This window comes from Comamonas kerstersii (assembly GCF_008801935.1).
Lineage (GTDB): Bacteria > Pseudomonadota > Gammaproteobacteria > Burkholderiales > Burkholderiaceae_C > Comamonas > Comamonas kerstersii.
The window spans coordinates 1-111156 of the sequence record NZ_VZOT01000002.1 but is presented as its reverse complement, the minus strand read 5'-3'; the positions used below and the strand labels follow the sequence as shown (position 1 = coordinate 111156).

The 111156-nt window shown below is 59.0% G+C and carries 116 protein-coding genes, 5 tRNA genes and 4 pseudogenes (1 of these 125 only partly in view); 75 read left to right on the top strand and 50 right to left on the bottom strand.

All coding sequences use genetic code 11. From position 1 onward, the window contains the following. A protein-coding gene (locus F7P80_RS03645; RefSeq protein ID WP_170265330.1) for a YtcA family lipoprotein crosses the window boundary here: on the bottom strand, positions 1-274 show its 5' portion. It extends 8 nt beyond the left edge of the window; 274 of the gene's 282 nt are visible here — the first part of the coding sequence; it begins with the start codon at positions 272-274; the stop codon falls past the left edge of the window. A 395-nt stretch (positions 275-669) separates the two neighbouring features. Between F7P80_RS03645 and rlmD the strand changes: the two genes are divergently transcribed. Continuing rightward, the gene (rlmD, locus tag F7P80_RS03640) at positions 670-2127 is read left to right on the top strand and encodes a 23S rRNA (uracil(1939)-C(5))-methyltransferase RlmD (protein ID WP_114070964.1); all 1458 of its coding nucleotides are present in this window, start codon (positions 670-672) and stop codon (positions 2125-2127) included. Positions 2128-2217: 90 nt separating this feature from the next. Here the strand turns inward: rlmD and F7P80_RS03635 are convergent, their stop codons facing one another. Beyond that, entirely contained in the window at positions 2218-2583 is a 366-nt protein-coding gene (locus F7P80_RS03635) for a hypothetical protein (protein WP_054067646.1), read from the bottom strand. Positions 2584-2687: 104 nt separating this feature from the next. Next, positions 2688-3380: a Bax inhibitor-1/YccA family protein gene (locus tag F7P80_RS03630; RefSeq protein ID WP_054067647.1), complete on the bottom strand. Its 693-nt coding sequence runs from the start codon at positions 3378-3380 to the stop codon at positions 2688-2690. Positions 3381-3595: 215 nt separating this feature from the next. On the opposite strand from F7P80_RS03630, the gene F7P80_RS03625 reads away from it, so the two are divergent. Continuing rightward, the gene (locus F7P80_RS03625; RefSeq protein WP_054067648.1) at positions 3596-4003 is read left to right on the top strand and encodes a GlcG/HbpS family heme-binding protein; all 408 of its coding nucleotides are present in this window, start codon (positions 3596-3598) and stop codon (positions 4001-4003) included. Between the two features lie 171 nt (positions 4004-4174). On the opposite strand, the gene hemP is transcribed toward F7P80_RS03625, so the two are convergent. Further along, positions 4175-4378, bottom strand: a complete 204-nt coding sequence (gene hemP, locus F7P80_RS03620; protein WP_054067649.1) for a hemin uptake protein HemP — start codon at positions 4376-4378, stop codon at positions 4175-4177. A 146-nt stretch (positions 4379-4524) separates the two neighbouring features. Here hemP and F7P80_RS03615 point away from each other — a divergent pair. Further along, positions 4525-5562: pseudogene (locus F7P80_RS03615) on the top strand (IS30 family transposase). A gap of 211 nt (positions 5563-5773) precedes the next feature. Here F7P80_RS03615 and F7P80_RS03610 read toward each other — a convergent pair. From F7P80_RS03610 to F7P80_RS03580, 7 genes are all read right to left on the bottom strand, one after another. After that, positions 5774-6184 (bottom strand): ExbD/TolR family protein, encoded by a 411-nt coding sequence (locus F7P80_RS03610; protein ID WP_054067650.1) that lies wholly within the window; start codon positions 6182-6184, stop codon positions 5774-5776. Between the two features lie 3 nt (positions 6185-6187). After that, positions 6188-6919, bottom strand: coding sequence for a MotA/TolQ/ExbB proton channel family protein (locus F7P80_RS03605; RefSeq protein WP_054067651.1), 732 nt, complete (start codon positions 6917-6919; stop codon positions 6188-6190). A 20-nt stretch (positions 6920-6939) separates the two neighbouring features. Then, positions 6940-7677: an energy transducer TonB gene (locus tag F7P80_RS03600; RefSeq protein WP_058879869.1), complete on the bottom strand. Its 738-nt coding sequence runs from the start codon at positions 7675-7677 to the stop codon at positions 6940-6942. Between the two features lie 147 nt (positions 7678-7824). Then, positions 7825-8097 (bottom strand): (2Fe-2S)-binding protein, encoded by a 273-nt coding sequence (locus F7P80_RS03595; RefSeq protein WP_054067653.1) that lies wholly within the window; start codon positions 8095-8097, stop codon positions 7825-7827. 155 nt (positions 8098-8252) lie between these two features. After that, on the bottom strand, positions 8253-9044 hold the full coding sequence (locus F7P80_RS03590; protein ID WP_054067654.1) for a MetQ/NlpA family ABC transporter substrate-binding protein: 792 nt from the start codon (positions 9042-9044) through the stop codon (positions 8253-8255). Positions 9045-9161: 117 nt separating this feature from the next. Continuing rightward, a complete protein-coding gene (locus F7P80_RS03585; RefSeq protein ID WP_054067655.1) occupies positions 9162-9512 on the bottom strand; it encodes a single stranded DNA-binding domain-containing protein in 351 nt (116 codons plus the stop codon). A 95-nt stretch (positions 9513-9607) separates the two neighbouring features. After that, positions 9608-9684: transfer RNA gene (locus F7P80_RS03580), tRNA-Pro, on the bottom strand. Between the two features lie 16 nt (positions 9685-9700). Between F7P80_RS03580 and F7P80_RS16715 the strand changes: the two genes are divergently transcribed. Next, positions 9701-9862: a hypothetical protein gene (locus F7P80_RS16715; RefSeq protein ID WP_170265329.1), complete on the top strand. Its 162-nt coding sequence runs from the start codon at positions 9701-9703 to the stop codon at positions 9860-9862. A gap of 130 nt (positions 9863-9992) precedes the next feature. Beyond that, complete coding sequence (locus F7P80_RS03575) at positions 9993-11087, top strand: NAD(P)-dependent alcohol dehydrogenase (RefSeq protein WP_054067656.1); 1095 nt, start codon at positions 9993-9995, stop codon at positions 11085-11087. A 74-nt stretch (positions 11088-11161) separates the two neighbouring features. Here F7P80_RS03575 and ygfZ read toward each other — a convergent pair whose 3' ends face one another. Further along, entirely contained in the window at positions 11162-12067 is a 906-nt protein-coding gene (ygfZ, locus tag F7P80_RS03570; protein ID WP_151042860.1) for a CAF17-like 4Fe-4S cluster assembly/insertion protein YgfZ, read from the bottom strand. A 73-nt stretch (positions 12068-12140) separates the two neighbouring features. On the opposite strand from ygfZ, the gene mltG reads away from it, so the two are divergent. The 6 genes from mltG (at position 12141) to F7P80_RS03540 (ending at position 16795) form a co-directional block, all read left to right on the top strand. Then, the gene (gene mltG / locus F7P80_RS03565; RefSeq protein WP_249041382.1) at positions 12141-13109 is read left to right on the top strand and encodes an endolytic transglycosylase MltG; all 969 of its coding nucleotides are present in this window, start codon (positions 12141-12143) and stop codon (positions 13107-13109) included. 65 nt (positions 13110-13174) lie between these two features. Continuing rightward, entirely contained in the window at positions 13175-13852 is a 678-nt protein-coding gene (tmk, locus tag F7P80_RS03560) for a dTMP kinase (protein WP_054067659.1), read from the top strand. Further along, positions 13849-14859: a DNA polymerase III subunit delta' gene (locus F7P80_RS03555; RefSeq protein WP_151042854.1), complete on the top strand. Its 1011-nt coding sequence runs from the start codon at positions 13849-13851 to the stop codon at positions 14857-14859. The genes tmk and F7P80_RS03555 overlap by 4 nt, the downstream gene beginning before the upstream one ends. An 18-nt stretch (positions 14860-14877) precedes the next feature. Continuing rightward, positions 14878-15237 carry a PilZ domain-containing protein gene (locus F7P80_RS03550; RefSeq protein ID WP_054067661.1) on the top strand — a complete coding sequence of 120 codons (360 nt, stop codon included), beginning with the start codon at positions 14878-14880 and terminating at the stop codon, positions 15235-15237. Between the two features lie 71 nt (positions 15238-15308). Continuing rightward, positions 15309-16118, top strand: coding sequence for a TatD family hydrolase (locus F7P80_RS03545; protein ID WP_151042851.1), 810 nt, complete (start codon positions 15309-15311; stop codon positions 16116-16118). Next, positions 16115-16795 carry an ankyrin repeat domain-containing protein gene (locus tag F7P80_RS03540; protein ID WP_054067663.1) on the top strand — a complete coding sequence of 227 codons (681 nt, stop codon included), beginning with the start codon at positions 16115-16117 and terminating at the stop codon, positions 16793-16795. Before F7P80_RS03545 ends, F7P80_RS03540 begins: the two co-directional genes overlap by 4 nt. Positions 16796-16940: 145 nt before the next feature. Here the strand turns inward: F7P80_RS03540 and msbA are convergent, their stop codons facing one another. After that, positions 16941-18719, bottom strand: a complete 1779-nt coding sequence (msbA, locus tag F7P80_RS03535) for a lipid A export permease/ATP-binding protein MsbA (RefSeq protein WP_058879892.1) — start codon at positions 18717-18719, stop codon at positions 16941-16943. Between the two features lie 213 nt (positions 18720-18932). Between msbA and tolB the strand changes: the two genes are divergently transcribed. The 6 genes from tolB (at position 18933) to F7P80_RS03505 (ending at position 22661) form a co-directional block, all read left to right on the top strand. Further along, complete coding sequence (gene tolB / locus F7P80_RS03530) at positions 18933-20186, top strand: Tol-Pal system beta propeller repeat protein TolB (protein ID WP_151042848.1); 1254 nt, start codon at positions 18933-18935, stop codon at positions 20184-20186. 73 nt (positions 20187-20259) lie between these two features. Then, complete coding sequence (gene pal / locus F7P80_RS03525; RefSeq protein WP_054067748.1) at positions 20260-20778, top strand: peptidoglycan-associated lipoprotein Pal; 519 nt, start codon at positions 20260-20262, stop codon at positions 20776-20778. A 3-nt stretch (positions 20779-20781) separates the two neighbouring features. Beyond that, positions 20782-21534, top strand: a complete 753-nt coding sequence (gene ybgF, locus F7P80_RS03520; RefSeq protein ID WP_054067666.1) for a tol-pal system protein YbgF — start codon at positions 20782-20784, stop codon at positions 21532-21534. Next, complete coding sequence (locus F7P80_RS03515; protein WP_151042845.1) at positions 21534-22358, top strand: tRNA threonylcarbamoyladenosine dehydratase; 825 nt, start codon at positions 21534-21536, stop codon at positions 22356-22358. Before ybgF ends, F7P80_RS03515 begins: the two co-directional genes overlap by 1 nt. Before the next feature lie 86 nt (positions 22359-22444). Further along, positions 22445-22520, top strand: a tRNA-Lys gene (locus tag F7P80_RS03510). 65 nt (positions 22521-22585) lie between these two features. Beyond that, positions 22586-22661, top strand: a tRNA-Lys gene (locus tag F7P80_RS03505). A 114-nt stretch (positions 22662-22775) separates the two neighbouring features. Here F7P80_RS03505 and ureG read toward each other — a convergent pair. The 4 genes from ureG to ureE are packed head-to-tail and all read right to left on the bottom strand — an operon-like array spanning position 22776 to position 25131. After that, positions 22776-23441: an urease accessory protein UreG gene (ureG, locus tag F7P80_RS03500; RefSeq protein WP_151042842.1), complete on the bottom strand. Its 666-nt coding sequence runs from the start codon at positions 23439-23441 to the stop codon at positions 22776-22778. After that, the gene (locus tag F7P80_RS03495; protein WP_151042839.1) at positions 23438-24145 is read right to left on the bottom strand and encodes an urease accessory protein UreF; all 708 of its coding nucleotides are present in this window, start codon (positions 24143-24145) and stop codon (positions 23438-23440) included. The genes ureG and F7P80_RS03495 overlap by 4 nt, the downstream gene beginning before the upstream one ends. A 3-nt stretch (positions 24146-24148) precedes the next feature. Then, the gene (locus F7P80_RS03490) at positions 24149-24475 is read right to left on the bottom strand and encodes a DMT family transporter (RefSeq protein ID WP_058879894.1); all 327 of its coding nucleotides are present in this window, start codon (positions 24473-24475) and stop codon (positions 24149-24151) included. After that, positions 24472-25131: an urease accessory protein UreE gene (gene ureE, locus F7P80_RS03485; protein WP_151042836.1), complete on the bottom strand. Its 660-nt coding sequence runs from the start codon at positions 25129-25131 to the stop codon at positions 24472-24474. Before ureE ends, F7P80_RS03490 begins: the two co-directional genes overlap by 4 nt. Before the next feature lie 86 nt (positions 25132-25217). Between ureE and F7P80_RS03480 the strand changes: the two genes are divergently transcribed. Then, positions 25218-25727 carry a gamma-glutamylcyclotransferase family protein gene (locus F7P80_RS03480; protein WP_151042833.1) on the top strand — a complete coding sequence of 170 codons (510 nt, stop codon included), beginning with the start codon at positions 25218-25220 and terminating at the stop codon, positions 25725-25727. Here F7P80_RS03480 and ureC read toward each other — a convergent pair. Genes ureC through F7P80_RS03460 form a run of 4 tightly spaced genes read right to left on the bottom strand, consistent with a single transcriptional unit; the run spans position 25712 to position 28719 of the window. After that, a complete protein-coding gene (gene ureC / locus F7P80_RS03475) occupies positions 25712-27430 on the bottom strand; it encodes an urease subunit alpha (RefSeq protein WP_054067672.1) in 1719 nt (572 codons plus the stop codon). The genes F7P80_RS03480 and ureC overlap by 16 nt on opposite strands. After that, positions 27430-27735 carry an urease subunit beta gene (locus F7P80_RS03470; protein WP_054067673.1) on the bottom strand — a complete coding sequence of 102 codons (306 nt, stop codon included), beginning with the start codon at positions 27733-27735 and terminating at the stop codon, positions 27430-27432. The genes ureC and F7P80_RS03470 overlap by 1 nt, the downstream gene beginning before the upstream one ends. A gap of 14 nt (positions 27736-27749) precedes the next feature. Then, entirely contained in the window at positions 27750-28367 is a 618-nt protein-coding gene (locus F7P80_RS03465) for a HupE/UreJ family protein (protein WP_054067674.1), read from the bottom strand. 49 nt (positions 28368-28416) lie between these two features. Then, positions 28417-28719: an urease subunit gamma gene (locus F7P80_RS03460; RefSeq protein ID WP_058879897.1), complete on the bottom strand. Its 303-nt coding sequence runs from the start codon at positions 28717-28719 to the stop codon at positions 28417-28419. 183 nt (positions 28720-28902) lie between these two features. Between F7P80_RS03460 and F7P80_RS03455 the strand changes: the two genes are divergently transcribed. From F7P80_RS03455 to urtE, 6 genes are all read left to right on the top strand, one after another. Next, positions 28903-29106, top strand: a complete 204-nt coding sequence (locus tag F7P80_RS03455; RefSeq protein ID WP_151042830.1) for a hypothetical protein — start codon at positions 28903-28905, stop codon at positions 29104-29106. After that, positions 29103-30374 carry an urea ABC transporter substrate-binding protein gene (gene urtA / locus F7P80_RS03450; protein WP_151042827.1) on the top strand — a complete coding sequence of 424 codons (1272 nt, stop codon included), beginning with the start codon at positions 29103-29105 and terminating at the stop codon, positions 30372-30374. The genes F7P80_RS03455 and urtA overlap by 4 nt, the downstream gene beginning before the upstream one ends. Positions 30375-30547: 173 nt before the next feature. After that, positions 30548-32089, top strand: a complete 1542-nt coding sequence (gene urtB / locus F7P80_RS03445; protein ID WP_249041365.1) for an urea ABC transporter permease subunit UrtB — start codon at positions 30548-30550, stop codon at positions 32087-32089. A gap of 214 nt (positions 32090-32303) precedes the next feature. Next, on the top strand, positions 32304-33494 hold the full coding sequence (gene urtC / locus F7P80_RS03440) for an urea ABC transporter permease subunit UrtC (RefSeq protein WP_054067679.1): 1191 nt from the start codon (positions 32304-32306) through the stop codon (positions 33492-33494). Continuing rightward, positions 33491-34363: an urea ABC transporter ATP-binding protein UrtD gene (urtD, locus tag F7P80_RS03435; protein WP_058879899.1), complete on the top strand. Its 873-nt coding sequence runs from the start codon at positions 33491-33493 to the stop codon at positions 34361-34363. Before urtC ends, urtD begins: the two co-directional genes overlap by 4 nt. A gap of 282 nt (positions 34364-34645) precedes the next feature. Next, entirely contained in the window at positions 34646-35338 is a 693-nt protein-coding gene (gene urtE, locus F7P80_RS03430; RefSeq protein ID WP_054067681.1) for an urea ABC transporter ATP-binding subunit UrtE, read from the top strand. Between the two features lie 78 nt (positions 35339-35416). On the opposite strand, the gene F7P80_RS03425 is transcribed toward urtE, so the two are convergent. From F7P80_RS03425 to lexA, 8 genes are all read right to left on the bottom strand, one after another. Then, the gene (locus F7P80_RS03425) at positions 35417-35728 is read right to left on the bottom strand and encodes a hypothetical protein (RefSeq protein WP_151042820.1); all 312 of its coding nucleotides are present in this window, start codon (positions 35726-35728) and stop codon (positions 35417-35419) included. A gap of 127 nt (positions 35729-35855) precedes the next feature. After that, positions 35856-36692, bottom strand: a complete 837-nt coding sequence (locus F7P80_RS03420; protein WP_151042819.1) for an urease accessory protein UreD — start codon at positions 36690-36692, stop codon at positions 35856-35858. A 147-nt stretch (positions 36693-36839) separates the two neighbouring features. Next, on the bottom strand, positions 36840-37616 hold the full coding sequence (locus tag F7P80_RS03415; RefSeq protein WP_054067683.1) for an ABC transporter permease: 777 nt from the start codon (positions 37614-37616) through the stop codon (positions 36840-36842). An 18-nt stretch (positions 37617-37634) separates the two neighbouring features. Continuing rightward, on the bottom strand, positions 37635-38462 hold the full coding sequence (locus F7P80_RS03410) for an ABC transporter ATP-binding protein (RefSeq protein ID WP_054067684.1): 828 nt from the start codon (positions 38460-38462) through the stop codon (positions 37635-37637). Positions 38463-38522: 60 nt separating this feature from the next. Beyond that, entirely contained in the window at positions 38523-39551 is a 1029-nt protein-coding gene (locus F7P80_RS03405) for an ABC transporter substrate-binding protein (RefSeq protein WP_054067685.1), read from the bottom strand. Positions 39552-40110: 559 nt separating this feature from the next. Then, a complete protein-coding gene (locus tag F7P80_RS16710; protein ID WP_162777467.1) occupies positions 40111-40275 on the bottom strand; it encodes a hypothetical protein in 165 nt (54 codons plus the stop codon). Positions 40276-40314: 39 nt separating this feature from the next. Beyond that, positions 40315-40539, bottom strand: a complete 225-nt coding sequence (locus F7P80_RS03400) for a hypothetical protein (RefSeq protein WP_054067686.1) — start codon at positions 40537-40539, stop codon at positions 40315-40317. A gap of 103 nt (positions 40540-40642) precedes the next feature. Continuing rightward, on the bottom strand, positions 40643-41314 hold the full coding sequence (gene lexA / locus F7P80_RS03395) for a transcriptional repressor LexA (RefSeq protein ID WP_151042816.1): 672 nt from the start codon (positions 41312-41314) through the stop codon (positions 40643-40645). A 68-nt stretch (positions 41315-41382) separates the two neighbouring features. On the opposite strand from lexA, the gene F7P80_RS03390 reads away from it, so the two are divergent. Next, positions 41383-42360 carry an asparaginase gene (locus F7P80_RS03390; protein WP_151042813.1) on the top strand — a complete coding sequence of 326 codons (978 nt, stop codon included), beginning with the start codon at positions 41383-41385 and terminating at the stop codon, positions 42358-42360. A 57-nt stretch (positions 42361-42417) separates the two neighbouring features. On the opposite strand, the gene adk is transcribed toward F7P80_RS03390, so the two are convergent. The 6 genes from adk to F7P80_RS03360 form a co-directional block, all read right to left on the bottom strand. After that, a complete protein-coding gene (gene adk / locus F7P80_RS03385; protein ID WP_054067689.1) occupies positions 42418-43074 on the bottom strand; it encodes an adenylate kinase in 657 nt (218 codons plus the stop codon). 403 nt (positions 43075-43477) lie between these two features. Continuing rightward, on the bottom strand, positions 43478-44239 hold the full coding sequence (gene kdsB / locus F7P80_RS03380; RefSeq protein ID WP_151042810.1) for a 3-deoxy-manno-octulosonate cytidylyltransferase: 762 nt from the start codon (positions 44237-44239) through the stop codon (positions 43478-43480). 5 nt (positions 44240-44244) lie between these two features. After that, on the bottom strand, positions 44245-44427 hold the full coding sequence (locus F7P80_RS03375; RefSeq protein WP_054067691.1) for a Trm112 family protein: 183 nt from the start codon (positions 44425-44427) through the stop codon (positions 44245-44247). 21 nt (positions 44428-44448) lie between these two features. Then, on the bottom strand, positions 44449-45468 hold the full coding sequence (gene lpxK / locus F7P80_RS03370) for a tetraacyldisaccharide 4'-kinase (RefSeq protein ID WP_151042807.1): 1020 nt from the start codon (positions 45466-45468) through the stop codon (positions 44449-44451). Between the two features lie 7 nt (positions 45469-45475). Next, positions 45476-45901 carry an ExbD/TolR family protein gene (locus F7P80_RS03365; RefSeq protein ID WP_054067751.1) on the bottom strand — a complete coding sequence of 142 codons (426 nt, stop codon included), beginning with the start codon at positions 45899-45901 and terminating at the stop codon, positions 45476-45478. A 25-nt stretch (positions 45902-45926) separates the two neighbouring features. Beyond that, positions 45927-46559, bottom strand: coding sequence for a MotA/TolQ/ExbB proton channel family protein (locus F7P80_RS03360; protein WP_054067693.1), 633 nt, complete (start codon positions 46557-46559; stop codon positions 45927-45929). 200 nt (positions 46560-46759) lie between these two features. On the opposite strand from F7P80_RS03360, the gene xseA reads away from it, so the two are divergent. The 4 genes from xseA to F7P80_RS03340 all read left to right on the top strand — a co-directional run bounded on the left by xseA (position 46760) and on the right by F7P80_RS03340 (position 52702). Next, on the top strand, positions 46760-48079 hold the full coding sequence (gene xseA, locus F7P80_RS03355; RefSeq protein WP_054067694.1) for an exodeoxyribonuclease VII large subunit: 1320 nt from the start codon (positions 46760-46762) through the stop codon (positions 48077-48079). A 189-nt stretch (positions 48080-48268) separates the two neighbouring features. Then, positions 48269-48853 (top strand): superoxide dismutase, encoded by a 585-nt coding sequence (locus F7P80_RS03350; protein WP_054067695.1) that lies wholly within the window; start codon positions 48269-48271, stop codon positions 48851-48853. A 360-nt stretch (positions 48854-49213) separates the two neighbouring features. Continuing rightward, on the top strand, positions 49214-51451 hold the full coding sequence (locus F7P80_RS03345; protein WP_151042804.1) for an NADP-dependent isocitrate dehydrogenase: 2238 nt from the start codon (positions 49214-49216) through the stop codon (positions 51449-51451). A 276-nt stretch (positions 51452-51727) separates the two neighbouring features. Beyond that, positions 51728-52702 carry a Bug family tripartite tricarboxylate transporter substrate binding protein gene (locus F7P80_RS03340; RefSeq protein WP_054067752.1) on the top strand — a complete coding sequence of 325 codons (975 nt, stop codon included), beginning with the start codon at positions 51728-51730 and terminating at the stop codon, positions 52700-52702. Between the two features lie 66 nt (positions 52703-52768). Here F7P80_RS03340 and F7P80_RS03335 read toward each other — a convergent pair whose 3' ends face one another. After that, positions 52769-53248, bottom strand: a complete 480-nt coding sequence (locus F7P80_RS03335; protein WP_151042800.1) for a DUF192 domain-containing protein — start codon at positions 53246-53248, stop codon at positions 52769-52771. Between the two features lie 102 nt (positions 53249-53350). Between F7P80_RS03335 and F7P80_RS03330 the strand changes: the two genes are divergently transcribed. The 18 genes from F7P80_RS03330 (at position 53351) to F7P80_RS03245 (ending at position 70079) form a co-directional block, all read left to right on the top strand. Beyond that, the gene (locus F7P80_RS03330; protein WP_151042796.1) at positions 53351-54235 is read left to right on the top strand and encodes a pirin family protein; all 885 of its coding nucleotides are present in this window, start codon (positions 53351-53353) and stop codon (positions 54233-54235) included. A gap of 214 nt (positions 54236-54449) precedes the next feature. Beyond that, complete coding sequence (locus F7P80_RS03325; protein WP_151042792.1) at positions 54450-54866, top strand: hypothetical protein; 417 nt, start codon at positions 54450-54452, stop codon at positions 54864-54866. A gap of 65 nt (positions 54867-54931) precedes the next feature. Then, positions 54932-55567, top strand: coding sequence for a hypothetical protein (locus F7P80_RS03320; protein WP_151042790.1), 636 nt, complete (start codon positions 54932-54934; stop codon positions 55565-55567). Between the two features lie 162 nt (positions 55568-55729). After that, entirely contained in the window at positions 55730-56929 is a 1200-nt protein-coding gene (locus F7P80_RS03315; protein WP_151042787.1) for a zinc ribbon domain-containing protein, read from the top strand. Between the two features lie 337 nt (positions 56930-57266). Beyond that, positions 57267-58268, top strand: a complete 1002-nt coding sequence (locus tag F7P80_RS03310) for a sulfate ABC transporter substrate-binding protein (RefSeq protein WP_151042784.1) — start codon at positions 57267-57269, stop codon at positions 58266-58268. 66 nt (positions 58269-58334) lie between these two features. Beyond that, positions 58335-59222, top strand: a complete 888-nt coding sequence (gene cysT / locus F7P80_RS03305) for a sulfate ABC transporter permease subunit CysT (RefSeq protein WP_054067702.1) — start codon at positions 58335-58337, stop codon at positions 59220-59222. After that, entirely contained in the window at positions 59219-60190 is a 972-nt protein-coding gene (gene cysW, locus F7P80_RS03300) for a sulfate ABC transporter permease subunit CysW (RefSeq protein ID WP_077345588.1), read from the top strand. The genes cysT and cysW overlap by 4 nt, the downstream gene beginning before the upstream one ends. Positions 60191-60232: 42 nt before the next feature. Then, positions 60233-61360 carry a sulfate/molybdate ABC transporter ATP-binding protein gene (locus F7P80_RS03295; protein WP_054067703.1) on the top strand — a complete coding sequence of 376 codons (1128 nt, stop codon included), beginning with the start codon at positions 60233-60235 and terminating at the stop codon, positions 61358-61360. A 74-nt stretch (positions 61361-61434) separates the two neighbouring features. Next, on the top strand, positions 61435-61947 hold the full coding sequence (locus F7P80_RS03290; RefSeq protein ID WP_058879906.1) for a disulfide bond formation protein B: 513 nt from the start codon (positions 61435-61437) through the stop codon (positions 61945-61947). A 273-nt stretch (positions 61948-62220) separates the two neighbouring features. After that, positions 62221-64140 carry a threonine--tRNA ligase gene (gene thrS / locus F7P80_RS03285; protein ID WP_151042779.1) on the top strand — a complete coding sequence of 640 codons (1920 nt, stop codon included), beginning with the start codon at positions 62221-62223 and terminating at the stop codon, positions 64138-64140. 79 nt (positions 64141-64219) lie between these two features. Beyond that, on the top strand, positions 64220-64834 hold the full coding sequence (gene infC / locus F7P80_RS03280) for a translation initiation factor IF-3 (protein ID WP_077345585.1): 615 nt from the start codon (positions 64220-64222) through the stop codon (positions 64832-64834). Positions 64835-65003: 169 nt separating this feature from the next. Continuing rightward, entirely contained in the window at positions 65004-65207 is a 204-nt protein-coding gene (gene rpmI / locus F7P80_RS03275) for a 50S ribosomal protein L35 (protein WP_054067706.1), read from the top strand. Positions 65208-65233: 26 nt separating this feature from the next. Further along, positions 65234-65593 carry a 50S ribosomal protein L20 gene (rplT, locus tag F7P80_RS03270; protein ID WP_054067707.1) on the top strand — a complete coding sequence of 120 codons (360 nt, stop codon included), beginning with the start codon at positions 65234-65236 and terminating at the stop codon, positions 65591-65593. A gap of 115 nt (positions 65594-65708) precedes the next feature. After that, on the top strand, positions 65709-66761 hold the full coding sequence (pheS, locus tag F7P80_RS03265) for a phenylalanine--tRNA ligase subunit alpha (RefSeq protein ID WP_151042775.1): 1053 nt from the start codon (positions 65709-65711) through the stop codon (positions 66759-66761). 162 nt (positions 66762-66923) lie between these two features. Beyond that, complete coding sequence (pheT, locus tag F7P80_RS03260; protein ID WP_151042772.1) at positions 66924-69380, top strand: phenylalanine--tRNA ligase subunit beta; 2457 nt, start codon at positions 66924-66926, stop codon at positions 69378-69380. Positions 69381-69387: 7 nt separating this feature from the next. Next, positions 69388-69711 (top strand): integration host factor subunit alpha, encoded by a 324-nt coding sequence (locus tag F7P80_RS03255; protein ID WP_240183919.1) that lies wholly within the window; start codon positions 69388-69390, stop codon positions 69709-69711. A 112-nt stretch (positions 69712-69823) separates the two neighbouring features. Further along, positions 69824-69900, top strand: a tRNA-Pro gene (locus F7P80_RS03250). Between the two features lie 102 nt (positions 69901-70002). Further along, positions 70003-70079, top strand: a tRNA-Pro gene (locus F7P80_RS03245). Positions 70080-70491: 412 nt separating this feature from the next. Here the strand turns inward: F7P80_RS03245 and F7P80_RS03240 are convergent. Then, the gene (locus tag F7P80_RS03240) at positions 70492-70797 is read right to left on the bottom strand and encodes an H-NS histone family protein (RefSeq protein ID WP_054067709.1); all 306 of its coding nucleotides are present in this window, start codon (positions 70795-70797) and stop codon (positions 70492-70494) included. Between the two features lie 269 nt (positions 70798-71066). Here F7P80_RS03240 and F7P80_RS03235 point away from each other — a divergent pair, with 269 nt between their 5' ends. Next, a complete protein-coding gene (locus F7P80_RS03235; RefSeq protein WP_151042770.1) occupies positions 71067-72989 on the top strand; it encodes a propionate--CoA ligase in 1923 nt (640 codons plus the stop codon). A gap of 99 nt (positions 72990-73088) precedes the next feature. On the opposite strand, the gene F7P80_RS17260 is transcribed toward F7P80_RS03235, so the two are convergent. Further along, entirely contained in the window at positions 73089-73349 is a 261-nt protein-coding gene (locus tag F7P80_RS17260) for an EAL domain-containing protein (RefSeq protein WP_282959018.1), read from the bottom strand. Positions 73350-73375: 26 nt separating this feature from the next. Further along, positions 73376-75721 (bottom strand): sensor domain-containing protein, encoded by a 2346-nt coding sequence (locus F7P80_RS03225; RefSeq protein WP_170265328.1) that lies wholly within the window; start codon positions 75719-75721, stop codon positions 73376-73378. Positions 75722-76103: 382 nt separating this feature from the next. Here F7P80_RS03225 and F7P80_RS03220 point away from each other — a divergent pair, with 382 nt between their 5' ends. From F7P80_RS03220 to F7P80_RS03195, 6 genes are all read left to right on the top strand, one after another. Beyond that, positions 76104-77492: a phosphomannomutase/phosphoglucomutase gene (locus F7P80_RS03220; protein ID WP_151042761.1), complete on the top strand. Its 1389-nt coding sequence runs from the start codon at positions 76104-76106 to the stop codon at positions 77490-77492. A 22-nt stretch (positions 77493-77514) separates the two neighbouring features. Further along, entirely contained in the window at positions 77515-78807 is a 1293-nt protein-coding gene (locus F7P80_RS03215) for a 3-deoxy-D-manno-octulosonic acid transferase (protein WP_054067715.1), read from the top strand. Between the two features lie 88 nt (positions 78808-78895). Continuing rightward, positions 78896-79852 carry a pseudouridine synthase gene (locus F7P80_RS03210; protein WP_151042759.1) on the top strand — a complete coding sequence of 319 codons (957 nt, stop codon included), beginning with the start codon at positions 78896-78898 and terminating at the stop codon, positions 79850-79852. Between the two features lie 87 nt (positions 79853-79939). Further along, positions 79940-82564: an alanine--tRNA ligase gene (gene alaS, locus F7P80_RS03205; protein ID WP_151042756.1), complete on the top strand. Its 2625-nt coding sequence runs from the start codon at positions 79940-79942 to the stop codon at positions 82562-82564. Positions 82565-82769: 205 nt separating this feature from the next. Continuing rightward, entirely contained in the window at positions 82770-83822 is a 1053-nt protein-coding gene (locus tag F7P80_RS03200; RefSeq protein ID WP_151042753.1) for an ABC transporter substrate-binding protein, read from the top strand. A 60-nt stretch (positions 83823-83882) separates the two neighbouring features. Next, positions 83883-85088, top strand: a complete 1206-nt coding sequence (locus F7P80_RS03195; RefSeq protein WP_170265327.1) for a GGDEF domain-containing protein — start codon at positions 83883-83885, stop codon at positions 85086-85088. Between the two features lie 9 nt (positions 85089-85097). Here F7P80_RS03195 and F7P80_RS03190 read toward each other — a convergent pair whose 3' ends face one another. From F7P80_RS03190 to F7P80_RS03175, 4 genes are read right to left on the bottom strand one after another with little or no spacing between them, the layout of a single operon-like run. Continuing rightward, positions 85098-86087, bottom strand: coding sequence for a GGDEF domain-containing protein (locus F7P80_RS03190; RefSeq protein WP_151042747.1), 990 nt, complete (start codon positions 86085-86087; stop codon positions 85098-85100). A gap of 38 nt (positions 86088-86125) precedes the next feature. Then, the gene (gene trmB / locus F7P80_RS03185) at positions 86126-86848 is read right to left on the bottom strand and encodes a tRNA (guanosine(46)-N7)-methyltransferase TrmB (RefSeq protein WP_151042744.1); all 723 of its coding nucleotides are present in this window, start codon (positions 86846-86848) and stop codon (positions 86126-86128) included. 16 nt (positions 86849-86864) lie between these two features. Then, entirely contained in the window at positions 86865-87836 is a 972-nt protein-coding gene (gene gluQRS, locus F7P80_RS03180; protein ID WP_151042741.1) for a tRNA glutamyl-Q(34) synthetase GluQRS, read from the bottom strand. A 47-nt stretch (positions 87837-87883) separates the two neighbouring features. After that, positions 87884-88837 carry a LysR family transcriptional regulator gene (locus F7P80_RS03175; RefSeq protein ID WP_054067721.1) on the bottom strand — a complete coding sequence of 318 codons (954 nt, stop codon included), beginning with the start codon at positions 88835-88837 and terminating at the stop codon, positions 87884-87886. 125 nt (positions 88838-88962) lie between these two features. Between F7P80_RS03175 and F7P80_RS03170 the strand changes: the two genes are divergently transcribed. From F7P80_RS03170 to F7P80_RS03155, 4 genes are all read left to right on the top strand, one after another. Continuing rightward, the gene (locus F7P80_RS03170; protein WP_054067722.1) at positions 88963-89676 is read left to right on the top strand and encodes a pirin family protein; all 714 of its coding nucleotides are present in this window, start codon (positions 88963-88965) and stop codon (positions 89674-89676) included. Positions 89677-89809: 133 nt separating this feature from the next. Beyond that, entirely contained in the window at positions 89810-91069 is a 1260-nt protein-coding gene (locus F7P80_RS03165; protein WP_151042738.1) for a hydantoinase/carbamoylase family amidase, read from the top strand. A 33-nt stretch (positions 91070-91102) separates the two neighbouring features. Further along, positions 91103-91756: an orotate phosphoribosyltransferase gene (locus F7P80_RS03160; protein ID WP_249041364.1), complete on the top strand. Its 654-nt coding sequence runs from the start codon at positions 91103-91105 to the stop codon at positions 91754-91756. Positions 91757-91875: 119 nt separating this feature from the next. Then, complete coding sequence (locus tag F7P80_RS03155; RefSeq protein ID WP_151042735.1) at positions 91876-92640, top strand: YdcF family protein; 765 nt, start codon at positions 91876-91878, stop codon at positions 92638-92640. A gap of 97 nt (positions 92641-92737) precedes the next feature. Here F7P80_RS03155 and F7P80_RS17255 read toward each other — a convergent pair. The 3 genes and pseudogenes from F7P80_RS17255 to F7P80_RS03135 all read right to left on the bottom strand — a co-directional run. Beyond that, positions 92738-92902: pseudogene (locus F7P80_RS17255) on the bottom strand (methyl-accepting chemotaxis protein); the annotation flags it as partial. Positions 92903-93191: 289 nt separating this feature from the next. After that, positions 93192-93503: a cache domain-containing protein gene (locus F7P80_RS03140; protein WP_151042729.1), complete on the bottom strand. Its 312-nt coding sequence runs from the start codon at positions 93501-93503 to the stop codon at positions 93192-93194. Between the two features lie 136 nt (positions 93504-93639). Then, on the bottom strand, positions 93640-94254 hold the full coding sequence (locus F7P80_RS03135) for an FMN-dependent NADH-azoreductase (RefSeq protein WP_054067728.1): 615 nt from the start codon (positions 94252-94254) through the stop codon (positions 93640-93642). Positions 94255-94373: 119 nt separating this feature from the next. Between F7P80_RS03135 and F7P80_RS03130 the strand changes: the two genes are divergently transcribed. The 4 genes from F7P80_RS03130 to F7P80_RS03115 all read left to right on the top strand — a co-directional run bounded on the left by F7P80_RS03130 (position 94374) and on the right by F7P80_RS03115 (position 99196). Continuing rightward, the gene (locus F7P80_RS03130) at positions 94374-95285 is read left to right on the top strand and encodes a LysR substrate-binding domain-containing protein (RefSeq protein ID WP_054067729.1); all 912 of its coding nucleotides are present in this window, start codon (positions 94374-94376) and stop codon (positions 95283-95285) included. A gap of 193 nt (positions 95286-95478) precedes the next feature. Continuing rightward, complete coding sequence (locus tag F7P80_RS03125) at positions 95479-96498, top strand: extracellular solute-binding protein (RefSeq protein ID WP_054067730.1); 1020 nt, start codon at positions 95479-95481, stop codon at positions 96496-96498. Between the two features lie 96 nt (positions 96499-96594). After that, positions 96595-98166, top strand: coding sequence for an ABC transporter permease (locus F7P80_RS03120; RefSeq protein ID WP_249041363.1), 1572 nt, complete (start codon positions 96595-96597; stop codon positions 98164-98166). A 19-nt stretch (positions 98167-98185) separates the two neighbouring features. Beyond that, positions 98186-99196 carry an ABC transporter ATP-binding protein gene (locus tag F7P80_RS03115; protein WP_151042727.1) on the top strand — a complete coding sequence of 337 codons (1011 nt, stop codon included), beginning with the start codon at positions 98186-98188 and terminating at the stop codon, positions 99194-99196. A 76-nt stretch (positions 99197-99272) separates the two neighbouring features. Here F7P80_RS03115 and F7P80_RS03110 read toward each other — a convergent pair whose 3' ends face one another. Next, positions 99273-100883: a methyl-accepting chemotaxis protein gene (locus F7P80_RS03110; RefSeq protein ID WP_151042724.1), complete on the bottom strand. Its 1611-nt coding sequence runs from the start codon at positions 100881-100883 to the stop codon at positions 99273-99275. 228 nt (positions 100884-101111) lie between these two features. Here F7P80_RS03110 and F7P80_RS03105 point away from each other — a divergent pair, with 228 nt between their 5' ends. Continuing rightward, positions 101112-101687, top strand: coding sequence for an RBBP9/YdeN family alpha/beta hydrolase (locus F7P80_RS03105; protein ID WP_151042721.1), 576 nt, complete (start codon positions 101112-101114; stop codon positions 101685-101687). A gap of 207 nt (positions 101688-101894) precedes the next feature. Here the strand turns inward: F7P80_RS03105 and smpB are convergent, their stop codons facing one another. Beyond that, a complete protein-coding gene (gene smpB / locus F7P80_RS03100; protein ID WP_054067734.1) occupies positions 101895-102368 on the bottom strand; it encodes an SsrA-binding protein SmpB in 474 nt (157 codons plus the stop codon). Positions 102369-102522: 154 nt separating this feature from the next. Here smpB and F7P80_RS03095 point away from each other — a divergent pair, with 154 nt between their 5' ends. Both F7P80_RS03095 and F7P80_RS03090 read left to right on the top strand, forming a co-directional pair. Next, entirely contained in the window at positions 102523-102963 is a 441-nt protein-coding gene (locus F7P80_RS03095; protein WP_054067735.1) for a type II toxin-antitoxin system RatA family toxin, read from the top strand. Positions 102964-102975: 12 nt separating this feature from the next. Next, entirely contained in the window at positions 102976-103290 is a 315-nt protein-coding gene (locus F7P80_RS03090; RefSeq protein ID WP_054067736.1) for an RnfH family protein, read from the top strand. A 6-nt stretch (positions 103291-103296) separates the two neighbouring features. Here the strand turns inward: F7P80_RS03090 and F7P80_RS17030 are convergent, their stop codons facing one another. Both F7P80_RS17030 and F7P80_RS17340 read right to left on the bottom strand, forming a co-directional pair. Beyond that, positions 103297-103575, bottom strand: coding sequence for a hypothetical protein (locus tag F7P80_RS17030; protein WP_054067737.1), 279 nt, complete (start codon positions 103573-103575; stop codon positions 103297-103299). A 102-nt stretch (positions 103576-103677) separates the two neighbouring features. Continuing rightward, a pseudogene (locus tag F7P80_RS17340) lies at positions 103678-103845 on the bottom strand (DUF4124 domain-containing protein); the annotation flags it as partial. Between the two features lie 97 nt (positions 103846-103942). On the opposite strand from F7P80_RS17340, the gene guaB reads away from it, so the two are divergent. The 10 genes and pseudogenes from guaB to F7P80_RS03035 all read left to right on the top strand — a co-directional run. Continuing rightward, positions 103943-105412 carry an IMP dehydrogenase gene (guaB, locus tag F7P80_RS03080; protein ID WP_151042715.1) on the top strand — a complete coding sequence of 490 codons (1470 nt, stop codon included), beginning with the start codon at positions 103943-103945 and terminating at the stop codon, positions 105410-105412. Positions 105413-105511: 99 nt separating this feature from the next. Further along, positions 105512-105772 (top strand): type II toxin-antitoxin system Phd/YefM family antitoxin, encoded by a 261-nt coding sequence (locus F7P80_RS03075; protein ID WP_054067739.1) that lies wholly within the window; start codon positions 105512-105514, stop codon positions 105770-105772. Further along, positions 105769-106203, top strand: coding sequence for a type II toxin-antitoxin system VapC family toxin (locus tag F7P80_RS03070; protein WP_151042712.1), 435 nt, complete (start codon positions 105769-105771; stop codon positions 106201-106203). The genes F7P80_RS03075 and F7P80_RS03070 overlap by 4 nt, the downstream gene beginning before the upstream one ends. A gap of 36 nt (positions 106204-106239) precedes the next feature. After that, positions 106240-107856: a glutamine-hydrolyzing GMP synthase gene (gene guaA, locus F7P80_RS03065; RefSeq protein ID WP_054067761.1), complete on the top strand. Its 1617-nt coding sequence runs from the start codon at positions 106240-106242 to the stop codon at positions 107854-107856. A gap of 366 nt (positions 107857-108222) precedes the next feature. After that, positions 108223-108456, top strand: a complete 234-nt coding sequence (locus tag F7P80_RS03060) for a hypothetical protein (protein ID WP_054066560.1) — start codon at positions 108223-108225, stop codon at positions 108454-108456. Between the two features lie 12 nt (positions 108457-108468). Next, on the top strand, positions 108469-109251 hold the full coding sequence (locus F7P80_RS03055) for an MbnB/TglH/ChrH family RiPP precursor modification enzyme (RefSeq protein WP_151042709.1): 783 nt from the start codon (positions 108469-108471) through the stop codon (positions 109249-109251). Beyond that, complete coding sequence (locus F7P80_RS03050; protein WP_151042706.1) at positions 109224-109508, top strand: HvfC/BufC family peptide modification chaperone; 285 nt, start codon at positions 109224-109226, stop codon at positions 109506-109508. The genes F7P80_RS03055 and F7P80_RS03050 overlap by 28 nt, the downstream gene beginning before the upstream one ends. Beyond that, entirely contained in the window at positions 109459-109971 is a 513-nt protein-coding gene (locus F7P80_RS03045) for a DoxX family protein (protein ID WP_077345063.1), read from the top strand. The genes F7P80_RS03050 and F7P80_RS03045 overlap by 50 nt, the downstream gene beginning before the upstream one ends. An 11-nt stretch (positions 109972-109982) precedes the next feature. After that, complete coding sequence (locus F7P80_RS03040; protein ID WP_151042703.1) at positions 109983-110558, top strand: sigma-70 family RNA polymerase sigma factor; 576 nt, start codon at positions 109983-109985, stop codon at positions 110556-110558. Between the two features lie 448 nt (positions 110559-111006). After that, positions 111007-111156, top strand: a pseudogene (locus F7P80_RS03035) (IS256 family transposase); the annotation flags it as partial.

Below are 111156 nucleotides of genomic sequence, written 5' to 3'. Positions count from 1 at the left end.
GCGAATAAATATAGGTAAATACGATGGAAATACTCAGCCAAAGCGCTGTGTAGACAAAAAATCTGAAGGGCAGATAGTCATCCAGATCCAGTTTGATGAGCAGCACGCGAATGCAGACCGTGATCACCATGGCCACAAGGGCTCCGACGAGCCAGCTTGGAAAGTAGGAGTTCAGTACCAGAAAGTCTGGTGCCTGCCCTGTGCCGGTGCATCCAGAAAAAAGTGGCACGAGTGTGGCATATATGGCCGATTTTTTTTTGAATTTCTTATTCAAGACATCCCCCATTCTTGCAATGGCTGACCCATGGAAACAGCATGGACTGTACGCCTCAGGCATTGACTGAAGCGGTAGGACGTTGGCGCAAAGGCGCGCTCAGCAGCGGGGGGATAGGGCGTAATAAAGCAGCAGGCATGCGATGGCAGGGCAGTATGGATACTGCCAAGCTTACTTGATCAGGCACTGTGCACGCCTTCAGCAGGGGCATGTATTTCACACGGATGGCTCGCAGGTGTTGCATGCCACGTTGGTGGGCAGTGCCGGTGCTTGATGTCACGCGGCAGCAGGTTTTCCTGATGGGCAATGTCCACAAGCGCCCTGAGCCTGAGACAATGTTGCCCATCATGAGTGACCAGAACGACAAGCTTTCCCCCGATTCGAATTACGTAGACATGCCTGCTGGTGATCCCAGCCTGCCTGAGGGCTGGCTGGAAGTGATCTCCATGGACATGGAGGCCAAGGGTGTGGCCCGCAAGCCTGATGGCAAGGTGGTGTTCATCGATGGCGCCTTGCCCACAGAGCTGGTCACGGCCAATGTGCACCGCAAGAAAAACAACTGGGAGGCAGCCAGCCTGCTGGAAGTCAAGCGCGAGTCTTCGCAGCGTGTACAGCCAGGCTGCCCCCACTTTGGGCTGCACGAAGGTGCCTGCGGTGGCTGCAAGATGCAGCACATGCATGTCAGCGCTCAGGTGGCGATCAAGCAGCGCGTGCTGGAGGACAACCTGTGGCACCTGGGCAAGGTCAAGCCCGAGACCATGATGCGCCCCATCGAGGGGCCCACCTGGGGCTATCGCTTCCGCGCCCGTCTGGCAGTGCGCTATGTGATCAAGAAGGGCAAGGTGTTGGTGGGCTTCCACGAGCGCAAGAGCCGCTACATCGCCGACATGGAAACCTGCAAGGTGCTGCCCCCCCATGTGGACGCCATGCTGCTGCCCATGCGCGAGTTGATCGCCAGCATGGATGCACGCGAAACCTGCCCCCAGATTGAAGTGGCCTGCGGTGACCATGTCACGGCCCTGGTGCTGCGCCATCTGGAGCCGCTGAGCGATGCAGACAAGCAGCGCCTGCGTGACTTTGGCAAGCAGTACGACGTGCAGTGGTGGCTGCAGCCCAAGGGGCCGGACACCGTGCACCTGATGGATGCGCCCACAGCGCAGCTGTCGTACAGCCTGCCTGACTTTGGCATCACCATGCCCTTCAAGCCCACGGACTTTACGCAGGTCAACCCGCACATCAACCGTGTGCTGGTGAGCAAGGCTCTGCGTCTGCTGGATGCCAGGAAGGACGAGCGCGTGATCGACTGGTTCTGTGGTCTGGGTAACTTCACCCTGCCCATTGCGACCATGGCGCGCGAAGTGCTGGGTATTGAGGGCTCGGATGCGCTGGTGCAGCGTTCGCACGAAAACTATGCTGCCAACAATGCACAGCGTGTTGAAGGTGACAAGCTGGCCCCCACCACCTTTGTGGGCCGCAATCTGTTCAATATGACACCTGAGTTGCTGATGGCAGACGGCAATGCGGACAAGTGGCTGGTAGACCCACCCCGCGAAGGTGCGTTTGCACTGTCCAAAGCGCTGGCAGATATTCACCAGATCCGTATTGGCGCCAAGCAGACCGGCGTGGCTACTGAAGAACAGCCTGACTTGCTGCCGCCATTGCCGGAGGGCCACGAGAACTGGCAGTTCCCCAAGCGCATCGTCTATGTGAGCTGCAATCCTGCCACCCTGGCGCGCGATGCAGGCTTGCTGGTGCACCAGGCGGGCTACCGCTGCGTGGCTGCGGGGGTGGTGAACATGTTCCCGCATACGGCACACGTGGAGTCCATGGCCGTCTTCGAGCGCGCTGAATAAGCAGTTCTGAGATTTGAAACGGCAAAGCCCGGAAGGTGTATGCCTTCCGGGCTTTTCTTTGCTTGTCTGCGCAGCAAAAAGTTCGGCGCTTTAGCTGCGAGACCTTTTGTACTCAGTCTCTATTTCGTCTTCGACGGCAGGCTTAGGGGTCTGGGCTTTGGGTGGCAGCACGGAAGGGATACCTTCTATCTTGTGCTCGCGCATGTATTCATCCATCTCTTTCCAGCCCGTAAAAATCATGGACTTGGGTGCCTGCGGGTTCAGGGCATAGCAGTCCTCAATCCCACGCATGGCATGACGGCAGGCACCACCGATGGCTTTGGCTTCGTTTTCACGCACTACGGTACGCGGGTCCGGGCCCAGGCCTGGGACTTGTTCGATACAGCCTGCCAGCAGCGCTGCAGTCATTGGCAACAGCAAGAAAGCAGGACGAATGGAGTGAATCATCTTTGGCATGTGGCTCAATTATCGGCAGCGGAGAATAAAAACTTAAGCATTTTGTTGTGTGCATGGCATGAAAAAGGCTCCCGAAGGAGCCTTGCAGGTGCATGTGCGCCAGCTTAGTCGCGCTCGCCACCCATGATGCCCAGCAGTGCCAGCAGGCTCTGGAACACGTTGAAGACGTCCAGATACAGTGCCAGTGTGGCGCTGATGTAGTTGGTTTCGCCGCCGTCGATGATCTGCTTGATGTCATACAGCATGTAGGCCGAGAAGATACCGATCGCCAGCATGGAGATGGCCATCATGCCTGCGGAGGAGCCCACAAACACGTTGATGATGGCGCCCACCATCAGCACCATGGCGCCCACAAACAGCCACTTGCCCATGCCGGACAGGTCGCGCTTGATGACGGTGGCCAGCGATGCCATGACAAAGAAGACACCAGCGGTGCCAGCGAAGGCAGTCATGATCAACTGCGAGCCGTTGCTAAAGCCCAGCACCATGGCGATCAGGCGCGAGAGCATCAGGCCCATGAAGAAGGTAAAGGCCAGCAGCACGGGCACGCCTGCGGCGGAGTGCTTGGTCTTTTCAATGGCGAACATGAAGCCAAAGGCACCGACCATAAAGACGATCAGGCCCATGAAGCCTGTCAGACCGGCAGTAATGCCGGTTGCCACGCCAACCCATGCGCCTAACACGGTTGGCAGCAGGCTCAGGGCCAGCAGCCAGTAGGTGTTGCGCAGCACTCTGTGGCGCTGCTGCTGCGAGATGCCGTAGCCTGCAGTGTCCCAAGTGTTGATAGGGTGGTTCATTGTGTGATTTCTCCTGTTTGCAAAAAAGCGATGCGCTTTCGGCACACATCCTAAGAGTGGCGAGCGGCGCAAGAAGTTCCGGCGTCATTGCTGATGCGCGGAATGCAGGTTTTGCCTTGTTTATTTTTGTATGGAATGTTTTGCGCACAAGGATCAGGCGAGCTCACACTTTATCAGTATGCTCAGGCGCTGTAACTTACTACGGACCCTGAGCAATGAAAAACAAGTACGAACTGGAGCTGGCTGACGTCAAGAAAATCGCTGCTGCGGCTGAAGCAGAAGCGCTGAAGAACAACTGGGCGGTGACGATTGCCATCGTGGACGATGGCGGCCATCTGCTGTGGCTGCAGCGTCTGGATGGTGCAGCGCCTATTTCCTCGCACATCGCACCCGCCAAGGCTCGCACTGCTGCTGTGGGCCGCAAGGACACCAAGGCGTTTGAAGACATGATCAACAACGGCCGCAACGCTTTCCTGAGCGTGCCCTATGTAGACGGACTGCTCGAAGGCGGTGTGATGATCGTCAAGGACGGCCAGGTGCTGGGCGCTGTCGGTGTGTCTGGTGTGAAGTCCAGCGAAGATGCACAGGTGGCACAGGCCGGTATTGCGGCACTGGGTCTGTAAGCCTCAGTCTGCAAGCCTGAAAACAAAGAAGCGACCCTGGTGGTCGCTTTTTTTGTTGGCTGTGTGTCGTGGAAAAAAGAGACTGGCTACGCAATGCCCGATGAATGCCTTGTTGGCTGGCCCAATCGAGACGGAAAAACCGCCTCGCCCCACGATGAACAATGAATGTGTTTACTTGGTCAGAATCAGCTTGCCGAGCTTGGTGGCCTGCAGGCGGTAGATGGCGCCATTGTGTGCAATAGAGACGGACTTGTTGCCGCGCAGCAGGGCTTCGCTGTCCAGGCACAGCTCCTTGGATGCAGGCGCACTGTCTGCCACAGCAGGCGGTGCGGAATGGGCGCGGCGTGTGCTTGGGAGGGGAAGTGTGACTTGCATGGTGTGAAACAGTGATGGCGTTGAATGTTGTTAATGATAACGATTCTTATTTGAAGTGCAAGCTTTTTTTAGTCCATAACTCTGACAGTGTTTTATTGCCGGATTCAAATCTGAACTGCAACACCTGCAACTGTTAAGGTCAGCAGATGTCTGCAAGTCGTTCGCCATACAGCCAACTCCAACCCGAAGATCGCCTCACCATCGCCAGCTTGCTACAGCAGCGCTATAGCGTACGTGGCATTGCTCGAGTATTAGGCCGCTGTACCAGCACCATCAGTCGAGAGATTGCTCGTAACAGCGTGTCTGGGCAAGGATATGCAAGCACACCCGCTCAGCAGCGCAGCGAACAAAGAAGGCGCTGCGCAAGACCTTAGCCCAAGCTGCATCCGCAAAGCCTTCTATGACAATTGGTCGTTCATTTCTTGCGCTGTCGCTGGTCACCTGAGCAAATTGCGTTGACACTGTCCCACCTGTATCCCAAAGGCCATGAGCTACGCGTGTCACACGAAACCATCTACAACTGCATCTATGCTCAGCCAGTGGGCGAGTTGCGCAAAGAGTTGATCGCAGCGTTGCGCCAAGCGAAGAACAAACGCTTGCCTCGCAGCAAGGGCAAAGACCGCCGTGGCCAGATCTCGGACATGCTCAGCATCCATATGCGCCCGCCCGAGATTGAAGCCCGCCAGTTCCCAGGGCATTGGGAAGGAGACCTCATCAAGGGCGCTGGCAACGCCAGCGCTGTGGGGACCTTGGTCGAGCGCACGAGCCGCTTGCTCATGCTGGTCAAACTCCCTGAGTTCCAGCCGGCCAGTGCAGTCAACGTCATGCAAGCCTTCACGGACAAGCTGCTCGGCATTGCCCAGCCCATGCGCCAAAGCATGACGTACGACCAAGGCAAAGAAATGGCGCTACACAAACAACTCACCCAGAACACGGGTATGGCGGTGTACTTCTGTGACCCACACAGCCCTTGGCAGCGAGGCTCCAACGAAAACACCAATGGCCTTGTGAGGCAGTACCTGCCCAAAGGCACGGACTTGAGCATCTACAGCCAAGAGCAGTTGGATGCGATTGCCGATGAGATCAACAACCGCCCTCGCAAGGGGCTTGGGGTACGATCGCCGCTGTCCGTGTACCGTGAGTTGTTAATCAACTCACCCCAACACTCCACCCTCGTTCATTAAACCTAGGGGTGTTGCACTTGGGTCTTGAATCCGCCATTAAAAAGTGAGCTGCTTGCGCTTGTTTATCAATGGTTTGAAATACAAAAGTATTTGAAAACAAGAAAATTCAAGCGCAAGCAGCTATTTTTTTAAGAGAAGCTCAGCAATGAAAAAGCCCTGCAGGCGCAAGGCGTGCAGGGCTGGTGGCGGTTCAGGAGTGCGGTAGCCGCGCTTATTTTTCAGGCTCGGTGATGAAGCCGATCTTGCGGATGCCAGAGGTCTGTGCGGCAGCCATGGCCTTGGCTACACGTTCGTAGCGCACTTCCTTGTCGCCGTGGATGTGCAGATCTGGCTGAGGGTCCTTGGCGGCTTCGGCCTGCAGGCGCTCGACCAGCTGCTCATCGCTGATGGCTTCCTTGTTCCAGTGGTACTGGCCCTGGGCATCAATGCTCAGACTGATGTTCTGGGGCTTGACCACTTCTGGCTCGTTCGAAGCGCGCGGCAGGTCCACGTTGACCGCGTGCTTCATCACGGGCACGGTGATGATGAAGACGATGAGCAGCACCAGCATAACGTCCACCAGGGGCGTCATGTTGATTTCGTTCATGACTTCATCGTTGTCGTCTTGGGTGCCGAAAGACATGGCTTAGGCGCCTTTCTTCATGGAGAGTACTTTGCTGTCAGGGTTGGCGCCTGTGGTGTCTACCGTCAGGCGGGCGCCGGTCACAAAGTAGGCGTGCAGGTCGTGGGCAAAGCTGTTGAGGGTGTTCAGCACGCCCTTGTTGCCGCGCACGATGGCGTTGTAGCCCAGCACGGCGGGAATGGCCACGGCCAGACCGAAGGCGGTCATGATCAGCGCTTCGCCAATGGGGCCAGCCACCTTGTCGATGGAGGCCTGGCCGGATGTGCCGATCACGATCAGGGCGTGGTAGATGCCCCAGACCGTGCCAAACAGACCGACGAAGGGTGCGGTGGAGCCGACGGAGGCCAGAATCGCCAGACCTGCCTGCATGCGCGATGTGAACTCGTTGATGCCGTTGCGCAGGCAGCGGGTGACCCAGTCAGACACATCCAGCGTGTCATGCAGGTGTGCGCTGGTCTTGCGGTGGTGGGCAATGGCTTCACGGCCTTCCAGTGCCAGATAGCGGAAAGGGTTGGCGGGATCGCTGCTGAGTTTGGTCAGGCCGCTGCCAAAGTCTTCGCTGTGCCAGAAGTCCTTGGATTCATTGGCGTACTTCTTGTACTTCATCAGACCCAGGGCCTTGACGATGATGACTACCCACGATGCCACGGACATGAGCAGCAACAAGATGGCCACGCCACGGGTGACAAAGTCGCCTTGCGCCCAGACGTGGGCAATGCCGAATTGGGATTCCATGAAAACTCCTGAGTAACTGTTTATTCGAGAACGAAATTAATGGGCACGATGTTCCACATGGCTTCGGGAACACCGTTGCGTTTACCTGGCACGAAACGCCACTTCTTGACGGCAGCGATGGCGGCCTTGTCCAGGCGGTCAAAACCGCTGGACTCTTTCAGTTCGATTTGCTCGGCACGGCCATCGGTGTTGACCAGCACACGCAGCATGACCCTGCCCTGTTCCCCCATGCGACGGCTGATCGAAGGGTAGGACGGCCGTGGGTTGTTAAGATAGGACGCATTGCTTGAAGGCAGTACGACCTCAGGTGCGCCGGACGGCGTTGCAGCCGTGGGTGCGGCCTGTGCTGGAGCGGGTGGCGCAGGTGGTGCGGTATCTGCCACGGGTGCAGATTCACTTTCCAGCGTGCCTGTGGGGGCATCAGGTGCAGGCGTGGGGTCTGCAATCGCCTTGGGCAAAGGAGGGGCCTTCTGCACGGGTTTGGGTGCAGGTTTGGGCGGCTGCGGCTTGGGCTTGGGTTGAGGCTTTGGAGGCGCAGGTGTGGGTGGTGCAGCAGGAGCAGGGGCCGGAGGCTCAGGCGCAGGAGGGGCAATGAACTGCGCAATGACTTCTGCGGGAATGATCTGCGGCTGTGCAGATGGTTTGCTCATCCCATGCTGCAGTGCCCATATGGCTGCCGCGTGCAGAGCCAGGACGGCCCCAATGATGATGGCTCTTTGCTTGAGAGCACCGGGGGCGAAATGTTCGGGAAAAGACATAGAAGATCAGACAACCAGTTTCCGGGCGCTGGGCTGGCCAGTGCAGGTCATCCGGCCTTGGGAATGGGGCAATCGTGAATGTGAATCTGGCAGACGCAAGCGAAGATTATTTGCGAAAGATCCACAGGGAACAACCGAGTACGAGGATCAGGCTGCCTGCAGCAACTGAGAAGAAGGCCATGCTTTGCTCTCCAGAATAGGGGTGGCAAGCTGAACTGGCTGGGCAGCGACTTCGTTGTAGATGGCCGCAGCGCCCCCATGGGCACCGCATCTGGCCACTACGTCGCGTGCGCAAGTCTCGCAGCGACCGCACTGTGTGGCAACACCCAGTTCAAACTGGATTTCGTCGAAACTCATGCCGGCATTGGCGTGGCGAGCAATTTCGCGATCAGAAACTCGGTGGCATACACAAACGATCATGGCTACAGGCAGTTGTGGCTGGCTATTGATGTGATGCGAGAATTATAAATGCGAATTCATCGCATTTGCAAACACTTCCTCCCAGTCAGGTTATGCATATGGCATGAAAAAAGCCTTTGGCTGGGCCAAAGGCTTTGGATCAAGTGTTTCAGCGATTAGAAGCTGGGGAAGACGGAACCCTGGAAGGTCACGTCAATAAATTCCTTGGTGGAGGCATCTTGGTAGGCTTTCACCAGCTTGCTGGCCCATGGGGCATTTTGTTCACCTTCGCGCACCACTAGGATGTTGACGTAGGGGTTGTCTGCGCGCTCCAGTGCAATCGCATCACGCTTGGGGTTCAGGCCAGCGGAGATGGCAAAGTTGGTATTGATAGCCGAGGCATCCAGGTCATCCAGCGAGCGGGGCAGCTGGGCTGCATCGAGCTCTACAAACTTCAGCTTCTTGGGGTTTTCGACCACATCCAGAGGCGTAGCCTTCAGACCCGCGTTGGGCTTGAGCTTGAGCAGACCTTGCTCCTGCAGCAGCAGCAGCACGCGGCCGCCATTGGTGGGGTCGTTGGGGATACCGAACTTGGCGCCCTTGGGCAGGTCGTTCAGGTTTTTGTACTTCTTGGAGTACAGGCCGATGGGGAAGTTGACCGTGTTGGCCAGCTTCACAAACTTGTAGCCACGGTCCTTGATCTGCGCATCCAGATAGGGCTGGTGCTGATAGCTGTTGGCATGCAGATCGCCGGAGGACAGTGCTGCATTGGGCTGCACGTAGTCGCTGAATTCGATGATCTGGATCTTCAGGCCGTCTTTTTCAGCCACTTTTTTCACGTGCTCCATGATTTGCGCGTGAGGGCCCGCTGTGACGCCGACCTTGATCGCGTCTTGTGCATGTGCGGTGTATGCGCCAGCAGCGGCAATGGCCAGAGCGGCTTGGAGGAACAGGCGTTTGTTGAGCATCTTAGTCTACGAAAAATATGCAGATGCGAAGAATGTAATACGGTAAATATATTCTTCGGATGAATATTTTCTTATTTTTATATTCAAAAATGAATATAAGTAGCCATTTGCTTGGGCTTAGATGTCGTATTCGGGTGTGCGTGGTTTGGGAAGGGCCATCACGCGATAGGCGACGACATCGAGCGCGGGGTAGCTGATTTCCTGGCGATCAGTCCAGACTTTGGGGGTAATGGGGCCAACAAGCGACACCACATCGCCTTCCATCAGTTCGCGCAGCTGTGCGCAGGGTACGGGGTCGAATGCCACCACGTTGACAAACAGGCTGCTGGGGCCGTCGCCCGAATTGGCTCGCAATCCACCGTCACCAACTGTGGCGCGCATACGGGCCACCATGAATGTTTTGCCAAAACGGTCTACGCGCTCGCTAGGGTCTGTGGTCAAGCGTCCGGTGATCAAACCTTCAATCATTTTCTATATCACTCTCGCAGCCCAGTGGGGGCTAAAAATAAAAATGAAAAAACAAAAAAGGCTAACAGCACGCTGTTAGCCTTTTTCTATATCAATGGTCGGCGTGGCGGGATTCGAACTCGCGACCCCTTGCACCCCATGCAAGTGCGCTACCAGGCTGCGCTACACGCCGACAAGACCTAGATTATATGCCGAAAAAACGCCTAATAAAAATTCAAGCAGGAAATTTTCGGATTCTGGCCAACATGCCCAGTTGTGGCGTACAAGCCAGTGTGCTGGACAAGCTGTTTATTTTACTGGAGATGGCAGAGCCTGAGCGGATGGTCTGGGGTGAATTGTCTGCTTCTTGATAGGAGTCAAGACAAACTTTGGCATGGTGTGTAGTGGGGTGCAAAGCCCGTAGTATGTAAAGCCAAGACGCAGTGTCTGGCACATGAACTGCACGGCTGGCTGCAGTCGATACCGGTAAGGAGCATAGATATGGCAATGATGAAGGCAGCTGCCTTTTTGGAAAAAGGTCGCATCGAAATCGTCGAGAAACCCATCCCTGACGTTGGGCCCAATGATGCGCTGATCCGCATCACTACCACGACCATCTGCGGCACAGACGTGCACATCCTCAAGGGCGAATACCCTGTGGAAAAAGGTCTGACCGTGGGGCACGAGCCTGTGGGCGTGATTGAAAAGCTGGGCAGCGCAGTGCAGGGTTACCAGGAAGGCCAGCGCGTGATTGCTGGTGCGATTTGCCCCAACTTCAACAGCTACGCTGCGCAAGATGGCTATCCCAGCCAGGATGGCAGCTATCTGGTGCCACGCGGGCTGTGCGGTTGCCATGGCTACAAGGCCACGGCAGGCTGGCGCTTCGGTAACCTGATTGATGGCACCCAGGCGGAATATGTGCTCGTGCCTGATGCGCAGGCCAACCTGGCACCTATCCCTGATGGTTTGACTGACGAGCAGGTGCTGATGTGCCCGGACATCATGTCTACCGGTTTTGTCGGTGCAGAAAACGCCAACATCAAGATTGGCGACACCGTGGTGGTGTTTGCGCAAGGTCCTATTGGTTTGTGTGCAACAGCTGGTGCACGCCTGCTGGGCGCAACCACCATCATTGCTGTGGACGGCAATGACCACCGTCTGGATATTGCGAAAAAAATGGGCGCAGATGTGACGCTGAACTTCCGCAATGTGGATGTGATCAGCGAAGTCATGAAACTGACGGGTGGTAAGGGCGCGGACAGCTCCATTGAAGCGCTGGGCACACAGGCTACGTTTGAGCAGGCCATGAAGGTGATCAAGCCCGGTGGCACGCTGTCCAGCCTGGGGGTGTATTCCGAAGATGTGAAGATTCCGCTGTCTGCCTTTGCAGCGGGGCTGGGCGACCACACCATCCGTACCGCCCTGTGCCCCGGCGGCAAAGAGCGTATGCGCCGCCTGATGAATGTGATTCAGGGCAACCGGCTCGACTTGGGTGTGCTGGTCACGCACCAGCGCAAGCTCGACGACATCGTGGAGGCCTACGATCTGTTTGCCAACCAGCGCGATGGCGTGCTCAAGATCGCCATCAAGCCCTGATGCAGTAACGGCTCCAGCAAGAACGCCACCTTCGGGTGGCGTTCTTGTTATGCGACGCTTTGTGCTCTGTAGATTTAGATATCTTCCAGCAGCGCGTAGGGCAGGGACTGGACCGTCAAAGCAACGCCCTCAGGGCTGCCTGCCGTCAGTGCTTCCTGTGCCGACTGAATCTGCATGCTGACAATGGCATCCCAGCCGCCCTGTGGGGCAGGGGCGGCCTGCACCACGGTGCCTGTGGCCTGTTCGGCGTCGCTGGCCGCAAACACTTCCTGGCCTGCGTTCAATGGTTGGTCTGCATGCACGATGTAGGCGCGGCGCTTGAGCGTGCCACGGAACTGGCTGCGAGCCACCACTTCCTGGCCGGGGTAGCAGCCTTTCTTGAAATTCACGCCACCTACGGATTCGTAGTTCAGCATCTGTGGCACGAACAGCTCAAATACGGGCTCGGACACCATGGCGATGCCGCTGGCTACCTCGGTCCACAGCCACTGCTCGGGTGTCAGCACTGTACCTTGCGGCGCAGGTGTGCCCACGGGAGCTACCAGCAGGGCGCGAGGCTGTCCGGCTGCAGGGTAGAGGTGTACCAGATGGCTGCCATCAGCCTGTGTGTGCAGCGTCCAGGGGGCTTCGGTCGCTGGAACCGCGTTGCCGATCAGGCCGAACAGCTGAAAGTCGGCGCTGGCATCCGTGAGCTTGGCCTTGGCGCGCAGCACAAACATGGAAAGGCGCTTGAGCGTGCGTGCCAGCAGGTCCTGGCTGCAGATCAGCAGAATGTCGTCTGGCGCGCGCTTGAAGCCAATAAAGCTGGCCTGCATACGGCCTTTGGCCGAACAGAAGGCTGCCAGACGGGCGTGCTGCTGGTCCAGCAGCACGAAGTCGTTGGTCAGCTGGCCATGGAGGAAACTGGCAGCATCATCACCTTGCACACGGATGATGCCCAGATGCGAAATAGGAGCAATGCCTTGAAGGGTCTCGGTCATGGGTGAATTATGATGCCCGATCTTTTTCTATGGACGCAAAAAGGTTGTGCGACGTTTACTCGTAGTTTTCTTGATGGTGGTGGCTTTGGTGGCCACGGGGGGCGGCGCAGCTGCATGGTGGCTGGGGCAACCCTTGAAACTGGCTCAGTCCACGGTGGAGCTGGACATTGAAGCAGGCACTTCTCCGCGTGGTGTGGCGCAGGCCGTAGTCGCTGCTGGGGTGGATACCGATGCACGCCTGCTGTACTACTGGTTCCGGGTCTCTGGCCAGGATCGCCAGATTCGCGCTGGTAACTATGAGCTGGAGGCAGGCGTGACGCCACGCTCTTTGCTGCAAAAGCTGGTGCGCGGAGAAGAAAGCCTGCGCGCCATTACTTTTGTGGAAGGCTGGACCTTCCGTCAGATGCGCGCCCAGATCGCCAGAGACGAGTTTCTCAAGCATGACACGCAAGGCATGACGGATGCTGAACTGATGGCGGCTCTGGGCAAGCCCGGCGTGGCGCCAGAGGGCATGTTCTTCCCTGACACCTATACCTATGCCAAAGGCAGCAGTGAGCTGGCAGTACTGCGCCGTGCCATGCATGCCATGGAGCGACGCCTGAACGAAGTCTGGGCACAGCGCAGTGCGGATTCGCCCCTGAAGACGCCGTATGAGGCACTGATTCTTGCCAGCATCGTAGAAAAAGAAACTGGGCGTGAGAGCGACCGCGGTCAGATTGCCGGGGTGTTCAGCAACCGCCTGCGTATTGGCATGCGCCTGCAGACCGACCCCTCTGTGATTTATGGACTGGGCGAAAAGTTTGATGGCAATCTGCGTAAACGTGACCTGCAGACGGACACGCCCTGGAACACGTACACCCGTGCTGGGTTGCCACCCACGCCGATTGCCATGCCCGGTATGGCGTCGCTGATGGCTGCCGTGCAGCCTGAACCGACCAAGGCTTATTATTTTGTGGCGCGCGGTGATGGCACGAGCTACTTCAGCGCGACACTGGACGAGCACAACCGTGCCGTCAACCGCTATCAGCGCGGAGGTAAGTAATTGCACGGGTAGAGGCACTACCGGCTGGCAGCATGTGCCAGCCTTTCTGAATCTGAGACTCTGTTTTGACACATACACAAGCAACCGGCCTGTTTATCAGTTTTGAAGGCATTGATGGCGCCGGCAAGTCTTCGCATATTGCAGCGCTGGCGCAGGCTTTCCGTGACGCGGGGCGCACGGTCACGCTCACGCGTGAACCCGGTGGCACGCCGCTGGCCGAAAAGCTGCGTGCGCTGCTGCTGCACGAGGCCATGGACCCACTGACCGAAGCGCTGGTCGCCTTTGCTGCACGCCGCGACCATCTGGTGCAGGTGATAGAGCCTGCGCTGGCACGCGGGGAGGTGGTGGTCAGCGACCGCTTTACCGATGCCACCTTTGCCTACCAGGGCGCAGGCCGTGGTTTTGACTGGGAAAAGCTTCAAATTCTGGAGCGTATGGCGCAGACGGGATGCGCCCCGCAAGCAGATTTGATGCGTGAGCCTGATCTGACCATCTGGTTCGATCTGCCTGCTGCCGTAGCTGCTGGGCGGCTGGCAGGTGCACGCGTGCCTGATAGGTTTGAGGCGCAGCCTCAGGACTTTTTTGCGGCAGTGGCTGATGGCTATGCCCGCCGCTGTGCGGCTGCTCCCCAGCGCTTTGCGCGCATTGATGCCAATTGCAGCCGTGAAGCGGTCTGGCAGCAGGTGGCCGATGTGCTGGTGGCGCGTGGCTATCTGCCCGGAGAGTCAGGAGCTGCAGCGTGAGCGCAGCCGCCAGCACACTCGCTCCCTGGCTGGCACAGCAGCGCCAGAGTCTGTTGGCGCAGCGCGGTCATGCATGGCTGCTGCAGGGACCATCCGGCATGGGGCAGTTTGAACTGGGCATGGCGCTGGTGCGTGCTTGGCTGTGCGAGCAGCCGGGTGCCGATGGCGCTGCGTGTGGTCATTGCGCAAGCTGTCACAGCATCGATGTGCATGCCCATGCTGACCTCTTTGTGCTGATGCCCGAGGTGGACATGATGGCGCGCGGCTGGCCTTTGAGTGAAAAGGCGCAGTCTGAAATTGACGACAAGAAGCGCAAGCCCAGCAAGGAAATTCGCGTCGATGCCATGCGCGATGCCGTGGAGTTCACGCAGCGCACTTCGGCGCGAGGGTGCGGCAAGGCGGTGCTGGTCTACCCAGCCGAGCAGATGAATGCGGTCACGGCCAATGCCTTGCTCAAGACGCTGGAGGAGCCGCCGGGCGATGTGCGCTTTGTGCTGGCAACGGAAGCGGCGCACCAGTTGCTGCCCACCATCCGCAGCCGCTGTCTGGCCCACACCATGCTCTGGCCACAGCAGGCGCAGATGCTGCAGTGGCTGCAGGAGCAGGGCGTTTCGCAGCAGGATGTCGAGGTCTGCCTGCGTGCGGCAGGTGGTCGGCCTTTTGATGCCTGGCAGATGGTACAGTCCGGCAAAGGCATGGGCGTTTTTGCACGTCTGCCCAAGGCAGTGGCCAGCGGGGATGTGGCCGTGTTTGCGGAGATGTCGCCGCCTGAAGTGGTGCAGTGGCTGCAAAAGCTCTGCCATGACCTGATGTGTGTGGCACAGGGCGCGGCCCCACGTTACTTTGCTGCGCAGGACTTGCCGCGCGCGCCTTCCGTGATGGTGCTGGCGCGCTGGGCCAAGTCGCTGGCGCAGGAAGCGCGCACGGCGGAGCACCCATTTAATGCCAACCTCATGACTGAAGCCCTTGTGGCGCAGGCGTGCACGGTTCTAAACTCCAGGCATTAACCTGTTGTTGCACACTTTATGAATATGCAGTCGTCGCCACCTCGCCCCAGTGTTCTGCAGCTTGCCCTGAAGGAAAAAGGGGCTTTGTATGCAGCGTATATCCCGCTGTTTGCCAATGGCGGTATCTTTGTGGCGACCAACCGCCAGTTCCGTCTGGGCGACGATGTCTATGTGTTGCTGACCCTGCCAGATGACCCTCAGCGCTACCCCATTGCTGGCAAGGTCGGCTGGGTAACGCCTGCAGGTGCTGCAGGCAACCGCGCACAGGGCATTGGCGTGTGCTTTCCCAAGGACGACAAGTCTGTCCAGCTCAAGGCCAAGATTGAGCAGATGCTGGGCACATCCCTGGGCTCTGACCGGGCGACGCAGACGGTGTAAGCCATTTCTCTTTCCGATGCCGGCCAGGGGGACCCTCGGCCGGCATTGTTTTTTTGTGCCTTTGATTTCTCATGTTTACCGATTCTCACTGTCATCTGAATTTCCCAGAACTGTCTGCCAATCTGCCTGCGATTCAAGAAGCCATGGCACAGGCGCAGGTCACGCGTGCGCTGTGCATTTCCTGCACCATGGAAGAGTTCCCGGATGTGCATGCCCTGGCCACCACGCATGACAACCTGTGGTGTACCATCGGCGTGCACCCTGATACCGAACACATGACCGAGCCCAGTGTGGACGATCTGGTCAAGTTGGCAGGGCTGCCTCGTGTGGTGGGCATTGGTGAGACAGGGCTGGACTACTACGGCATGGAAGACCGCAAGGGCGGGCGAACGATTGCGGATATGGAGTGGCAGCGTGAGCGCTTTCGCACCCACATCCGTGCGGCGCAGCAGGCACAGAAACCGTTGGTGATTCACACCCGCGCGGCGCAGGAAGACACCATCCGCATCCTCAAGGAAGAGGGCGAAGACGGCTCTGCAGGCAGCGCAGGTGGCGTGTTCCACTGCTTTACTGAAAGCATGGAAGTGGCTAAGCAGGCGCTGGATCTGGGTTTTTACATTTCGTTTTCTGGGATCGTCACCTTCAAGAGTGCGCAATACCTGCGTGAAGTGGCCGCCTATGTGCCTGCAGACCGTATCCTGATTGAAACCGACAGTCCTTATCTGGCGCCTGTACCTTTCCGCGGCAAGACCAATACCCCTGCTTATGTCCCCTATGTGGCCAAGCAGGTCGCTGAAGTGCGCGGCATGACGGTGGAAGCCGTGGCAGCATTGACCAGTAGGAACTTTGACCAACTCTTTCAAGGTGTGGTGACGGAATGAAACGCAGAACCCTGCTGCAGGCACTGAGTGCCAGTGTGTGGATAGGTGCAATGCCATGGGTGCAGGCGGCCGATCTGGGCTCGCATTTGCACACCTTGGTCATTCGTGATGACTATCTGGGCATGCGCGACTTGCTGCGGCAGGGGTTGGATCCGAACACACGAGACCGCCAGGGCGTGCCCATGCTGGTCAAGGCCATGCAGCAGGAGTCTCTGCGTGTGGCGGATGAATTGCTCAATTCCCCCAAGATCAAGGTCGATCTGGCCAGCCCTTCAGGCGAAACCGCGCTGATGTACGCCAGCATCAAGGGCAATCTGGCGCTGGTGCAGCGGCTGCTGGCCATGGGGGCTTCGGTCAACAAGCCAGGCTGGACGCCGCTGCACTATGCCGCCAGCGCCAACCACGAGCACAGCACGGAAATCGTGCGCCTGCTGCTGGAAAACCATGCCTACATCGATGCGGAGTCCCCCAACAAGAGCACGCCGCTGATGCTGGCTGCGCAGTATGGCTCGGAGGGCATGGTCAAGCTGCTGCTGGATGGGGGCGCTGATGTACAGCTGCGCAACCAGCAGGGGCTGAGCGCCGTGGACTTTGCCCGCCGCTCCGAGCGGGAATTCATGGTCAAGATGCTGGATGAGGCCTACCAGGCCACACGCCGCTCCAAGGCCAGCTGGTAAGCACTGCAGGGCCAGAGCAAAAGCTTAAGCTCAAACTCTATAAAAAAAATAGCGCCTTGCGCTGATCCAGAGGCACTTTCAGATAGTTTTCATATTGAAAGTGGCTTGCAATCAGCGCAAGGCGCTTTGATTTTCAGAGCTGTCTTTAGTTGCCTTGGCTGCCTGTGTGTGCCTGCAGTCGGGCGTACAGACCGCCCATGGCCATCAGTTCGGCGTGGGTGCCTTGCTCGGCAATGTGGCCACGTTCCATGACCACGACACGGTTGGCATGTTCAATGGTGGACAGGCGGTGGGCAATCACCAGGGTGGTGCGGCCCTGCATCAGGGTCTGCAAGGCCTGCTGCACCAGACGCTCGGACTCGGTATCGAGCGCAGAGGTGGCCTCGTCCAGAATCAGAATCGGCGCATTCTTGTACAGCGCGCGTGCAATGGCCAGGCGCTGACGCTGACCGCCTGAGAGCTGCGTGGCGTTGTGGCCCACTTCGGTGTGGATGCCGTTGGGCATCTGGCGCACATGCTCGGCCAGATTGGCGGCCTCCAGGCAGGACCAGACGCGGGTTTCATCCACCTCCAGCCCCAGAGCCACGTTGGCGGCCACAGTGTCATTGAACATCACCACATCCTGGCTGACCATGGCGAACTGCTGGCGCAGATAGTTCAGGTCCCACTGCGGCAGGGCTAGCCCATCCATGCGCACTTCGCCCGCAGTAGGGTTGAGAAAGCGTGGCAGCAGATTGACCAGCGTGGTCTTGCCCGCACCGGACGGACCAACCAGCGCCACGACTTCACCAGGGTGAACGGTCAGGTTTACGCGGCTGAGTGCGGGGGCCTTGTCTTCGCCAAAAGAGACGCTGACATCACACAGCTCAATCTTGCCTTTGACGCTGGCTGGGCGCTGCGAGCCGCCTTGCTCGGCGGTGCTGTCTTCCATCAGCGCCAGGCCGCGCTCCAGGGCAGCCACGCCACGCGTGATGGGGTTGGCCACATCGGCCATACGGCGCAGCGGCGCAATCAGCATCAGCATGGCGCTGATGAAAGCCACAAAGCTGCCGACGGTAACGTCTTCATTGCGCCCCTGCCACAAGGCGATGCAGATCACCGCAGACAGGGCAACGGCCGCCATCAGCTGGGTGGTCGGTGTCATGGCTGCCGAGGCGATGGTGGACTTGATATTGAGCTTGCGCAGCTGGCGGCTGAGTTCCACAAAACGGTTGGTCTGGGACTGCTGTGCACCATGCAGGCGCACCATGCGGTGGGCCAGCACATTTTCTTCCACCACATAGGCCAGCGCATCGGTAGCCTGCTGGCTGCTCTTGGTGATGCGGTACAGGCGGCGCGACAGGGTCTTCATGATCCAGCCCACGGTGGGAACGATGAAGGTTACAGCCAGCGTAAGCTGCCAGTTCAGATACAGCAGATAGCCCAGCAGCGCGATCAGCGTGAAACCATCGCGTGAAATGGCCAGAAATGCCTGCACCAGCTGCGTAGCGCCGGTTTGCACCTCATACACCACGGTATTGGACAGGGCGCTGGCCGACTGCTTGGAGAACAAGTCCATCTGCGCCACCTGCACGCGCTCGAACAAATCCTTGCGCAGGCGCAGCATGCCTTCATTGGCAATGCGCGAGAGTGCATATTGACCTGCAAACTGGGCCAGCCCACGAATGAAAAAAAGCCCGATGATGAATACGGGCACCAGCCACAGGTTGAGCGTGCCCTTGGTAAAGCCGCTGTCCAGCAGTGGTTGCAGCAGGGCGGGAATCAAGGGCTCTGTCGCTGAGCCAACCAGGGTGGCAATGATGGCCAGACTCCACGCCATGCGCTGATTGCCAAAGTAGGGCGCAACGCGAGCCAGGCGCTGGCGCAGGGGCAAATCAGTGGAGGCAGGGGCTGCCATGCGGATATGGGGGGAATTGCTTTGCATGTCGCCGCCGATTCTACGTGCGCTCTCTCGGGCGCTTACGCAGTCATACACATTGACACAGCAATGGTTTGCTCGCGGGCACTGAACTGTGTGTAACATTCCCACATTACACCGGGAGCCTAATCCGGCACATGATGGCTGCGCATGAATACTGAATACCCATTCCAAGCTTTTATCTCCAGTGCAAGCACTGCACTTGCATCGCGTCGATCCATGCTCGGGGCTTTGGCGGCTGTGCCGGCCATGCCAGCGCTGGCGCAATTCCGTGTCGAAGTCAGTGGCGTTGGTCTGACGCAGATTCCGATTGCCTTGCCAGCATTCCGTGGCGAAGAGGGCGTGTCGCAGAAGATCTCTGAGATCGTTCGCGCCGACCTGGAACGCAGTGGCCTGTTTCGCAATATCCCGGCTACGGGACAGGCACTGGATGAAACCTCGCGTCCTGACATGGCAGAGTGGCGCCAGCGTGGCGCTGATGCCCTGGCAACGGGCAGCGTGACACGCCTGACCGATGGCCGCTATGACGTACGCTTCCGCCTGTGGGATGTGGTCAAGGCCCAGGACTTGGGCGGGCAGGGCTTTGTCGTGGTGCAGGGTGATCTGCGTTTGGTGGCGCACCGCATTGCTGACTTCATCTATGAAAAACTGACGGGTGAAAAAGGCATCTTCTCCACCCGCATTGCCTACGTCACCAAGGCGGGCAAGCGCTATGTGCTGTGGGTGGCAGATGCCGATGGCGAGAATGCCCAGTCTGCGTTGTCGAGCACTGAGCCCATTATTTCTCCGGCCTGGTCGCCCAACGGGGCAGAGCTGGCCTATGTGTCCTTTGAGGCACGCAAGCCCGTGATCTATGTGCACGAAGTGGCAACGGGCCGCCGCCGTCTGGTGGCGAACTTCCGTGGCTCCAACAGTGCGCCAGCCTGGTCGCCCGATGGCAAGACACTGGCTGTGACGTTGACGCGCGATGGCCTGTCCCAGCTCTACACCATCAGCTCGCATGGTGGTGAGCCCAAGCGTCTGACCCAGAGCAATGGCATTGATACCGAGCCCGCATTCTCGGCAGATGGCCAGACGATTTTCTTTGTCAGCGACCGCGGCGGCTCTCCCCAGATCTACAAGGTGCCCGTCAGTGGTGGCAGCGCGCAGCGCGTCACATTCAGCGGTAACTACAACATTTCGCCTGCGGTCAGCCCCGATGGCCGCTGGCTGGCGTACATCTCGCGTGTGGGTGGAGCTTTCAAGCTGCACGTCATGGATCTGGAAAACGGTCAGGTGTCTGCGATCACCGATACCTCCGAGGATGAAAGCCCCAGCTTCGCGCCTAACAGCCGCCTGATTGTGTATGCGACCAAGCAAGGCGGTCGTGAAGCATTGATGACGACCACACTGGACGGCAAGATCAAAGCACGTCTGGCAGGCAAAGGCGGCGAAATCCGAGAGCCTGACTGGGGTCCTTATCAAAAATATTGATTGCGACAGGTAAACCTTTGTCATCGCGCCGCGTTACAAGACTTACCTAGCATTCCTAGGAGAGGAAAAAATGATGTTTACTTTTAAACGTGTTTCTATTGCACTGTCTGTTGCGGCTTTGCTGGCCGGTTGCTCGTCCGGCGTGAAGCTGGATGAAAACGCGAACGGTGCCAACGGCAGCGACACCACTTCCGGCGCAGCCAGCGGCGTGACCGGTGTGGATCTGACCGGTATGCAAATCGACGCAGACGGTGGCCCTAAGGGCGTAGGCCGTGTGGTGTACTTCGACTTTGACAGCTTTGTCGTCAAGCCCGAAGACCAGGCACTGGTGGAAGGCAATGCCCGCTTCATCAAGGCTGATCCTGCGCGCAAGGTGACCGTTGAAGGTCACACCGACGAACGCGGTGGTCGTGAATACAACCTGGCGCTGGGCCAAAAGCGTGCCGAAGCTGTGCGTCGTTCGCTGAACCTGCTGGGCGTGAGCGACAGCCAGGTGGAAGCCGTCAGCTATGGTGAAGAAAAGCCTGCTTCCGTGGGCCATGACGAATCTGCTTACTCGCAGAACCGTCGTGCTGAAATCTCCTACCGTTAAAGCATGAACATTCGCAATCTCACTTTGCGAATGGGTGTCCGTGCACTGGCTGCCGCCAGCCTGTGCACGGCATTCATGACGCCTGCACATGCATTTCTGGAAGATGCAGAAGCTCGTCGTGCGATTCTGGAGCTGCGTCAGCGTTTCGATGCCAATGCCGAAGAAACGGCAGCCATGCGCCGAGGCATGCTGGATCTGCAGGCGCAGATCGAGTCCATGCGACGCGATATTGCGCAGCTCACAGGCACCAAGGAACAGCTGGAACGTGAAATCTCCGAGCTGCAGCGCCGTCAGAAAGATCTGGCCACAGGGCTGGATGAGCGTCTGAGCAAGTTTGAGCCTGTACAGGTGCAGATGGACGGCCTGGAATTCTCGGCAGACCCTGCAGAAAAGCGCGATTTTGATGCTGCGCTGGAAAAGTTCCGCGCCGGTGACTTTGCAGACGCGCGCAAGGCTTTTGCGAATTTTGTCAATACCTATCCAGGTAGTGGCTACATGCCTTCGGCGCGCTTCTGGCTGGGCAATACCCAGTATGCAGGACGTGACTATAAGGAAGCCATTGCCAACTTCAGGTCCATGCTCAGAGCTGCCCCTCAGCATGAGCGCGCCGCAGACGCAACGCTGTCGATTGCGAACTGCCAGCTGGAGCTGAAAGACACCAAGGGTGCTATCCAGACGCTAGGGGAAGTGGTCAAGAACTACCCCGGCACCGAGGCCGCAACCGTGGCCAAAGAGCGTCTGCAACGTTTGAAGTAATGAGTTCCACAGAACATTCGAATGCTTCTGTCGCCAGTTCTGCTGGCGACAGTTTTTTAGAGGGTGCAGACTTGCAGCGCCGCTTCGGCGGGCTGGAACGCCTGTACGGCAGAGATGGTGCAGCACGCATCCGTGGTGCGCATGTCGCTGTGATCGGGGTAGGGGGCGTGGGCTCCTGGGCGGCAGAAGCACTGGCACGCAGTGGCGTTGGCAGTCTCACGCTGATTGATCTGGACAATGTGGCCGAGTCCAATGTGAATCGCCAGATCCATGCGCTTACTGACACACTGGGCAAGGCCAAGGTAGAGGCCATGCGTGAGCGCATTGCACAGATCAACCCAGCCTGTGTCGTGCATTGCATTGAAGATTTTGTGGAGCCTGAGAACTGGCCGCAGATCCTGCCCGCGGGTGTAGATGCGGTGATTGATGCCTGTGACCAGGTCAAGGCCAAGCTGGCCATGGCCCAGTGGGCACGCAGAAACAAGCGCATGTTGATGACGGTGGGTGCAGCCGGCGGCAAGCGTCTGGCCCACAAGGTAGAGGTCGATGATCTGTCTCAGGTCACGCATGACCCATTGCTGGCCCAGCTGCGCTATCGCCTGCGCAAGGAATTCAACGCTCCCCGCGATGGCAAGAAGATGGGGGTTGTGACCGTCTTCAGCCGCGAGACCGTGATGCAGCCCGATGCATCGTGCCAGATGTCTGGGGCAGACGGCACACTCAACTGCAGCGGCTATGGCTCGGTGGTGTCTGTGACCGCCACCTTTGGCATGTGCGCCGTGGGCTGGGTGCTGGATGAGATTGCGAAGAACCCGAAAAAGTAGCACGTTTTTTCAAAAACACCAAAAAAGTGCTGCTACAATCCATTTATTCGCTGATCAGCACAGCTTGCTGTTCTGATTAGTAGGTCGGGTCTTTAGCTCAGTCGGTAGAGCAGCGGACTTTTAATCCGTTGGTCGAGGGTTCGAATCCCTCAGGACCCACCAAAAGATTTGTAGCCCTGCTACTGTAAAAATAGCAGGGCTTTGTTATTCAGTTGAAAGTTTCGGGCGGGTCTTTAGCTCAGTCGGTAGAGCAGCGGACTTTTAATCCGTTGGTCGAGGGTTCGAATCCCTCAGGACCCACCACCATCAAGCGCCATAGCTCCAAGAGCTGTGGCGCTTTTTTGTTTTTTCTGTGCTTTGTCACGCTGGACGAGGGTACAGTGGGAGCCGCAGCTCCCCTCCGCAGTCGTGCAGCAATTAGCTGTTGCTCACCAGCAAGCCCTGTTTTTCGATAAACGCAATCACTTCCTCAAGTCCATCCAAAGTCTTCAGATTGGTCATCACAAAGGGCTTGAGACCCTTGGGTGTGGTGCGCTGCTTGATGGTGTCGCTGCGCATGATGTCCAGATTGGCGCCCACGTGCGGCGCCAGATCGATCTTGTTGATGACGAACAGGTCGCTCTTGGTAATGCCGGGGCCACCTTTGCGTGGAATTTTTTCGCCTGCGGCTACGTCGATCACGTAGATGGTCAGATCGGACAGCTCGGGGCTGAAGGTCGCTGCCAGGTTGTCACCGCCCGATTCGATAAAGATGATGTCTGCATTCGGAAAATCCACCAGCATGCGGTTGATGGCTTCCAGATTGATGGAGGCGTCTTCACGGATGGCTGTGTGCGGGCAGCCACCGGTTTCCACACCCATGATGCGCTCGGGCGGAAGGGCACCGCTGATGGTCAGCAGGCGCTGGTCTTCCTTGGTGTAGATGTCATTGGTGATGGCAATCAGGTCCCACTTCTCGCGCATGGCCTTGCACAGCATTTCGAGGATGGTGGTTTTGCCGGAGCCGACAGGGCCGCCAATGCCTACGCGCAGTGGTGGCAGTTTCTTGGTACGGTTGGGAATGTGATGCAGTGCAGTGCTCATGAACGAAAGAGGCGTGAGTATTGGTGTTCATGCCGTGCCGAAAGAATGGCCAGCATGGGCGAAAAAGCTTGTCGTGCTCCGTCGGGCAGGGTGAGGGCATGCTCAACGGCGGCAGGAATTTCGTGGGTCAGCCGTGCCAGGATGCGCTGGCCAGCGCTCTGGCCCAGTGGCACGGCCTTGATGGCCGCCTGCGTCATGTTCTCGGCCCAGCCAAAGGCATAGGCCAGCAGGGCATAGCGTGTCGTGGCACCGGCCAGCATGGCGGCCAGTGAGAAGGCCAGTGGGTAGCTGGCGTCCTGCGCGCCCAGCCATTGCACGCGCTCCAGCGTTTCAGGCGTATCGGCGTAGCGGGTCTTGAGCCATTCGATGAGCGAGCGGCCCATTTGCTCGGTCTGCAGGCGCAGTTCACTGCTCTCGCGTGTGGTACGTACCCAGGTGTTCAGTGCTTGCAGGCGTGTGTGGTCATCCGTGGCCCAGGCAGGCATGGCCTGGGCAATGGCTGCCATATCGCCACGTGACTGGGTGAGGTGCAGTTGATCGACCAGCCAGCGCGCCGCTTCATCTTCTGTAGTGACCAGGGCAGCATTGATCGCTGCTTCCAGGCCTTCTGAATAGGAGAATCCTCCAATGGGCAGCGCCGGAGAGGCCAGCCACATCAGCTGCAGAAAGCTGCCTGAGGTCAGGTGCAAAGGGGTCAGTGGCATGTCTCAGTCTCCGCGCAGGCTGAGGAACTTCAGTCCCACAATGCCCATGATGATCAAACCAAAGCAGGCCATGCGGGCCACGCTGCGGTCTTCGTCCAGAACCAGCATGCCGTAGGCTGCAGTGCCAACGGCACCAATGCCCACCCAGACCGCATAGGCCGTGCCCACCGGAATGCTGCGTGTGGCCAGCGACAGCAAATACATGCTGGCCGCAATAAAGGCAAAGCAGAACAGGCTGGGCCACAGACGCGTGAAACCTTCCGTGCGTGGCATGGCAGCCGCATAGAAGATTTCACACAGACCGGCAGCGATCAGAAAGACCCAGCTCATCCACCACAACCTTTGCCGTGGGAGTGGTCGCAGCAGTGACCGTGTTCATGCTCATGCTCATGCTCATGCGCATGGTGATGGCCATGGCCGCAGCAGCCTTCGTCATGGACGTGTTGGTGTTGTGCATGTCCGTGGTCATGCCCATGGCCGTGATCGTGTGTGTGGCTGTGATGGTGGTGGCTGTGACCATCATTGGTCACATGGCCGCCATAGGCGCCGCCTTCGGGCTCAAACGGCAGATCAGCCTCAACCACCGTCATGTGCATGCTGCGCAGCATGTCGGCCAGCACGTGGTCGGGTTCAATCTTGAGGTGGTCGGGCTGCAGCTCAATGGGTACATGGCGGTTGCCCAGGTGGTAGGCCGCGCGCATCAGGTCAAAGGCTGTGCCGTGTTCGGCGCAGGCCGTGATCTTGAGCACCTTTTGCGGTGCGGCAATCACGCGCACCATGGAGCCATCTTCGGCGACCAGCACATCGCCGCCGCGCACGGCCTGGCCGCGTGGCAGAAAGATGGCCAGTTCACGGCCCTGGCTGTCGGTGGCGGCAAAGCGCGATTTCTGGCGCACATCCCAGTCCAGCTCCACGGTGGCAGCACGCTGGAGCAGCACGCGGGCCAGGCCCTGGCCCTGGGGAAGGAGTTTGTTGATGGTCAACATAGGTTTCTTACTTTCAAAAGGGGAGCTACAAACTGGCGCGAATCGTGCATCTCGCACGGTTTTCATCACTTGATAGCATGACAGACATGTCAACCCCTTTTGCACTTTCTTCGGTGGCTGCAACGGACTGGCAGCCTTGTGGTGTGGGCCATGTGGCGGTGTACGGGACCTTGCGTGCCGGTGGCATCAACGACATTGCACGGTTGCGTCCGGGCATTGCCTGCATAGGGCGCACCACGCTCACAGGCACTTTGCATGATCTGGGCTACTACCCGGGCCTGCAGCTGGTAGGCACGCAGCAGGTGCTGGCAGAGGTGTATCCGCTTGATGCGGCGCTGGAACAGGCCCTCGATGGCATCGAAGGCCTGTGGCCCACCGATGTGGGCGAATACACCAAACGCATTCTGACCATGCCTGTGGCGCTGACCGGTGGCGGCACACAGATGATGGCCGTGCTGGTCTATGAAGCCTTGCCCACCACGGTGCAGCATGCGCCTGTGGTGCCTGCCAGCGACTGGCTGGCCTGGTATGCGGGCAAGGGTGTTCAGCATCCTGGTACGGCCTTTACGCTCAACACACTTCAGAACAGGAAGTAGCGCTGGGCCATGGGCAGGCTCCTTGCTGGTTCACAGGTCAGGAGCTGCCCGTCCGCACGCACGGCATAAGTCTGTGCATCCACTTCCATGCGTGGCGCCAGATCGTTGTGGATCATGTGCTGCTTTTGCACGCCGCGAATGCCTTTGACGGCGGACAGCGTTTTGTGCAGCCCAAAGCGTTCCCTAATGCCTGCGGCCAAACCAGCTTGCGAAACAAACGTCAGCGAGGTCTTGGCAATGGCGCCACCGAACGCACCAAACATGGGACGGTAGTGCACAGGCTGGGGCGTGGGAATGGAGGCATTCGGATCACCCATGGCGGCCATGGCGATGAAGCCACCCTTGAGAATGCAAAAGGGCTTGACGCCAAAAAATGCAGGCTTCCAGATCACGAGATCGGCCCACTTGCCCACTTCAATGCTGCCTACTTCGTGGCTGATGCCGTGGGCGATTGCGGGGTTGATGGTGTACTTGGCGATGTAGCGCTTGACGCGGAAGTTGTCGTGCCGCGCGCTGTCGCCTTGTAGTTGGCCGCGCTGCTGCTTCATCTTGTGGGCGGTTTGCCAGGTGCGCAGAATCACTTCCCCCACACGGCCCATGGCCTGGCTGTCGGAGCTGAACATGCTGATGGCACCAATGTCGTGCAGGATGTCTTCGGCCGCAATCGTTTCCTTGCGGATACGGCTTTCGGCAAAGGCCAGGTCTTCGGCAATGCTGGCGTCCAGGTGGTGGCAGACCATCAGCATGTCCACGTGCTCGTCCAGCGTGTTGATGGTGTAGGGGCGCGTGGGGTTGGTTGAAGACGGTAGCACATTGGCTTCACCCACCACTTTCAGAATGTCCGGTGCATGGCCGCCGCCCGCGCCTTCGGTGTGGAAGGTGTGGATGGTGCGGCCCTTGAACGCTGCCACCGTGTCTTCCACAAAGCCAGACTCATTGAGCGTGTCGGTGTGGATGGCCACCTGGGTGTCGGTTTCCTCAGCCACATCCAGACAGTTGCTGATGGCCGCAGGCGTGCTGCCCCAGTCTTCGTGGAGTTTGAGGCCAATGGCACCGGCGGCAATCTGCTCATGCAGCCCTGCTGGCAGCGCCGCATTGCCCTTGCCCAGAAAACCCAGGTTCATGGGGAAGGCGTCCGCGGCCTGCAGCATGCGCTCCATATTCCAGGGGCCAGGCGTGCAGGTGGTGGCAAAAGTACCTGTGGCCGGGCCCGTGCCGCCGCCGATCATGGTGGTCACACCACTGGTGAGCGCTTCTTCAATCTGCTGGGGTGCGATGAAATGGATGTGGGTGTCTATGCCACCGGCGGTGACGATGTTGCCCTCGCAGGAGATGATTTCCGTGCCCGGGCCAATGATGATGTCCACGCCCGGCTGCGTGTCAGGATTGCCGGCCTTGCCAATGGCTGCAATGCGCCCGTCCTTCAAGCCGATGTCGGCTTTGACAATGCCCCAGTGGTCCACGATCAGCGCATTGGTCAGTACCGTGTCCATGGCGCCTTGTTCCCGTGAGCGCTGGCTTTGTGCCATGCCATCGCGAATGGTCTTGCCGCCGCCAAACTTCACTTCCTCGCCATAGCCGCCCGCGTTCAGGGTGAAGTCTTTCTCCACTTCGATCAGCAAGTCGGTATCTGCCAGCCGCACGCGGTCACCCACGGTGGGGCCAAAGGTTTCGGCGTAGGCGCGTCGGTCCATGCTAGCCATCACAAATCTCCTTGCACCAGGCCGCGAAAGCCATAGGCCTTGCGGTTGCCTGCCAGATCAATCAGTTCCACCGTACGCTGCTGGCCCGGCTCAAAGCGCACGGCCATGCCGCTGGCAATGTTCAGGCGCTTGCCGTGGGCTGCCTGGCGGTCAAATTCCAGGCCTGCATTGGTCTCGGCAAAGTGATAGTGCGAGCCAACCTGAATCGGGCGGTCGCTGGCGTTCTTGACCACCAGCGTCAGAGTTGGGCGACCGGGGTTGAGGACGTGTACGCCCTCATCGACCAAGATTTCTCCGGGAATCATGGCAAGCCCTTTCTTCAAGCCAGACGGGTCAGCATGAAGGCGCCCAGCGCAGCGGTCAGGCCGCCAGCCACTTTGGCCAAAGTCTGAAAGCGCCGCATGACTTGGTGGCCCACTGCCATGCCAGCCAGGTGCAAGATGGCAGAGCCTGCGGCCATGCCCACGATGACGCCCGCTGCAGGGGCCAAGGACTCTTCAAATAGCTCATAGCCGTGGGCTGCGCCGTGGAAGAAGGCAAACACGCCCACCAGGCCAGCTGCCGCACCTGCGGCCATCTTCTGCTGCACCATCACGAGCAGCCCCAGCACCAGCACGGAGGCAGCAATCATGGGCTCGATCGCAGGGATTTGCAGACCAGCAAAACCTGCCAGGCAGCCTGCAACCAAGAGTGCCACAAAGCCTGCAGGCGCGGCCCAGGCCTTGCCGGACTTGCCAAAGGCCAGTGCACTCCAGGCACCGACTGCCAGCATGGCGGCCAGGTGGTCGGCACCGCCAAAGGGGTGGGCAATGGCGTGGGTGAAGCTGTCCAGAAAAGTATGGTGGCCGCCGCCATCACTGCCCACATGGGCGAGGGCGGTCAGAGGCAGGGCTGCAGCTGTGGCAACGGAAGCGGCAATCAGGTGTTTAGTTTTCATAGCTGTTAGCGCAGATGGGATAAGGGCTGGAGGCCAAAAAGGCTTGTAATCAAACAATGGGTTCGTGCACCGTGACCAGCTTGGTGCCGTCTGGGAAGGTGGCTTCGATCTGGATGTCGGGAATCATTTCAGGCACACCGTCCATGACGTCCTCACGCGTCAGCACGGTGCGGCCTTCACTCATGAGTTGGGCTACGGTCTTGCCATCGCGTGCGCCTTCCATCACAAAGGCGCTGATCAGGGCCACGGCTTCGGGGTAGTTCAGCTTCAGGCCTCGGGCCTTGCGGCGTTCGGACAGCAGGGCTGCGGTAAAGATCAGCAGCTTGTCTTTTTCTCTTGGCGTCAATTCCATTACAGCTTCCTTAATGGGTCCGAGCAGTCGGCTGCGCCGACTGACCGCGGGGAGTTAATTCCATCGTTTCGATTCCCTCGTCGGTAGACGTATTGGTGTGGGGCATCTGTGCCCCTTGCTATGCAATCTGCAAGAGGCGTGCCAAGCGCTGTTGTGGTGCGTGGCGTTGTCTTTTTTGGTGCCATGACTGGACGCGCTCTGGATGTGCCCGTGGCGCAGTTGGTGCGTCTGCGTTCTGTTGTGGTGCATCGCTGGATGGGGCGCACCAATAGCGTGAATTGCATGGATTGGTCTGAAAGTGGCACACCGCTTGCTTTGAAGTGCAGCAAGCTGGTCAGGGAGGCCAGCGAATACTTCATACAGCCCATTGAGGAGCACTTTCCATGACCCAGCGTCGTTTCACTTTGAAGTCTTTGGCTGCTGCTGCAGCTGTTGCAGGTTTGGGTTTTACCGGTCTGGCTGCACAGGCGGCAGACACCATCAAGGTGGGTGTGCTGCATGCACTGTCGGGCACCATGGCCATTTCGGAAACTGCGCTCAAGGACATGGCCCTGATGACCATTGAGGAAATCAACGCAAAGGGTGGTGTGCTGGGCAAGAAGCTGGAGCCTGTGGTGATTGACACCGCCTCCAACTGGCCGCTGGCGGCAGAAAAGGCCAAGCAGCTGATCAGCCAGGACAAGGTGGCTGTGACCTTTGGCTGCTGGACTTCGGTGTGCCGCAAGTCCGTGCTGCCCGTCTATGAAGAAAACAACGCCCTGCTGTTCTACCCCGTGCAGTACGAAGGCGAAGAGCTGAGCAAGAACGTGTTCTACACCGGCGCAGCGCCCAACCAGCAGGCCATTCCCGCCGTGGAATACCTGATGAGCGAAGACGGTGGTGCTGCCAAGCGCTGGGTGCTGCTGGGCACAGACTATGTCTACCCCCGCACAGCCAACAAGATCCTGCGTGCCTTCCTGAAGTCCAAGGGTGTGGATGACAAGGACATCATGGAGGCCTACACCCCCTTCGGCCACAGCGACTACCAGACCATCGTGGCGGACATCAAGAAGTTCTCTGCCGGTGGCAAGACAGCGGTGATCTCCACCATCAATGGCGACTCCAACGTGCCTTTCTACAAGGAACTGGGCAATGCGGGCCTGAAGGCCACCGATGTACCCGTGGTGGCTTTCTCCGTGGGTGAGGAAGAGCTGCGCGGTCTGGACCCCAAGCCGCTGGTGGGTCATCTGGCTTCGTGGAACTACTTCATGAGCGTGAAGAACCCCACCAACGAAGCCTGGATCAAGCAGTGGAGCGACTACGCCAAGGCCAAGAACCTGCCTGGCCAGTCCACCAAGCCTCTGACCAATGACCCCATGGAAGCCACCTACGTGGGCATCAACATGTGGAAGCAGGCCGTGGAAAAGGCCAAGAGCACCGATCCGGACAAGGTGATTGCCGCCATGGCGGGCCAGACCTTCCAGGCACCCAGCGGCTATGTGCTGACCATGGACCCCAAGAACCACCACCTGCACAAGCCTGTGCTGATTGGCGAGATCAAGGCCGATGGCCAGTTTGACGTGGTGTGGCAGACCAAAGGCCCCATCAAGGCCCAGCCCTGGAGCCCTTTCATTGAAGGCAACGACAAGAAGAAGGACGAGCCAGAGACAAAGTAAGCGCTGCAAACACCGAATCTGGCACAGCTGTTGCGAGGCAGTGCCAGACCCGGAATCTCTGTTGCAAGGGCCCGTCCGGTGTGACGGGCTTTTTGTTGATTGGACTGCTTATGTTTTTACCTCTCTTGCGCCTTATCAGGCCCTGGCTGGGAGCTGCCATAGCGGCTGCCGCCATGAGCCAGCTGCCGGCCCATGCGCTCACGGCAGAACAAGCCCTGGCCATGGCCGATGGCGACAACAACAGCCGTATTGCGGCCATGCAAGACGCTGTCGCCCATGGTGACGCTGCCCGCGTGGCGCAGTTTCTGAATGCCCTGCGTGATGGCGAAGTGCAGCATGGCGAAGGCCGTGCTTTCATCGTGCGCGGTGGTGCGGCCATCGACCCAGTCAGCGGCACTGCTACCAGTCTGCCTGCGGCGGCAGAAGACGCACGCACCAACAACCGCCTGCGCCGTGAAATTGCCAATGCGCTGGCAGAACTGAATTTGTGGGTGGGCACAGACAGCGAGCGCCTGGAAGCTGCGCGCGCCATGCTCAAGGGCGCCAACCCGGATCGCCTTGCCACGCTGGAAAAGGCGCTGGCACAGGAAAAACATGAAGCGGTGCGTGCAGAGCTGGAACTGGCACGCTCTGCCGCCTTGCTGGGCAGTGCCGACGCAGCGCAGCGCATGGCAGCAGCCGTGCAGCTGGCGCAAAAAGCCTCACCGCAGACACGCCTGCTACTCAACGAACAGTTATCCAGCGAGCAGGATGACAAGGTCAAGGCAGCCCTCAAGCGTGCGCTGGCTGAAGTAGAAGACAAGCTGGCCTGGGGCGAGCGCCTTGGGGTTGCTTTCACCGGCGTGAGTCTGGGCTCCATCTTGCTGCTGGTGGCGCTGGGGTTGGCCATCACCTACGGCCTGATGGGTGTGATCAACATGGCCCACGGCGAGCTGATGATGATTGGCGCCTATGCCACCTTTGTGGTGCAGGGCGTATTCCGCAGCTATCTGCCCGATTTCTTTGACTGGTATTTGCTGGCTGCCGTGCCTGTGGCCTTCATGGCCTCAGCATTGGTGGGTGCCATCATGGAGCGCGGGGTGCTGTGCTTTCTGTACGGCCGTCCGCTGGAGACGCTGCTGGCCACCTGGGGCATTTCGCTGGTGCTGATGCAGCTGGTGCGCAGCGTCTTTGGCGCCCAGAACGTGGCCGTGGAAAACCCCGTGTGGATGAGCGGCGGCTGGCAGGTGCTGCCCAATCTGACACTGCCGTTCAACCGCCTGATCATCATTGCCTTTGCCTTTGCGGTGCTGGCAGGGGTGGCCTACATCATCGCCAGAACCCGCATGGGTCTGTTTGTGCGCGGTGTGACGCAAAACCGCCCGATTGCCTCGTGCATGGGCGTGAACACCGCACGCGTGGACACCATGGCCTTCGCACTGGGCAGCGGCATTGCCGGGCTGGCGGGCTGCGCGCTGAGCCAGGTGGGCAATGTGGGGCCGGACCTGGGGCAGAGCTACATCGTGGACTCGTTCATGGTGGTGGTGCTCGGCGGCGTGGGCCAGCTGGCTGGCACGGTGTATGCCGCGCTGGGGCTAGGCATTCTCAACAAGTTCCTCGAAGGCTGGACCGGTGCGGTGCTGGCCAAGATCGCGGTGCTGGTTTTCATCATTGCTTTCATCCAGAAGCGGCCCCAAGGCATCTTCGCGATGAAGGGACGCAGCGCGGAAACATGAAACACCCCCTGAATCGCTTTGCCCACGTGCAGCCACCAGAGGCGGCTGCTCTTCGTTGCCGTCCAAGCCTGCGCAGGCAGGCTTGGAGCCGCGGCACTCAGCCCCCTTTCTCGCTATGCGAGAAGCGGAACGACAGCCTCGCTGTGGGGCGGCCCTTGCTCGCTGTCTCTGGCGAATGTGGGTGTCGTTATGCGCATGCTGAAGGAACCAAGTTATGAATGCTTCAACAACATTAAAGAGCAGCGTATTTGTGCCGGTGGAATTGCCCGATCGCAAGCCGCTGCTGAGCAAGGCGGGCTGGTCCGCCTTTATGGTGGCGCTGATCGTGGTCTGCGCTGTAGCGCCGGTGCTCAACCTCTGGGTGCCAGAGGGCAGTGCGCTCCACCTGTCTGACTATGCCGTGCGGCTGCTGGGCAAGATCATGTGCTTTGCCATCTGCGCACTGGCCATGGACTTGATCTGGGGCTACACCGGCATTCTGAGTCTGGGCCACGGCCTGTTCTTTGCGCTGGGTGGCTATGTGATGGGCATGTACCTGAGCCGCCAGTCGGCCGGGCCGGATGCGCTGCCTGCCTTCATGACGTTTCTGGCATGGAAGGAGCTGCCCTGGTTCTGGGCGCTGTCCGACAGCTTTATCGCCACCTTCATCCTGATCTTTGCCGTGCCCGGCCTCGTGGCCTTTGTGTTCGGCTGGTTTGCCTTCCGCTCGCGCATCAAGGGGGTGTATTTCTCCATCATCACGCAGGCGCTGACCTATGCGGCCATGCTGCTGTTCTTTCGCAATGAGACCGGCTTTGGCGGCAACAACGGCTTTACCGACTTCAAAAGCATCCTCGGCATGCCGCTGGCTACGCAGGAAATGCGCATGGCGCTGTTCGTCATCACCGGCTGCACGCTGCTGGGCTTTTTCCTGCTGGCGCGCTGGCTGGTGCGCAGCAAGTTTGGCCGCGTGCTGCAGGCCATCCGCGATGCCGAGTCGCGCGTGATGTTCTCGGGCTACTCGCCCCTGCCGTACAAGCTGACCATTTGGGTCATCAGCGCCATGATGTGCGGTGTGGCAGGTGCGCTCTATGTGCCGCAGGTGGGCATCATCAACCCCGTGGAAATGTCACCGGCCAACTCCATCGAGATCGCGGTGTGGACGGCCGTGGGCGGCCGCGCCAGCCTGATTGGCCCCATCGTCGGTGCCTTTGCCGTCAATGGTGCCAAGAGCTGGCTGACGGTGGCAGCGCCTGAGATCTGGCTGTACTTCCTCGGCGCGCTGTTCATTGCCGTGACGCTGTGGATGCCCGATGGCATCGTCGGTCTGGTGCGCAAGCTGCGCCGCAAGAAGACGCCAGCGGCGCCAGTCACCGCGACCGAAGCCAATCAAACCTCTGTGCGCAAGGAAGGAGGTGCGGCATGACCCCGGACCTGATGGAAGCGGGCGCTGCCCGCATGCGTGCGGCCGTGGAAAAAGCGGCCCTCAATACCGAATCCGGCGGCCGCAGCGCCAGCATGAAGCGCATTGCCGTGCCCGGTGAGGTGGATGTGACCCATGGCCGCATCCTGTACCTGGAAGATGTGCATGTGAGCTTTGACGGCTTCAAGGCCATCAACGGCCTGAACCTGGACATCGCGCCCGGCGAGCTGCGCTGCATCATCGGACCCAATGGTGCAGGCAAGACCACGATGATGGACATCATCACCGGCAAGACCCGGCCCGACAAAGGCACGGTGTTCTTTGGCAGCACCATTGACCTGCTGCGCCATAACGAACCCGAAATTGCCCAGCTGGGCATTGGCCGCAAGTTCCAGAAACCCACGGTGTTCGAGCAGCTGACGGTGTTCGAGAACCTGGAGCTGGCGCTCAAGACGCACAAGGGCGTCAAGCACAGCATGTTCTTCAAGCTCGACAGCGCGCAAAAAGACCGGCTGGCCGACATCTTGCACACCATCCACCTGGCGGCAGAAGTGAACCGCGAGGCAGGTGTGCTCAGCCACGGCCAGAAGCAGTGGCTGGAGATTGGCATGCTGCTCATGCAGGAGCCCAAGCTGCTGCTGCTCGATGAACCCGTGGCCGGCATGACAGACGACGAAACCGCCCGCACGGCCGAGCTGTTCCTCACGCTCAAGGGCAAGCACAGCCTGATGGTGGTGGAGCACGACATGTCCTTCATCAACACCATCAGCGAAAAGGTGACGGTGCTGTGTGATGGCAGCGTGCTGGCCGAAGGCACGCTGGCCCAGGTGCAAGCCGATGAGCGCGTGATCGAAGTCTACTTAGGACGGTAGTGATATGCATATCAGCCTTGATACGTCGTTGCAAAGCCTTGCCGTAGCGCTGCTACTGTCTGCGGCTTTGCGCCTCGTCTCAAACGCACCTCTGCGAGGTGCTGGCTGATCTGCATATCTGTGTAGAAGCTATAGCAGTTAGCGCTTGAATATCAATGATTTCAGATAGTTTTCTCTGTGAAATCAAGCATTGACAAGCGCTGGCAGCTATCAAGATAGAAAAGCAGTTCTCTGAAAAATGAGAGCTGCTTGCGCAGACAGGATCTGCGCTGGAGGCGAAAAATGCTCAAAGTTCAAAACCTGCACCAGTACTACGGTGGCTCTCATATCCTGCGCGATGTCAGCCTGCAAGCCGAAGCAGGCAAAGTGACCGTGCTGCTGGGGCGCAATGGCGTGGGCAAGACCACGCTGCTCAAAAGCCTGATGGGGCTGGTGCCCATCAAAAGCGGCAGCATCGAATGGAACGGCAAACCCATCGAAAAGCTCTCGCCCTACGACCGTGCCCGCGCGGGCATCGGCTTTGTGCCCCAGGGGCGCGAGATTTTTGGGCGTCTGACGGTGGAAGAAAACCTGCGCATGGGCCTGGCCTACAAAAGCGGCAGCACGCCCATTCCTGCCGACTTGTACGAGCTGTTCCCCGTGCTCAAGCAGATGCTGCACCGCCGCGGCGGTGACCTGTCTGGTGGTCAGCAACAGCAGCTCGCCATTGCCCGCGCCTTGGCGCCTGCGCCGGGTTTGCTGATTCTGGATGAACCCACTGAAGGTATTCAGCCCAGCATCATCAAGGACATTGGCCGTGTGATCCGCATGCTCGCCAAGGAACGCGGCATGGCCGTGCTGCTGTGCGAGCAGTACTACGACTTTGCCGAAGAGCTGGCCGACGAATACCTGGTCATGGAGCGTGGTGAGGTGATTGCACGTGGGCCGGGCTCGGAGATGCAGGCAAAGCAGATTCAGAAGCTGGTGGCGATTTGAGCACGTCCTTCACTTCAGGATGAACCACAAAAAAACCGCGCTTTCGAGGCGCGGTTTTTTGTTGAGAGGGCAGCGCTTTCAAGCCGCGAGTTTGTTCCGCGCCTCGACCAAGCGCTCCACCACGCCGTGCAGCACTTGTCCTTTCTGGCGGGTTCGCTCATTGGCCATGCCGCTGAAGCCGCGCTTGTTGCCGGTGGCTGAGCGTGTGCGGCCCACCTGGCGGCGGTACATGTCGCGTGCCCGGTCACGCAGATTGCGGGCGCGGGCAATATGGTCGCGCAGCTGGGCATGGCTGTGCTGGGCCAGTCTGGCGCTGTCCTGGCTCAGCGTAAACAGGGCCATTTCATCAGCGGTGAGTAATTCTTTTTCTGCAATACGGGGTGCGGGCATGCGGTCTCCTGGTTGTGGTGAAACACTTGAGCACCCAGTCTAAAAGCAGGGCTGTGCCAGCACTGTCAGCCAATCACCCACAGGTATGCCCATGCCTGCCAGTGCGGGCAGCGGGGATGCGCTGCGGCTACATGTTCCAGATGCGCGGCATGCTGCCTTCCAGCCCCCAGTGCTCCTTGCGCCAGCAAACGCGCACCTGCTGCCACAGCTGCATCAGTGGCTCCACGACAGGCGCCAGGCCGCGCAGTACCAGCATGTGGTCGTTGGGGGCGGTAATTCCGCACCAGCTGCCCTGCGGATGAGCGTCGAGCACTGCTCGCGTGGCGTCCAGCAGGTGTTCACGCTGGGTGCGGGTCAAAGGCGTGCCGCAGGCCAGCACCATGCTGGCCATGCAGCGCTGGCCTGCGAGGCCAAGGGGCCCATCCATCAGGCGTGCATCTTCGGCGCGTAGCGTGCCATGCTCCAGCCAGAGGCCGGGCCACTCCATGTGCTGGGTAAAGCTGCCCTGCACAAAGGGCTCATGGGCGTGGGGCAGGCCAAAGGCGGTGATGTCCCAGGCCATGAGTTCTGCGCCAGGGGCGATGTCCAGATGCAGCAGGTTCTGGGCCTGACACTGGTTATAGGCCAGTGCTTCCAGGGGCAGCCATTCCAGCCGCGCACCGGGCTCCAGCTGCAAGTGGGTGATCTGCTGGGCCACAGCGCCCTGGGCATCGGTTTTGTAAAAGCGAGTGGCCCCCGGCGTAGTGACCAGGGCATGGGCCCCAGTGCCTACGCGGCAGCGAATGTCCAGCGTGTCACCGCTGACCAGCCCTGCGGGCGGGTGGATGAGTACGTTGTGGCAGATGCCATCGCCTTCGGGGTAGAGGCTGCGTAGCACGCGCAATGGGCCGTCATGGCGAAAGTGCAGGCGGGTGCGCGCTGCGGCGAGGGTGTAATCTAGTTCAAGTTGAGCAAGCCATGGCATGGCTGCATACAAGCAAAAACTGCGCCTGATGCACCAATGTTGGGCAATGCTGGACACAAAAAAAGGCCAGCGCATGGCTGGCCCAAGTCGAGGTGCGAGGAGTTTACGCCGCCGAAAACAGGTGTCTGTGCATCGTGGGGCCGTGCATCAGTGATTTTGCGAACCACGGTGGGCCCAGGCTGTGGTGCGTTTTTCCACCCAGCTGAACAGTTCATACATGGCCATGGCCATGGCGCCCACCACCAGCAGCCCCGCAAATGCCAGGCCCATCTGCATGGACGAGCCCGCTGAGATCAGCAGGTAGCCAATGCCTTCATTGGAGGCCGTCATCTCAGACACCGTGGTGCCCACAAAGGCCAGCGTAATCGCCACTTTGAGTGAGGCGTAGAAGTAGGGCATGGAGCGGGGCAGGCCGACTTTGATCAGCACGTCCCAGCGCTTGGCGCCCAGCACGCGCAGCACGTCTTCCAGCTCGGGCTCCAGCGTGGCCAGGCCCGTGGCGATATTGACGGTGATGGGAAAGAAGCTGATCAGAAAGGCCGTCAGAATGGCCGGGCCAATACCAATGCCAAACCACACGACCAGCACCGGCACAAAGGCGGCCTTGGGCAGGGCGTTAAAGGCCGTCATCAGTGGGTAGACGGCGGCATAGGCCAGGCGGGAGCTGCCAATCAGAAATCCCAGCAGCACACCCACCACAATTGCCAGACCAAAGCCAGCCATGGTCACCCAGAAGGTGCGCCAGGCGTGGGTGGCAATGACGCTGTGGTACTCGATGAAGTCTTTGAGAATCAGCGCAGGGCTGGGGAAGATAAAGGGTGAGACATCCAGCGCCGCGCACAGCACCTGCCACAGCAGCACCACGGCCAGCAGCAGAATCCAGGGCGACCAGCGCTCAATTTGTTTGTTGTCGAACTTGTACATATCGCGAATTCCGGCTGCTTATTGGTTGATGACAGCGCCTGCCTTGCGCATGGCACCGATGTGGCCGCGCAGCTCGTGCACGATGTCGGTGAATTCCTTGGTGTAAGTCAGCTCCAGCTCACGGGGGCGGGGCAGATCAATGTCACGGCGCACCACAAAGCGGCCCGGGCTTTTGCTCATCACATAGATGGTGTCTGCCAGAAACACGGATTCGCGCAGATCGTGCGTGACCAGAATGACGTTGAATTGCTGCTCGGCCTGCAGGTCACGGAGGATGCACCACAGCTCTTCGCGCGTGAAAGCATCCAGTGCGCCGAAAGGCTCGTCGAGCAGCAGCATCTTGGGCTCGTGAATCAGCGCCCGGCAGATGCTGGCGCGCTGCTGCATGCCGCCGGAGAGCTGCCAGGGGAATTTGTCTTCATAGCCGCCTAGTCCCACTTTTTGCAGCAGGGCGCGTGCACGGGCTTCGTATTCCTTGCGCTTGGCCTTGAACTGGGAGCGGTGGGGCTCCACGATCTCCAGCGGCAGCAGCACGTTGTCCACCGTGGTGCGCCAGGGCAGCAGCGAGGGCGACTGAAACGCCATGCCTGAAATCTTCAGCGGGCCGGTGACGGGCTGGCCGTCAATCACAATCTTGCCCATGGAGGGCATGCGCAGGCCGGTGGCCAGCTTCATGAACGTAGACTTGCCGCAGCCCGAGGGGCCGACGATGGCGATGAACTCGCCTTGCCTGACCTGCAGGTCAATGGCTTCGACGGCAAAGTGATTCTGGGCCAGCAGCTCATCGTTGTAAGCCAGCCAGACATCACGGAAATCGACGAAATAGGGTTCGGCAGCGCTTTGCATGCGTGTTCTTTGCTCAGGGTCTCCACCTGCACAAGGCACGTGGAGACCGGGGTTAGGGGCTTACTTCTGGGGCAGGATGTCCAGCTCGGCGGCTGCAGGCAGGAAGCTGTCGTTCCACACAACCTTGGGGTCAATGCGGGTCTTGGTGCCATAGGCGTCAGACACTTCAGAGGCCATCAGCGCAAGGCGGCCGGGGTTCAGGCGGCCAAAGCCATCCTGGTGCGCATCGGCGCTGTTGACCACGGTGTCAATGGCCAGTTGCAGGCGGCGGGTTTCCAGGCCCGTGTTCACAATGCCATCGCGTGCTTTGACGTGCTGGATGGCGTCTGCGGGGTTGGCAATGACTTCCCCTGCGCCCTTGGTGAAAGCAGCCAGGAACTGCTTGATCGCCTGTGGGTTTTGTTCAATCAACTTGGGGTGGGCGATGATGACGTTGCCGTAGTGCTTGACGCCGTGGTCGGCATACTGCATGAGCACCACGTCTTCGGCCTTGACGCCACGCGCTTCCAGATTGAGCAGGCTGGTGAAGGTAAAGCCGGTGATGGCATCTACGTCACCGCGCACCAGCATGGTCTCGCGCAGCGGTGGGTCCATGGAAATCCAGGTCACATCACTGACCTGGTTGGCCTTGGCAAAGGTGGGAAAGGCTTTGCGGCCTGCATCAAACACGGGCGCGCCCATTTTTTTGCCGCTCAGATCTGCTGCTGTCTGGATGCCGCTTTTCTTCAGTGCCATGACGGCGGCAGGGGTGTTGTTGTAGACCACCATGACGGCCACGGGCTTGTTGGGTGCATCCGGGTTGTTGGCATGGAACTCCATGAGCGAAGCCATGTCGGCAAAGCCCATGTCGTAGGTGCCAGAGGCCACACGCTGCACGGCTGCGCCCGAACCGCTGCCTGCGTCAATCGATACATCCAGCCCCGCCTGTTTGAAGTAACCCTTGGCCGCAGGTTGCAGGAATAGGGCTGAAGGCCCTTCAAAGCGCCAGTCCAGCAGAAACTTGATGGGCGTGCTTTGGGCATGAGCGAGGCCAAAGCTGCCAGCCAGCGCCAGTGCAGCGGTTGCTTGCAAGAAAGTGCGTTTGTGCATGGAGACTCCCGATGTATGTGGTGGTCAAAACAGCCGCAGCACGGTATGGAGGTGCTGGCGGCAGTGTGGGGTCTCCAGATTCAGCAAAAGCTATGCCTGCTTTTTGTATGCAGTTTTTGTATGTTGCTTGCGCAGCTGGTCTGTACTGGTGCAGTCAGTGTGATGGCATGCACTGTTTTGAAGCGCTGTGGAGGTACAGATACTTGGGAGCGCTGGTATGTGTGCACGTCGCTTACCGTTGTGGATAGCGAATGCTTAAAAATAAATAGCAGCTAGCGCTCGTAAAAACAGGGTTTTAGATAGTTTTGAGCCTGAAATCATTCATACATAGGCGCTGGCTGCTATGTATTCAGGTGTTGGCAGGCTGATTGAAGCAGTTGTGCAACCCCGCTGTGAGGTGGTGTGGATGATCTGCGCCTGATCTCCGTTGTGGTCGTTCCGCCTGCGCCAGTAGCGCTCTCATGGGCGCGCAAGGCTGTTCTGAAGGGGGGAGGTGGGCGCTTGCGTGGCAGGCCGAGACGGCTGTCTCACATCTTTGGCAGCCTGCAGTGCAGGACGGCTAGCGTGCAGGCGGCTGCGGGTGGGGCGACTGTTTTTTGGCCCGCTCCCAGGTCACGCGGACATCGGTCTGTGCCGCGGGGCGGTAGGTGAAGTGGCGGCCCAGCAGTCCACCAGTGCTGGGTTGCACGGGCTGGCGTGGCTTTGGAGTGTCTGGCGTGTTCATGCTGCGAGCTCCTTGTGTCAGGTACACACAGTACCTGCGCTACAGACAGACATTACGCTGCTCCTGCTCTGCCAGTTGTTCCAAAGCAGCGCAGACGTCTGACAGCCGACCGCTCATGACAAAGCGGGTGCGATCCGGGTCGTGGGCACGGCGCAGCAGGCGCACGTTGTGGGGCAGCGCCTGAGGCAAGAAGTGCGCCTCATTGCTGGCCATGGTGGCCGTGGTGATGCGAGACATAGGCAGCTGGCAGAAAGTCATGGACATGGTGGTCTCCTGAGAAGCAGAGGACAGGCTAGAGCAGGCAAAAACTCTCCCTGCGGCGCGTGTGCGCAGCATGGCAAAACGGGAACAAGGAGCGGGTGGCGGTTTAGAGCTGGAGGCTGTTGCGGATCAGACCAACGGCCAGACCTTCAATCGCAAAGCTTTCTTCCTGGCGGACGTGGATGACGGGGTAGTCCGGGTTCTCTGGGTGCAGCTCAATGCCTTGGGGCGTTTTCTGCAGGCGCTTGACGGTGACCTCATCGCCCAGACGGGCGACAACGATCTGGCCGTTGCGTGCTTCGTGCGTGGTTTTGATGGCCAGCAAGTCGCCGTCCAGGATGCCTGCATCGCGCATGGACATGCCACGCACGCGCAGCAGGTAGTCAGGCTTGGTGGGGAACATGCTGCTTTCCACCGCAAAGCTCTGGTCAATATGTTCTTGCGCCAAAATGGGTGAGCCAGCAGCTACGCGGCCTACCAGAGGCAGCAGCATGGGCTGCATCTCAGGCATAGGCAGGTCAAAGTGGGTGCCACGTGCGGCATTGATGCGGCGCACGGTGTCGCTGACCAGGCGAATGCCACGCGAGGTACCACTGACCAGCTCCAGCACGCCCTTGCGTGCCAGGGCCTTGAGGTGTTCTTCTGCGGCGTTGGCCGATTTAAAACCGAGGGTGCGTGCGATTTCTGCACGGGTGGGTGGTGCGCCCGTGCGTGCAATGGCGTCCTGGATGAGGTCCAAAATTTGCTGTTGCCGGGGGGTGAGTGTGGTGTGCTCCATGCCTGTCCTTCAGAAAGGATAACTGTGTGTTTATCCAGTACCTGTATTTTTAACCAGTTCCATAAGGGATGCAAGTGTTAGCAACAAGAAAAATCGTGGTCCTGGGGACCGGGGGGACGATTGCAGGCCAGGGCGCAGCCATGGGCGGCAGCGTGGGCTACAAGGCGGGGCAAATTGGTGTTGCTGAGCTGCTACAGCCCATTGCACAGCTGGCCTTGCAGGGGCACTTTGCGCTGGAGGTAGAGCAGGTCGCACAGCTCGACAGCAAAGACATGGATGTGCAGACCTGGCAGCAGCTGGCGCAGGCCTGCCAGAAGTGGCTGGCACAGGAGGATGTGGCAGGCATCGTCATTACCCATGGCACAGACACGCTGGAAGAAACCGCGTGGTTTCTGCAGCTGGCACTGCAGCCAGCCAAGCCTGTGGTGCTGACCTGCGCCATGCGCCCGGCCACCGCGCTTTCTGCCGATGGCCCTGCGAATTTGCGGGATGCGCTGATCTGTGCCTCCAGCAGTGTGGCAGGGGTATGGATGACCGCCGTGGGAGAAATTTACAGTGCGCAGTGGGTGCGCAAGGTGCATCCTTATCGTGTCAACGCATTCGCCTCGGGTGCGCAAGGGCCTGCAGGCTGGGTGGAAGAAGGGCGTGTGCGCTGGGCTTCTGAGCTGCAGCCACAGGCATGCACTGTGAAGCAGGCTCTACCGGCTGCAGTCTGGGATAGGCCTGCTGCCCAGTGGCCGTGGGTGGAAATCGTTACCAGCACTGCGCTGGCGCGGCCAGAAGCTGTGGATGCACTGGTGGCTGCAGGGGTTCAGGGCCTGGTGGTGGCAGGTACGGGCAATGGTTCTATCCACCAGCGCCTGCTGGAGGCATTGCAGCGCGCCGTGGCGCAGGGCGTGCCAGTGTGGCGCTGCACGCGCTGTGAGCAAGGTGTGATTGTGCTGGCCGATGGTGAGCGAGATGCCAATGTGGTGGCACTCAGCCCCGTCAAGGCGCGCATCAGCCTGATGCTGGCGTTGCTGCAGCAAGCGCCACACAGCCTGTAGACAGGCATGAAAAAAGCTGCCCGAGGGCAGCTTTGCAAATGCGTGTCACGCAGAGGATCAGGCGTCCAGTGCAGCAAAGACGCGAGCGGTGATTTCATCCACACTGCCCATGCCGCTGATGGAGCGGTACTTGGGAGCCTTGGCAGGCTCTTCCTTGGCCCAGTTCTGGTAGTAGTCCACCAGAGGGCGGGTCTGGCTGCTGTACACGTCCAGACGCTTCTTGACGGTTTCTTCCTTGTCGTCGTCGCGCTGCACCAGAGGCTCGCCAGTCACGTCGTCCTTGCCTTCCACCTGGGGTGGGTTGAACTTGACGTGGTAGGTACGGCCCGAAGCGGGGTGCGAGCGGCGACCGCTCATGCGCTCGATGATGGCTTCAAAAGGCACGTCGATTTCCAGCACGTAGTCCAGATCCACGCCAGCAGCCTTCATGGCATCAGCTTGGGGGATGGTGCGGGGGAAGCCGTCGAACAGGAAACCGTTGGCGCAGTCAGCCTGCGCAATGCGTTCCTTGACCAGGTTGATGATCAGGTCGTCGCTCACGAGCTGACCAGCTTCCATCACGGCCTTGGCTTGCAGGCCCAGAGGAGTGCCAGCCTTGACGGCAGCACGCAGCATGTCACCGGTAGAGATCTGGGGGATGCCGAACTTCTTGCAGATGAAGGCGGCTTGCGTGCCCTTGCCGGCGCCGGGTGCGCCCAACAAAATCAGTTTCATGGAGATCCTCGATATGTAGAAATTCTTGGCGGAGCGGGGCTTTTTCAGATGAAAAAAGCAGGCGGCAGCCGCGCGTTATCCGCTCAAGGATAGCACGCACGGCCTTGTCAGGGGCTTACAGCGCGGCCAATTTGCACGGGCAGGCTGTTTTCGTGCGGCCATCGCAGGCGCTTGACAACTATGCATTGGGGTGCTTGCTGTGATGCGTATCGGGTATAGGTCAGGGTTTTCTCATCCGCCGATGAAAAGCCATGACAGCGGCAAGCAACTATCAAAAAAGAGAGCGGCTTGCGCTAGTCTTTACACGGTTTGCAAAACAAATGTTTTGCAAACATAGAAGCAGCAAGCGGTAACTGCTCCTATTTTAATTGAATATTTCAGAAATTACTGAAATATGAAAGCCTTAGCCATGCTGGAAGTGGGCACGTACGCGTTCCAGATCTTCGGGTGTGTCCACGCCAGCGCCCGGGGCCTGCTGCGTGATATGCACGGCAATCTGGTGGCCATGCCATAGTGCGCGCAGCTGCTCCAGCGACTCTGTCTGCTCCGTGGGCGCAGGCGTGAGCTGTGGAAACTGGCGCAAAAACCCTGCCTTGTATGCGTATATGCCGATGTGGCGCAGCGGGGTAAAGCTGCTGTCTGCACTCCACCACTGCTCGCTGGCGCGGTCGCGGTGAAAGGGAATGGGGGCACGGCTGAAATAGCTGGCCAGGCCCGCAGCGTTGCAGACCACTTTGACCACGTTGGGGTTCAGGTATTCATCCCGGCTGGCGATGGGGTGGGCGGCTGTGCCCATGCTGGCCTGCGGTGCCTGTGCCAGCACCTGGGCCACGGCATCGATCAGCGCGGGGTCGATCAATGGCTCGTCACCTTGCACATTGACCACCATATCTTCACCGCGGAGGCCCAGTTTTTCGCAGGCTTCAGCCAGACGGTCGCTGCCGCTGGGGTGGTCAGCGCGCGTGAGCACGGCTTCCACACCATGGGCGGCGCAGGCCTGCACGATGGCATCGCTGTCGGCAGCGACAACCACGCGGGCTGCCGCGCTCTGGCGCGCCTGCATGGCTACGCGCACGACCATGGGCAGCCCGGCAATATCTGCCAGCGGCTTGTTAGGCAGGCGGCTGGAGGCCAGGCGTGCCGGAATCAATACGGTGAACGCCATGGCGCTTAGCCTTCCAGCTCGCTGTCTTCCAGAGGACGGGCCTCGTTTTCGAGCAGGATGGGCATGCCGTCACGCACGGGATAGGCCAGACGTGCGCTCTGGGAGATCAGCTCCTGGCGTTCTTTGTCAAAGCGCAGTGGGCCTTTGGTGACGGGGCAGACCAAGAGTTCAAGCAGTTTGGGATCCATGGCGGTGTCGTAGTTGTGTTCTTAATGGGTGGATGATAGGCACAGCAGACGATCCAGCAGATCGAAATACCCGGATTCCACCTGCACCTGCAGGGGGACGGCCCAGGCATTGGGCAGATGCTGCCAGATTTTGGCGGCATCTTTTTCTGTGCAAATCACGGCAAGACGCTCGTCAGTCGGGCGCTGCCAGCTTTCAAAATTGTAGTGGTCAGGCAAAGCTTCGGTGCTGTGCAGTGACAAGCCAGCGGCCTGCAGCATGTGGAAGAAATCCTCAGGCCGGGCAATGCCTGCTACGGCATGCAGCGGCTGGCTGCGCAGCGCATCCAGCGGCATGCGCTCGCCGAGTTGATTGATGGCATAGGAGGCAAGCTGGCGCTGCAGCCCAAAGCTGGGGGTGCTGGCAGGCGTGTGTGCGGGCAGTGCGCCGGTGTGCAGCACGGCAGATACCTTGCGCGGCCACGGTTCACGCAAAGGGCCTGCGGGCAGCAGCCAGCCATTGCCAATGCCTTCGTTGTTAAAGACGCAGACTTCCACATCGCGCTGCAGGGCCAGGTGCTGCAGTCCATCGTCACAGACCAGTGCCTGTGTGGCTGGATAGGCCTGTAGCAGGGCGCGTGCAGCCTCGATGCGGCGCTGCGCCACAAACACGGGAACGCCGCTGCTACGCGCCATCAGCAGGGGTTCATCGCCCACAGCTTCTGGTGAGGACTCGGGCGTGGCCTGCTGGCACTGTGTGCTCTTGCGGCCATAGCCGCGCGAGATGATGCCCACCTGCACTCCCCGGGCGCGCAGATGCTCCACGGTGGCAAGCGTAACGGGCGTTTTGCCTGCGCCACCGGCAATCACATTGCCAATCACGATGGTGGGCACACCCGGGTGTTCAGCGGACTTGATGCCCCAGGCGTACAGCTTGCGCTGCAGCCCGGACAGCGCTGCGTACAGACCGGCCAGTGGCAGCAAAGCCCAGGCAGCAGGGCCGCGGCTGCGCCAGATGCGGCGCAGCCGTTCAGAGCTGGTGCTGTGGTGTGCAGGGGAGGACATGCCGGGCTTACTGGCCGCTGCCTGCTGTGGACTGGGTCGCGAAAGTGATTTGCGTCAGCCCTGCGCGGCGCGCGGCTTCCATGGCAGAGACCACGGACTGGTGTGGTGCCGATGCATCTGCGCTGATGATGACGATGCTCTCAGCGCCCGCAGGTGCGGCGCCCACCAGCGCGCTGGCAATAGCTTCCACGGAGCGGTCTTCCAGCGCGGTTTTGTCCACGGCGTAGCGGCCATCGGCGGCGATGGAGATGATGACCTCCCGGGGGCGGTCACGCATTTGCGTGGTATCGGCCGTAGGCAGGGTCAGCTCCAGCTCCGTGAACTTGCTGTAGGTGGTGGTGAGCATCAGAAAGATGAGGATCACCAGCAGCACGTCGATGAAGGGGATCAGATTGATCTCTGGCGCTTCCGAGCGGCGAGGGCGGAAATTCATGGCCATGGTGTGCCTTGCCTTTGCTTTACTTGCTGCGCAGGCGGTTGAGGTGGCGCACAAACTGCTCGCTGGCCAGCTCCAGCTGCAGCAGGTAGGCATCCACACGGGCGCGGAAGTACTTCCAGAAGATCAGTGCGGGAATGGCCACGATCAGACCAAATGCCGTGTTGTACAGCGCGATGGAAATACCGTGGGCCAGCTGTGCAGGGTTGCCCGTGCCGACCGCACCACCGCCAGCCTGTGAGCCAAAGATTTCAATCATGCCGATCACTGTGCCCAGCAGGCCCAGCAAGGGGGCGGCCGAGGCGATGGTGGCCAGCGCGCCCAGGTATTTTTCCAGGCGGTGCGCCACGGCGCGACCTGCGCCTTCCATGCGCGCACGCAGGTCTTCTTCCGAGCTGTGAGGGTGGGCGCTGAGCTGCTGCATGCCACTGGCCAGTACTTCACCCAGTGCGCTGTTTTGTGCCAGCTGCTGAATCACTTCGTTAGAGGGCAGGCGGTCCTTGGAGACGGTAATAGCCTCATCCAACAACTGGGGCGGCGCCACGCGCGCCGTCTTCAATGACATGAAGCGCTCAAAAATCAAGGCTAGAGCGAGGATGGAACATGCAATAAGGGGCCAGATGGGCCAGCCAGCGGCCTGTATGATCGACAGCAACTTTTTCTCCCGTGCTTGTGTTGTTGTGAGCGTGCAAGCTTTGCATTATCGCGCAGCCCCTGCACCCCTTTGGAGATTGCAGCGCTGGCGTCTTTGCGTCTTTTGCGAGCGTCAAAGCTTAAGCGCTGGCTGCCGTGCTGTGTTGTTGTTTTCTGCCTTGTCTGCGCGATGTGGACTATTTGGGAATTGGTTGGCCTCTCATGTCTTTCTTTGATCACACTGCTGCGGTGACGGCTGGCTCCCGCGTCTGGGAGGTGGGGGCGCTGTGCCGCGCCATTGCTGACAGTCTGGAGGCCCGCTTTAACCCGGTCTCTGTGCGTGGTGAGATCACTGGCTTTTCGCGCGCAGGCAGTGGCCACTGCTACTTCAATATCAAGGATGCCGCCGGTCAGCTGCGCTGCGCCATGTTTCGCCGCGCTGCCATGGCGCTGGACTTCATGCCCCGCGATGGTGAGCTGGTGGAGGTGCGTGGCAAGCTGGGCGTGTACGAGCAGCGCGGTGACCTGCAGCTCATCGTCGACAGCCTGCAGCGTGCAGGGCAGGGCGCGTGGTTTGAGCAGTTTCTGCGCCTCAAAGCCCAACTGGAAGCTGAAGGGCTGTTTGATGCGCAGCGCAAGCGTGCCCTGCCCGTCATGCCCAAAGGCATTGGTGTGGTGACTTCGCTGGGCGCAGCAGCCCTGCATGACGTGGCAACCGCCTTGCGCCGACGCGTGCCGCATATTCCGGTGCTGATTGTGCCCTCGCTGGTGCAGGGCGCAGAGGCTCCCGCTTCCATCGTGCAGGCGCTGCAGCAGCTGTATGCACTGGCACAGCGCAAGGGCGAGCCCGGTGTGCCTGACATCGATGTGATCTTGCTGGTGCGCGGTGGTGGCTCCATGGAAGACCTGTGGGCCTTTAACGATGAACAGGTGGCGCGCACCATTGTGCAAAGCCCGGTGCCGCTGATCAGCGGGGTGGGGCACGAGACCGACTTCACCATTGCCGATTTTTGCGCTGACTTGCGCGCGCCTACGCCGACGGCGGCGGCAGAGCTGGTGGCGCAGCCACGCCAGGCATGGCTCGATGGGCTGGATCTGCTGCAAGAGCGCATGCAGTCTGCCTTGCTGCGTCAGCTGGACCGGCACGCACAGCGCCTCGATGTGGCTGCGCAGCGCCTGGGCAGGCCCAGCCAGAAACTGGCGCAGCAGCGCCTGCAGCTGTCACAGCTGGGGCAGCGTACACGCCATGGCTTACTCATGAAAGTGCAGCAGCAGGGGCAGACATACCAAGCGCTGGAGGGAGATTTGAAGCAAAAAACCATGCGCCGCCTGGAGCGCAGCCGTGAATGGCTGCAGCAGCTGAGCGTGCGCATGGAGCTGCTCAATCCGCAGCGTGTGCTCGAGCGTGGCTACAGCGTGCTCACGACGCAGGAAGGGAAAGTGGTGGCCAGCGTAGACCAGGCCCCTGTGGGCACGCCATTGAAAGCCATGGTGGCGGATGGTAGTCTGGACGTGACCGTGACCCAGCCCAAGCTGCTGTAAGCCTTGCCGTGCGTGCAAAGCGCTTGGAGAAAGTACGCCTTTTAGGCTGCAATGCGCTTGGCTTGTTCCTACAATGGAATATGAGCCATGCATTGCGCCAGGTCAAAACACGTGTTGAGCCTGTTTGCCGAAAGCGCCCATGTATGGCGGTCACTTTTCAAGAATTTCAACCACCACGAGGATTCAAAAATGGAACATACCCTGCCACAGCTGCCTTACGCCATCGACGCTCTGGAGCCCCACTACAGCAAAGAAACTTTTGAATACCACCATGGTAAGCACCACAACACCTATGTGGTGAACCTGAACAACCTGATCAAGGGTACAGAGTTTGAAAACCTGTCTCTGGAAGAAATCGTTCTGAAGTCCTCCGGCGGTATCTACAACAACGCTGCCCAGCACTGGAACCACAGCTTCTTCTGGAAGTGCCTGACTCCCAACGGCGGCGGCGCTCCTGCTGGCGCGCTGGCTGACGCCATCAATGCCAAGTTCGGCAGCTTCGATAACTTCAAGGCTGAGTTTGCCAAGTCTGCTGCTGGCAACTTCGGCTCCGGCTGGACATGGCTGGTCAAGAACGCCGACGGTTCCGTGGAAATCGTGAACACCGGCGCTGCGGGCAACCCGCTGGTTGACGGCAAGAAGCCTCTGATCACTGTGGACGTGTGGGAACACGCTTACTACATTGACTACCGCAATGCCCGTCCCAAGTTCCTGGAAGCCTTCCTGAACAACCTGGTGAACTGGAAGTTCGCGGAAGAAAACTTCGCAGCCTGAGCATCTGCCTGACAGATCGCTGTCAACGCCGATCATGAGGTCGGCCCAAGCCCACTGGTGAAAGCCCGTGGGCTTTTCTTTTGCGTCACTGGTAGATTGGGTCTGGCAAGCATGAAAACATGCTGGCGTCAATCTAAGTCTTATAGAAGAGTTTTTGATCAACTCTTGTACAAGACTTGATAAAAAGTGTGGATCAAGGGTTAGAATTTTGCATAGTGGGAGTCCGCTTCAAGCATGCGAAATTTCTGACCTTGCATTTCATGCCAATCAGGAGCCAAGCACCACAGCGGGTGACCCTGTCGGGAGCAGGCCTTGGTGCCTATCCACATCCCTGCAATCCATCGAGCCAAAAGCAAGAAGATGACAACTCAGCAATCCACCATCATCTACACCCTGACGGATGAAGCTCCCCGTCTGGCCACCAGTGCATTCTTGCCCGTTGTGCAAGCTTTTGCTTCCACCGCTGGCGTGAATGTCGAAACCAGCGACATCTCGGTCGCTGCGCGCATTCTGGGTGAATTCCCAGACTATCTGACGGAAGAGCAGCGCGTGCCCAACTCGCTGTCCGAACTGGGCAAGAAGACGCTGGAGCCTGATGCCAACATCATCAAGCTGCCCAACATCTCGGCGTCCGTGGCCCAGCTGACTGCTGCCATCAAGGAGTTGCAGGCCAAGGGCTACAACGTGCCCGACTATCCTGACCAGCCCACCAACGAGCAGGAAAAGGAAATCAAGGCTCGCTACTCCAAGTGCCTGGGCTCGGCTGTGAACCCCGTGCTGCGCGAAGGTAACTCTGACCGCCGCGCGCCTGCCGCGGTGAAGAACTATGCCCGCAAGCATCCCCACTCCATGGGCGAGTGGAAGCCATGGTCGCAGACCCACGTGTCCCACATGCACGAAGGGGACTTCTATCACGGCGAAAAGTCGCTGACGCTGGACAAGGCGCGCAACGTGAAGATGGTGCTGGAGACCAAGTCTGGCAAGACCATCGTGCTCAAGGAGAAGGTGGCGCTGCTGGATGGCGAGATCATCGACTCCATGTTCATGAGCAAGAAGGCGCTGTGCGACTTCTACGAAAAGGAACTGGAAGACTGCAAGGAAGCTGGCATCCTGTTCTCACTGCACGTGAAGGCCACCATGATGAAGGTTTCGCACCCCATCGTGTTCGGTCACTGCGTGAAGATCTACTACAAGGAAGCTTTCGAGAAGCACGGCAAGCTGTTTGACGAGCTGGGCATCAACGTCAACAACGGCATGGCTACGCTCTACGAAAAGATCGAGACCCTGCCTGCTTCCAAGCGCGAAGAAATCATCCGCGACCTGCACGCCTGCCAGGAACACCGTCCTGCGCTGGCCATGGTGGACTCTGCCAAGGGCATCACCAACTTCCACTCGCCCAACGACGTGATTGTGGACGCTTCCATGCCTGCCATGATTCGCGCTGGCGGCAAGATGTGGGGCGCTGACGGCAAGCAGTACGACTGCAAGGCCGTGATGCCTGAGTCGACCTTTGCCCGTATTTATCAGGAGATGATCAACTTCTGCAAGTGGCACGGCAATTTCGACCCCAAGACCATGGGCACCGTGCCTAACGTGGGCCTGATGGCACAAAAGGCTGAGGAATACGGCTCGCACGACAAGACTTTCGAAATCTCCGAAGACGGCGTGGCCAACATCGTGGACATCGAAACCGGTGAGGTGCTGCTGTCCCAGAACGTGGAAGCTGGCGACATCTGGCGCATGTGCCAGGTCAAGGACGCAGCCATCCGTGACTGGGTGAAGCTGGCCGTGACCCGTGCCCGCAACTCCGGCATGCCTGCTGTGTTCTGGCTGGATCCCTATCGTCCCCACGAAGCCGAGCTGATCAAGAAGGTGGAAAAGTACCTGAAGGATCACGACACCACCGGTCTGGACATCCAGATCATGAGCCAGGTGCGCGCCATGCGCTACACCCTGGAGCGCGTGGTGCGCGGTCTGGACACCATCTCCGTGACCGGCAACATCCTGCGCGACTACCTGACCGACCTGTTCCCCATCATGGAACTGGGTACATCGGCCAAGATGCTGTCCATCGTGCCTCTGATGGCTGGCGGCGGCATGTACGAAACCGGTGCAGGCGGCTCTGCGCCCAAGCACGTGCAGCAGCTGGTGGAAGAAAACTTCCTGCGCTGGGACTCGCTGGGTGAATTCCTGGCGCTGGCCGTGTCGCTGGAAGACCTGGGCATCAAGGAAAACAATGCCCGCGCCAAGTTGCTGGCCAAAACCTTGGACCAGGCTACCGGCCGTCTGCTGGACGAAAACAAGTCGCCTTCGCGCAAGGTGGGTCAGATCGACAACCGTGGCTCGCAGTTCTACCTGACCCTGTTCTGGGCACAGGCGCTGGCCGAGCAGACCGAAGACGCGGAACTGGCTGCCAAGTTCACCTCCATTGCCAAGTACCTGGCAGAGAACGAAGCCAAGATCGTGCAGGAGCTGCTGGCTGTGCAGGGCAAGCCAGCCGACATCGGTGGCTACTACCTGCCTGAGCTGTCCAAGCTGGACGCTGTGATGCGCCCCAGCACCACCTTCAACAGCGTGGTGGAGTCGCTGAAGGCCTGATCGTTTGATCACCTGAAGCTGCATGATCTGTAGCCAGACCCGGCTGCAGATCATGAAAAACAAGAGCTGCTTGCGCAGATATTTACTGGTTTTCAGAGCGAAAAGTATCTGAAAACCTTGTAAATCAAGCGCAAGCAGCTCTCTTTTTTGTGTTTTGCCTTGGTGGCTGTGCTGTGGTGGGTTTTCCCTTAAGGGTTTTTTGGGGAGGGTTTTGTGCCTGTCTGCTCCTAGACTGAATGTCGTTCAATGACGAAATGGGAGACAAAGATAATGACAATGCGTCGCAGAACCTGCCTGCAGGCAGGGCTTGCCGCCATGGCCGGAACACTGGCAGGCATGCCCGCACTGGCATGGGCAGATGACAGCTTTCCCCGCCGTGCGATCAAGCTGGTGGTGGCATTTCCCGCAGGTGGCCCCACAGACATCACCATGCGCCAGCTGGCGGAAAACGCTTCCAAAATTCTGGGTCAGCCCATCATTGTGGAAAACCGCCCCGGCGCTTCGGGCTCTTTGCCCGCGTCGCAGTTGCAGTCCACCCCGGCAGACGGCTACACCATTGCCCAGCTGCCCATGAGCGTGATGCGCCTGCCTTTCACCACGGGGCTGAAGTGGAACCCGGTGGAAGACCTGAGCTACATCCTCAACGTCACCGGCTACGCGTTTTGCATGGTGGCCAGCACCCAGTCGGGCTTGAAGTCCTGGGATGATGTGGTGGCCTGGGCCAAGGCCAATCCGGGCAAGCTCACTATCGGTAATACCGGCACCTACACCTCACCCCATGTGACCAGCGCCATCATCGCCCAGCAGCTGGGGCTGGATGTGGTGCATGTGCCTTACAAGGGTTCGGCCGAGCTGATGCGCGCGACCATGGCGGGGGAAGTGATGGTTGCCGCCGATACCAGCGCCGTGATTCCCTATGTGGACGAAGGGCGCATGGTGGCGCTGAACGTCTGGACCGAAAAGCGCCTGCCCACCTTGCCCAATACCCCCACGCTGATGGAGCTGGGCCTGCCTACGACCCAGTATTCGCCGTTTGGCCTGGTCGGCCCCAAGGGCATGTCTGCCAGCGTGCAGGCCAAGCTGCATGACGCCTTCAAGCAGGCCATGGAAATGGAAAGCTACCAGACCATGCTCAAGCGCTTTGAAATGCTGCCTATCTATATGAACAGCGCGGACTACAAGGCCTTTGCCAGCGAGTCCACAGCGCTGGAGCGTGAGGCGCTCAAGCAGCTCAATGCCTCCAGCGTCTGAGGCTGCGCATCAAAAGTGATGCAACAACCAGGCCTTGCACTGCAAGGCCTTTTTTCTTGGCAGGATTTACGGCTGCTGAAAGGGCGCGCCAGTGATCTTGCTGCCGGGCTGGATGTGCTTGGACTGGAACCAGCCCTGGTTCATTTCCAGCACATAGCGCACGGGCTCAGTCGAGCAGTGCGAGCGCTCGTCCAGCGGCTGCATGTCGGCCAGGTTCACGATGCGGCCATCATCGGCAAGAAAGGCTGCAGTCAGCGGAATCAGTGTGTCCTTCATCCAGAAACACTGCACACCGGGCTGCTCAAACACAAACAGCATGCCCTCGTGCTGGGGCATGGACTTGCGGTGCATCAGCCCGATCTGGCGTTCATGAAAACGGGCGGCCACTTGCGCATCAATGCGGTACATGCCTGCACGCAGCTCTGTGCGGGGCAGGTTCAACTGGGGCTCTGGAGCAGATGCCTGCGCATGGGCCAGCCCCAGGCCAGCCAGCCATGCAGACAGCGCCAGACGCACAGAGCAACGATGGAAAAAAGCAGTATTCATGCGGTGAGCGTGCAAAAGGAATGCGGTGTAATGACCTGTATTGTGCTTGCAAAGCACCCAATGTGGGCTACGGCCTGCTCCGTCCGGTGAAAGGAACAGAACATGTCAGCAGCAGATCACCCCCAGTGGCAGCGTATTGCAGCGCGCAAAGGGCGCCTGGCAGAAGGCGTGGAAGTCGCGCGGCTGCTGCCCACGCGCGAGCGGCGCATGGTGGGCGCATGGTGTTTTCTGGATCACCTCGGGCCCGTGGCCTTTTCTGCAGGGCAGGGCATGCATGTGGGGGCACATCCGCACACACACTTGCAGACCTTCACCTGGATGATGGAAGGTGAAATCCTGCACCGCGATAGCCTGGGTTCGGAGCAGGTGATCCGTGCAGGACAGGTCAATCTCATGACGGCGGGGCACGGCATTGCGCATACCGAAGACACTGTGCGCGATGGCGATCGACTGCACGCCGTGCAGCTGTGGATTGCACTGCCGCAGGCTGTGGCCGATCAGCCTCCCGCGTTTGAGCACTACGCCCAGGTGCCGCAGTGGCGTGAGCAGGGCTGTGACTGGGTGCTCATGGCTGGGCACTACGCGGGCCACACAGCACCTACGCGGCTGTTCAGCCCTTTGCTGGGCATGGAAGTGCTGGCCAGCGAGACCTGTGAAGTGCAGCTGACCCTGGATGCATCGTTTGAATATGGACTGGTGGCGCTGGAAGGCGGCTTTGCCGTGGAGAACATGGCGCTGGCCGCAGATGAACTCCTGTACCTGCCGCCCGGCGGGAGCGCGGTGCACGTCCGGCTGCAAGCGGGTACCCGACTGCTGGTGCTTGGTGGCGAGCCACTGGGTGAGTCTGTGCTCATGTGGTGGAATTTTCTGGGGGCGGACTGGGCTTCCATACGTGCATACCGCGCGCAGTGGGAGCAGGGCGATGTGCGTTTTGGCCCGCCGCTGCAGGCGCTGCAGCACAGAATTGCCGCACCTGCGCTGCCCTGAGGCCGCTGCTCGGCAAGCCCGCTGCTGACCCACAGAGTGTCTGCACGCTGGCTTGGCATGCTTGGTGATTGCTTGACGGCTCTTGTATATTTTTCAAATTGGCACAACGCCACCCTCAGGTGCTTGGCCGCTGTAGAAGGAAAACATGATGTGCCCTCAATGTGCGCAAGCGCTTTCAGTAACCGACAAATTTTGCAGGCACTGTGGCTTTGCCATGACCAGCATGCAAAACGATGTGCAGCCAGCGCAGCCGCGCAGGACCGGGCTGGCTGGCTTGGTTTTGTGGCAAAAGCTGTTGCTGGCCTTTGTAGCGCTGCTGGTCGTACTGGCTGTGAGCACCTGGCTGATGATGCGGGATTCAGCCTCGAAGGTGTTTAAAACGCCAGCGCACCAGCCAACTCTTTCTGAGACGCCGTTTTCTCTGGATGGCTCAAGGGGGGAATCCCATACAGAGATGGCTTCTTCCACTGTGGTGCCCGCACAGCAAACGGCTGTGCCTGACGCTGCAGAAATGGCAGCACCTGTGGTGCAGGAAAAAACACAGCCCGCAGCTCCGCAGACACAGCCAGCACCTACTGCGCACCCCGCGCCCCAGAAGAATTTGTCTGGTGATCGCGCACTGATTTATTAAGCGCCGCTGAAGCTGCCTTCGGCCGGTTCATTAGCCCACTCATTACATAGCAACAAGGAGACAGCATGCGTTTATTCCCTATGGCAACGGCTGCGGTCATGGCCACGCTCTTGGCCGGATGTGCCACCACCGGTGGAGAGTCCCTGCAGTGCAGTCTTGGACGCATGGTGGGGCAGCCCTGTGAGGCGACTGCGCAGCCATCGGCTGCGAATGACGCCAGCCGCTGGGACCGTGTACAGCTGGCGTTTGATGAGGAAATTGAGCAAGCACGTGCTGCCCAGCAAAAAGCAGTTGCCAGCAGCGCCAGCCTGCCCCCGCGCCAGCGCGCTACGGCAGGTGCAGTCAACACCATCAATGTGCTGATTACAGACAGCCAGACACAACAGCAGCAATCCATTCGCACGCTGGATACGGTGGCCGTCCATCTGCCGCTGGCAGGCAAAGGCCAGCCTGGACACCAGGCTACGTTCAATGCCATTTTGGACTTTGCCAACCTGGTGGCAGACAACCGGGGCAGCTCCAGCGTCATCGTCTATCAGAACCCCGCCGATGTGAGTGCAGGGCGCGCCAATCCTGCAGAAACAGTGCTCAAAAGCCTCTCCGGCAAGCCTGTATATGTGCGCAAGCAGGCAGACAGCAATACGCCTGTTGGCATGGAGCGCTACGTGGTCAAGGCCGGAGAAATCCGCGGCCAGCTGTAATTTCACACCGTGTTTTTGGGGAGGGTCCGTCCTTGGCAGGCGGTGCATTCTCTGGCTGCAAGTTGAAGAGCGCTCGGCGCTGTCAGAGCGGCGCTTCATGAGCTAACGCTGTGCTGCCGAGAGGCGGGCAGCGTTTTTCACAACCTAAAGAGAGAGTGAGCAATGAGTAATCACAGCAAGGCATCCCATGGCGTTGAGTTTGGTGAATTGGCGCGCGCTACAGAAGGTTTGACGCAATGGCGTCCCATGCTGGTGGGATTTGGCAGTCTGCTGCTATGTGGTGTGCTGATGGGAATCAGTGGCGCAGCCATGGCGGCTCTTGGCAATTTCTTTGGCGTGGTACTGGCCGGTTTGCTGGGGCTGCTGGCCTTGGTCGTCATGTTTGGTGGCTTTTCCGCCGTGGGCATCATGCTCATGGACAAGGCACGCAATCTGCCTGCGCGTTCACTGACGGATGCCATGACGCTGGGCGTGCTGTGCATCCCCCGCTTCTTGTTGTTTGTGCTGATGCTGGCGGTGCTGACGCTGGCTGTAGGGCTGGTTGCAACTTTGCTGTATCTGCTGTGCAAAATACCTTTTCTGGGTGCTTTGCTGGCGTTTTTTGTGCATCCGGCACTGGTGCTGCTGACTGCATTTTTGATGGTTGCAGTCAGCTTCGTGGCGATTCCCTTGTTTGCGCCTGCGGTGTGGTCTGGCCTGAGCTTTCGTCAGGCCATGACCAGTCTGATTGCGATTGCCAGAAAACGCCTGGTGCAGGTGGTGCTGATGCTGATCGTGCTGTACCTGGTTGTGATGGTGGTGGCAGGTCTGTTGATGCTGGGGCTGGTGCCAGCCACGGCGCTGATGAGTTCCATGGCCGCGGGCATTCTGTCTCCCTCAAGTTTCTTCAATGTTTTCGGCATGCTGATGAATACCGGCATGTCTTTCATGATGGGGCGTTTTGATCTGGGCGGCGGTGCACTGGCTGGTGCCATGGCTGGCATGGCGGTGCTGATGATGGTGGTCGGTGCGCTGATTGCGCAGGTGTGGATCATGGGCTTTAACCTGATGTACCTCCAGGCTGCCAATGGCATTGACCTCTCAGAAGCTTCCCAAGATCTGGGGAAGATGATGGCCAACATCAAGCACCGCGCCGAAACTGCCAAGGAAAGCGCCGTCGCCGCTGCAGCTCGTGCCCAGCAGGTGGCCGCCGAGCGTGCAGCTGCTGCGAGAGCTGCCCATAGCGCTGCTGCCGCTGCTCCGCAGTCGGAGCCGCCTGTTGCTACTGCTGCCGTTGCGCAGCTGCATTGCCCAGCCTGCCAGGCTCTGGTGCTGCCTCAGGATGCATTTTGCTGTGAATGCGGACACAAGCTGAAGGCTTGATGCATCCTACATGCATGCTTGGTCAGCGCCCGCAAGGGCGCTTTTTTGTGCCGGTGTTTGTGTCAAGGGAGGGCTTGGGCAGACCTCGATCAGAGCAAGACCATTTTTTCAAACATGATTCTTTGCCGTTGAGACAGAAGGTACGCCACGCTAGCTTGACGGCAACTTGCAGACAGATTCCATCTTTTGCGTGCTGATCATGTGTTTAGCCGCACAAGATTTCTATATTCGAAAAATGGATAAATTTAGAAAAATATATTCTTTTGAGTTTTAAAGTGCACTGCGCACAATTCACGGCATCCATTTATTGCACCGTGTGAACAAAGGCGACAACACCATGAAATCTTTGAAGCTCAAGACGCTGTTGGCAACGATTGCACTGGCCGCGGGTGGCATGGCCAGCGCGCAGGATCAGTTGCTCAATGTCTCGTATGACGTGGCACGTGAGTTCTACAAGGACTACAACCAGGCCTTTGTGAACCACTACAAGAAGACCACAGGCAAGGATGTCAAGATTGACCAGTCGCACGGTGGCTCCAGCGCCCAGGCGCGTGCAGTCAATGACGGTTTGCCCGCTGATGTGGTGACTTTCAACACCACCACCGACATTGAATTCCTGGCCAACAACGGCGTGGTCAGCAAAGACTGGGCCAAGCAGTTCCCTCACGATGCATCGCCCACCACGTCGACCATGCTGTTCCTGGTGCGTGACGGAAATCCCAAGAACATCAAAGACTGGAAAGACCTGACACGCCCTGACGTCAAGGTGGTGGTGGTCAATCCCAAGACCGGTGGGAATGGTCGCTACGCCTATCTGGCAGCCTGGGGCTCGGTGCTGGAAAACGGTGGTACAGAAGCTGATGCGCAGGCTTTTGTGAAAGACCTGTACAAGAACGTCCCCGTGCTGGGCAAGGGCGGCCGTGATGCCACCGCCATCTTCCTGCAGCGCAATATTGGCGACGTGCTGATCACGTTTGAATCCGAAGTGGTTTCGGTGGAGCGTGAATTTGGCAAGGGCAAGGTAGAAGCCGTATACCCATCGACCTCCATCGTGGCGGAGAACCCTGTGGCCGTGGTGCAGCGCACCGTAGAGAAGAAGGGCTCGGGTGATCTGGCCAAGGCTTATCTGGACTACCTGTACTCGGACGAAGCACAGGAAATTGCCGCCAAGCATGCCTTGCGTCCACGTTCTGAGACTGTGCTGAAGAAGCACGCTGATGTGTTCAAACCCATCCAGCAGTTCACCGTGGGCAAGTACTTTGGCTCGCTCAGCGAAGCGCAGAAAGTGCACTTCAACGATGGTGGCAAGTTTGACGAGCTCTATACCCCCGGTAAGTAATTCATAAGGTGCCTTCGGGCACCTTGTTCGCAATCCATAACAACAATCAGGCTGTCAGGGAAATTCATGTCTGCTGCATCCCCCGTCAGTCCAAGTGCGAGTGCCGCAACCCCGGTGCGCCGTGGGCGTGGCGCTCAGCGTGTTTTGCCCGGTTTTGGGCTGACCTTGGGCTACACACTGTTTTATCTGAGCGTCATCGTGCTGATCCCCATCGTGGCGCTGTTCTTCAAGACGTTCGAGCTGACTTGGGAGCAGTTCTGGACGGCCGTCAGTGCGCCGCGTGTGGTGGCGTCTTACAAGCTGACCTTTGGTGCCTCTTTGCTGGCGGCTTTCGTGAACCTGGTGTTTGGGTTGCTGGTTGCCTGGGTGCTGGTGCGCTATCAGTTCCCCGGAAAAAAGATTGTGGACGCGTTGGTGGACTTGCCGTTTGCGCTGCCGACTGCCGTGGCAGGTATCTCGCTCACGGCCTTGCTCGCTGGCAATGGCTGGGTCGGGCAGTTCATGGAGCCTTTGGGCATTCAGCTGGCCTTTAACCCCAATGGCATCGTGATTGCGCTGATCTTTATCGGCCTGCCGTTTGTGGTGCGCACAGTGCAGCCTGTGCTGGAAGACTCTGAAAAAGAGCTGGAAGAAGCAGCAACCAGTCTGGGGGCATCGCGCTGGCAGATTTTCTACAAAGTGCTGCTGCCCACCATCACGCCAGCATTGCTCACGGGCTTTGCCATGGCGTTTGCGCGTGCACTGGGTGAATATGGCTCGGTGATTTTTATTGCCGGCAATATGCCCATGGTCTCGGAAATCACGCCACTGATCATCATTGGCAAGCTGGAGCAGTATGACTATGCAGGTGCTACTGCCGTGGCTGTTGTGATGCTGTTCTTTGCCTTCATCATGCTGCTCGTTATCAATGGCCTGCAGGCCTGGCAGCGTCGCCATTCGGGAGCACGCATATGACATCCTGGACCATTTTGCTGCTCCTCGTTGTACTGGTGCTGGCTGCGGTATTGATTGCCTACAAGATCACCGCTCCGCGCGCCACGCAGCACCGCACCCCCATCACCACCACCGAGCCGCGTGCTGTGCGCTGGCTGATCACCGGTGTGGCGCTGACCTTCATCCTGCTGTTTCTGGTGCTGCCGCTGGCAGCGGTCTTTACGGAGGCGCTGCGCCAGGGGCTGGATGCCTATCTGGAAGGTCTGAAAGAGCCCGATGCCTGGTCGGCCATCAAGCTCACGCTGCTGACGGCACTCATTGCCGTGCCACTGAATCTGGTGTTTGGTGTGGCTGCTGCCTGGTGTATTGCCAAGTACAACTTCAGAGGTAAGGCTTTCCTGACCACGCTGATTGACCTGCCTTTCTCTATCTCTCCTGTGGTGGCGGGTCTGATGTACGTGCTGGTGTTTGGTTCTCATGGCTGGTTTGGACCATGGCTGGCAGAGCACGATATCAAGATCATTTTTGCCGTGCCCGGCATTGTGCTGGCCACCGTGTTTGTGACCTTTCCCTTTATTGCCCGTGAGCTGATTCCTCTGATGCAGGCGCAGGGCAATGACGAAGAGCAGGCTGCCATTGTGCTGGGTGCCAGCGGCTGGCAAACCTTCTGGAAGGTGACGCTGCCCAATATCAAGTGGGGCCTGCTGTACGGCGTGATTCTGTGTAACGCCCGCGCCATGGGTGAGTTTGGTGCGGTGTCTGTGGTGTCCGGCCACATCCGCGGGCAGACCAACACCATTCCGCTGCATGTGGAAATTCTCTACAACGAATACCAGTCGGTGGCTGCCTTTGCTGCTGCCTCGCTGCTGGCGCTGCTGGCACTGGTGACGCTGGCCATTAAATCGATTGCTGAGTGGCAGGTGGAAAACCAGCGCAAGGCTGCAGAAAACCTGCCGCCTGAGCGTCCATCGCCCCGTGTGACACCGTAATTCCTGGGTCTGCGCCCAAGTCAGAACAGAAGAAGACCTACCATGAGTATCGAAATTCGCAATGTCAGCAAGCAGTTCGGAGATTTCCAGGCGCTGCGCGATGTGAGTCTGAACATCCAGTCGGGCGAGCTGATCGCTTTGCTCGGGCCCTCGGGTTGCGGCAAGACCACGTTGCTGCGCATCATCGCGGGCCTGGAGTCGCCCGATGTGGGCAGCATCCACTTCAGTGGTGAAGATACGACCGATGTGCATGTGCGTGACCGCAATGTGGGCTTTGTGTTCCAGCATTACGCGCTGTTCCGTCACATGACGGTGTTTGAGAACGTGGCCTTTGGCCTGCGCGTCAAGCCCCGCAAGGAGCGTCCCAGCGAAGCCCAGATCAAGGAGAAGGTGATGAGCCTGCTCAAGCTGGTGCAGCTGGACTGGATTGCCGATCGCTATCCCTCGCAGCTCTCGGGCGGTCAGCGCCAGCGTATTGCGCTGGCCCGTGCGCTGGCGGTGGAGCCCAAGGTACTGCTGCTCGATGAACCTTTCGGGGCGCTGGATGCCAAGGTACGCAAGGAGCTGCGCCGCTGGCTGCGCCGTCTGCATGACGAGCTGCATGTGACATCTATCTTTGTGACGCACGATCAGGAAGAAGCTCTGGAAGTGGCAGACCGTGTGGTCGTGATCAATCAAGGCAAGATCGAGCAGGAGGGCACGCCCCAGGAAGTGTGGGACAGCCCTGCCAGCCCCTTTGTCTATGGCTTCCTGGGTGATGTGAACCTGTTTAAGGGCCGAGCGAAGGATGGCCGCGTGGAGCTGCAAGACGGCATGCAGCTGGACTGCTCCGAGCTTGAGGGTGTGGTGGACCGCAATGCCTTTGCCTATGTGCGCCCCCATGATCTGGAAGTGGAGCGCTACTCGCCCGGTCAGAACACCGATGGTACGGGGCGCACCACAGGTCTGGTGGTGCAGCTCAGTCGTGCAATTGTGGTCGGGCCGATTGCGCGTCTGGAACTTGTTCTGGCCGAAGAGACTCAAGCATCTCACGATGCCGAAGCTGAGCAAGTGATCGAGGCGCAAATTCCAGCACAGCAGTTCCATGCAATGGGGCTGCGTGAAGGTGAGACACTGGTGGTTACACCGCGTCGTGCTAAGGTATTCTTGGATGAGGCAGCGGGTATCTGAACGCCATTTCTTGCAATTCATACAGCAGGGCGGCTTTCGGGTCGCCCTTTTTGCATGGTTTACTTGAGAGCAATATGCAGGTTTTGAATTGGATGGCGGATGCCCCGCGCCGCGTGCTGGCGCTGATTGCCTTGTGCTGTGTGGCCTTGCTGGCCTTTGGCATGTATTTGCAGCATGTGGTGGGGCTGGAGCCTTGCCCCATGTGCATCGTGCAGCGCTATGCGCTGATTTTGGTAGCTGTCTTCGCAGGACTGGCAAGCTTTAGAGGGCAAAAAGGCTGGTGGATGTCGTGGAGTGTGTTGGCGCTTGCAGCCTCTGGCTTTGGTGCCTTTGTGGCAGCACGCCAGAGCTGGCTGCAGTGGTATCCGCCAGAGTTTGCGAGCTGTGGCCGAGATTTTTACGGCATGATCGAAAACTACCCCATCAGCCGCGCCATTCCCATGATCTTTCGTGGCTCCGGTGATTGCACGGCAGTGGACTGGACTTTCCTTGGCGGCACCATCGCCAACTGGTCATTCCTGTGCTTTACAGGCTTTGCGGTGCTGATGCTGGCGCTGTTGGTCATGGGGCTGCGCCGTCGGGCATAAGCTTTTCTGAACAACGGGATTGATGCCCTGCGCCGTGGTTGGCAAAGGGTTAAAATATCCCGATATTTCAGTATTTCACTCACAAGGGCGAGAAAGGCATTTTGGTTATGACACCGCGAACGACGATGCAGGAGATGCTACGCAGCTGCTGAGGCTGCACGTTCGCGCCTGCCCGGAATCTTGGTCATCTTCAAGCGCGGACTCTGATCCGCGCTTTTGCTTTGTAAGCAGTCTGCGCGCCCCTGTTTCATACAAAGATACTTAAGGAATTTCATGTTAAAGATCACGCTTCCCGACGGTTCGCAACGCGAATTTGAAGGCCCAGTTACTGTCATGCAGGTGGCGCAGTCCATCGGCCCCGGACTGGCAAAGAACACCGTGGCGGGCAAGGTGAATGGCCGTCTGGTGGACGCCTGCGATCTGATCGAGCAAGACGCACAGCTGCAAATCATCACCCCCAAGGACCAGGAAGGTGTGGAAATCATTCGCCACTCCTGCGCCCACCTGGTAGGTCACGCTGTCAAGCAGCTGTACCCCACTGCCAAGATGGTGATTGGTCCTGTGATCGATGAGGGCTTTTACTACGACATTTCGTACGAGCGTCCCTTCACCATGGAAGACATGGCCGCCATCGAAGCGCGTATGAAGGAGCTGATTGCGCAGGACTATGACGTGATCAAGAAGATGACGCCCCGAGAGGAAGTCATCAAGGTGTTCTCCGAGCGCGGCGAAGACTACAAGCTGCGTCTGGTCGAAAACATGCCTGACGAAAAGGCCATGGGTCTGTACTACCACCAGGAGTACATCGACATGTGCCGTGGCCCTCACGTGCCCAACACCCGCTTCTTGAAGGTCTTCAAGCTGACCAAGCTGGCAGGTGCCTACTGGCGCGGTGATGCCAAGAACGAGCAGCTGCAGCGTATCTACGGCACTGCCTGGGCAGACAAGAAAGACCTGCAGGCCTACATCACTCGCATTGAAGAAGCAGAAAAGCGCGACCACCGCCGTCTGGGCCGCGAGCTGGATCTGTTTCACATCGACGAATGCTCACCTGGTACCGTTTTCTGGCACCCCAAGGGCTGGCGTGTGTGGCAGGAGGTGGAGCAGTACATGCGCGCCGTCTACCGCAACAATGGCTATGAAGAGGTCAAGGCGCCGCAGATTCTGGACAAGACCCTGTGGGAGAAGACGGGTCACTGGGACAAGTACCGCGACAACATGTTCGTGACCGAGTCCGAAAAGCGTGACTATGCCTTGAAGCCCATGAACTGCCCTGGCCACATTCTGATCTTCAAGCAGGGTGTGAAGAGCTATCGCGACTTGCCTCTGCGTTTTGGCGAGTTCGGTCAGTGCCACCGCAATGAGCCCACAGGAGGCCTGCACGGCATCATGCGCGTGCGCGGCTTTACCCAGGACGATGGTCACATCTTCTGTACTGAAGACCAGATTCAGCAGGAAGTGCTGAACTTCAACCAGCTGGTGCAAAAGGTCTACGCCGACTTTGGCTTTACCGACATCATCTACAAGGTGGCGACCCGCCCTGAAGCGCGCATTGGCTCTGATGAAATCTGGGACAAGGCCGAAAAGGCGCTGTTTGATGCGCTCAAGGCTTCTGGCTGCGAATACCAGATTGCTGTCGGTGATGGTGCTTTCTACGGTCCCAAGATTGAATACACGCTCAAGGATGCGCTGGGCCGTCAGTGGCAGTGCGGCACCATTCAGGTGGACTTCTCCATGCCAGAGCGTCTGGATGCGGAATACGTGGGTGAAGATGGCAATCGTCACCGCCCTGTGATGCTGCACCGTGCGATCGTGGGTTCGCTGGAGCGCTTTATCGGTATTTTGATCGAGCAATTTGCTGGAGCGCTGCCTGTGTGGCTGGCTCCAGAGCAGGTTGCCGTGCTCAATATCACCGATTCTCAGGCCGGCTACGTGCAGGAAGTTGTCGCAAAGCTGCAAAAAGCATTGCCCAATCAAAGTCTTAAGTTTGTGTCTGACCTGCGCAACGAAAAGATCACGTATAAAATACGTGAGCATGCATTGCAGAAGCTGCCTTACATCCTTGTCGCGGGCGATAAGGAAAAAGCGGCAGGCACCGTCGCTGTGCGTGCCCGAGGTAATAAAGACTTGGGCGTAATGTCGGTGGAAGCGTTCATTGAACTGCTGAAGAGCGATATTGCAAACAAGATCTGATGCAAGTTTGGCGCGAAGCAATTCGCGCCAGTTTCATCAATGCAAGCAGCTACGCTTTTCGTAGCGTTTTTAATTTAGGGTGAGAGCCATAGCTACAGAATTTCGTGACCGTCGCCACCGCGAGGAACGCAAGCACCGTCTGAATCGTGAGATCACTGCGCCTGAAGTGCGCCTGTCTGGTCCTGAAAATGAACCTTTGGGTATTGTGCCGCTGCAAGAAGCGCTGCGCATGGCCGGTGATTTGGATGTGGACTTGGTGGAAATTGCAGCCACTGCAAATCCTCCGGTATGCCGTTTGATGGACTACGGCAAGTTCAAGTACCAAGAGCAAAAGAAGGCTGCTGAAGCCAAGGCCAAGCAGACCGTGATCGATATCAAGGAAGTAAAATTCCGTCCTGGTACCGATGATGGTGACTACAACATCAAGCTGCGCAATATTCGCCGCTTCTTGGCCGATGGTGACAAGGTAAAAGTCACGCTGCGTTTCCGCGGCCGTGAAATTACGCACCAGCAGCTGGGTCTGGATTTGCTCAATCGCTTGCGTGATGATTTGGCTGACACTATCCAGGTGGAGCAGTTCCCCAAGCTGGAAGGTCGTCAAATGGTGATGATGATCGCGCCTGCGCGCAAAAAGCCTGGTACTGGCAGCAATAAACCTGCTGGAGATGCAGCGCCAGCGAGCAACGCAGCCTAAGCTGAGGTAAAATTTGCAATTGCCTGCCCCGCAAGGGGTAGGCAATTGTTTTGCCGCTTGCGGCAAGCATTGCCGGTTTCAACTGGCAAACCCAAGAAGTGTCTCGGGGCCAACAAGATCTGCGCGGTTGTGCAGACGCCTCACGAGCACAAACAACAGGAGCATTCACATGCCCAAAATGAAAACCAAGAGCAGCGCGAAGAAGCGTTTCCGCGTTCGTCCAGGTGGTACCGTTAAGCGCGGTCAAGCCTTCAAGCGTCACATCTTGACCAAGAAGACTACGAAGAACAAGCGTCATCTGCGTGGCATCACTGCTGTGCACTCGGGCGATATGGGCTCCATCGCTAAGATGTTGCCTTCCGCTGGCCTGTAATTCACTGACGAACTAGGAGAAAACACATGCCTCGCGTCAAACGTGGTGTAACGGCACGCGCCCGTCACAAAAAAGTTCTGAATCTTGCTAAGGGTTTCCGCGGTCGTCGCGGTAACGTCTTCCGCGTCGCCAAGCAGGCGGTGATGAAGGCCGGTCAATACGCATACCGTGACCGTCGTAACAAGAAGCGCGTGTTCCGCCAGCTGTGGATTGCCCGTATCAACGCCGCTGTCCGTGAACTGGGTCTGACATACAGCCAGTTTGCCAACGGCCTGAAGAAGGCTTCCATCGAAATCGACCGCAAGATGCTGGCCGATATCGCTGTGCACGACAAGGCTGCTTTCAGCAGCATCGTTGATCAAGTGAAGGCCAAGCTGGCTGCTTGATTACACGATCGGTAGCCGCTAGTGATGTAGTAGCTACTGGCGCACTATCAGCAAGGGCTAGGGCTTGAAAAGGCACTAGCCCTTGTTTATTTTTACAAGTCGATAAAGAGTCGATATGAACGAGTTGGATTCTCTGGTCGAGAGCGCGCAGCAACTGTTTGCGCAGGCACAAACCCCCGCTGAGCTGGAAAATGCCAAGGCGCAGTTCTTGGGCAAGTCGGGCAAGATGACTGAGCTCATGAAGGGCATGGCGCAGCTTTCCGTCGAAGAGAAAAAGTTGCGTGGTGCTGCCATCAATGTGGCCAAGCAAGCCATTGAAGCGGCTTTGACAGCGCGTCGTAAGGCCTTGGCCGATGCGGAGCTGCAAGCGCACCTGAAGACTGAAGTGCTGGATGTGACATTGCCCGGTCGTCGCCGTGGTCAGGGTGGTCTGCACCCCGTGTCGCTGACGCAAGAGCGCATTGAAGCCATTTTTGGCTCCATGGGCTTTGATGTGGCTGAAGGCCTGGAGATTGAATCCGACTGGTTTAACTTCACGGCGCTGAACACGCCGGAAGACCACCCCGCACGCTCGATGCACGACACCTTCTATGTGGAAGGTGGTAGTGCACACGCCCCCAATTTGCTGCGCACGCACACCAGCCCCATGCAGGTGCGCCATGCGGTGCGTCATGTCAAGCAATACCGCAATGCGCTCGATGCTGGCCAGGGCATGCCAGAGATTCGCGTCATTGCGCCCGGTCGCACCTACCGTGTGGACTCGGACGCTACCCACTCGCCCATGTTCCACCAGTGCGAAGGCTTGTGGATTGGCGAGAACGTGAGCTTCAAGGACTTGAAGGTGGTCTTTACCGACTTCTGCAAGACCTTTTTTGAATCGGACGATCTGGTGCTGCGTTTCCGCCCCAGCTTCTTCCCCTTCACCGAACCTTCGGCTGAAATCGACATCCAGTTCCAGAGCGGCCCGCTGGCTGGCAAGTGGCTGGAAGTCGCAGGCTCAGGCCAGGTGCACCCCAACGTGGTGCGCAATATGGGCCTGGACCCTGAAAAGTACATTGGCTTTGCCTTTGGCATGGGCATGGACCGCCTGACCATGCTGCGTTATGGCGTGAACGATTTGCGCCTGTTCTTCGACGGTGACATTCGTTTCCTGTCGCAATTTCAGTAAGCAATAAAGAGAGCGGCTAGCGCTTGCTGTATAAGGTTTTCAGATGCTTTTAATACTGAAAACAAGCGAATACAAGCGCTGAAAGCTCTTCTTTTAAGAGTACGCATGCCCGTCAGCAGCCCTGTGAGCAGGGCGCTGACACCAACGCCAAAGAGTCTGAATATGCAATTTCCTGAATCCTGGTTGCGCGAATATTGCAACCCACAGCTCACCACCCAAGAACTGGCTGACACCCTGACCATGGCGGGTCTGGAAGTGGAAGAGCTGGAGCCCGTAGCGCCTGCTTTCACCGGCATTGTGGTGGGTGAAATCAAGGAAGCCGTGCAGCACCCTGATGCTGACCGCCTGCGCGTGTGCCAGGTGGATGTGGGCGGCCCCGAGCTGCTGAACATCGTCTGCGGCGCGCCCAATGCGCGCGTGGGCATCAAGATCCCTTGCGCCACCGTGGGGGCTGAGCTGCCTCCCGGCCCTGATGGCAAGCCCTTCAAGATCAAGGTGGGCAAGCTGCGCGGCGTGCAAAGCTTTGGCATGCTGTGCTCGGCCAAGGAGCTGGGCATTGCGGATGACCACGGTGGTCTGCTGGAGCTGCCTGCTGATGCACCTCTGGGTCAGAACATCCGCGAATATCTGAATCTGGATGACACCCTGTTCACGCTGAAGTTGACGCCCAATCTGGCGCACTGCCTGAGCGTCTACGGCATTGCACGTGAAGTGTCGGCATTGACGGGTGCGCCTTTGAAAGCTATCGCATACCCCCAAGCAGCTGTCGGTATTCAGGACAAGCTGCCTGTGAAGATCGAAGCGCCTGAACTGTGCGGTCGTTTCTCGGGCCGCATCGTGCGCAATGTGAACACGAAGGTGAAGACACCCCAGTGGATGGTGGATCGTCTGGCACGCTGCGGTCAGCGCTCCGTTTCGCCACTGGTGGACATCTCCAACTATGTGATGTTTGAGCTGGGCCGTCCCAGCCACATCTTTGATCTGGACAAGATCAGTGGTGGCCTGAACGTGCGCTGGGGCCAGGAGGGCGAAACGCTCAAGCTGCTCAACGGCAACACCGTGAAGTTCGATGACTTCATCAAGGTAGGTGTGATTGCGGACGACAACGCTGTCGAGTCGCTGGCCGGCATCATGGGCGGTGATCACACGGCCGTGTCTGATGACACCCGCAATATCTATGTGGAAGCTGCTTTCTGGTTCCCCAAGGCAGTTGCTGGCCGCTCGCGCCACTTCAACTTCTCGACCGATGCAGGCCACCGCTTTGAGCGTGGTGTTGATCCTGAATACACCGTCGAGCACATCGAGCGCATCACCCAGCTGGTGCTGGAGATCTGCGGCACGCCCGAGACCGTGGTGGGCCCCGTGGATGACAACAAGGTCAACATGCCTGCGCCCAAGGTGGTGCAGCTGCGAGTGGACCGCGCCGCCAAGGTGATCGGTATGCCCGTGACCCAGCAGCAGTGTCTGGACGCCCTGAACGGTCTGGGTCTGCCTGCCAAGGCGGAAGGTGAGAACGTCATCAGTGTGACCGCGCCGACCTTCCGCTTTGACATCAATCTGGAAGAAGACCTGATTGAAGAAGTGGCGCGCATGATTGGCTATGACCATCTGCCCACCACCAAGCCTGTGGCCCCCATCTCGCCCAAGCTGCGCAAGGAAAACCAGCGCAGCAGCTTTGCGGTGCGCCGTGAACTGGCCGCGCTGGGCTATCAGGAAACCATCAACTTCTCGTTCGTGGAAGCCAAGTGGGAAGAAGAGCTGGCAGGTAATACCAATCCCATCAAGCTGCTCAACCCCATTGCCAGCCAGCTGAGCGTGATGCGCACCAGCCTGATCGGCTCGCTGATGCAGGTGCTCAAGTTCAACGTGGACCGCAAGGCCTCGCGCGTGCGTGTGTTTGAGCTGGGCCGCGTGTTCCTGCGTGACGACAGCGTGCAGGAGTCTGACTCCAGCGTAAAGGGCTTTAACCAGCCCATGCGCGTTGCCGGTCTGGCCTATGGGCTGGCTGACCAGCTGCAATGGGGCCAGGACGATGCCAAGGTGGACTTCTACGACGTCAAGGGTGATGTGGAAGCGCTGTTGGCGCCTCTGAAGCCTGTGTTTGAAGCGGCTGAACACCCCGCCATGCACCCCGGTCGCTGCGCACGCGTGCTGCTTGGTGGTAAGGTGATCGGTCATGTGGGTGAGTTGCACCCCAAGTGGCGCCAAAGCTGGGATCTGCCTGCAGCGCCCGTGCTGTTCGAGCTGGAGCTTGACGCCGTGCTGGCACGTGAAGTGCCCAAATTCCAGGCCGTCTCGAAGTTCCAGGCGGTGGAGCGTGACATTGCCGTGGTGGTCAAGGAAGGCGTGACCCACGCCCAGGTGATGGCTGCGGTGGCAGAAGGCGTTAAGGGCGGTGTGCTGCGCAATGCCGTGCTGTTTGACGTGTTCCGCCCCAAGAAGCTCAGGGCAGGTGAAGAAGCGGCTCCCGGCAGCCTGGCGCAGGATGAGAAGAGCTTGGCCGTGCGTCTGACGCTGGGCCGCGATGACGCTGCTTTGACGGATGTGGAAATCGATGCTGCCATGCAAGGCGCGATTGCAGCTTTGCAGGCGCAAGTAGGCGCACGACTGCGTGGATAAGGAAGTTATGAACACACAAGACGTCATGCTGGGGGATGCAGAAACCTCGGGTGCGCTGACCAAGGCGCAGCTGGCCGATCTGCTGTTTGACCAACTGGGTGTGAGCAAGCGTGAGGCCAAGGACATGGTGGATGCCTACTTTGACCTGATCTCTGGCAGCCTGGTGCGCGGGGAAGAGGTCAAGCTCTCGGGCTTTGGTAATTTCCAGATTCGCTCCAAGGCACCACGCCCTGGCCGCAACCCTCGTACCGGGGAGTTGATCCCGATCGACGCCCGTCGTGTGGTGACTTTCCACGCCAGCAGCAAGCTCAAGGAGCAGATCCAGGGCTGAGGGCAGGTGCTGTTGCCCAGTTTTCAATAACTTAGGCAACAGCACGCAAAGTGGCGCAGTTTTTTGAAATTGCGCTACAAAAATAGGTGTAGAATTCAACCTATCGATTGATCGGAATGTAGCGCAGCCTGGTAGCGCACTTGCATGGGGTGCAAGGGGTCGCGAGTTCGAATCCCGCCATTCCGACCATCAATCTTTCCCTGGTTTCAGGCTTTGTCTGGGGCTTGGATTGCAAAGTTTCTTCAGAGCTTTGAAATCTGGATGAAAAATCCGGGGTATAATCTGAGGCTTCGGAATGTAGCGCAGCCTGGTAGCGCACTTGCATGGGGTGCAAGGGGTCGCGAGTTCGAATCCCGCCATTCCGACCAGTTTGAAAGCCACTTGATCGCAAGATCAAGTGGCTTTTTCATTGTTGCTTCTTTAATTTTCATAGCGCCTTGCGCTTGTGTGTACTGTGTTTGAAATATTTTTAGCTTGCAGTTGCTGATTCTGCCTGCGTAAGCAGCTCTTAAAAACAGAGTGCAGACAGTGTGCAGTGAGGTCTGAGGCAGGTCATGCAGCTGGGATGGATGTACTGGCACGTTGCCAGCAGGGTGCTGAGCGCCAATGCGCATTCAAGGTATGGTTTCTCGTCAGGCTGGCACCTGTGCGCTGAGGCAACCGATGCGCCATCCAGGTAATGCTGTGCGCAATCTGTGCGTGCAGGGTGGCAGAGCAATAAAAAGCCCAGAACCAAAGTACTGGGCTTTTTTTGATTGACTTAAATAAGAGAGTGCTTATTTAGGCAGTCTGGTCTTGAATCAGGAAATTCAGTCGGTCCTTGCCAGCAATCCACAGTGGTGGCTTGCCACGGCCAGTCCAGGTAGCGCCGGTTTCAGGGTCGCGGTACTTGGGGGCCACGGTCTTGGTGCCAGCAGCGGCTGCACGAGGAGCCTTCTTGGAGAAAACGTCTTCTTCAGTCAGTTCGTATTCAGCAACGATGGCGCGCACTTGGGCAATGGCAGAAGCCAGCGCTTCTTTGCGGGCAGCTTCAATTTGCTTTTCCAGTTCTGCGCGTTGTGCCAGGAGTTCTTTGTATGTGCTCATCGAATTAAGGGGAAGGTGAAACTAAAAAATAAACGCCGCGAGGTTGTGACGTACTGGTGAATGCGCTGATTTTATATCGAAATTGAAAAGCAGTAAAAGAGCAGCTGGCAAAATTTGCAAAAAACGTGCTTGCTGGTGCTGCTGTTTGCAGGGCTGCTTGTTGTTTTTTGCAACATATGCAGGGAGTCTGTGTCTCAGGCTGTGTCAGCTTATCGCAAGTGGGCCATGAATAATGCTCGAAATATAAAGAAGAAAAGGAGACATTGGCCATGCAGCAATTTCATGACTTTTATCAACACTCTATCGATCCCCAGCAGCGCGACCAGTTTTGGCTGGAGCAGGCAGCTTTGGTGGACTGGCACCAAAAGCCTCAGCAAATTTGTGATTATTCGCAACCACCTTTTGCGCGCTGGTTTGCTGACGGGAGTTTGAATTTTTGCCATAACGCGATTGACAGGCATTTGTCCGCACGCGGGAATCAGGTGGCATTGATTGCCATTTCCACAGAAACAAATACCGAGCAAAGCTATACCTACGCGCAGTTGCATGCCGAGGTGCAGCGCATGGCTGCGGTATTGCAGTCATTTGGCGTGGGTAAAGGCGATCGTGTACAGATTTATATGCCCATGATTGCCGAGGCAGTATTTGCCATGCTGGCCTGCGTCCGTCTGGGGGCGATTCACAGTGTGGTGTTTGGGGGATTTGCCTCGGCATCGCTGGCTTCGCGTATTGAGGATGCACAGCCCAAGGTCATTATCAGTGCGGATGCAGGTGCACGCGGTGGCCGTGTCGTGGCGTACAAGCCCTTGCTGGATGAGGCGCTGAAACTGAGTGCACATCAGCCGAAGGCGGTACTTTTGGTAAATCGCGGTCTGGCGGCCATGGATTTACGGGCAGGGCGTGATCATATGTGGCAGGAGTTACGCGCCAGATACCTGGATGTGCAAGTGCCTTGCGAATGGGTGAAATCTACCGACCCAAGTTATGTGCTGTACACCAGCGGCACGACGGGCAAACCCAAAGGTGTGCAGCGGGACACAGGCGGCTATACCGTGGCACTGGCAGCCAGCATGCCTCATATTTTCAATGCCAAGCCCGGACAGACTTTTTTCTGCACCAGTGATATTGGCTGGGTCGTGGGGCACAGCTATATCGTGTATGCGCCTTTGATTGCGGGCATGGCGACGATTCTTTATGAAGGTCTGCCTGTTCGGCCCGATCCGGGCATCTGGTGGCAGCTGGTGGAAAAATACCGTGTCACGCACATGTTCTCTGCGCCAACAGCAGTGCGTGTTTTGAAAAAGCACGACCCGCAATATCTGCGCAAATATGATCTGTCGAGTCTGCAGGCATTGTGGTTGGCCGGAGAGCCATTGGATGAGTCGACGGCGCAATGGATCAGCGAAGCACTGAATGTGCCGGTGGTTGATAACTACTGGCAGACAGAAACCGGCTGGCCCATCATGACTTTGTGTAACGGTGTAGAGCGTCAGCCCAGCAAGTTTGGCAGTCCGGGCAAGCCTGTATATGGTTATCACGTCAAACTGATTGACGATAAAACCGGAGAGGAATTGCAGGGGGCGGGCCAGAAAGGTGTGCTGGCAATTGAGGGCCCATTGCCTCCGGGGTGCATGCAGACGGTGTGGGGTGATGATGCACGTTTTGTCAAAACTTACTGGCAAAGCATCCCGGGGCGCATGATTTACAGCACGTTTGACTGGGGCGTGCGCGATGCAGAGGGTTACTACTTTATTCTGGGCCGCACGGATGATGTGATTAACGTGGCAGGACACCGCCTGGGCACCCGTGAGATTGAAGAGACCATTTCGTCTCACCCCGGTGTGGCAGAAGTCGCGGTGGTTGGTGTGGCGGACAGCCTGAAAGGTCAGGTGGCTCTGGCATTTGCCGTGGTGCGCGATGTGAACGCAGTACAAAGTGCCGAGCAGCGCAGTGCCATAGAGGCCGAGGTCATGAAGCTGGTGGATGATCGGCTGGGTGCCGTGGCGCGGCCTGCGCGCGTGCTGCTGGTAACGGCATTGCCCAAGACACGCAGCGGCAAGCTGCTGCGCCGTGCATTGCAGGCTGTCGCCGAAAACCGCGACCCCGGCGATCTGAGCACGGTGGAAGATCCTGCGGTGCTGGCACAGATCAGGGACGCACTGCAAGGCTCAGCCCCGGCTGAGCAGGCGTGAGTGCTTGAAGTCCGATGACTGATGCGAGGTGATGCCGAGCAAGCTTGCCGCAGCGCGGCGGCTTGCTCTGTGTGCTTGTGCATGGAATGGCGGCGATGCTCAGCTGGCCAGCTGTGGCTGGCTGGTCTGCTCCCGGGTCTGCAGCCAGCGGTAAAAGTCCTCTACCGCCATGGGGCGTGCGAAATAAAAACCTTGTGCCCAATGGCAGCCCATGTCTGAAAGACAGGCGCACTGTTCGTGACTTTCCACACCTTCCGCAATGACTTTGCAGCCAAACGAGCTGGCCATGGTGATGACTCCGTGCACGATGGCACGGTGCGCACGGTCTGTCAGCATGTCGCAGACAAAGCTGCGATCGATTTTGAGACTGTCCAGCGGCAGCTTGCTCAGATAGGTGAGGGAGGAGTAGCCGGTACCACAAAATCGTCCAGTGAAATGTTCAACCCGAGCGCGCGCAGCGCCTTGAGGACCTGAGACATTTTCTGCATGTCGTGCAAGGCTGCGTTCTCCGTGATTTCCAGATCCAGCAGTCTGGGTGGGATGCGAGGGTGGGCTTGCAGCTGAGATGCCATCCACTGCGTGAAATGGCTGTGCTGCAGATGTGTGGGAGATAGGTTGACGGCTACCGGCAGTGACAGGCCTTGCTGCTGGAAGTCTTCCAGAATGTCCAGCGCCTGCGTGATGGACCACTGCCCAAAGGCAAGCTCCAGCTCGCCGCCTTCGATATGCGGCAAAAAATGCTGGGGTGTCAGCAAACCTTGCTGTGGATGCTGCCACCGGGCCAGCGCTTCCACGCCGATGACCTGGCCAGACTGCATGTCTACCTTGGGCTGGACGTGCAGCACAAATTCATGGTGGTGTAGCCCCTGCAGAATGCGTTGGCCCTTGATGTGGTTTTCTCGCTGGCTGCGATCTTCGTTGGCATCAAAAGCTTCAATGCGGTTGCGCCCGGACTGCTTGGCCTGGTACATGGCCTGATCGGCATGGCGTATCAGTGTGTCCGCATCGCTGGAATCATCGGGGGAGAGGGTGTAGCCGATACTGGCGGTGACCAAGACTTGCTCGCCATCGAGCGCATAGGGCCGGGAGATGCTGTGCATGATCCGCTGCAGCATGGCTTCACACTCCGCACGGGAGTTGAGCGGGTTGAGCAGCAGCACGAACTCGTCACCCCCAAAGCGGGCTGCACAGTCATTGGAGCGCATGGCGTGTTGCAGGCGCTTGGCGACCAGTACCAGCAGGCGGTCGCCAGCTGCGTGGCCCAGACGGTTGTTGATGGGTTTGAATCCGTCCAGATCCAGGTAGGCAATGCCCATCAGCTGCGTGCTCTGGCGACTGCTTTGCAGGGCATCGTTCAGACGTGTAGCCAGCTCTACGCGGTTGGCCAGACCCGTCAGTGTGTCGAAATGGGCCAGTTGCCGCAGCGTGTTTTTCTGCTCCTGCTGCTCGGTGACGTCCAGGCACACACCCAGCATGCGCATGGCACGGCCATGCAGGTCGTAACTCACGATTTTTCCGATAGAGCGCAGCCAGCGAGGCTGTCCCGCAGGCCCTGGACGTTGCCAAGTGATATCAAATGGGCCATCTTCCGGGTGATCGATATGGCGCTGCAGCTCAGCGTTGCAGTGCGCTACATCGTGAGGCTCCATGATTTCTGTCCAGTGCCAGCGTTTCTGACCGGCAGGGCTGAGGTAGGCAGGCTTGATTTCCAGGTCGCTGAGCTTGTGCCAGAAGCTGTCGCCCGTAATGCTCCCATGGAGCAGATCCCAGTCCCAGCGCCCCAGGGTGGCGGCCTCCAGCGTGACTGCGAGCAGGGCTTCGCGCTCACGGATGGATTCCTCCTGGCGCTTGTAGGCATCGATGTCCTGCATCACGCCGCGCATGGCAATGATTCTTCCGTTGTCGTCCTGTACAGCTTCTCCGTGGGAGCGGACCCAGAGCTTGCGCCCATCGGTGCGGATGATCTGCATGTCAATATTCCATGCTTTGTTCACGCGCAGGCATTGCTGCAGCTGCCTGCGCATATGCTCTCTGTGTTCCGGGGCGACAAAAGTGCTGAGGTAGTCTCTGGGCAGCGGACTGCTGCGCGGCACGCCGTGGATGTCGTAGCAGACATCGGACCAGTACACCAGACCTTGACCGCGCCGGTCTTCCCAGGCACCCAGCTGGGCGAGGTGGCCCGCTTGCTGCAGCAGCCGGTTGGCGGAATGCAGCTGATCGACCGCTTTTTCATAGTCGCGCATGCCATGAAAGATGAAGAACATGCAGGGCTCGCTGTCAAACTCGACCAGCACCGCGGAAATCGTGCCAGGGACGATCTCGCCATGGGACAGGCACAGAATGCGCAGACGGTGCACCTGCCCCTTGCTTGCCAGCTCGTCCAGCAGGCGCACACGCTCTTCGGGTGTGGCATAGACCTGCAGTTCGGCATTGGTGCGCCCGATGATTTGTTCGCGCGGCAGGCCCAGCATATTGCACAGGGCTGGGTTGACGTCGATGAATCGCCCGTCCTTGATGGAAGTAATGCCCACTGCATCAGGTGAGGCGCGGTAGGCAGCGCTGTACAGCGTGTGTGACATGTCCTGCGGCATGTTGCGCTGCCGTGCAGTCACGACGACCACAACCAGGAGCAGTACCGTGAGCCAGGGCAGGCTGAGCCACTGGCCATAGCTGCCGAGCCAGCCAGATAGATCTGCAGGTAGCTGCAGCCATTGCCATGTGACTGGCAGCATGACAGCCAGCGCTGAGACCAGTAGCCAGGCGCTGAAGGAATGGCGCAATACATGAGCGAAAAGCTGTGAGGCAAAGGCGGTCATAGGCCGTCTGATCCATGGACGTTATGTACGCACACAAAGCGCAGCAGAGGCAAGGCGCCTGGTCGTGCGCAGGCCCTGGCCAGCAGGACGTCTTGCGGGGGGGATCTGTGAGTGCGGCCTCATCGTGCAGCCTTCCCGGTTGGAGCGCTATGAGGGATTACCTCGTAACAAAGTGTAGGAAGTGCAGGCAGAAAGTCGAGCTTTCCGTAGGGGTGGTTGCTCCAAGTCTCTAGAATGACGGCCGAGCACGTACGGTGCTCTTTGTTTTTGTGGCCTGTGCCACGTTGAGGATTTCACTGTGCAGATTGCTGCTTCTATCTTTAAGGCCTATGACATTCGTGGTGTGGTTCCAGCCACACTGACCGAAGAGGTCGCCCGCGGCGTAGGCCGTGCATTTGGCATGGCTGCCCTGGCTGAAGGTGAAAAAGTCGTGGCCGTGGGGCGTGACGGGCGCCTGTCCGGGCCAGCGCTGAGCCAGGCCTTGATGGCAGGTCTGGTGGATGTAGGCATTGAAGTGATTGATGTCGGCATGTGCACCACCCCCATGCTGTACTTTGCGGCCGCCACGCTGTGCAAGAGCGGCATCATGGTCACGGGCAGCCACAACCCCAAGGACTACAACGGCTTCAAGATGGTACTGGCAGGTCGCGCCATTTACGGCCCTGAGATTCAGGCCCTGCGCCAGACCATGGAAGCGGAAAGCTGGCAGCTGCAGGCAGGTGGCAGCATTCGCCAGGCCGGTGTGCTGGCTGACTACACCGCACGCATTGTGGGTGATGTCAAGCTGTCGCGCCCTGTAAAGATTGTGGTGGACTGCGGCAATGGTGTGGCGGGTGCCACGGCACCGGCGATTTTCCGCGCGCTGGGCTGCGAGGTGCTGGAGCTGTTCTCTGAGGTGGATGGCCATTTCCCCAACCACCATCCAGACCCCAGCAAGCCAGAGAACCTGCGCGATGTGGTCAAGGCCCTGCAGGAAACTGATGCGGAATTGGGACTGGCATTTGACGGTGACGGCGACCGCCTGGGCATTGTGACCAAGGACGGCCAGACCATCTACCCCGACCGCCAGATGATGCTGTTTGCCAAGGATGTGCTCTCACGCGTGCCCGGAGGCACGATTTTGTTTGACGTCAAGTGCACGCAACGCCTGGCACCTGCCATTCGCGAAGCAGGCGGTGTGCCCGAGATGTACAAGACTGGCCACTCGCTGGTCAAGGCGCGCATGAAGGAGCTGGACTCTCCCCTGGGTGGCGAGATGAGTGGTCATATCTTCTTCAAGGAGCGCTGGTACGGCTTTGATGACGGCACCTACGCAGGCTGTCGCCTGCTGGAAATTCTGAGCAAGGAAGCGGACCCCAGCGCTGTGCTCAATGCGTTGCCCACCAGCTTCTCAACCCCGGAGCTGAACGTAGCCTGCGCCGAAGGTGAGCCCCATGCCCTGACGGCACAGTTGCAGGCACTGGCGCCTGAAGTGTTTGCTGCGCCTGCCCAGATCAGCACCATTGATGGTCTGCGTGTGGACTGGGAAGACGGCTTTGGTCTGATTCGCGCCAGCAACACCACGCCGGTACTGGTGCTGCGCTTTGAAGGCCATACCCAGGAAGCTTTGAACCGCATCGAGGCCCAGATGCTGGCGCTGCTCGAGCGTGTCAAGCCCGGTGCCAAGATCGGCAGTGCCGCGCATTGATGGCGCAGCGCAGAGGAGCAGCATGAACCTGAGCTTGGCGGCTTATTCCCTGCTGGCGTGGGCGGCGCAACCCTTGCTCAAGCGCAAGCTGCGCAGGCGAGCCAAGGCAGAGCCAGGGTATGCGGAAGCCGTACCTGAGCGCTTTGGCTGTTACACGCCCAGGGATCTGGGTCGTGAGGCCGCAGGCCAGTGGGTTTGGGTGCATGCTGTGTCCCTTGGCGAAACGCGTGCTGCGGCATTGCTGATCCATGAGCTGCGTGCTGCCATGCCAGGCATGCGCCTGCTGCTCACGCATGGAACGGCTACGGGCCGTGCTGAAGGACGCAAGCTGCTGCAGCCTGGCGATATACAGGTGTGGCAGCCGTGGGACAGTCGCAAGGCCGTGCGCCGCTTTCTGCAGCAGTTTCAGCCAGCCATCGGTGTGCTGATGGAAACCGAGATCTGGCCCAATCTGGTGCAGGGCTGCCAGCGCATGGGCGTGCCTCTGGTGCTGGCCAATGCCCGTCTCAATGCCAAGTCGCAGGCTGGTGCGCAGCGCTGGTCATCGCTGTTTGAACCCACCTACGGCGCTTTGCGTGCCGTATGGGCGCAGACCGAGGAAGATGCCGAGCGCCTGCGCAGCGTAGGGGCTCCCGTGCAGGCCGTGCTGGGCAATCTCAAGTTTGATGTGCAGCCTGATGCGGCTTTGCTGGAGCAAGGCAAGGCCTGGCGTGCGGTGAGCCAGCGGCCCGTGGTGGTGCTGGCCAGCTCGCGCGAAGGGGAAGAAGCGCAATGGATGGCCCAGTGGGCTGGTCGCAAATTCCACGGGGTGGCTGGGCAGTGCCAGTGGCTGATCGTGCCGCGCCACCCGCAACGGTTTGATGAAGTCCATGCACAGCTTCTGGAAGCCGGGCTGCGTGTGGCACGCCGCAGCCAGTGGGGCGATGGCCTGCCACCGACCGATGTGGATGTCTGGCTGGGCGATAGCTTGGGGGAGATGCCGCTGTACTACGCTGCGGCAGACATCGGCTTGCTCGGTGGCAGCTTTGAGCCGCTGGGGGGGCAGAATCTGATCGAAGCTGCGGCCTGTGGCTGCCCCATGGTGATCGGCCCACACACGTTCAACTTTGCCCAGGTATCGCAGACGGCTTGCGAAGTGGGGGCTGCATTTCGTGTGCTGGATATGGAGCAGGGCGTGCAGCTGGCAACTGCGCTGGTGCGTGATGCCAGCAGTCTGGCAGCTGCGCGGCAGGCCGCGCTGGAGTTTGCGGCCTCACACCGTGGTACCGCCAGAGCGACGGCGCAGGCCATACAGCAGCTGTTGCCGTACCGTTAGTATGAAAAATATAGCTGCCAGCGCTTGTGTAGCAAGCGCTGGAGCCTGATTTGACCATGATTGCATGGTCTGCTTTGCTGGAAGCACCATGTATAACACCCATGATCCACAAGTGCTGCCCATACGCGATGGCGTCAAGCCCAGCTGCGTGGTGCTCCCCAATGTGGGGGATGGGACTTGTCTGGACTTTCTGGTGCAGCGCCTGCCGGCTGTATCGCGTGAGAGCTGGCTGGAGCGCATGGCACGCGGTGAAGTGGTGGACGAGCTGGCTCGCCCCGTGCAGCCGCACACGCCGCTGCTCAAAGGGCTGCGTATTTATTACTACCGTGAGGTAGAGGCAGAGCCGCACATTCCATTCGAAGCCGAGGTGCTCTACCAGGACGCCCACATTGTGGTGGCAGACAAGCCACACTTTCTGCCGGTCACACCGGGCGGCAAGTACTTGCAGAACACCTTGCTGGTGCGGCTGAAGAACCAGCTGGACCTGCCGGATCTGTCGCCCGTGCACCGCATCGACCGTGATACGGCGGGGCTGGTGCTGTTTGCCGTGCGTCGAGAGGACCGTGGTGCCTATCAGGCCCTGTTTCGAGAGCGCACGGTGCACAAGGCCTATGAAGCGATTGCGCCGTGGAACCCCGCCATCACCTTTCCGCGTGAGCACGCAAGCCGCATGGTGGAAAGCAACAATTTCATCCGGATGCAGGAAGTCGCAGGCACGCCCAACAGCTTTACACAGATGGAACTGCTGGAGCACAACCAGCACTGGGCGCGCTACCGGCTTTTGCCCATCAGTGGCAAGCGCCACCAGCTGCGCGTACACATGGCAGCGCTGGGGCTGGGGCTCAAGGGCGATGGTCTGTACCCTGTGGTGGATGATGCGCCAGAAGGGGATTTTTCTCGCCCCCTGATGTTGCTGGCGCAAAGCCTGGCATTTTGCGATCCCGTGACCGGGCTGCAGCACCAGTTTCGTTCCCGGCGCACGCTGGGCCCGCTGCCGCGGCATGAAGCGGCGCACAAGCCCGTGTTGAACTATCGGAACGATTGAATGGCTTGCGCGCCATGCCATCCATGAAACCTATAATCAAAAGTTAATTCGTGCAGCAGTGTTTGCGCACAAGACAACGACTTATCCATGAGCACTCCCAAATTCTCCGTTGCGGACATCCGCAAGACGTTCCTGGACTTTTTTGCATCCAAGGGCCACACCATTGTGGAATCCAGCCCTCTGGTGCCCGGTAACGACCCCACTTTGATGTTCACCAACTCGGGCATGGTCCAGTTCAAGGACGTGTTCCTGGGTACCGACAAGCGCCCCTATAACCGCGCAACTTCGGTGCAGGCCTGCCTGCGCGCCGGTGGCAAGCACAACGACCTGGAAAACGTGGGCTACACCGCGCGCCACCACACTTTCTTTGAAATGCTGGGCAACTGGTCGTTCGGCGACTACTTCAAGCGTGAGTCGCTGAAGTGGGCGTGGGAGCTGCTGACCGAGGTCTACAAGCTGCCCAAGGAGCGTCTGCTGGCGACGGTGTATGCTGAAGACGATGAGGCCTATGACATCTGGACCAAGGAAATTGGCCTGCCCCCAGAGCGCGTGATTCGCATTGGCGACAACAAGGGCGGACGTTACAAGTCCGACAACTTCTGGATGATGGCTGACACCGGCCCTTGCGGCCCTTGCTCGGAAATCTTCTACGACCACGGCGAACACATTGCCGGTGGCCCTCCTGGCTCGCCCGATGAAGACGGCGACCGTTTCATCGAAATCTGGAACAACGTGTTCATGCAGTTCGACATGGACGAGCAGGGCAACGTCAAGCCGCTGCCCGCACCGTGCGTGGACACCGGCATGGGTCTGGAGCGTCTGGCTGCCATTCTGCAGCACGTGCACAGCAACTACGAGATCGACCTGTTCCAGAACCTGATCAAGGCCGCTGCCCGTGAAACCGGCACCAGCGATCTGGAGCATCCATCGCTGCGCGTGATTGCCGACCACATCCGTGCAACTGCCTTCCTGGTGGCGGACGGTGTGATTCCTTCCAACGAAGGCCGTGGCTATGTGCAGCGCCGCATCGTGCGCCGAGCCATCCGCCACGGTTACAAGCTGGGCCAGAAGACGCCGTTCTTCCACAAGCTGGTCAAGGACCTGGTCGCCGTGATGGGCGATGCCTATCCCAAGATCCGCGAGCAGGAGGCCCGCATCACCGAAGTGCTGCGCGTGGAAGAAGAGCGTTTCTTCGAGACCCTGGCCCATGGCATGGAAATTCTGGACAGCGCCCTGGCCGGTGACGCCAAGGTACTGGCTGGTGACGTGGCCTTCAAGCTGCACGACACCTACGGCTTCCCCCTGGACTTGACCAACGACGTCTGCCGCGAGCGCGGTGTGACCGTGGACGAAGCAGGCTTTAACGCCGCGATGGAAGCCCAGAAGAACATGGCCCGCGCCGCTGGTAAGTTCAAGATGGACCGTGCGCTGGAATACACCGGCGCGGCCAACACCTTCACCGGCTACGAAAAGCTGGTGGAATCTGCAAAGATCGTAGCGCTTTACGCAGAAGGTACGCCCGTTTCTGAGCTGAAGGCTGGTCAAAGCGGCGTGGTTGTGCTGGATACCACTCCTTTTTATGCAGAGTCCGGCGGCCAGGTGGGCGATCAGGGCGTTATCAGCGCCGCAGGCAGTGTGTTTGCGGTGGAAGACACCCAGAAGATCAAGGCCGATGTGTTTGGTCACCATGGCGTGCTGGAGTCCGGCAGCCTGAAGGTGGGCGATGCTGTGCAGGCGGAGGTCAACACCCAGCTGCGTGCCGCCACCATGCGCAACCACTCGGTTACCCACCTGATGCACAAGGCATTGCGCGAAGTGCTGGGTGAGCACGTGCAGCAAAAGGGCTCGCTGGTCAATGCTGACCGCACCCGCTTTGACTTTACGCACAACGCACCCGTGACCGCAGAGCAAATCCGCGAAATCGAGCGCCGTGTGAACCAGGAAATTCTGGCCAACACCGCCACCGATGCACGCGTGATGGACATCGAATCGGCCAAGGCCAGCGGCGCCATGATGCTGTTCGGCGAGAAGTACGGCGAAACCGTGCGTGTGCTGGACATTGGTACCAGCCGTGAGTTGTGTGGCGGTACCCACGTGCATCGCACCGGCGATATCGGTCTGTTCAAGATCGTGGCCGAGTCGGGCGTGGCCGCTGGTGTGCGCCGTGTGGAAGCGGTGACGGGTGAGAACGCACTGGCCTATCTGCAATCGCTGGAGTCCACCGTGGACCAGGCTGCTGCAGCGCTGAAGGCGCCTGTGGCAGAACTGAACCACCGCATTGGTTCGGCGCTGGATCAGATCAAGGTGCTGGAAAAGGAAATTTCCGCACTCAAGGGCAAGCTGGCTTCCAGCCAGGGCGATGAACTGGCTACGCAAGCTGCGGATGTCAAGGGCGTGAAGGTGCTGGCTGCCAAGCTCGATGGCGCGGATGCCAAGACCCTGCGTGAGACCATGGACAAGCTCAAGGACAAACTGGGTGCGGCCGTGATCGTGCTGGCCGCTGTCGACGGCGACAAGGTGCAGCTGGCTGCCGGTGTGACCAAAGCTGAGACTGCCAAGGTCAAGGCGGGTGAGCTGGTGAACTTTGTGGCCCAGCAGGTAGGCGGCAAGGGCGGTGGCAAGCCAGATATGGCCATGGCCGGTGGCTCCAATGCCGAGGGCGTACCTGCTGCGCTGGCATCGGTTCAGGCCTGGGTGGCTGAGCGCATCTGATTGCGTACTTCACCTCACTAAAAACCAGAAGGCAGTTCTGCCTTCTGGTTTTTTTATGGGAAGAGCGCAGGCGCTTTCTGGCTGCCTGATGATGAGATTGAGACATATGCAAACAAGCAAGTTGCTGTGGTGTGCAGTGTGTCAGCGCTGCTGGCAGGCTGGGCTGCGGCTATGGGCGGCGGCGGTATGTCTCTGGACTGCAGGCATGGCACAGGCGCAGTCTGTGGTGTTCATCAACCCGGGCATGTCCGATGAGATTTTCTGGACTTCCGCCAGTGATGCCATGCGTAAGGCGGCTGACAGTCTGGGTATGCAGCTGCAAGTGGTGACTGTGGAGCGCGACCGCCTCAAGCCCATGGAGGTAGCGCAGTCCCTGGCGCAGTTGCCGCCGCAGGAACGCCCTGACTACGTGCTCTTTGGTAACGAGTACAGTGTGGCGCCCAGTGTGCTCAAGGCGCTGGAGGGGGCCGGCATCCAGGCGTTCATGGCGTTCAGCGGAATTCATGAAGATCTACGCCTGCAGGTGGGATTCCCTAGAGGGCGCTTTCCATTCTGGCTTGGCAGTCTGGAGTCCAATGCCGAAGATGCGGGGTATCGCACAGCCAAGGCCTTGATTGAAGCAGCCCAAAAGCATCCACAGTGGCGTGATGAGCAAGGCCAGTGGCAGATGTTGGCCATTGCTGGCGACCGTTCGACCCCTGTTTCCATCACCCGCAATCAGGGCATGCTCAGGGCCGTGAGTGAGGCGGGTGATTCCGTCAAGCTGATGCAGCAGGTCTACGGTGAGTGGCGCCAGGACAAGGCACGTGAGCAGGCTGCTGTGCTTTTTCAGCGCTATCCGCAGGCGCGCATTGTGTGGAGTGGTAATGATGTGATGGCGCTGGGCGCCATGCAGGCCTGGCAAGAGCAGGGTGGTAAGCCAGGTCAGGATGCTGTTTTCAGCGGCATCAATACCTCAGCGCAGGCACTGGAAAAATTGCGCCAGGGTGAGTTGACCGCCATGGCAGGCGGTCATTTTCTGGCTGGAGCATGGGCCATGGTCATGCTGTTCGACTACCACCACGGCATTGATTTTGCCGATGAAGGTCTGGAGCAAAAGCGCCCCATGTTCATGCTCTTTGACGCCAGCAGCAGCAAACGCTTTGAGCAGCGCATGGGAGCGGGTAGCAAGGTCCGTTTGGACTTCAGACAGTTCAGTAAATACCTGAACCCTCATCTGAAGCGCTATGATTTTGACATTCACAGGCTGCTGCACTGACTGGGTATCCTGACCGCCATGTCAAGTCGCCATCTTGAATTCCGATCCATTTCTACACGCATGCTGCAACGCATTGTTGCTTTGGCCATGGTGTGCCTGATTGGAATTGGTGGTGTGCAGGTATGGGTGGAGCGCTCCGTTCAGGAAAAACAGTTCTTCAACACCATGGCGCTGATTGTGGAGACCAGCAGCCGTGCGATTGGCCATGCGCTGTGGGATATTGACCGGGAGCGCCTGAACAACCATCTGCAACGACTCACCGAAATTGAGGCAGTAGGGGCGGTGCATATTCAGGTGGCGCTGACCGGTGAAATATTGACGGCTGGGCGCAGCAAAGCCGTGCTGGATGCGCCCTCGTATGAAGCCGTGATTCACTCACCAGATGACAAGGAGCAGGTGCTAGGCACGATCGAGGTCTGGGCTGATCCGGACTTCTACCGCAATCTGCTGTGGGAATCGCAGAAGCATGTGATTCCTGGCTATCTGATTTTTACGGCACTGATGTGCATCATGGTGGCCTGGGTGATCCGGCGTGACCTGGGTCTGCCGCTGCGCCAGATTGCGGACTTTGTGCGCCATCTGCGCCCTGAGGCGGTGAGCCAGCCTCTGCAGATTCAGCGTGCGCGGCATGAGCGCTGCGATGAAATCGATCTGGTCGTGCAAGGCTTTCACCGTCTGCAGGAGGAGCTGGATCGCCATATCAGCCAGCTGGACGGCCTGGTCAAGGAGCGCACGCAGGAGCTTTCCGAGCTGGTGGAAGAGGTCAAGCGACTGTCGCAGGTGGATGTGCTCACTGGTGCATACAACCGCCGAGCCATGGAACAGCGCCTGCCGCTGGAGCTGGATCAGTGCATGAGCGAAGGCAGGGCCTTCAGCATTATTTTTACGGACATCGACCACTTCAAGCGCATCAATGACAGGCATGGTCACGCGGTGGGTGATGCGGTGCTGCGTGCCATTGCCCAGCGTCTGCAGCATGCTCTGCGGGCGGATCAGGACTGGATGGTCCGTTTTGGCGGGGAGGAGTTTGTCATCTGCCTGCCCGATACTACGCTGGATCAGGCCAGCGAAGTGGCGCAGCGCCTGGCACAGGTGGTGCGCAGTGAGCCCTGGCAAGGTGATGGCCTGCAGCTACAGCTGACCTGCAGCTTCGGGGTGACGCAGCGCCGCAATGGTGAGTCCATGGAGGCGCTGCTGCAGCGTGTGGATGGCCTGCTGTACCGGGCCAAGCATCAGGGGCGCGACAGGGTGTGTTCCGAGGCCTGAGCGGGCTATTCAGAACAGTTCGATGTCGTCGTGTATCTGTGCGTGGTGCAGCTGCCCATCGGCATGGAGCCGCTCGTACTGGCAGACGCGGTTGCGGCCATGCTCTTTGGCAAAGTACAGGGCCTGGTCGGCCTGCCCCAGAATTTCAATAGGCGCACACAGCTTGGCGCAGGCAAAGCCAATGCTGACCGTGACAGAGCCCACCTGCGGAAATGCATGCCGGGCGACGGTCTCGCGAAAGGCCTCGAGTGCTGCCTGTGCAGCCTCACGGCGCATGGAGGGCATGAGTACCACAAACTCTTCGCCACCAAAGCGGAAGATACGGTGCTGTGTGCCAAAGGCAGTGCGCAGCAGATTGGCCACCAGAATCAGGACCTCATCACCAAACAGATGGCCAAAACGGTCATTGACCTGCTTGAAGTGGTCAATGTCGATCACGGCCAGCCAGGGCTGTTCCTCTGAGTCATGCACCTGGGCGGCAAAACGCATCAGGTGTTCATCAAAAGTCTTGCGGTTGAGCAGGCCGGTCAGTGCATCGCGCTCGCTGTAGTCCAGCAGGCTCTGGTAGTTCTTGTAGACCGTAAAAATGGCCAGAATGACATCCAGCTCATGCTTGCTGGGAGGGGTGGCGCGAATGATTTCGACGCAGGCATGCACTGGCTCATGCATCCAGACTGGCAGCCACAGTATGTATTGCCCATGAACGCCCGTCTGCTGGGCCTGTTGGGCACGCTGCGTGATACATGCGTGCAGATGGGGGACGGACTGCAGCGGCTTGCGTGCAGGGTCATTCATGAAGTCCTGCGCAGCAGTGACCAGCTGGTCGTTGTGCAGCCAGGTGCGAGGCCGCACCCAGTAATCGTCTTCGAGCTTGAGCAACTCCAGCGCCCGAACATTCTGGATATGTGGCAGCTGCAAAAAAGTGGAAAGGACGGAGAGCTCCAGGCGAAGATGATCCCGTTGCTCGGTCATCTGGACCAGATTTTGCAGAATACGCATGAATGTTCGGGGCAGTTGGACGATCCCGGGTGGTGTGCTTAGCGTTTGACGAACACCAGATCCCAGACGCCATGTCCCAGCTTCAGGCCGCGATTCTCAAACTTGGTGAGAGGGCGGTAATCCGGCTTGGGTGCATAGCCTTCTGCGGTGTTCGTCAGCAGGGCTTCGGCGCTCAGCACTTCCAGCATTTGTTCGGCGTAGGGTTCCCAGTCGGTTGCGCAGTGGATGTAACCCCCGCTCTTGAGGCGGCTGGCCAGCTTGGCCACCAGTGGCGACTGGATCAGGCGGCGCTTGTTGTGCTTTTTCTTGTGCCAGGGGTCTGGGAAGAAAATGTGCACGCCGTCCAGCATGCCCTCGGGCAGCATGAAGTCAATGACTTCGACCGCGTCGTGCTGCAGGATGCGGATGTTGTGGATGTCCTGCTCGCCAATGCGCTTGAGCAGCGCGCCCACGCCGGGCTCGTGCACTTCGCAGCACAGGAAGTTGTCATCAGGGCGCACGCGTGCGATGTGGGCCGTAGCCTCACCCATGCCAAAACCGATTTCCAGAATCAGCTTGCCGGGGCGACCAAAGGCGGCCTGCGGGTCCAGCGGCTGGCCGGTGTAAGGCAGCACGAACTTGGGGCCCAGCTCTTCAAAGGCCTTGGCCTGTCCGGTGGTCACGCGGCCAGTGCGGCGCACGAAACTGCGAATGGTGCGGGGATGTGCCACATCGGCAGGCGCCTGGCCTGCAGCGGCAGTGTTAGGGGCTGTGTCAGCCATGGTGGTGTTTTGATGCTCAGTCACGCCGGCTATTGTATGTGGCTCGCCATTCGTTCACCCATTGCTGCAGTGCGTCTGCCAGCGTGGTTGCAGGGCTTACGGGCTGCAGTTGCAAGTTCTGTGCCGCCGTGTTCAATGCAGCCAGCGGGTCGCTCACATCCACGGCAGGTGCACCATGCTGTTTGGAAAGCTTTTCGCCATCGGGCATGCGCACCAGCGGTGTGTGCAGGTAGCACGGGTGTGGCAGACCCAGCGCATGCTGCAGCAGCAGCTGGCGCGGTGTGTTGTCCGTCAGGTCTTCGCCGCGTACCACGTGGGTGATGCCTTGCAGTCCATCGTCCACCACCACGGCCAGTTGGTAGGCGTACAGGCCATCAGCGCGCTGCAGCACAAAGTCGCCAGCGACCTGTGTCGGGTCCTGCTGCTCGGCGCCCAGTCGCCGGTCCTGCCAGTGCAGCATGTGGCTGGGTTCTATTAAAAAAGGAGCTGTCAGCGCTTGTGTATCAAGCGCTAGAGGCCAATTTTCTATATATTTTTGCAGGGCGAAGCGCCAGCTGCGGGCAGGTTTGCCGTGCAGACCATCGCGGCAGGTGCCGGGGTAGGGGCGCTCCACATGGCGTTCATGCACCAGGCCTAGCTGCTGCCAGGCCTGTTCCAGGTCTTTGCGGGTGCAGCCACAGGCATAGGCCAGACCGGCTGCGCGCAGCTGCTCCAGCGCGTCGGCATAGTGTGCGTGGCGCTGGGATTGCCAGACTGGCGGTTCGTCCGGGGTCAGGCCGCACTGGCTGAGCTGCTGCAGGATGACCTGGTCGGCCCCTGCCATGCAGCGTGGCGGGTCAATGTCTTCGATGCGCACCAGCCAGGTGCCGTGGTGGGCACGTGCGTCCAGCCAGCTGGCCAGGGCCGCGACCAGCGAGCCTGCATGCAAGGGGCCTGTGGGCGAAGGTGCAAAGCGCCCACGGTAGGGACAGGGCAATGAAACTGTCATGGGAAGAAGAAACAATCAGCGAATCAGCGAATCAGCGAATCAGCGAATCAGCGCTGAGGCAACCAGCTGTAGCGGTGCTGCTCCAGCAGGGCCTGCTGGGTCACAGGGCTTTGCAATTGCTCCAGCCACCATTGCAGGGCCTTGCCCGGGGCGTTGCCACCGCTTTTTTTCCAGGCGTAGCGCACCCGGACATTGCGTGCCGCGCGCGCTATAGGTTTGATAACAAGCAGGCCGGCATCCACATAGGGCTGGACCATGGCCTGTGAAAGAAAGCCACAGCCCAGGCCGCGCACCTGGGCGTCGATCTTGGCCTGGATGTGGTCTACGGTGAAGATGTCCTGCCCGTCCAGCAGTCCCATGGAGGTGCGTTCACGCTGTGCGGAGTCGCTGATGACGACGAGGCGGTGTTCGCGCATGACTTCATCCGTGATCGGGCCTTCATGCTGGGCCAGCGGGTGAAAGGGCGCCACGGCAAAGGCAAACTGCACATCGCCCAGGTCCTGTACCTGCAGACCGGCGGCGCTGGTGTTGGTGGGCGTCATGCCCAGCGCCAGGTCGGCGCGGCCCTGGATCAGACATTCCATGGGGCCAGACAGGGTACCTGTGGTCAGCTTCAGCCGCGTAGGGGCGTTGAGCGCGTAAAAGGCTTCGACCAGATCCAGCAGCGTGCTGTGTGAGAGCACGGCATCGGCCACGATGGTCAGCTCTGGCTCCCAGCCAGTGGCTACACGGCGTACGCGGTTGGCAACGGCATCAATGTCCTGCAGCAGACGTGCACCTTCGGCCAGCAGGGCCTGTCCGGCCTCGGTGGGCTGGGCCTGGCGGGTGCTGCGGTCAAACAGCAGCACATCCAGGGCTTCTTCCATTTGCCGCACCCGGTAGGTGAGCGCGCTGGGCACCAGTTGCAGCTGGCGTGCAGCAGCTGCGAAACTGCCGGTATCGGCAATGACCTGCAGCATGGCAAGGCTGTCTGGGGTTAAAACATCACGAGGACTGGGCATGCAGGAAATGTGTCTGAAGAAGACAAGTCCATTCAAAGAGTTTGAATGATGCCATCAAACGGCTTTGTGTCGAAGGCAAAGCTGGGCTTTTACAGTGGGGTGTTTGCTGCCAAGGAGGTGTGTTCATGTTTCGTATCCGCCCATCGCATGAGCGAGGTTTTGCCGATCACGGCTGGCTGACCTCGTTTCACAGCTTTTCGTTTGCTGGCTACTACGACCCCCGTCATATGGGCTGGGGCAATCTGCGCGTCATCAATGAAGACCGCATCGCGCCCGGAGCAGGCTTTGGCGCGCACCCGCACCGTGACATGGAAATTGTCAGCTACGTCATTGACGGTGCACTCTCGCATGAGGACAGCATGGGCAATGTGCAGACCATCACACCCGGCGAAGTGCAGCGCATGACAGCGGGCACGGGCGTGGTGCACAGTGAGCACAACCATGCCCAGGGCCAGCAGACGCATTTTCTGCAGATCTGGCTGCTGCCCAGTGCCCAAGGGCTGCAGCCTGGCTATGAGCAAAAGCGTTTCAGCGAAGCCGAAAAAACCAACACGCTGCGGCTGGTGGCGTCGCCTGACGGGGCGCAGGGCTCGGTGCAGCTGCATGCCAATGCCCGTATCTATGCCAGTGTGCTGCGGCCAGAAGATGGGGCTGCCGTACAGTTCAGCCATGTCCTGCCAGCGGGGCGAAAAGCCTATGTGCAGCTCATCCACGGCAAGCTGGAGGTATCAGGTCACCTGCTGCAGGCCGGGGATGCACTGCTGGTGGACCAGGAGCCGCTGCTGCAATTTACGGGAAGCAGTCCCGCCGAGTTTTTGCTGTTTGACCTGGAGGCTTGAGTATTCCTGTTGCTCCAGATTTCATGCGTATTTTTTGCAGAGATTTGCGGATAACACGTATATTTTTTGCTAGTAGCATGCTTTCTTAGCAACCTGTAAGCCTGCACGCGGCATGTGATGCAGGTATGTTGATATGGAAATGCATGCTCTACAGCCACTGGCCCAGCAATTGTTTGCTGACATTCGTGCGCTGACTTTTGATGGTGTGGGTGTCACCCGCGCCAGTTACGGCGAGGGCGAGAACGCCTGCGCTGCCTATCTGGAAAAATTTGTGCGCAGCGAAGGTCTGGATGTGACCACGGACCGCGCTGGCAACTTCATCTATTTCGACCCTGCTGACACACGCAGCACCCCTGCGATCTGGTGCGGCTCGCACCTGGACTCGGTGCCACAGGGCGGTAATTACGACGGCCTGGCTGGTGTGGTTGCCGGTCTGCTGGTGCTGCTGGCGGCCCGGCGTGAAGGCGTCACGCTGCCTGCACCGCTGAAGGTGATTGGCTTTCGTGGGGAAGAAAGCGCCTGGTTTGGCAAGGCCTATATGGGCTCGGGTGCGCTGTGGGGCAAGCTCACGGCGGCAGATCTGGCGCTCAAGCGCCGTGGTGACGAAGTGACGCTGCGTGATGCGCTGGCCGCATGCGGTGCGGACATGGACGCCATCAGCCGTCAGGAAAAGCTGTTCAGCCCTGCCGATATCCGTGCCTATCTGGAGCTGCACATCGAGCAGGGCCCCGTCATGGTGGCACGAGAGATTCCCGTGGGTGTGGTCAGTGGCATTCGCGGCAATGTGCGCCACAACAAGATTGAGTGCTTTGGCGATGCCCAGCACTCGGGTGTGGTGCCGCGCTGGCTGCGCAAGGATGCGGTGTTTGCCGTATCGGACCTCATCGTGCGCCTGGACAACCACTGGCGTGCGCTGCTGGAGCGCGGCACAGACCTGGTGGTGACCTGCGGCGTGGTGCAGACCAACCCGGCAGAGCACTCGATTTCGCGCGTGCCCGGTTACGCCCATTTCAGTTTTGAGGTGCGTAGCAAGAGCAGCGACACGCTGGAAGCTTTCTACCAGCTGGTGCAGGCCGAGATGGCCTCGATCGAGCGCGAGCGCGGCGTGAAGTTTGCGCTGGACCGCCGCCTGACCAGTGACCCCGCAGTGACCGACCCGCTGCTGTGTGAGCTGATGGCCAAGGCCTGCCGCACGCGCGGCATTGCGCACGAGCGCATCCCCAGTGGCGCAGGGCATGACGCCGCGCTGTTTGCTAATGGCGGTGTGCCTTCTGGCATGGTGTTTGTGCGCAACCAGAACGGCTCGCACAACCCCTATGAAGCCATGGAACTGAGCGACTTCATGCTGGGCACCCAGGTGCTAGCGGACACCATGCTCGCAATTACTGCGTAAAGCCATGCAATCTCTGCAAAGAAAGACCAAGTGATGACCCAATCTTTACGACATGACGCAGCAGCCATGCTGCTCGATGCGGGCTGTGTGGAAGTGCGCACCGATGCTGCTTTTATCCTGCCTTCGGGCTGGGCCAGCCCCGTATACATGGATGCCACGCGTCTGATCTCGCTGCCCACCATACGCCGCGAGCTGATGAAGCAGGGCGTGCAGCGCCTGCTCGATGCGGGTGCTCTGCAAGGCCTGTCTGCTGTGGCAGGCGGGGAGTCCAGCGGTATTGCCTTTGCGGCCTGGTTTGCCGAAAAGCTCGACATGCCATTGCAGTACGTGCGCAAGCGCCCTGTGGGCAGCCGCCAGATTGAGGGCGTGGTGCACTCAGGTGGCAAGGTGCTGCTGGTGGACGACATGGTTTCGGCCGGGCAGTACAAGCTCAACTTCATCGAAGCGCTGCGCAGCCAGGGTGCGCGGGTGGAAGACCTGTTCGTCGTATTTGACTACGGCTGCTTTGGCTCAGACGCCGTACTGGCGCAGCACGGTGTGTGCGTGCATGCGCTGTGCAACTGGCAGGATGTACTGGCCATGGCCTTCCAGCGCGGCGGGTTCTCCGTAGAGCAGCTGGCAGTGTGGCAGGCCTTTTTGCACAACCCCGCCAAATGGTCGCTGGCCCACGGCGGCATTGGTCAATAATCGCACTCTCACAATCAGAGCGGCTAGCGCTTGATTTTGCTGGTTTTTAGATAGAAAACTATCTGAAATCCTTTGAAATCAAGCGCTAGCTGCTCTTGTATTCATAGAGGGTGTGCACCGTGTTTGTTGTTTCCAAACTCTTGTCGGCCATCACCCAGCCTGTGTTCTGGCTGGCTTTGTGGTGGCTGCTGGCCTTGCTGCTGCTCAGCCGCCAACCCAGGCTGGCCCGGCGCATGCTGTGGGCAGGGCTGGTGGTGCTGGGGCTGCTGGGTTTTCAGGCCGGGCCAGATGCTTTGCTGCGGCCGCTGGAAAACCGCTATGCCGTACCTGCGACTGAACGTGTGCCAGAGCATGCTGGCGTGATTGTGCTGGGTGGTGCGCTGGAGCACCCCGCCAGCTGGCAGGCGCATGGACAGGTGCCGCTGGGCCAGTCGGTAGAGCGTATGACGGTGCCGGTCGGCTGGATGCATGCGCACCCTGAGCTGCAGCTGGTCTTCAGCGGTGGTGAAGGGCGCCTGCTCACCACGGGTGTGACCGAAGGCCAGTTGGCCACGCAGTTCTACCGAGAGCAAGGCCTGGACATGGCGCGTGTGCATATCGAGCAAGGCTCGCGCACCACCCGCGAAAACGCGCAGCGTGTGGCCCAGACGCTGGGTGAGCGCTGCCACAACGAACGTTGGCTGCTGGTGACATCGGCCTGGCACATGCCGCGCTCCGTGCCCGAGTTTGAAGCTGTGGGCTGCCAGATCACGCCATACCCCGTGGACTTTCGCACGGGCGAGAGCACGCCATGGACGGAATACCGTATGGCCGAGAGCCTGCTGCGCTGGCAGGTGGCGCTGCACGAATGGCTGGGGCAGCTGGCCTATGCGTTGACGCGTTGAGCAGCTCCCGCAACCAGCAAGCGGTCACAAAAAAAGCCTTGCAGCATGTACTGCAAGGCTTTTTTGCAAGCGCTATCTGAAGTGTCTGTGATCAGTACTTGAAGATGGCCACAGTATCGACCAGCGCCTGAGCCTGCTGCTGCAGGCTGCGTGCGGAGGCGGCCATTTCCTCCCCCAGTGCTGCATTCTGCTGGATGACCTGGTCCATTTCGGTGACGGCTTCGCCCACCTGCACCACGCCAGCGCTTTGTTCGCGGCTGGCCGTTCTGAATTGCGTGGAGCACTTCCTGGCCCAGGGCTGCGTCAAAGCGGCCGGTTTGGTCCAGGCGCTTGCCAAGGACGCTGGCTTCATCGTCACCCACGTAGATGCCCTGGTTGGAGATCAGGCTGGCATAGCCGGTTTCATAGATGGAAATGTCTTCCACCATCTTCTGCAGACTGGTCAGCGGCACACTCACGCCTGCCACGCCCAAAAACTTGCCGTTGACGATGATGGGTACGGTCACCGCTGTCTGCAAAATCTCACGCCCGCCGTAGTTGTAGACATAGGGCTACTGCATGGCGATCTTGCCCGTACGCTTGGGCAGGAGGTAATAGTTTTCCTTGTCGTAGTCGACAATGGCTGCTGTGGAGTGACCACCCTTGCCGTCCTGAATCCAGTAGGGCACAAAGCGGCCGGTGGCATCGTGGGCGTGGGTGTTGGCGTATTCGGCATCACGGCCATCAAAGCCGTTGGGCTCCCAAATCGTCCATGTAGAGACAATACCGGGGTTACTATCCAGCACTTGGCGCATCATGGCATTAGCCGTTTCACGGTCGGTATTGCCGGACAGCACCATGGTTTCAGGTGGAAATGACTTCATAGTCATTGATATTCAAGCGCTGAGTGCTCTTTATTTAGGAGCTTTTGCTGCAATTTTGCACCTGCGGCAAAGCCATCAGGCCATAAAAAACGCCTGCATCAGCAGGCGTTGTGCGATTCGCGGAGCGCGATCGTTTTCAGGCAGCAGTCACAGCCTTTACATCGTTGGCGGCCTTTTCAAAGGCGGCAGCCACGGCTTCAGGGCCCATGCCCAGACCTTCGGCGCGTACAAAGCGCACGTCGGTAATGCCAAAGAAGCCCATGACCACCTTCAGATAGCTTTCCTGGTGCTCCAGCGCCTGCATGGCTTCGCTGGTGGAGTAGACGCCGCCGCGGCTGGAGGCCACGATCACGGTCTTGCCCTTGGCCAGGCCTTCAGGGCCGTTGGCGGTGTAGCGGAAGGTGCGGCCAGGCTGGGCGATGCGGTCAATCCATGCCTTGAGCTGGGTAGGAATGGTGAAGTTGTAGAAGGGCGCGCCGATCACGACCACGTCTGCGGCCAGGAACTGGCTCACCAGCTTTTCAGACACAGCGTTCTCTGCCACTTGCTCGGCGCTCAGGCCTTCGGTCTGGCCAGTGCGGGGAGCCATGGCCGCCATGGTGAAGTGGTTGGGGGTATCTACCACCAGATCCAGATATTCCACCTGTGTGTCGGGGTGCTTGGCGACCCAGGCTTCCACGATTTGCTGAGTCAGCTTGCGCGAAGCGGAGTTGTTACCAGTGATCGAAGAGTCAATGTGCAGCAGTTTCAAGAGAGGCTCCTGTGTTGGTGTGTTCAATGGACGCAAGTATGGATTACACGCGCCACTTTGATAAGTCAGCATAAATGCGATAGATTGTTCTAATTTTGGAACAAACAAGGAGCTGCCCCATGCAAGACCTCAATGACATGCTGTACTTTGTGGAGGTGGTGGAGCGTGGCGGTTTTGCGGCTGCCGGGCGGGCGCTGGGTATTCCAAAGTCGCGCTTGTCGCGCCGGATTGCGGAGCTGGAGTCGCAGCTGGGTGTGCGACTGTTGCAGCGCACCACCCGCAAGCTGTCGCTCACCGAGGTAGGCGCAGCCTATCTGCGCCACTGCCAGGCCATGCGTGACGCAGCGCAGGCCGCGCAGGACACCGTCGAGCAGGTGCAAAGCGAACCCCGTGGCACGGTGCGCGTGACTTGTCCGGTGACACTGTCGCAGACTGTGCTGGCACCGCTGATTCCCCGTTTTTTGGCGCAGTACCCGCTGGTACGGCTGGAGATGCAGGTGGTCAACCGCCCGGTCAATGTGGTGGAGGAGGGGGTGGACATCGCCCTGCGGGTGCGCGCCACGCTGGAAGACAGCGCCACACTGGTGGTCAAAAAGCTGGATGTCACGCACCAGGTGCTCATGGCCAGCCCTGACTATCTGCGCCACCATGGCACGCCTGAGCATCCGCAGCAATTGCTGGAGCACCAGGTGCTGTCCATGTCGGCTTTCGAAGGTGTGGCCCACTGGCGCATGCGCAGCGACACCGGGGCGGAAGTGCAGGTACAGCCGCCTGTGCGCTATATGGCCGATGACCTGATGACCCTCAAGCTGGCGGCGCAAGGTGGGGCAGGCATTGGTTATCTGCCTGACTATATGTGTCGTCAGGAGCTGGAGCGTGGTGAGCTGGTGCATGTGCTGCCGCAGTGGAGTGTGCCGCCAGCCATCGTGCACGCGGTGTTCAGCTCACGCCGGGGGCTCACGCCTGCGGTGCGCAGTTTTCTGGATTTTCTGGGGGAATTCGTGCCGGGCAGCAGTTCCTGGGGGCGCTGAGCAAGCAGGGTGGACTGAGCGGTGCAGCATTTTTTTTGCAATCCCGCTCAGGAATGTGTTGCAGCTGGCCAAAAAGTGGCAGAATAATTAATGGGAATTATTCTTATTATGAGCGTCAGGCCACTTGCGCTCATGGATCTGCCATCTGTGCAGGCACTCGCAGGAGTGCCTTTTTCACACTTTTGAGGTAAGCATGAAAATTTGGAAGACAGCCCTGTGCGCCGGTTTGGTTGGTGCTGCAACATTGGCACAAGCTGCGGATGCGCCACAGGCAGTGACCGTGTACTCCTCGCGCATTGAGGCCTTGCTCAAGCCCACACTGGACGAATACACCAAGCAGACCGGCGTCAAGATCAATCTGCTGACAGACCGTGGCGGCTCTCTGGCTGAGCGTCTGGCTGCTGAAGGTGCCAGCTCTCCCGCAGACGTGCTGATTACCGTCGATATGGGCAATCTGCACAACGCTGCAGAGCGTGGTCTGCTGCAGAAGGTGGATTCCCCCACACTGAACGCCAACGTGCCTGATAACTTCCGTGACCCCGGCAACCGCTGGTGGGGCCTGTCGCAGCGTGAACGTACCATTTTCTACGCTGCTGACCGTGTCAAGCCTGAGCAGCTGAGCACCTACGAAGACTTGGCTGACCCCAAGTGGAAGGGCAAGCTGTGCCTGCGCACTTCCAAGCAGACTTACACACAGTCGCTGGTGGCCATGATGATCGCCAAGCACGGTGTGGACAAGGCCGAGCAGATCACCAAGGGCTGGGTGAACAACCTGGCCGGTGATGTGTTCACCAACGATGCCAGCTTGCTCAAGGCCATCGCTGCCGGTCAGTGCGATGTGGGCATTGCCAATACTTACTACTACGGCCGTATCCTGGCCAAGGAGCCTGACTTCAACCAGAAGGTCAAGCTGTTCTGGGCCAACCAGGGCAAGGATGAGGGCGGTACCCACGTGAACCTGTCTGGCGGCGGTGTGACAGCCCATGCCAAGAACCCCGAAGGCGCTCGCAAGCTGCTGGAGTGGCTGTCTTCTGACAAGGTGCAGACTGCCTACACCCATGGCACGTATGAAAGCCCCATCAACAAGCAGGCTGAGGCTGATCCCATCGTGAAGGCATGGGGTACGTTTGTTCCCAGCCCTCTGAATGCTGCAGACATCGGCTCGCGCCAGCCTGAAGCCATCAAGCTGCTCGATCGTGTAGGCTATCGTTAATTGGTGATTTCCTGTTAGGTTAGTTACTTGTCTGTCATAGACCATTCCGCGCCAGCACACCGCTGGCGCGGTTTCGCTTTTGCGCTTCCCATAGCCTTGCTGACCATCGTGCCTTTGCTGGCGGTGGTGAGCATGGCTGTCACGCCCCAGCCAGATATCTGGCTGCACCTGTGGAACTACGTCCTGCCGCGTGTGCTGGGCAACACTTTGCTGCTCATGCTGCTGGTGGGTGTGGCTGTGCTGATCGTTGCCGTCCCGCTTGCGTGGCTGACGGCCATGTGTGATTTTCCGGGGCGCAGGTTTTTTGCCTGGGCGCTGGTGCTGCCGCTGGCCATCCCTGCCTATGTGCTGGCCTTTGTGCAGATGGGCATCTTCGAATATGCCGGTCCGGTGCAGAGCTTTGTGCGTGATGTGATGGGCAATAGCCGCTGGTTTCCGGACATTCGCGGCAGCCTGTGGGGGCTGGTCATGGTGCTGGTCATGGCCTTCTACCCCTATGTGTACCTGATGGCGCGCAGTGCCTTTCTGACACAGGGGCACCGCAGCATGGAGGCCGCACAGGCACTGGGCTACAGCCCTGTGGCAGCTTTCTTCAAAGTGGCTTTGCCACTGGCGCGACCCTGGATTGGTGCCGGTCTGGCGCTGGTGCTCATGGAAGTGCTGGCCGACTTTGGCGCCATTGCCGTTTTTAACTTCGACACTTTCTCGACCGCGGTCTACAAATCGTGGTTTGACCTGCACAACATTGGCGCAGCCGCGCAGCTCGCAGCCATTTTGGTGCTGGTCGTCTTGCTGCTGGTGGCCGCTGAGCAGCGCTCGCGCAATGCCAAGCGTTTTCACGTCAGCAATCCGCAGCAGCACCGCGCTGTGCTGCAGGGGGGCATGCGCTGGCTGGCATTTGGGTTCTGCCTGCTGGTGTTTGCTGCGTCGTTTGCCATTCCCATGGTGCAGATGGTGGCCTGGGTACTGTCGATTTGGCGTGAACAGCTCAATAGCGACTATTGGGGCTACGCCTGGAATACCTTGTATCTGGCCTTGCTGACGGCTGTCATCACCACCGTGCTGGCGCTGCTGCTGTCGTGGATTCGCCGCCGCCATGGCGATGCAAAAACCGCATGGGTGATTCGCCTGGCGGTGCTGGGCTATGCCATGCCCGGTGTGGTACTGGCCGTGGGTGTGTTCATTCCCATCGCCTGGCTGGATGCCTGGCTGATGGCGCTGCTGGAGCCCTTTGGGATTCAGGCGCTGGGCATCATCAAGGGTTCTCTGGCAGGCATGCTGCTGGCGCTGGCCGCTCGCTTTCTGGCCGTGGCCTATCACTCGACCGATGCTGCCATGCAACGCATCACGCGCAGTCAGGAGGAGGCCTGTGCTTCGCTGGGGCTGGGCCCCTGGCAGACGCTGCGCCGCCTGCATCTGCCGCTGCTGCGCACGGGCTTGCTGTCTGCCTTTCTGATGGTGGTGGTGGATGTGATGAAGGAAATGCCCATCACCTTGATGATGCGTCAGTTCGGCTGGGACACCCTGGCCGTGCGCGTGTTTCAGCTGACATCGGAATCCATGTGGGAAGAGGCTGCTTTGCCAGCGCTGGCCATTGTGCTGGTGGGGCTGGTGCCAGTGATCCTGCTGGTGCTGCAAACGGAAAAGAAACCGTCCTCGGCCGGTTGATCAATGCCGGGTTTTTGTGATGCTTGAAATCAACAATATTTCATTGGGATATGGTGCCAACACGGTTGTGCAAGGGGTGAACCTGCGCATGGATCAGGGTGAAATTGCCTGTCTGCTGGGGCCTTCTGGCTGCGGCAAGACCACGCTGCTGCGTGCCATTGCAGGCTTTGAGCCAGTGCGTGCTGGCAGCATCGTCCTGCAAGGGAGCACGGTGGCCAGCACAACGGTGCATGTGGCCCCGCAGTTGCGTGACATTGGCATGGTGTTTCAGGATCACGCGCTGTTTCCTCATCTGACGGTGGGTGGCAACGTAGCCTTTGGTCTGCACAGCATGCCCAAGGCGCAGCGCCCTGCACGGGTGCAGGAAATGCTGGAGCTGGTTGGCCTGCAGGGCATGGCCCAGCGCTGGCCCCATGAACTTTCTGGTGGCCAGCAGCAGCGTGTAGCGCTGGCCCGTGCGCTGGCGCCGAACCCCAGCCTGTTGCTGATGGATGAGCCTTTTTCCAGCCTAGACACCAGCATGCGTGAGGCCATTGCGCGTGAAGTGCGCGCCATCTTGAAGCAGGCCAAGGCCACGGCGCTGATGGTGACGCACGATCAGAACGAAGCCTTTGCCATGGCGGACAACATTGGCGTGATGTCCCATGGCCAACTCATGCAGTGGGGTAGTGCCGTGCAGGTGTACTGCACGCCTGCGACGCAGGCTGTGGCGCAGTTTGTGGGTGAGGGGGCGCTGGTCTCCGCACAGCGCACGGCAGGTGGTCAGTGGCAGACGGCACTGGGCCTGCTGCCAGCGGGCCATCCGCATTACGAAACATCCGAAGGCGCCAAGGTGCTGCTGCGCCCTGAGCATGTCTGCGTGGTGGAGCGCGGTGTTTCCGCCAAAGTGCTGGAGCGCACCTTCCGTGGCAGTCATTTTGTGTTTGAGCTGGAGCTGCCCGACGGCGAGCATGTGATGGCCAAGGTCTCGCTCAATGCCTTGTATGGCAGCTGTGAGCGCATGCAGCTAGGGCTGGTGAGCGAACTCTGAAAAACATACAGCATGGATGCTGACAGCGGTTCCAAAAGCGCTCCAACCCGCCTGGGTGGAGCGTTTTTTATCGGCTTCAAGCAGCAGATTCAGCCCGTACCAGGCGCATCTCGTCGCTGCTGCGCTGCACGCTAAAGGCTGATACCAGCTGGGTCAGCTTTTCTGCCTGATCTTGCAGATCTTTGGCGGCTGCCGTGCTTTGCTGTACCAAGGTCGTGTTTTGTTGTGTCATCTGTTCCAAATCATGGACGGAGGCATTGACCTGCAGAATATCCTGGCTTTGCACCTGTGCTGTCTGCCCAATGGAGCTGATGATCTGGTGCACACGCTGTACGTGCTGCACGATGTCCTGCATGGCATGTCCGGCTTCATCCACCAGCTGGTTGCCCAAATTGATACGTTCCACGCTGCAGGCAATCAGCTGCTGAATCTGTCGTGCAGCTTCGGCACTGCGACCAGCCAGGGCTCGCACTTCACCTGCTACGACGGCAAAGCCACGGCCTTGTTCGCCAGCGCGTGCAGCTTCGACGGCAGCATTGAGCGCCAGGATATTGGTCTGAAAGGCGATGCTATCAATCAGGCCAATGATCTCTTCCACCTGATGGCTGCTGGCAGCAATGTCCTGCATGGTGCCAACGACCTGCTGCATGACCCGGCCTCCGCTGCCTGCCGCATGCAGGGCGCTATCTGCCAGAGTTTCGGCCTGCTGAGCGGCATTGGCGCTGCTTTGCACGGTGTCGGTCAGTGCCTGCATGGCCAGGGTGGTGCGGTGCAGGTTGTCTGTGGTGTGGTCGGTTCGCTCGCCCAGGCGCAGATTGCCTTCAGCAATTTCGTGCCCAGTAGAGCGCAGGTGCGTGATATTGGTATGTACTGCTGCCACCAGTTCGTGAAAGCGTTGCTGCATGGCAGCTACGGCCGCCATCACGCTGCGGCTGTCGCCAGCCCTCACGGGAATGCGCACGGTCAGTTCCCCATTGCGCATGGCCTGCACCACATTGCGTACTTCATAGGGCTCTGCGCCCAGTTCATGGGTGATGTACTGGGCCAGCTTCATGGCTGCGGCCACGCTGACAGCTACGGCCAGTACGGTGATGAGCAGCATGGCCGTGCCAAACTCCTTGGCAGCATCATTGGCTCCGCTGTTGTTGGTGATGATGCGTGCTTCTTCAAAGTCGATCAGGCGGTTGATGCTGGCCAGCCACTGCACATACTGGGGCTTGGCCTGCGCCCATAGCAGTGACTCGGCACGGGCACGGTCTTGCTGCTGGAGTAGTTGCAGGATACGGTCAGTGGTTGTCTGTGTGCTGGCTTCCTGATGCTGTATGTCTTCGAGCATCTTGAGCACTTCAGGCGGAATAGTGCCTGACTGCTCCTGTAGCACCTGCTGCAACTGTTGATTAGCCCGTACATAGGCCTGTGCCAGGCGCTCGATTTGCTGCAACTCATGTTGTACAGCGGTGGGGTCGGGAGCAATCACTGCATCGCGCAGTGCAATGGCGCGGTCGTGCACTGAGCCGCGAAAGTCAATGGCAGCGCGCTGAATGACGGCGTTCTGGCTGGAGTTGGCGGTGAGCTTGGAGTCGATGCCTTGTGTGACGAACACACTGTAAGTGGACAGTGCAATGAGCAAGGCCGTAATGAGGGCAAAGCAGCCCAGAAGACGGTGACTAATTTTCCGGTGAAACATGAAGGGGTCGGAGGAGCAGAAAAAGCTATGTTGCTATTTGTTACTCGCATCCTATGCCGCTCACTTGTGGGGCGTGTGTTGCCGGTCGCATAACCATGCTCGAGCTCGGATACCTGCGGTTTCCGATGCATGCAGCTAAAAGCTTATGCCCATAAGAAAACAACGAATCAATAGTTGGGTTTTGCGCCTCTGACTTTCACAATCGGCGGCTCTGAAGGAGAGCAAGCCATGTCAAGCACAGCACCACGCATCATCATCGTTCCGGGATGGCGCAATTCCAGCCCTGAGCACTGGCAAAGCCTGTGGGCCAGGACTTTGTCCAATGTGGAGCGTGTGGAGCAAGACGACTGGCTGACGCCCAAGCGCGAAGACTGGGTGCGCACGCTGGAAGCGCTGATTCTGTCGCGCCCGGAGCCAGTGATCGTGGTGGCGCATAGCCTGGGCTGCATCACCACGACGCATCTGGGCGCCGAGGCGGCCGCACGCATTCGCAGTGCCTTGCTGGTGGCGCCTGCTGACCCTGAGCGCAGGGCGCATCTGGCGGACTTTGCGCCCGTGCCTTATCAGCTCCTGCCATATCGCAGCGTGCTGGTGGCCAGCAGTAATGATCCGTACTGCCCCATTCGCCTCGCAGGTGCCTACGCGCGCGCCTGGGGCAGCGAATTTGTGCGTCTGCAAAATGCGGGGCACATCAATGTGGAATCGGGCTATGGCCCATGGCCGCTGGGCTTTGCTTTGCTGCAGTCGCTGATTCAGGACATGCAGTGGAGTGTTGAGGCTCCACAGCCTGCAGCTGTCTCTTGAGGGTGTCTGAGGGGGCGTGCAGGATGGCATCCAAATTGGCGTCCTGACCGCAGCAGTAGCTTGCGGACGCAGCAAGCCCACAAGCGTCCTGACAGTGAGATTCCTGTACTGCAGTCTTGCTGCTTGATCCGAGCAGTCTTGGGCATGAAGCGTTTCTGAGTCTTGCAGACTCCGCAAGGGCATGCGCCAAGCTGGTATCAGTGTTGCTTAGCGGTTGCGGCTTTTCATGGCGCGTTCCACCTCGCGCTTGCCTTCACGGTCTTTGATCACGTCACGCTTGTCGTGCTCTGCCTTACCCTTGGCCAGAGCAACATCGCATTTGACCAGACCGTTCTTCCAGTGCAGGTTGGTGGGCACCAGGGTATAGCCCTTTTGCTCGACCTTGCCGATCAGGCGGCGGATTTCGTCTTTTTTCATCAGCAGCTTGCGCAGACGCGTAGCGTCGGTGCTGATGTGGGTGGAGGCGGTTTTCAGGGGTTGGATCTGACAGCCGATCAGGAACAGCTCGCCGTCCTTGATGACAACATAGGCCTCGCTGATCTGTGCCTTGCCGCTGCGCAGTGCCTTGACTTCCCAGCCTTGCAGCACAATGCCGGCTTCATGGCGTTCCTCAAAGAAATAATTGAACGCAGCTTTTTTGTTCTCTGCAATGCGAGAGTTGGTTTCTGGTTTTTTTGCCATGGGTCTTTCTGGGTGGCGGGCCCACAGATGCCGGGCTCTACCTACAATGATGGGCGTTTCTCCCGCTCAGCTTTGATTTTAGTTTCTCCAGCGCCAGACTGACCGAAGCGGCCTCACAATGCCCCAAGGTTTCAAGGCGCTGGTTTGTTTATTCATGAAAAACGTTAATAAGTCCGTCCTCATCTGGTATAGCCCTGAAGAAATGTTTGCCCTGGTGGCAGACGTTGCGCGCTATCCCGAATTTCTGCCCTGGTGCTCGCATACCAAGGTGCTGGAGCAGGACGAGCACGGCATGACGGCTGAAGTGGGTATGGCCATGGGTGCTCTGAAGAAGTCGTTTGTGACACGCAATGTGCACGAGGGCAAAAACAAGATCAGCATGCGCCTGATCAAAGGGCCGTTCTCGCGCCTGGAAGGGCACTGGATTTTTCATCCTGTGGGTGATGGCACCCAGCGGGCCTGCAAGGTTCAGCTGCAGCTGGACTATGGTTTTGACAGCATGGCGCTGGCAACGCTGATTGGCCCTATCTTTGATCGCATCGCCAACTCCATGGTGGATGCCTTTATCAAGCGCGCAGAAAAAGTCTACGGTTGAGGCAGGTCAACAATGCTCAACATTGAAGTGGTTTGGATGGATGCTCAGGGTCAGGTGCAGGAGCGTTCGGTGCAGTTGCCTGCTGGTGCGTGCCTGCAGGATGCCATCACCGCATGCGGTCTTGAGCTGTCAGTCCAGCAAAGTTGTGGTGTCTGGGGCCGCGTCAAGCCGCTGGAATATGCGCTGCAGGAGGGCGACCGCGTCGAGCTGTATCAGCCACTGAAGGTTGACCCCAAAGTTGCGCGCCGTGAGCGGTTTGCTCAACAGGGCGCGCGTGGGGCAGGGCTGTTTGCCAAGCGCCGGGCCAACAGCAAGTCGGGCTACTGAGCTCTTTTATCTGCAATTGTCCTTGATGGCAGCCTGGGCGCGCTGCAGTTCTGCCTGGCGCTGCGCGTCCGTCATCAAGCCGCGTTCCCCTTTTTCATTCACATAGGCATGCAGTGCACCGGACTGCAGCGAAGCCTGCATTGCCCGGGCGCGCTGGCAGTTGCTGCGGCGAACCTCGGCCTGCCTGGCTTCGTGCTTCTTACGTTCGTCTTCTTCGGCCTTGCGTTGAGCCGCTTCCCGGGCTTTGTCCTGATCAGGTGCTGATGTTTCGGGTGCTGCCTGCACAGTGCTTGTTTCAGAAGCAGGTTCTGACACTACAGCAGGCGTTGCTACGGGCGCAGCTGTCGCGCCCTCAGCGCTGGGATAGCGCACGCTGGGCGCGGCAGGCGCGCTGCTGCCCGGGCGCTTGAGGATCTGTGGTGGCGCGATGTGTGCGGGCGGAGGACGATCGCTATAGACTTTTTGCCCTGAAGCATCTATCCACTGCCATTGTGCAAAAACACTGCAACTGCAAACACTTAGCGTTGCTGCAAGAAGAAGTTTGAGCGTTTTCATGACTGGCAGTGTAGCTCTGGCTTGCAAGGTTTCTTGTTGCGTGATTGGCACGGGAGCCGCCAGACGAAGCTACAATCCCTCTTTTGGAGCCTTCACAATGCGCCTTCTCGGAAAAGCACTGACCTTTGACGACGTTCTGCTCGTTCCCGCCTACTCCGAAGTCCTGCCCAAGGACGTTTCTCTTTCTACCAAGTTCACTCGCAACATCACGTTGAACCTGCCACTGGTCTCTGCGGCCATGGACACCGTGACTGAAGCGCGTCTGGCGATCGCCATTGCCCAAGAAGGCGGCATTGGCGTTATTCACAAGAACATGACGGCCGAGCAACAAGCGGCTGAAGTGCTCAAGGTCAAGCGCCATGAATCCGGCGTGGTGTCTGATCCTGTGGTGATCACCCCTGACTTCACTGTGTTGCAGGTGCTGCAGCTGTCTGAAGAGCGTGGTATCTCGGGCTTCCCTGTGGTGGAAGGCGGCAAGGTGGTGGGTATTGTGACCAACCGCGACATCCGCTTTGAAACACGCTACGACGTGAAAGTGCGCGAGATCATGACGCCCCGCGAGCGCCTGATCACTGTGCATGAAGGCACAACGCCTGCTGAAGCCAAGGCGCTGCTGAACAAGCACAAGCTCGAGCGCCTGCTGGTGGTCAACGATGCCTTTGAACTCAAGGGTCTGATCACTGTCAAGGACATCAACAAGCAAACCAATTTCCCCAACGCTGCACGTGACGCCGCTGGCCGTCTGCGCGTAGCCGCTGCTGTGGGTGTGGGCGCTGGCACGGAAGAGCGTGTGGAACTGCTGGCCAAGGCTGGTGTGGACGCTATTGTGGTGGACACAGCCCACGGTCACTCCAAGGGCGTGATCGACCGCGTGCGCTGGGTCAAGCAAAACTACCCCCATATCGATGTGATTGGCGGCAACATCGCTACCGGCGCTGCTGCGCTGGCGCTGGTGGAAGCGGGCGCTGACGCTGTGAAGGTCGGTATCGGCCCTGGCTCCATCTGTACCACACGTATCGTGGCCGGTGTGGGTGTACCCCAGATCATGGCGATCTCCAACGTGGCCGAAGCCCTGAAGGGCACAGGTGTGCCACTGATTGGTGACGGTGGTATCCGCTTCTCCGGTGATATCTCCAAGGCGCTGGCAGCTGGCGCATCCACCATCATGATGGGCGGCATGTTTGCTGGTACCGAAGAAGCACCTGGTGAAGTGATTCTGTTCCAGGGTCGCTCCTACAAGAGCTACCGTGGCATGGGCTCCATCGGCGCCATGCAGCAAGGCTCTGCAGACCGCTACTTCCAGGAATCCTCTACAGGCAACCCCACAGCTGACAAGCTGGTGCCCGAAGGTATTGAAGGCCGTGTGCCTTACAAGGGCTCCATGGTTGCCATCGTGTACCAGATGGCAGGTGGCATCCGTGCTTCCATGGGCTACTGCGGTTGCAAGACCATTGCTGAGATGAACGAAAAGGCCGAGTTTGTGGAAATCACCGCAGCCGGTATCCGTGAGTCGCACGTACACGACGTGCAGATCACCAAGGAAGCACCTAATTACCGTGCCGACTAATTCCCTTTGAGGAAATAGACCAGAGTCGCAGGATTCTGGTCAGAATGCTAAAATCTGGCCTGAACTTCTGGTTCAGACCAGATTTTTTTATTTCTACCCATGCAATCTGTCGGTATTTACGAAGCCAAAACCCGCTTTTCTGCCTTGATCGAACTGGTCGAGCAGGGAGAAGAGGTGCGCATTACCCGTCACGGCAAGGAAGTGGTGCGCATGCTGCCTGTGCGCCGTCGCCCGGTGATTACGGACGAGCAGATTGCCCGTGAGTTAGAACAAATTCAGGCGCTACAGCAGACTGTGCGTGCCCCGGAAGCTACTGATTCTGTAGTGGCGCTGCGCCATACAGGGCGGAGTCAGACATGAGCGCATTTGTGCTGGATGTCTCCGTGACTTCCGCCTGGCTGCTGCCTGAGCATGCCAGTGCTGATACCCAGCGTCTGTACGCACGCATCCGGCGTGATGAGGTGGAACCGCAAGCTCCCAATGTCTGGCAGTGGGAGTGCTGCAACCTGATTGCATCGGGTGTCAATCATGGGCGTATTCCGCAGACCTCGGTCGAGGGGTTGTGGGGTGTGCTCGAAGCTATTCGCCATCGCGTGGAACTGCACGAGCTGGCTCCTGCCCAGCACAAAGCCGTGCTGGATGTGGCACTGGATACGGGCCTGCCCGTGTACGACGCTGCATATCTGTGGCTCGCGCAATCACTGCGTGTGCCGCTGGCGACCTTTGATCCTGCCCAGATTGCTGCGGCCCGAAAGCGCGGAATTGCACTTTTGGCACCTGGCGATTTTTGACATGGATTTCTCCTTTTCTTGCCCTTGGATAACACCATGCAACATGACAAGATCCTGATTCTTGACTTCGGTTCGCAGGTCACACAGCTGATCGCACGTCGCGTGCGCGAAGCCCACGTGTACTGCGAAGTCCACCCCTGCGATGTGAGCAGCGAATGGGTGCGCGAGTTTGCCGCTGACGGCAAGCTCAAAGGCATCATCCTCTCTGGCAGCCACGCTTCCGTCTACGAAGTCGATGACCGCGCGCCTGACGCAGTGTTCGAGCTGGGCATTCCCGTGCTGGGCATCTGCTACGGCATGCAGACCATGGCCACCCAGCTGGGCGGCAAGGTTGAAGGCTCCAACACCCGCGAATTCGGCTACGCCGAAGTGCGCGCACACGGCCACACGGAACTGCTCAAGGGCATTGAAGACTTCGTGACCGCTGAAGGCCACGGCATGCTCAAAGTGTGGATGAGCCACGGTGACAAGGTCACCCAGCTGCCCGAAGGCTTCAAGGTGATGTGCTCCACACCTTCCTGCCCCATCGCTGGTATGGCTGACGAAACACGTCGCTTCTACGCTGTGCAGTTCCACCCCGAAGTCACGCACACCGTGCAGGGCGCAGCCATGCTGAACCGCTTTGTGCTGGATATCTGCGGTGCCAATGCAGACTGGATCATGGGCGACTACATCGAAGAAGCAGTTGCCAAGATTCGCGAACAAGTGGGTGACGAAGAAGTCATTCTGGGTCTGTCTGGCGGTGTGGATTCGTCCGTAGCTGCTGCGCTGATCCACCGCGCCATTGGCGACCAGCTGACCTGCGTGTTTGTGGACCACGGTCTGCTGCGCCTGAACGAAGGCGATATGGTCATGGACATGTTCGAAGGCAAGCTGCACGCCAAGGTGATTCGCGTGGACGCTTCCGAGCTGTTCCTGGGCGAATTGGCTGGCGTGTCTGAACCTGAGCAAAAGCGCAAGATCATTGGCCGTCTGTTTGTGGATGTGTTCAAGAGCGAAGCCGCCAAGCTCAAGGCAGCCACCGCAGGCTCCAAGGGCGCGACTTTCCTGGCACAAGGTACGATCTACCCCGACGTGATCGAGTCGGGCGGCGCCAAGAGCAAGAAGGCTGTCACCATCAAGAGCCACCACAACGTGGGCGGTCTGCCTGAGCAGCTGGGTCTGAAGCTGCTGGAACCCCTGCGCGACCTGTTCAAGGACGAAGTGCGCGAGCTGGGCGTAGCTCTGGGCCTGCCCCGCGAGATGGTGTATCGCCATCCCTTCCCAGGCCCCGGACTGGGCGTGCGTATCCTGGGTGAAGTCAAGAAGGAATACGCCGACCTGCTGCGCCGCGCGGACGCCATCTTCATCGAAGAGCTGCGCAACTGGATCGATGAAAAGACCGGCAAGAGCTGGTACGACCTGACCAGCCAGGCCTTCACCGTGTTCCTGCCCGTCAAGAGCGTGGGCGTGATGGGCGACGGCCGCACCTACGACTACGTCGTGGCTCTGCGTGCTGTGGTGACCAGCGACTTCATGACGGCCGACTGGGCCGAGCTGCCTTACGGCCTGCTCAAGAAGGTGTCTGGCCGTATCATCAATGAAGTGCGCGGCATCAACCGCGTGACTTACGACGTGAGCACCAAACCACCAGCAACCATTGAGTGGGAGTAATCCCGCGTTGAGAACTGCCTAGCAGCTCAACAATAAAAGCCCTGCAAATCAATGATTTGCGGGGCTTTTTGCTTTTGTGCATCGCACTTGCTGGAAGTCTCAGGGAGGAGGGTGAACTTGGAAACTCCAAGAACCGCAACCGCTGCACAGCAGACTTTGCTTGATGGGACTCGTACGACAGGAGTTCGTCGATTGCTGGCCGAAGCTTAGGATCAGTGAGGATTGGCATGTTTCTCATTGATCCGCCGCACCTTCCTCGGTGGACAAAGCGCTCGAATTTTTTTCTCAACTCTGTCAGGAATCCGCATCTCGGTACGACTAGATCACCGTGCACGTCTTGTGCATGCCATTTTCTAGGAGTCAAACATGTCCGCCCTGAACATCAAATCTGTTGCAACGATTGCTGCTGCTCTTATTGCTTCTTCGGCCTGGGCTGCAGGCGCTGCTGAGCAAAAGTGCGGCGCGGGAACCTGCGGCAAGAAGGAAACGACCTGCAAACCTGGTGCCCAGTGCGATGCATCGTGCAGCAAAAAAGACAGTGCGTGCAGCAAGAAAGATGCGGCCTGCTCCAAAAAAGACGCTGCTTGTTCCAAGAAGTGAAGGAGCATGGCCATGGCTGGATTGGGTTATCGCCGCGAAATGGCCGACTGGGACATGTCGCTGGTTCTGGCTGACTTCTTTGAAGTTGCCCCCGAGAACTGGATACGACGTGATCGCAGCCCTTTGCACAGGCTGCGAGCATCCGGCCGGCCTGTGCACCTGCACGGTGTGTCTCTGAACTTGGGCGGAGACAGTGCAATTGATCACTGTTTTTTACGGGATGTCCGCGCCTTGATGGATGAGCTGGGGACCATCAGGTATTCAGACCACTTGGCGGCCAGTGGAGACGCCCATCAGCTGTATGACCTGTTCCCCATCCCCTTCACCAAGCAAGAGGTCAAGCGGGTGGGAGACCGTATCCGCCAGGTGCAGGACATCCTGGGGCAGCAAATTGCGATCGAGAACAGCACTTGGTACACCAATATTGGTGACATCCCTGAGCCCGACTTCTTGGGCGCTGTCGCCGAATGGGGCGACTGTGGTGTGCTGCTGGATCTCAACAACATCATGGTCAATTACAAGAACCATGGGCAACACAGTCTGCAGGAGTTTGTTGCGCGTGTGGATCTGACGCGAGTCAGTTACATCCATGTGGCTGGCCATGAGTTCGATGCTCGTTTTGGCCTGTTCATTGACACCCACAGCGAGACCGTGGAAGAGCAAACCATGACCATGGCCCGCCAACTTCAGCGCACCCATGGCCTACAAGTGCTGCTGGAGTGGGATAACGATGTGCCGTCTATGGACACACTCAACCAGGAACTCATATGTCTAACGCCTTTTATGACTACGTGAGGGGGCGCAGCGAGACAGTGCCGGCAGGGTACACCCTGGCAGGACTTCGTGCATACCGGTATCTGGTGTATCTGGGCGCCAGCCAGATGGTGGAGGCCAATTTCCCATTCCTGCGAGAGCAATTGGGAGAGCAGGCGTGGCGCCTGCTGATTGAAGGGTTCGTGCGGCAATCCGCTTGGACATCACCGTATTACGGAGATTTGCGTCATGAATTTATTGCTTATCTGGGGCGAGAAAGCACAGACACACATGCGTGACCTGGGACTGCTGGGACTCAGAATATGGGCAGCGCAAGAGTTTTTGTTCGCCGGCTGGACCAAATTGAGCGCTGGCGGCTCTGCTCCTGCATGGTTTGCAGGTCTGGACTTTCCTTTCCCCCATCAGTTCCTGGGAGCACAACTGAACTGGCTGGCAGCCGGTATTGGCGAGGTCGTGCTGGGCTTTTTGCTGCTACTGGGGTACAAGGGCCGATTCGCGGCATTGGGCCTGATTTATATCACCTACGTCGCTGTCTATACCGTGCACTTTGATCTGGGCTGGGCAGGTTGGCGGGCGATTGAAACCGATGAAGGCCTGGGGTTTAAGGTTCCTCTCATGCTGGGACTGATGCTGTTTGCCGTGCTGACCCAAGGACCTGGGCGATTTTCTCTGGATGCAGCGCAAGCAAGCATGTCGCCAAAGTCCAATCAGGGCGCATCCAAGCGAGTTTCCTCTACCTAGCAATACACCGTATGAGTCTCGTGATCGACGACAGGGCGCAGTGGATATGCCAATGGCGTGGGCCCATGCTTCGATTTGCTTGCCTGCATCTAAGCCCACGCGAGGAAGCTGAGGACGCAGTGCAAGATGCGTTGATTGCATTGTTGGAGATCGATTTCGACAAGCTGCAAGCTGTAGACCCCAAGCGCTACTTGTTCGGAATTCTCAAGAACAAAATCACAGATCGGCTACGCAAGCGCTATAGCGGGGAGGCCAGCTACTGCGAAGCGTTTTCGGACGATCTGGATGTTTATTTGTTCAATGAGCGCAGCCATTGGATAGAAGGCGTCGCTCCTGCAGGCTGGCACAGGCCAGACGAACGGCTGCAAACAGATCAGTTTTTTGCCGTGGTCGATTTGTGCGTGCACAACTTACCGACCAAACCTGCCCAGGTGTTCAGCATGAAGGTGTTTCTGGAGTGCGATGCCGATGAAATCTGCACCACTCTGGGCTTGAGCAAAACCGATTACTGGCAATGCATGAGCCGGGCCCGTAAACAAATACAGCTGTGCTTGAGCCAGAAATGGTTCGGAGGTGCCAGTCAATGATGAATTGCAAGCAATACATCTTTCACATCACATCGGGGCAATCCGAGGAAGCAGGCGCTATCGACCGTTTCTGGGCTGCTCAGCACCGGCTTATTTGTCATCGCTGCCGGAGTTTCACCCGCAACGATCAGCAGCTTTCGACAATCCTCAAAGACTATCGGGAAAACATTCTTGATCCCGATAAATCAGTGAAGCGCTGATTTGTTTTTATGAATTGCTGGGTCAGCAGCTGTCTCTCTGATCGGCCAAACCTGTCGTCAGTCCACAGAACGCTGTCGCTGCAAAGTAGATTCCAGACGGCCAGCCTGTCTGGGGAAACCCTACAGACCTGAGTAGCCACCTCATTTGCCTGTTTCGAGCACGGCAGCAGCCCATGTAAGAGGGTGTACAGAATTTTGTGTAAATGGCCCATAACCCGCAGACTTGGATCTGCAAACCCGCAAACGCAATGACATCTGTACAACACGACATTCCTGAAGCGTTGCTCAGCGCTCTGCTGGCCGATTACAAAAAGCCCGAAGACCTCATTGGCGAGAACGGTCTGCTCAAGCAACTGACCAAAGCCGTGGTCGAGAAAGCCTTGCAGGCGGAATTGACT

Excerpts from the sequence above, each read along its gene's own strand:
- rlmD (WP_114070964.1), top strand. The coding sequence starts at position 670 with ATGCCTGCTGGTGATCCCAGCCTGCCTGAGGGCTGGCTGGAAGTGATC.
- F7P80_RS03635 (WP_054067646.1), bottom strand. The coding sequence starts at position 2,583 with ATGCCAAAGATGATTCACTCCATTCGTCCTGCTTTCTTGCTGTTGCCA.
- F7P80_RS03630 (WP_054067647.1), bottom strand. The coding sequence starts at position 3,380 with ATGAACCACCCTATCAACACTTGGGACACTGCAGGCTACGGCATCTCG.
- F7P80_RS03625 (WP_054067648.1), top strand. The coding sequence starts at position 3,596 with ATGAAAAACAAGTACGAACTGGAGCTGGCTGACGTCAAGAAAATCGCT.
- hemP (WP_054067649.1), bottom strand. The coding sequence starts at position 4,378 with ATGCAAGTCACACTTCCCCTCCCAAGCACACGCCGCGCCCATTCCGCA.
- F7P80_RS03610 (WP_054067650.1), bottom strand. The coding sequence starts at position 6,184 with ATGTCTTTCGGCACCCAAGACGACAACGATGAAGTCATGAACGAAATC.
- F7P80_RS03605 (WP_054067651.1), bottom strand. The coding sequence starts at position 6,919 with ATGGAATCCCAATTCGGCATTGCCCACGTCTGGGCGCAAGGCGACTTT.
- F7P80_RS03600 (WP_058879869.1), bottom strand. The coding sequence starts at position 7,677 with ATGTCTTTTCCCGAACATTTCGCCCCCGGTGCTCTCAAGCAAAGAGCC.
- F7P80_RS03595 (WP_054067653.1), bottom strand. The coding sequence starts at position 8,097 with ATGATCGTTTGTGTATGCCACCGAGTTTCTGATCGCGAAATTGCTCGC.
- F7P80_RS03590 (WP_054067654.1), bottom strand. The coding sequence starts at position 9,044 with ATGCTCAACAAACGCCTGTTCCTCCAAGCCGCTCTGGCCATTGCCGCT.
- F7P80_RS03585 (WP_054067655.1), bottom strand. The coding sequence starts at position 9,512 with ATGATTGAAGGTTTGATCACCGGACGCTTGACCACAGACCCTAGCGAG.
- F7P80_RS16715 (WP_170265329.1), top strand. The coding sequence starts at position 9,701 with ATGCCGAAAAAACGCCTAATAAAAATTCAAGCAGGAAATTTTCGGATT.
- F7P80_RS03575 (WP_054067656.1), top strand. The coding sequence starts at position 9,993 with ATGGCAATGATGAAGGCAGCTGCCTTTTTGGAAAAAGGTCGCATCGAA.
- ygfZ (WP_151042860.1), bottom strand. The coding sequence starts at position 12,067 with ATGACCGAGACCCTTCAAGGCATTGCTCCTATTTCGCATCTGGGCATC.
- mltG (WP_249041382.1), top strand. The coding sequence starts at position 12,141 with ATGGTGGTGGCTTTGGTGGCCACGGGGGGCGGCGCAGCTGCATGGTGG.
- F7P80_RS03550 (WP_054067661.1), top strand. The coding sequence starts at position 14,878 with ATGAATATGCAGTCGTCGCCACCTCGCCCCAGTGTTCTGCAGCTTGCC.
- F7P80_RS03545 (WP_151042851.1), top strand. The coding sequence starts at position 15,309 with ATGTTTACCGATTCTCACTGTCATCTGAATTTCCCAGAACTGTCTGCC.
- F7P80_RS03540 (WP_054067663.1), top strand. The coding sequence starts at position 16,115 with ATGAAACGCAGAACCCTGCTGCAGGCACTGAGTGCCAGTGTGTGGATA.
- msbA (WP_058879892.1), bottom strand. The coding sequence starts at position 18,719 with ATGCAAAGCAATTCCCCCCATATCCGCATGGCAGCCCCTGCCTCCACT.
- tolB (WP_151042848.1), top strand. The coding sequence starts at position 18,933 with ATGCTCGGGGCTTTGGCGGCTGTGCCGGCCATGCCAGCGCTGGCGCAA.
- pal (WP_054067748.1), top strand. The coding sequence starts at position 20,260 with ATGTTTACTTTTAAACGTGTTTCTATTGCACTGTCTGTTGCGGCTTTG.
- ybgF (WP_054067666.1), top strand. The coding sequence starts at position 20,782 with ATGAACATTCGCAATCTCACTTTGCGAATGGGTGTCCGTGCACTGGCT.
- F7P80_RS03515 (WP_151042845.1), top strand. The coding sequence starts at position 21,534 with ATGAGTTCCACAGAACATTCGAATGCTTCTGTCGCCAGTTCTGCTGGC.
- ureG (WP_151042842.1), bottom strand. The coding sequence starts at position 23,441 with ATGAGCACTGCACTGCATCACATTCCCAACCGTACCAAGAAACTGCCA.
- F7P80_RS03495 (WP_151042839.1), bottom strand. The coding sequence starts at position 24,145 with ATGCCACTGACCCCTTTGCACCTGACCTCAGGCAGCTTTCTGCAGCTG.
- F7P80_RS03490 (WP_058879894.1), bottom strand. The coding sequence starts at position 24,475 with ATGAGCTGGGTCTTTCTGATCGCTGCCGGTCTGTGTGAAATCTTCTAT.
- ureE (WP_151042836.1), bottom strand. The coding sequence starts at position 25,131 with ATGTTGACCATCAACAAACTCCTTCCCCAGGGCCAGGGCCTGGCCCGC.
- F7P80_RS03480 (WP_151042833.1), top strand. The coding sequence starts at position 25,218 with ATGTCAACCCCTTTTGCACTTTCTTCGGTGGCTGCAACGGACTGGCAG.
- ureC (WP_054067672.1), bottom strand. The coding sequence starts at position 27,430 with ATGGCTAGCATGGACCGACGCGCCTACGCCGAAACCTTTGGCCCCACC.
- F7P80_RS03470 (WP_054067673.1), bottom strand. The coding sequence starts at position 27,735 with ATGATTCCCGGAGAAATCTTGGTCGATGAGGGCGTACACGTCCTCAAC.
- F7P80_RS03465 (WP_054067674.1), bottom strand. The coding sequence starts at position 28,367 with ATGAAAACTAAACACCTGATTGCCGCTTCCGTTGCCACAGCTGCAGCC.
- F7P80_RS03460 (WP_058879897.1), bottom strand. The coding sequence starts at position 28,719 with ATGGAATTGACGCCAAGAGAAAAAGACAAGCTGCTGATCTTTACCGCA.
- F7P80_RS03455 (WP_151042830.1), top strand. The coding sequence starts at position 28,903 with ATGACTGGACGCGCTCTGGATGTGCCCGTGGCGCAGTTGGTGCGTCTG.
- urtA (WP_151042827.1), top strand. The coding sequence starts at position 29,103 with ATGACCCAGCGTCGTTTCACTTTGAAGTCTTTGGCTGCTGCTGCAGCT.
- urtB (WP_249041365.1), top strand. The coding sequence starts at position 30,548 with ATGAGCCAGCTGCCGGCCCATGCGCTCACGGCAGAACAAGCCCTGGCC.
- urtC (WP_054067679.1), top strand. The coding sequence starts at position 32,304 with ATGAATGCTTCAACAACATTAAAGAGCAGCGTATTTGTGCCGGTGGAA.
- urtD (WP_058879899.1), top strand. The coding sequence starts at position 33,491 with ATGACCCCGGACCTGATGGAAGCGGGCGCTGCCCGCATGCGTGCGGCC.
- urtE (WP_054067681.1), top strand. The coding sequence starts at position 34,646 with ATGCTCAAAGTTCAAAACCTGCACCAGTACTACGGTGGCTCTCATATC.
- F7P80_RS03425 (WP_151042820.1), bottom strand. The coding sequence starts at position 35,728 with ATGCCCGCACCCCGTATTGCAGAAAAAGAATTACTCACCGCTGATGAA.
- F7P80_RS03420 (WP_151042819.1), bottom strand. The coding sequence starts at position 36,692 with ATGCCATGGCTTGCTCAACTTGAACTAGATTACACCCTCGCCGCAGCG.
- F7P80_RS03415 (WP_054067683.1), bottom strand. The coding sequence starts at position 37,616 with ATGTACAAGTTCGACAACAAACAAATTGAGCGCTGGTCGCCCTGGATT.
- F7P80_RS03410 (WP_054067684.1), bottom strand. The coding sequence starts at position 38,462 with ATGCAAAGCGCTGCCGAACCCTATTTCGTCGATTTCCGTGATGTCTGG.
- F7P80_RS03405 (WP_054067685.1), bottom strand. The coding sequence starts at position 39,551 with ATGCACAAACGCACTTTCTTGCAAGCAACCGCTGCACTGGCGCTGGCT.
- F7P80_RS16710 (WP_162777467.1), bottom strand. The coding sequence starts at position 40,275 with ATGAACACGCCAGACACTCCAAAGCCACGCCAGCCCGTGCAACCCAGC.
- F7P80_RS03400 (WP_054067686.1), bottom strand. The coding sequence starts at position 40,539 with ATGTCCATGACTTTCTGCCAGCTGCCTATGTCTCGCATCACCACGGCC.
- lexA (WP_151042816.1), bottom strand. The coding sequence starts at position 41,314 with ATGGAGCACACCACACTCACCCCCCGGCAACAGCAAATTTTGGACCTC.
- F7P80_RS03390 (WP_151042813.1), top strand. The coding sequence starts at position 41,383 with ATGCAAGTGTTAGCAACAAGAAAAATCGTGGTCCTGGGGACCGGGGGG.
- adk (WP_054067689.1), bottom strand. The coding sequence starts at position 43,074 with ATGAAACTGATTTTGTTGGGCGCACCCGGCGCCGGCAAGGGCACGCAA.
- kdsB (WP_151042810.1), bottom strand. The coding sequence starts at position 44,239 with ATGGCGTTCACCGTATTGATTCCGGCACGCCTGGCCTCCAGCCGCCTG.
- F7P80_RS03375 (WP_054067691.1), bottom strand. The coding sequence starts at position 44,427 with ATGGATCCCAAACTGCTTGAACTCTTGGTCTGCCCCGTCACCAAAGGC.
- lpxK (WP_151042807.1), bottom strand. The coding sequence starts at position 45,468 with ATGTCCTCCCCTGCACACCACAGCACCAGCTCTGAACGGCTGCGCCGC.
- F7P80_RS03365 (WP_054067751.1), bottom strand. The coding sequence starts at position 45,901 with ATGAATTTCCGCCCTCGCCGCTCGGAAGCGCCAGAGATCAATCTGATC.
- xseA (WP_054067694.1), top strand. The coding sequence starts at position 46,760 with ATGTCTTTCTTTGATCACACTGCTGCGGTGACGGCTGGCTCCCGCGTC.
- F7P80_RS03350 (WP_054067695.1), top strand. The coding sequence starts at position 48,269 with ATGGAACATACCCTGCCACAGCTGCCTTACGCCATCGACGCTCTGGAG.
- F7P80_RS03345 (WP_151042804.1), top strand. The coding sequence starts at position 49,214 with ATGACAACTCAGCAATCCACCATCATCTACACCCTGACGGATGAAGCT.
- F7P80_RS03340 (WP_054067752.1), top strand. The coding sequence starts at position 51,728 with ATGCGTCGCAGAACCTGCCTGCAGGCAGGGCTTGCCGCCATGGCCGGA.
- F7P80_RS03335 (WP_151042800.1), bottom strand. The coding sequence starts at position 53,248 with ATGAATACTGCTTTTTTCCATCGTTGCTCTGTGCGTCTGGCGCTGTCT.
- F7P80_RS03330 (WP_151042796.1), top strand. The coding sequence starts at position 53,351 with ATGTCAGCAGCAGATCACCCCCAGTGGCAGCGTATTGCAGCGCGCAAA.
- F7P80_RS03325 (WP_151042792.1), top strand. The coding sequence starts at position 54,450 with ATGACCAGCATGCAAAACGATGTGCAGCCAGCGCAGCCGCGCAGGACC.
- F7P80_RS03320 (WP_151042790.1), top strand. The coding sequence starts at position 54,932 with ATGCGTTTATTCCCTATGGCAACGGCTGCGGTCATGGCCACGCTCTTG.
- F7P80_RS03315 (WP_151042787.1), top strand. The coding sequence starts at position 55,730 with ATGAGTAATCACAGCAAGGCATCCCATGGCGTTGAGTTTGGTGAATTG.
- F7P80_RS03310 (WP_151042784.1), top strand. The coding sequence starts at position 57,267 with ATGAAATCTTTGAAGCTCAAGACGCTGTTGGCAACGATTGCACTGGCC.
- cysT (WP_054067702.1), top strand. The coding sequence starts at position 58,335 with ATGTCTGCTGCATCCCCCGTCAGTCCAAGTGCGAGTGCCGCAACCCCG.
- cysW (WP_077345588.1), top strand. The coding sequence starts at position 59,219 with ATGACATCCTGGACCATTTTGCTGCTCCTCGTTGTACTGGTGCTGGCT.
- F7P80_RS03295 (WP_054067703.1), top strand. The coding sequence starts at position 60,233 with ATGAGTATCGAAATTCGCAATGTCAGCAAGCAGTTCGGAGATTTCCAG.
- F7P80_RS03290 (WP_058879906.1), top strand. The coding sequence starts at position 61,435 with ATGCAGGTTTTGAATTGGATGGCGGATGCCCCGCGCCGCGTGCTGGCG.
- thrS (WP_151042779.1), top strand. The coding sequence starts at position 62,221 with ATGTTAAAGATCACGCTTCCCGACGGTTCGCAACGCGAATTTGAAGGC.
- rpmI (WP_054067706.1), top strand. The coding sequence starts at position 65,004 with ATGCCCAAAATGAAAACCAAGAGCAGCGCGAAGAAGCGTTTCCGCGTT.
- rplT (WP_054067707.1), top strand. The coding sequence starts at position 65,234 with ATGCCTCGCGTCAAACGTGGTGTAACGGCACGCGCCCGTCACAAAAAA.
- pheS (WP_151042775.1), top strand. The coding sequence starts at position 65,709 with ATGAACGAGTTGGATTCTCTGGTCGAGAGCGCGCAGCAACTGTTTGCG.
- pheT (WP_151042772.1), top strand. The coding sequence starts at position 66,924 with ATGCAATTTCCTGAATCCTGGTTGCGCGAATATTGCAACCCACAGCTC.
- F7P80_RS03255 (WP_240183919.1), top strand. The coding sequence starts at position 69,388 with ATGAACACACAAGACGTCATGCTGGGGGATGCAGAAACCTCGGGTGCG.
- F7P80_RS03240 (WP_054067709.1), bottom strand. The coding sequence starts at position 70,797 with ATGAGCACATACAAAGAACTCCTGGCACAACGCGCAGAACTGGAAAAG.
- F7P80_RS03235 (WP_151042770.1), top strand. The coding sequence starts at position 71,067 with ATGCAGCAATTTCATGACTTTTATCAACACTCTATCGATCCCCAGCAG.
- F7P80_RS03225 (WP_170265328.1), bottom strand. The coding sequence starts at position 75,721 with ATGCTGCCAGTCACATGGCAATGGCTGCAGCTACCTGCAGATCTATCT.
- F7P80_RS03215 (WP_054067715.1), top strand. The coding sequence starts at position 77,515 with ATGAACCTGAGCTTGGCGGCTTATTCCCTGCTGGCGTGGGCGGCGCAA.
- F7P80_RS03210 (WP_151042759.1), top strand. The coding sequence starts at position 78,896 with ATGTATAACACCCATGATCCACAAGTGCTGCCCATACGCGATGGCGTC.
- alaS (WP_151042756.1), top strand. The coding sequence starts at position 79,940 with ATGAGCACTCCCAAATTCTCCGTTGCGGACATCCGCAAGACGTTCCTG.
- F7P80_RS03200 (WP_151042753.1), top strand. The coding sequence starts at position 82,770 with ATGGCACAGGCGCAGTCTGTGGTGTTCATCAACCCGGGCATGTCCGAT.
- F7P80_RS03195 (WP_170265327.1), top strand. The coding sequence starts at position 83,883 with ATGCTGCAACGCATTGTTGCTTTGGCCATGGTGTGCCTGATTGGAATT.
- F7P80_RS03190 (WP_151042747.1), bottom strand. The coding sequence starts at position 86,087 with ATGCGTATTCTGCAAAATCTGGTCCAGATGACCGAGCAACGGGATCAT.
- trmB (WP_151042744.1), bottom strand. The coding sequence starts at position 86,848 with ATGGCTGACACAGCCCCTAACACTGCCGCTGCAGGCCAGGCGCCTGCC.
- gluQRS (WP_151042741.1), bottom strand. The coding sequence starts at position 87,836 with ATGACAGTTTCATTGCCCTGTCCCTACCGTGGGCGCTTTGCACCTTCG.
- F7P80_RS03175 (WP_054067721.1), bottom strand. The coding sequence starts at position 88,837 with ATGCCCAGTCCTCGTGATGTTTTAACCCCAGACAGCCTTGCCATGCTG.
- F7P80_RS03170 (WP_054067722.1), top strand. The coding sequence starts at position 88,963 with ATGTTTCGTATCCGCCCATCGCATGAGCGAGGTTTTGCCGATCACGGC.
- F7P80_RS03165 (WP_151042738.1), top strand. The coding sequence starts at position 89,810 with ATGGAAATGCATGCTCTACAGCCACTGGCCCAGCAATTGTTTGCTGAC.
- F7P80_RS03160 (WP_249041364.1), top strand. The coding sequence starts at position 91,103 with ATGACCCAATCTTTACGACATGACGCAGCAGCCATGCTGCTCGATGCG.
- F7P80_RS03140 (WP_151042729.1), bottom strand. The coding sequence starts at position 93,503 with ATGAAGTCATTTCCACCTGAAACCATGGTGCTGTCCGGCAATACCGAC.
- F7P80_RS03130 (WP_054067729.1), top strand. The coding sequence starts at position 94,374 with ATGCAAGACCTCAATGACATGCTGTACTTTGTGGAGGTGGTGGAGCGT.
- F7P80_RS03125 (WP_054067730.1), top strand. The coding sequence starts at position 95,479 with ATGAAAATTTGGAAGACAGCCCTGTGCGCCGGTTTGGTTGGTGCTGCA.
- F7P80_RS03115 (WP_151042727.1), top strand. The coding sequence starts at position 98,186 with ATGCTTGAAATCAACAATATTTCATTGGGATATGGTGCCAACACGGTT.
- F7P80_RS03110 (WP_151042724.1), bottom strand. The coding sequence starts at position 100,883 with ATGTTTCACCGGAAAATTAGTCACCGTCTTCTGGGCTGCTTTGCCCTC.
- F7P80_RS03105 (WP_151042721.1), top strand. The coding sequence starts at position 101,112 with ATGTCAAGCACAGCACCACGCATCATCATCGTTCCGGGATGGCGCAAT.
- smpB (WP_054067734.1), bottom strand. The coding sequence starts at position 102,368 with ATGGCAAAAAAACCAGAAACCAACTCTCGCATTGCAGAGAACAAAAAA.
- F7P80_RS03095 (WP_054067735.1), top strand. The coding sequence starts at position 102,523 with ATGAAAAACGTTAATAAGTCCGTCCTCATCTGGTATAGCCCTGAAGAA.
- F7P80_RS03090 (WP_054067736.1), top strand. The coding sequence starts at position 102,976 with ATGCTCAACATTGAAGTGGTTTGGATGGATGCTCAGGGTCAGGTGCAG.
- guaB (WP_151042715.1), top strand. The coding sequence starts at position 103,943 with ATGCGCCTTCTCGGAAAAGCACTGACCTTTGACGACGTTCTGCTCGTT.
- F7P80_RS03075 (WP_054067739.1), top strand. The coding sequence starts at position 105,512 with ATGCAATCTGTCGGTATTTACGAAGCCAAAACCCGCTTTTCTGCCTTG.
- F7P80_RS03070 (WP_151042712.1), top strand. The coding sequence starts at position 105,769 with ATGAGCGCATTTGTGCTGGATGTCTCCGTGACTTCCGCCTGGCTGCTG.
- guaA (WP_054067761.1), top strand. The coding sequence starts at position 106,240 with ATGCAACATGACAAGATCCTGATTCTTGACTTCGGTTCGCAGGTCACA.
- F7P80_RS03060 (WP_054066560.1), top strand. The coding sequence starts at position 108,223 with ATGTCCGCCCTGAACATCAAATCTGTTGCAACGATTGCTGCTGCTCTT.
- F7P80_RS03055 (WP_151042709.1), top strand. The coding sequence starts at position 108,469 with ATGGCTGGATTGGGTTATCGCCGCGAAATGGCCGACTGGGACATGTCG.
- F7P80_RS03050 (WP_151042706.1), top strand. The coding sequence starts at position 109,224 with ATGTCTAACGCCTTTTATGACTACGTGAGGGGGCGCAGCGAGACAGTG.
- F7P80_RS03045 (WP_077345063.1), top strand. The coding sequence starts at position 109,459 with ATGAATTTATTGCTTATCTGGGGCGAGAAAGCACAGACACACATGCGT.
- F7P80_RS03040 (WP_151042703.1), top strand. The coding sequence starts at position 109,983 with ATGAGTCTCGTGATCGACGACAGGGCGCAGTGGATATGCCAATGGCGT.